This is a genomic window from Algimonas arctica (assembly GCF_014652695.1).
Classification (GTDB): domain Bacteria; phylum Pseudomonadota; class Alphaproteobacteria; order Caulobacterales; family Maricaulaceae; genus Litorimonas; species Litorimonas arctica.
The window spans coordinates 173,014-288,356 of sequence record NZ_BMZH01000002.1 but is presented as its reverse complement, the minus strand read 5'-3'; the positions used below and the strand labels follow the sequence as shown (position 1 = coordinate 288,356).

Here is a 115,343-nt window from a genome sequence, read left to right as displayed (position 1 = left end):
GCGTCGGTATCGGTTTTGGGCTGCAGTCGATCTTCTCTAACTTCATCTCAGGCATTATCATCCTGTTTGAAAAGTCGATTAAGGTCGGCGATTTCATCGAATTACAATCGGGCGTGAATGGTCAGGTGCGCGAGATTAATATTCGCTCGACCTTGGTCACAACCAATGACTCCGTAGATATTTTGGTCCCGAACGAAGAATTCATCAAAGCCCAAGTTATCAATTGGACTTTGCGCGACCCGCGCCGCCGTTTGCGTGTGTCCTTCGGTGTCGCTTACGGCACGGATAAAGAGACCGTGAAAAAAGCGGGTCTTGAAGCGGCGGATGCTGTGGAATGGACAGAACGGTCCGAGGGCCACGAGCCATCGGTTTGGTTGGTCGAATTTGGCGATAGCAGCCTGAATTATGAGCTGGTGGTCTGGCTCATCGACGAAGCCGTGAAGCGACCGGGTCGGGTCAAAGCCGACTATAATTGGGCTATTCACACGGCCTTGGCGAAGTATAATCTCGAAATCCCGTTCCCGCAGCGTGATATCAATATCCGTCAGCCCGCAGAAATTACTGTGCGGATGGCGGACGGGGCAGAGAAGGCGTCATAGGTTTAAAGGACAATAGAGGCGCTTAAAATAATATCCATTCAGGGGACGTCCGTCGTGCTGATGGTTCCCGGCTCTGGTCCGACAGATTGTGACGGCAATAATCCGATGGGCGTTAGGGCTGCGTCTTATCGTCTCTTGGCCGAAGGGTTAGGCGATGCGGGTTCATCAACCTTACGAATTGATAAGCGGGGTATGTTCGGCAGTGCCGGCGCGGGCGGCCCCTACTTAATGTCTTGCGCGAACAGCTTCGCGCTAACCCCGCTAATGCCCCTGTATTGGTTGCTGATCATGGCCAGCTGGTCGTGTTCCCCGGCGTCAACCATGTCCTAAAAGTCGCGTCGACGGAACAAGCCGGGAATTTTGCAACATATGCAAACCCGGATCTGCCGCTCGCAGGCGGTGTCGTCGAAGCGATCACCGTCTTCATAAAGAACTGACACCGCGATACAGCGAAGCCTCGCTTTTTGTTAGAGTATTGCCTATCGCTGGATGTGTGAGCAAACAGACCGATATTCTTGAATTTACCGATGTAGAATTGGTGCGCAAATTATGCGGGCCGAACCATGCGAATTTGGCGCTGATCGAAGCGGCGTTCGACGTCTATATCGAAGCGCCCGGCAGTGCCGTCCATATTAATGGCGATACGCCGCGCCGCGCGCGCGCAGGTGAGCTGGTCAAAGAAATATACCAGCGCCTCGAACGCGGCTGGCCGTGTGGGCCGTCCGATATCCGCGCGCTGATCCGGGCTATGGGCCAAGGCAAGGTCAAAGCGGCCAGCGCTGAGGCGATTATTCCGTTTCCGCGCCGCAGTCCGATTGTCCCGAAAACGACGCGGCAGGAAATTTTCATCAATGCGATGCGCGATGAGACGATCACCTTTGGTGTGGGTCCGGCGGGCACGGGTAAGACGTTTCTTGCGACTGCTTACGGCGCGAGCCTGCTGGCGCGCGGTGAAGTCAATAAATTCATCGCTTGCCGTCCCGCAGTTGAAGCGGGCGAGCGGCTCGGTTTTCTACCCGGTGATCTGAACGAAAAAGTTGATCCCTATATGCAACCGATCTGGGACGCGCTGCACATGGTATTGGGCCGCGACGAAGTGGATCGTCGCCGCGCCGCCGGTGATATCGAAGTGGCACCGTTGGCCTTTATGCGGGGGCGGACCTTATCAGACGCTTTTGTCGTGATTGACGAAGCGCAAAACGCAACGGTGCCGCAAATGAAAATGGTGCTGACGCGCCTCGGCGAACGGGCCAAATATGCGGTCACGGGCGATCCGACCCAAACCGATTTGCCCCACGGTCAACCGTCGGGCCTTGCCCATGCGCTCGGTATTTTGGAAGGGATTAAGGGCATTCGCCAAATCCATTTCGAAGCCGCCGACGTGGTTCGCCATCCGCTGGTGGGAAAAATCGTGGATGCCTATGAAAAAACTGGCGCAACTCGCGCTGTCACAGGGGCCGAAAGCGCCGGCGTCGCCAAGACATTGGCGCGCGGTACGGATATGGCAGACGATACATGAGGCTTGCTTTCTTCGGAGACGTCGTCGGACGATCCGGTCGTAACGCTGTGTCGGATCATCTGCCGCGGTTGCGCAAGCAACTCGGGCTGGATGCCGTCATCATTAATGCGGAAAATGCGGCGGGCGGTTTTGGTATTACCGAAGGAACGGCGGAGCATTTGTTTGCGGCGGGCGCGGATGTGCTGACGCTGGGTAATCATAGTTTCGACCAACCGCAAGGGATTGGCGTGATCGAACGCGATGGCCGCATATTGCGTCCCGCGAACTATCCACCCGGGACGCCCGGTCGTGGCGCGAACCTCTATGATGTCAATGGCTATCAAATGTTGGTCGTGTCGCTACATGGCCGCGTCTTTATGGATAGTCTGGATGATCCGTTCCAAGCCGCAGAACGCGAATTGGGGGCCGCCCCATTGGGCGAAGTGGCGGATATTGTGGTTGTCGATTTTCACGCCGAAGCGACGAGTGAGAAAAACGCGATGGGTTATTTTTGCGATGGCCGCGCCAGCCTCGTCGTCGGCACACATCAACATGTCCCGACCGCCGATACGCGTATCTTGCCGCAAGGCACCGCTTACCAGACCGATGCCGGAATGTGCGGCGATTATAATTCCATCATTGGTATGGAAATCGACGAACCGATGCGCCGGTTTACCACGCGGATGCGCTCAGCGCGGTTTGAGCCCGCGTCTGGCACCGGAACGCTCTGCGGTGTGTTTGTCGAGGTGAATTCAAAGGGCCTCGCGGTGCGCGCAGAACCGATCCGTATCGGTGGGCAATTGGCGCAGCAAATCCCAACTGTTTAAGCCGGGGTTGGCCCCTATCTCGCCATATCTTCACTTGCAGCGCCCGCGTGTCGCGGCAAGAAGCGCTCTATGACTTTTAAAGCGATCTCTCTTCTTACGCTTGCGACTGCGCTGGGCCTGTCTGCGCCTGCCCATGCGGAGGACATTTTCGACATATTGACGCGCAATGCTGCGACGGGGGCGACTGTGCTTCCGCAATATGTGCCGTATCGCCATACGGTTGACGTCATTGTCTCTGGATCAAAGGGCGATGATGCTCACGCGCCGTTGGAAGCAAAACTTCGGATTGATCCGTCGCGTCCGGCGGGTGAGCGGGTGACGATTTTAGAACAGAGTGAGGACGCGCGCGGCGAGATGGAAAAAGCCCTGCGCGAAATGATTGACGAGATTGAAGACGCCGACCGCACGCCGGCGGCACAGGCGCAAAGCTTTTGGTGTAATCCGGGCGGCGCTATGCCGACGCCAGAGGATTTCTCGGTGATCGAACAAACAGACAGTTTCGCGCGATTAAAACCAACACCCGCGCGCATGGTGTCCTTGTTTATGCAAACCGGGGATCGGGAGCTAGACAGTAAAGAGCGGTCCATGGCGAAGAAACTCTCTGACCGGCTTGAGGGGGAGATCGTTTACGACAAACCGTCCGGCTTAATCCGCTCAAGCGCGTTTAATATCACGCGACCTATGACCGTGTTGTTGATTGCGAAAATCCGGCAAATGGAAATGGTGCAAGGGTGCAGCATCGCTCCGAACGGCCACCCTTACATTTCCCGTTTTTCTATGGATGTTGGGGTGACGGCTCTGGGAAAAAAGATCACCAATGTCATGGAATTGACGGTGGGTGATCTGGAGCGCATTGGACCGCCGGATTAATTCATGAGGTCAGATTAGTCCTCAAGGGGCGCGGCAAACAGGCTGAACGGTTTTCGGATCAAGCGGATTAAGACGTCGCGGCGCAGCCAGAGCATCACGACTTGGGACAGCCAGACCAAGATGGCCATGACAAACAGCAAACCGCCATCATTGTTTGGGTCAGTACCGAGCGGGGTGAACAGGTGAAAACTGATTGCGCCCATCATCACACTGAGTGCAATCACGTTCCCCAAAACGCCAAATTTGATGAACCGCGAGAGCAGGCCGAGCAGCAGCAAGATAGACGCGACGAGCTCTGCGCTGCCGATGACATATTGTGAGAAGATACCGGTTTTGTCGAAGAGGCCATCTGCGCCGAAGCTTGTCGCCCACGCGTCAAGCCGACCAAATATTTCTTGGGTTTCTGGCGCATCAGTGAATTTGAAGCGCAAACTGTCGATAAAGATTGCCGCAGAAAATAGGCTGAGTCCGATGGGCAGGTATTTTTTGATGAAAGACATGATGCGCCCCCTTTAAGGTCAATTATTTCAAAATGAGCCGGATGGCTTGTACGGTTGCGGTGCGTACGGAATCAAATTCCGCGCGTGCGGGTCGGGTGCGGCTGCGAACGCGAAGCCCCATATAGCTTGTCAGCACAAGACGGGCGGCGTCGCGAATTTGAGACGGGGGAGCGGTAGGCGAAAATCGGGTGAGCAGGGTGATCAGCCCCGCTTCCAAAAGCGCAAAGCCGTCCTCGACAAGCGTATCAATATCCGGCGACCGACCCAGTCCATCCGCCGATGTATTACAGAGAAAACACCCGCGCGCGTCGCCAGATCCGTGAACATCATTGGCGGGCCCCGCGAGAAGCTGATCGAGCTTCTCCATCGGATCCGTTCCGTCATCCAGTGCAAGCCAGTTGGCGCCCGCTTGGACGGTCTGAATATGATAGCGCCTCAGCGCGAGAGCAAAGAGCGCATCCTTACTCTCAAAACGATTATAGAGCGAAGATTTGGATAGGCCCGTGGCGGCCGTAATGTCGGACACGGATACGCCGTCATAGCCGTGGTCCCAGAACAAGTCCGCGACCTGCTCAATGACCCGGTCAGGGTCAAAGAGCGCGGGGCGGCCTTTTTTAGCGGTTGTCTTAGGTCCCATTATAGCGGAACTCCTTTTAGGAAATGTCAGCGCCGCCCCAAAGCTTGCTGAAAGCTTCGCAGTGAACGAGGACCGAGCTATAGTCTGACAGGGTCACGCCTTCGGGCAGCACATATTCTTGGCCGCCTTTATTGGACGTGAGTGCGCCAAGGCGAACAGCGTCAGTCGTGGCGTTTGCTCCTGTTGCGTCCGACACAGAGATTTTAGATAAAAAGACCTTCAGGTCCGGGCCTTTTTTGGTGTGAAAACCATCTGAGAAGACGAGAACCGTTTGCTCGCCGCGTTGTTCAACCGTGACGGCGCCTTTCAGAGCGTATGTTTTCTTTTGGAAGGCTGCAGGGGTCATGTGGGCCTGCGTATGATCCATATCATGGCCGCTGGTGCGGGCTCTGTGGCTTGCTGGGGGGCAGGAGCGGCGAAGACAGGCATGGAAAACAGGGCCGCTGTTGTGAGGATGGCGAGTGTTCCCGTGCGGGCGCGGTTGAGTGTCGAGTTTACTGTCATGGTCTGAGTTCCTTGTGACGATGATTGGAGAAAAGGTCTAGCGAAACGGCTTAGGCGTAAAGCCCGCCGCTGGAGTGGAGCACCAGGCACCCCATGAGGATTGCGATTCCACCCAGCAGGGTGAGGGTGATCAAATGAGACAATGCGTGGCTGTCTGACATGATGGGTCTCTCTCTAAGTCTCAAATCCAGCCGAGGTTTGCCTCGGTCCGGGGCAGGCAATGGGGCTGTCGCAGCTCTAAAAGCATTTATGGACCTAACGTTCCAATCACGAGTTTACACACTGCATCACGGCCGCGTGAGGCGTGCGTATTTGACATGCCGCGGGAAGGGAGTGATGAAATTGAGGGCGGAGGGTTGAAATAGGGGCGGCGTGATGGCCCCGCTTGCCGCCACGGCTTCTCCTCGTTAGAGGGACGCGACATCCCAATAAGACCGATCACACAAGAGGTTTCCCATGGCCGGCCATTCCAAATGGGCAAATATCCAGCACCGTAAGGGTCGCCAGGATAAGTTGCGTTCAAAATTATTCTCTAAGCTTGCGAAAGATATTGCCGTTGCGGCGAAAATGGGCGGGGGCGATCCGGATATGAATCCACGCCTGCGTCTGGCAATCGCCAACGCCAAAGGGCAATCCATGCCTAAGGATAATATCCAACGGGCGGTTGATAAGGGCGCTGGCGGTGAAGGCGATGAATATGTCGAATTGCGTTATGAGGGTTTCGGCTCTGGCGGCATTGGTTTCATTATCGAATGTTCCACCGACAATACCAACCGCTCGGCGATGGAAGTCCGCACGGCCATGTCCAAAAATGGCGGGAACATGGGCGAGTCAGGGTCTGTCGCTTACATGTTCGACCAACTCGGCAAAATCGAATATCCGCTCGACGTGGCAGATGAAGACACGGTGATGGAAGCCGCGATCGAAGCCGGCGCGGATGATGTGGAACATGACGAAGCGTCTCAGGATCAATGGGATGAGTATGAACCGGTTCACTCAATCTGGACGCAACGCGATGATTTGGGTGAGGTCGCAGCAAATTTGGAAGCCAAGTTCGGCGAAGCCAAATCCGTCAACCTCGTTTGGAAAGCACAAAACGAAATTGATAATCCAGAACTGGCCGGCCAAGTCATGCGGATCATGGACGCGCTTGACGATGTCGATGATGTCTCAAACGTCTACCATAACTTCGATATGACCGAAGAAGCAGCGGCCACCTTGGACGATGAAGACTAGGGGACGATGACGACGAGTCAGGCTGACACTGAATGATAAAAAACCCCGGTCTCGCGACCGGGGTTTTCTTTTGGCGTGGAGACAATCCGGTCTGTCGTTTGCGGGGCATCTAATGGTCCAGCCCAATCGGGCCCTCGATTTCACCCGCTTGTGAATTGAAACTGGGAAAGAGCGACAAACTACTGCGACAGTCAGTATGGGGGCTATCGGCGCGGCGCATTTCGTTGCAAGATGAGGTGTGAGCTCCCCGACATCGACAGAACCGCCCGCCCCATTGCATATTGACGCTGTGGAAGGAGACGCCACTCTGATGCCCGCTGACCCCAAACCGTCCGGCGCAAAAATCGACCTCACTCAAGGGCCGGTGCAGGGACATATATTACGGATGCTGGGCCCGTTTTCATTGGCCGTAATCGCCATGATCAGCACCGGGCTGGTCGATAGTTTCTTTCTTGGCAATCTGGGCGGTGACGCGAATCCACGCGCCGGGACGATTGCGTTGGCTGCGCTTGGCATCGCGTTTCCGCTGACATTTATTGGCAATAGCGCCAATATCGGACTGGGCGCGGGCACAATGAGCGCGATCAGCCGGGCGCTCGGCGAAGGCGATACAGAGCGCGCCCGTCGTCACGCTGCGGCCGCGATCCTGTTCGCCCTGCTGGTCATGAGCGTGCTGGTGACGCTGATGATCCTTACTATGCCGTTTGTGATCGGCCTGATGGGGGCTGGCGGCGAAGTCCGCACAGCGGCGCTGTCATATCTCACGATTTCACTCCCCGGACTGATCATCGTGGCGGTTAATTCCATGTGCAACAACACGCTGCGCGCGCATGGCGAAGCGATGCTGCCCTCTTCTATCATGATATTAGGGGCGTTTCTAAACATGGCGATGGATCCATTTCTGATCTTCGGCATTGGCCCTTTCCCGCGCATGGAAGTCGCCGGCGCGGCGCTGGCAACTGTGATCGGGAACGGTATCGCCATGATGTACGGTCTGTATCTGGTGCGTTTCGTTCGGCGCGCGGTGGATTTCACGACGATCCGTCTCGCCACCTTGCGCCATGCTTGGGCGACAATTGCCGCCGTCGGTGTACCCGCGATGGGGACGAATATGATCGTGCCTTTGGCGACGGGTCTGGCGACAGCCGCCGTCACGCGTATGACATCGGAAACCGGTCTCGCCGCGTTTAGTCTCGCCTCACGTCTAGAGCTGCTTAGTGTCGGCCTGCTGTATGCTCTTTCCGCCTGTATTGGCTCTGTCACTGGGCAAAACGGGGGTGCGGGTCGTACGGACCGGGTCGAGGAAGCGTTTCGCGTGTCCTATAAAATCTGCCTCATTTGGGGCACGCTCATGGCCATTGTGCTGGCGCTTATTGCTCGTCCGCTCTTAAGCGTCTTTTCCAACGATCCGGCGCTCATTGCGATGGCCGTGCCCTATTTCTATATCGTACCGATTACGGTGTTTGCTTATGGCTATGTGTTCGTGACAGCCGCGGGTTTTAATGCGCTCGGGCGGCCGAAATATGGCTTCGTCTTTACCACAATCCGTAGCCTCGTGCTCTATGCGCCGTTAGTGAGCCTAGGCACATGGGCGCATGGATTAATGGGCGCCTTTATCGGCATTGCCGTGGCCAATCTGCTCGCGGGTCTTGCCGCCCGCTACTGGGCGCTGAACCATGCGCCGATGACAGCGCGAAAAAGCTGACGACGAAGATTGACGCCGCGCCTTCGCTGCGCCATTGCGCGCCCGCGACATCTTTGCGGCTGTGGCGAAATTGGTAGACGCGCCAGATTTAGGTTCTGGTTCCGAGAGGAGTGAAGGTTCAAGTCCTTTCAGCCGCACCAGATTAGCCCAAGGCTCAATCGTCCTACAGGGACCACAGTAAAGTCTCTATCAGATACGGCGCCATAGCGACGACTGGCATCTCTATCTCTGGATGGCGTCCCACAGTCGCAAAAAACTGGATTCCCATCTATTCTGACACAGGCTGGTGGCGAGACTTCGGATAAACACGGCCGCCTGCCGCCCCGCCATTGCAGCTGTGAGCGTAGAGATATCTGTTCGGATGTTTCGGGAAATTCCAAATGGGCATTGACGCAAGAGATCAAATACCTGCCGCGATAGACTCTCATTCACCACATATGAGATTGGCAAACGACGGTCTGCTTGAGAACTCTCCGAAAAAAACCCTCTTTTCAACACAAGTCCCTTGTGTAATGATACCTACAACGAGGGAGAGTCGAATTGACCTATATTTTAGGCGGTACACAGACGGATTTTGCGAAAAACTGGGCTCGAGAGGGCGCGGATATCGGGGCTGCTTTTTCAGAAACACTGCACACGGGCCTGGCGTCGGCCAAGCTTAACGCCAGCGATATTGAAACCGGTCATGTCGGCAATTTCGTTGCGGAATTATTCGTGGGACAAGGCCTGTTAGGTGGGTTTTTCGGTATGGCCGATCCGGCGCTCGACGGGCTGCCGACGGCGCGTCACGAGGCGGCCTGCGCATCGGGCAGTATTGCGATCCTGTCTGCCATGAGCGAGATTGAGGCGGGTCGCTATGACCTCGCCTGCGTGATGGGGCTGGAGCAGATGCGCAATGTCCCTGGTAAGCAGGCGGCAAAATATCTCGGTGCGGCGGCGCTCGTGGATCAAGAATATCAGGACGCGACTTATATCTGGCCGCAAGCCTTCTCGGATTTGGCCGAGGAATATGATGCGCGCTATGGGATGGACTACAAACATTTGATGCGCATTTCCGAGATCAACTTCGCGAATGCCAAACGTAATCCCAACGCACAAACCCGCGACTGGAAGTTCACGCCCGACAATTTCACCGAAAGCGACGAACACAATCCGGTCATCGAAGGCCGTACACGCAAGATGGATTGCGGACAGGTCACCGATGGCGCAGCCGTTATTTTCCTCGCCTCAGCTGAGCGCGCGAAACAATATGCGGATGAGAACGGGCTCGACTTCAACACGTTACCGCGCATCACTGGATGGGGCCATCGGTCAGGCCCGATCAGCTATAAACGCAAGTTAGAGTACAGCGCAGGCGACGATTACGTCTTCCCACAGGTGCGCCGCGCCGTCAAAGACGCGCGAGCGCGCGCGGGTGTGTCCGGCATTGACACCATCGACGCGGTGGAGACCCACGACTGCTTTGCCATGACCGAATATATGGCCATCGACCATCTGGGCATCACGAAACCCGGCGAGGCGTGGAAGGCGATCGAAGAGGGCCGCATCGACATGGGAGGCGACATTCCGATCAACCCGTCAGGCGGGCTGATGGGCCTTGGCCACCCGGTCGGCGCAACGGGTGTGCGCATGGCGCTAGACGGTGCCAAACAGGTCACCGGTACCGCCGGCGATTATCAGGTCGAAGGCGCCAAACGGATGCAGACGCTTAACATTGGTGGCTCGACGACAACGACGGTCAGTCTGATCATCGAAAGCGCTGCCTGATGTTCGGCCGCCGCGAGGTCATCATCAGTTCGGCCGCGTTGCTGGCATCAGCCTGCAGCACAACACCAAATACACTGCTAGATAATTCAACAAACACCAGGGGAGACGCCCAAATGGACCGTCGATTTAAACAATTCCAACAAGTGATCGAAGCGTGGAAGCGCAAGGATGTGGACGCCGTTGTCGGCATGATGACCGACGATATCGTCTGGCATTACGCCGCCGCGATTGCGCCGCCCGCCAGAGGCAAGGACGCGGCGCGCGCATTCTTGGATCGTTTCGGCAAGAGTATCGCCGAGATTAATTGGCGGATATTCCACTCTGCTGAGACAGAAAACCGCCTGTTTGTCGAAGGCGTCGACGAATATATATCAACTGAAGGCGTGTCCGTCGCGGCACCCTATGCAGGGATCATCGAATTCCGTGGCGATAAGATCAGCGGTTGGCGTGACTATGTTGATTACGGTGTGATCACAGCGATGAAAGAGGGGGGCGCCTACTCCGAGCAGGTCAAGGAGCTCATCGACCGTCCGTCAAAATAGCGACAACACAGGCTTTATCGTGACAGTCAATTATAAAGACGCCCCGTTTCGGGACGCGGAATTCATGCCGGTTGATCTGGAGGTCGAGCGTCGGCCCGACGGCACGATTCTGTTTGAAACCCGAACCGCCATGCCAGACCATGACGGCGGGTTTATACGCGACGTCTTGGCCAGCGCTGACGCGAACCCAGACGTAATTGCTCTGGGTGAGAGGGGCACTGACGGGGCGTGGGTCGAGATAACCTACCGCACGTTTAAAGAGCGTGTTCTCGCGGCGGCGCAATGGATGCTGGACAATGTTCCGTCCGGTCGTGCGCTCATGATCCTGTCGGAAAACTCAATCGATACCGCCATTATAAATTTCGCCTGCTACTGCGCAGGCGTTATTCACACCCCGGTTAGCCCGTCTTTTGCCATGCCGGGTGCGACACCGGGTGAGTATCCCCGCCTAAAACACGTTGCTAATTTAACGGAACCCGCCGCTATCTTCACCTCCGGCTCCCCCGCCTTTGCCACAGCAATCGAAACCGTGCTCGGCGAAGATGTGCGCGTAATCACGGCGGCGACGGACAGTTTCATACGCTCAGCCACGCCTCTCTCGCAGCTCTATGAAACAGAGCCGGCAGCGCCGCTGTTCGATAAAATCAACGCGCTGAATCCGGAAACTATCAGCACTTACATGATGACCTCCGGTTCTACCGGATTGCCCAAAGTCGTCACTTTAAGCCATGCGGCGCTCGCGGCCAATTCCGCGCAAACCTACGCGGCCGTGGGTAAGGCTGCAGGCTGGGACGAGGTGATGCTTGACTGGCTGCCGTGGCATCACGCCGCGGGCCTGTCGGTCTTGCGGTCGTGCCTATTGTGCGGTGGGACCCTGTATATCGATGGGGGTAAGCCGTTACCCGGCCTGATTAATAAGACCATTGAAAATCTAACAGAAATTCCGGTCAGCTATTTCAATAATGTCCCGTCAGGCTACGCCATGCTCATCGACGAGATGGAAACCAACGCCGACCTCAAGGCCAGCTTTTTTAAGAAAATGCGCCTGTTGCTCTATGGTGGCGCGGGTCTGTCGCAATCAGTTTATGACCGGTTGCAGGAAATGGCCGTCGAAGAATGCGGCCACCGCATTCACATTACGACCGGTTACGGCATGACTGAAACCGTGTCTGGCTGTATGGTCATTCACTACCCGACGCAAAAAGTTGGCATCGGCCTTCCCAGTCCGGGCGTCCAAGTTAAACTGATTAAGAGCGACGACCGCTATGAGGTACGCCTTAAGGGGCCGAACCTGATGTCGGGCTATCTCAATGCTCCGGCGAAAAATGCCGAAGTCTTTGATGAAGACGGTTATTATAAAACCGGCGACTTAGCGCGGCTTGTTAATCCGGACGACCTCAATGAGGGCCTTATGTTCGCCGGACGCTTGGTTGAGGAGTTCAAACTGCTCAATGGCAGCTGGGTGTATGGCGGGGAGTTGAAAGCCAGACTCTTAAAAGCGCTCAGCACCGATGTCTTGGAGATGGTTCTGTGTGACGCCAATCGGCCCTATCTCAGTCTGATGATCTGGGCCAAACCTGGTGCGCCGGAAGGTGTCAAAGACCGAATCGAGGCCGATATTCGCGCGTTCAATGCGGGGCCGGGCGGGCAGTCCACCACGATTAAACGGTTCACCTTGCTCACCCAGCTGCCGAATGCGGCGGTGCATGAGCTGTCTGACAAGGGCACGGTCAACCGTCAGGCGGTCTTGAAAAATAGATCAGACATTTTGGAGGCTCTTTACGCAGAGACGCCTACCAACGGAATTTTCGAGCTTAATTAAACACGGGGAATATTATGTCACCTCTCATGGTGCTGGCAGTCAACGCTGCCATACTGGTCATCGGATTTTTCATTCTTTGGCTGATTTGTCTCAAGACGCGTGATGTCACACCGGTTGATAGCGTCTGGGCGCTTGGCATGGTCGCGATGGCCATCACAACCTATCTGCAAGTCGGTGACGGCGAGCTACGGCAGTGGCTCTTGCTCGGACTGTGCGCGGCCTGGGGCCTGAGACTGGGTGGATACATGCTGTGGCGCTGGCGCGATCACGGTCCGGACCGCCGCTATAAAGCCATTCTATTCATCGCCGAACGTGACAAGGGCTGGGGTTTTGCGAAAGCGACCGGGCTCCTTGTATTTGCAACGCAAGCACCGCTTTTATTCGCGGTTTGCCTGCCCGTGCAACTCGGCCAGATCGGCGCGGCTGTCCCCCTCGGCCCGCTCGCTCTGGCCGGGATTGTTCTGGCCATTGTCGGTATCATTTTTGAGACGGTCGGCGATGCACAGCTGGTGCGCTTCAAACGCAATCCGGACAATGCCGGCAAGGTGATGGATCAAGGTTTGTGGCGCTATACACGCCATCCCAATTATTTCGGGGATGCTTGCGTCTGGTGGGGATTGTTTCTTATCGCCGCTGAAACACCGTTTGGGCTGTGGGCAATCCCCGGGCCAATCCTGCTGACGTGGACACTGATGAAATGGAGCGGCGCGCCGACTGTTGAAGGACGGCTACATAAGACGCGTCCAGGTTACGCTGATTACGTCAAACGGACCTCCGGCTTTGTGCCGATGCCGCCCAAGAAGATCTAGCCAGCCAAGAAAGCTGAAACTTTAGAGACGAAAAAAACCGGCGCTATTAAGCGCCAGTTTTTTAATGCGGTAGGACTGAAGTTTAGGTTGGGTTTGTGGCGACTTTAATATCCTGCCAAGCGCGTCTGCGCGGCCCTGAAATCCAATTCGATTTGATCGACAATGGCGGATAACGGCTCGCTTGTTTTAACCGCGCCTACACCCTGACCCGCGGCCCAAACATCTTTCCAGCGTTTGCCTAAATCTGAGCCGCCGTAATTGCGCTCTGTCTTCTGGGCTTCCCCGTTAATGTCGTAGCCATTGGCATCGAGCGAGGGTTTTAGCCACGAAGCGGGGGTGCCCGTGACCACGTCGCTCACGACGATATCGTGTGTTTCAGCCCCGACCACCATTGCCTTATAATCCGGTACGGCAAGGCTTTCTTTAGCCGCCAAAAATCGTGTTCCCATATAGACCAGATCCGCGCCCGCAGCGACCGCGCCCGCAACGCCCATGCCATCAGAAATCGCGCCGCCGACACAAATGATACCCTCAAACATTTCGCGCAGGCTGGAGATAAAGGCGAACGGTGATACCTGTCCGGTATGGCCGCCCGCGCCAGATGACACGGCCACCAACCCGTCTGCGCCGGCGGCTGCCGCTTTACGGCCCAAAGCCACATTCACAACATCAGCGAGGACAATCCCGCCGTAGCGATGAACAGTTTCGATGGCGGGGGCAGGGCTGCCCAGAGCGGTGATGACGATGGGTGGCTGATATTTCGCCACAAGTTCGAGATCATCCGCCAACCGCGAGTTGGTGCGGTGCGTGACCAGATTGACTGCCCACAGACCGGGCGCGTCTTTTGTTTCCGCCTTGATGCGCGCCATCCATGTGTCGAGCTCTTCCGTCGTGCGGCAGTTGGGTGTCGGAAACGCCCCGATTACACCGCTTCGGGCAGCGGCAATAACCATGTCCGGCCCAGAGACCAAAAACATCGGCGCGACCATCACGGGCAAACGAAGCGATCTTAATTGTGTCGGGGTCATCTCAGCCTTTCTACGATCATTGCGGCGCCTGCACCTTGGGCACCCGTCACGACGACTAGGCCTAAGCGTCCGTCAGTTACGTCCAAGGCATCCATCAATGTGGAGAGCAGGATTGCCCCGGTTGCGCCCATCGGGTGTCCTTTGGCGATGTGACCGCCACCGACATTGACCTTGGACAGGTCCGGTTCAAAGTCCCGCTCAAAGATTGCAACGGTGGGTGCGAATGCCTCCATGAACTCTATCCGATCCATGTCCGAGAGTTGTAATTTGGCGCGTGAAAGTGTTTTCACCATGGCCGCAATTCCCGCCAGCAAGGACTCGCGCGCATCACCGCCAGCTTCTGCATAGGCGACGATGCGGGCGCGCGGATTGGTCAGACTGTATTTCGTTCCGAGCAGCGCCAATCCCGATCCGTCAGTCATGGGCGGTGCATGGGATTTGGTCATTTGATGGTTGATCGGTGAGCCGTCCAAGGCTCGCGCATAGGGTTTTACCAGATCTGAAAAAGCCGGCGGCATCGCTGCCATCCGCGCCGCGTCAGTCGGTCGGATGGCTTCGTCGCGGTCCAATGCACCGATTTGGATACGGGAGGCCTGCAACCCAGCATGTTGATCGGCTGCTTCGGCCCGCTGTTGCGACCGGAGCGAGAGCGCATCCATCTCTGCGCGGGTCACGCCTTGGCTTTGCGCCAGCAAGTCGGCCGCGAGCGCAACGGGAATATACTGCTTGGTCGGGCTGAAACTCGCGTCACTGTAGTAGCTGGCTTCATCCGCCATGAACGGAACGCGCGACAACATTTCAACACCGCCGCCGAGCACGAGGTCGTTTTGCCCCAAGCTGACTGTGTTGGCGGCCAAACCGATAGCGGTCAGACCGGACGCGCAAAAATTATTGACTACATGCGCCGGACAATCGGAGGAAAGGTCAGCATGGATTTTGGCCGTCATGGCGACATTACCACCCTGCGCGCCAACTTGGCCCACACAGCCCAATGTCAAAGCCTGCACCGCCTTGCGCTCAAGCCCTGTACGCGCTTCCAGCGCGTCCACCAAGTGACCAACCAGACCGTGCGGTGTCTGATCCGCCAATCCGCCACTCGCCCGTCCCTTGCCGCGCGGAGTGCGTACGCAATCCTGAATATAAACGTCCATTAGATTAGCCCGATTGGATTGAAAGCATAGAATCCCGGCGGCGCGCGCAAGACGGCCGGAATAGATTTGATCACGACCGCGCACACCGCGTCCGTCAGCGCGCGCGATGGCGGCTTGGTCGGGTCAGCTTCAGAAATATCGAGCGTCATGGTAATGTTGGGACGCCCTTTTATCTTTAGAGTCCAATGTCCTTGTTGGTCACTATCGTGGAGCGACAGATCGGCTGTCCAGATAATTGACAGAATGATCGCCGTGTCGTCGGCCAACACCGCGCGCCAGCACCACTCAGTGGCTGCAACCGTCCCTTTGGCAATCGTTCCAGGTATGAGTTGAATATCACGCGGCGCCATCGTCAATCGGTGGTCCGGTGTGATCGTCACCACCGAACTGCCTAAATGATGCGCGCAAAAATAGATCACCTCGGAGAATAGCGCACCGTAAAGATCGGCAAGAGGTCCCTTACGAATATCCTTATCCTTCGGATCCGACCCCAATCCCATAAGTTCGAACACGAAAGCGCTGCTGGTCATGGCGGATGCATCAACTGTTTCGTGTAAGCTGAGCTCATCAACCTCGACAGACATGGCCGTTGCACTCATCAGAAGGCGTTCGGCTATCATGCCCGGATTGACGCCGACGCCCGCCAGCGTGACGCCGCCTTCCAGTGCCGCCGCGCGCAGAGGCTCGGCGTAGTCCGGTCCGTGCGCATCGGGCCAATGAAAGCCCGCCGTCGAAATGACGTTCTTACCGGACTTTAAAAGGTCGATAATGTCCGGCACCATCGCCTCATAGGGCAAGGTCATCCGCGGCATATGAATGACGACATCCGCCGCTGTTTCAAAGATCGCCGCCTTGTCATTCGTGGCTAAAATGCCCGTCGTGGGGCAATGAATTAATTCGCCCAAATCAAGATTATTTTTCTTGTCAGAATAAACCAGCGCGCCCGCCAGCGTCAGTCTTGGGTCATCGACCACCATCCGCATCGCGGTGCGCCCCATGGACCCTGTCGCCCATTGAATAACCCGTGTTTGTGTCGTCTCATCCATGAAAACAGATTAGACCAGTTGCTCTTCTATGTCAGTATCTTTATGAAAGTTTATCGGCCGCTAAGATGCCATTGGGGATTTCCGTATGATTTTGACGTCAAACGACACTGTCGCAACCTACCGAGCAAATGGGTGGTGGGGCGACAGTACCGTTGATGATCTGTTCAAAGCGGCTTGCGCGAACGCACCGGACAGCTGTGCTTTGGTGGACCCACTCAACCGCGCGAGTATAGACGGGGTCGAGCCGCGCCGCCTGAGCTGGCGTGAATTGGATGAGGCAGTGGATGGGGCAGCGATAGCGTTGCTTCGCGTGGGCCTGAGCAAAGATGACCGTCTGGTCGTGCAGCTGCCCAATACGGTCGATGCGGTGATCATTTTTCTAGCCGCCTCTCGGCTTGGTCTGATCATTAGTCCGATCGTCATGCAATACCGCCAGCACGAGATTCAGCATATCATTGAGAATATTTCGCCCAAGGCGATCATCACCGTCGATCACTTCGCGGGATTTGATCACCGCGGTCAGGCACAGTCAATTGCCGGTGAAGCGGGGGGGCTGACCGTGTTGATCAGCGAGCAGGTACTGCGTGGCGGCGCGCAAACGGACAAACGTGTGCTCGACGCCTATCTGTCCAAACACGCCGTCGATTCAGCGGAAATCCTCACGATCTGCTGGACTTCCGGCACGGAGTCCCGATCCAAGGGCGTGCCGCGCTGCCACAGCCACTGGGTCCTTAACGCCGAAGTAATCGTGGACGCTACGGAGATGACGTCGGACGATGTCTTGCTCAATCCGTTCCCGCTCGTGAATATTGGATCGATTGGGGGTCTTGTATTGCCGTGGTTACAGCTGGGGGCAAAACTGGTGCTTCATCATCCGTTTAACATCGGGATTTTCCTGCAACAGATCCAAGACGAAGCGGTGAGCTACACGATCGCTCCACCAGCCGTACTGGGCGCACTGCTTAAGCAGCCAGACCTGATGGAGAGCTTTGATATCTCGTCTTTGCGGGCGGTGGCCTCGGGCTCCGCGCCGCTTTCACCTTGGTTGATCGAAACATGGAAGACTGACCACAATATCGAAATCACCAATGTGTTTGGTTCCAATGAAGGGTCGTCTCTTTTCTCCAGCCCCACTTCGGTCCCAGATCCGGCCGATCGCGCGCGGTATTTCCCTCGGTTCGGGGCCAGAGGCGTGGAGTGGTCAAGCCGATCCGCTGAGGTCATGCAGTCTCGCCTGGTTGACCCGAAGACGGAGGAGACGATTTCAAAACCCGGACAGATCGGTGAACTCCGCTTGGGTGGCGCGACTATTTTTAGCGGATATTGGAATTCGCCGGACTTGAACGCGAACGCCTTCGACGCGCAAGGTTATTTCAAGACTGGCGATTTATTTGAAATTGCGGGTGAGGGGACATTATCGCGATATTATAGTTTTGTGGGGCGATCCAAAGAGATTATTGTGCGCGGCGGCGTCAACATTTCTCCGGCTGAACTGGACGACCTCATCGTCGATCACCCCAAAATTCGCGAAGCGGCCACAGTCGGCTTGCCTGACGACCACCTCGGCGAACGGGTGGCGGTTGCCGTCGTCCCGCGCGACGACCACACGGTTGACTTATCAGACATTTCCGAATGGCTTGAGAGTAAGGGCACGGCCATCTTCAAGCGGCCGGAATTCATCGTGATTCTCGACAGCCTGCCGCGCAACGCAATGAATAAGGTCCCGCGCGATGAGCTTCGCACTGAGGTTACGCGACGACTGGCCGTTTCGGGATAGGTTGGGGTGCGGTCGCATTTTCGTGCGTCCGCTGTCTTTATAGGGGCCTTAAAGTTTGTCGCGCGGCGCCCATGTCGTGTGCGTGCCACTGCTGATTTTATGTGGCAGGGCAATACGACAAACCGGACCGTCCGAGAAACGCTTCGCATCAATTAAGATACATTCCGACGTGCCAGTGTTTTCATCCGTAATGAAGCTGACAATATAGCCGTCGTCTTCGGACGTGGCATTAACGCGCGGCGCAAACGGGGCCTCAGACGCGTAGCGCCCTTCCGCCAGCGTCACTTGCTCACTCTCGCCGGTTTCAACATCATGCTTGATGAACCCGTTAAACAGGAACCAGCCCGGCTTGGACGTCACACTATAAATATAACGGTGTTTATGCCCCGCAACAGATTGATTGATCATACCGAATTCAACGATCCGATCATCAAGCCGCTCTTCTCGGGTTGTTCCGTCTTTCAAATTAAAGCGCCAGCGGTGGAGCTTGGATCGAAAGCTGTGCATGTCGATATAGGCCATTAAATGGCCGTGCTCGCCCGCTTCTTTGATCGGCTCCGGCGTTGGGTTCTCTTGGAAGTAGCCATCCAAAATGACTTCATCACCCTCTTCATAAGCGTTGAGAAAATGCAGCACGAACGTCGGAGCGGCGTCAAACCAGCGGACGTCCTCGGCCTTACCGTGACGCGGGATCAGGCCGAACCGCGACCGCAAGCCTTCATGTTCGCGTACGGCGTGGACGTTACGTTCCAACAGTTTTTGGTCCCAGAAAACCGGCAGGTCATTTAGAATCGAGTAGTTCTCGCTAAACGCCATATCGTGCGGCAGGCGCGGCCCGGGCACGTCAATCGGGACATAGGTCACGAGCTTGCCATGCTTATCCACAACGCCGTAATGCATGTAGGGCGCGCTCTTGCTGTAGTTAAAAAACATCAACTCATCGGTCGCCGGATCAACCTTGGGATGGGCTGACATGCCGTCGATCGGAACCCAAGGCGCAATTCCCTCCGGCTCCAGCGTTTCGGGATCCATGACATAGCCCTCCCCGCATTGATAAAATGTCGAGATTGCCTTGCCTGCATGGACGATGACATCGGTGCTGGCGTTGTCTTTGAGCGCGCCATGCGCGCCGTAACCCGGGCGTTTGGACACACCATGACTATCCATCAAACCGCCCCACAGTGATCCGCCGGTAATTTGTTCGGCTTGGAAACAGCGGGTTTGAATGAACCGGTTGCGGTAATCGGCTTTGCCGTCTTTGAAACTGATCTGGTGGATCATGCCATCGCCGTCAAATGGGTGGTGGCGACCAAGTGGCTGATGTACCTGATTTTCAGTATTGCGCAGATACACTCCGTCAATGTCGGTCGGAATCGTCCCCTCGATCACATCAAGGTCAGTCGCCGTCACCTCCTCATGCTGCGGTGTCCACGGGCCCGTAAGATACGGGTGGTTGGACGGCTGAAGTGACGAATTAATTGGCTCAAGACGTTCAATCTTCATGACAGGTCATCCCCTATTATCTGACTTTTCGTCTGTCCGTTGCGGTTCATTACATTTCACTTGACGCGAGTTGAAACATGCCGCACGAATGACTTTCATAAAAAGACCTAGTGGGGGATATCATGAACATTCGCAAGTTGTTTTTCATCACAGCCATGAGCGCGGGCGTCTTGTCCAGCTGCAATCAGTTGGGTGAACAGGCATCGACAACGCCAGCACAGCCGCAAACCGAAACTGCTCAACATACGGGAGATATGACCATGGCCGCCAATGAATTAGATGCTCACAAAATCGCTGTAGTTGAAGAAATGATCACGGCTTGGAATGAGAAGGAATGGAATAAAATTGCCGACCTCTTCACCGAAGACGGCGTATTACACTCCATGATGATCGACCCGATTAACGGCCGCGAGGCCATCCGCAAGCGTATCAACAACATGGGTGAAGGCCTGTCGGAAATCACCCTGAATATCCGCAACATCGGCGTCATCAATGATGCTGTCTTTATTGAGCGCACAGATGAATTCGTCTATAACGGCCACGCGGGCAAAGTGCCTGTCGTTGGTGTGCTGATTGTCGAAGGCGATCTCGTCAAAGAGTGGCGCGAATATTATGACCGGGCTGAATTGCTCGAAGAAATGGGGTTAGAGGAGGACTTCGGCTAGAGGTCGGTCCGGCCCATGTCTAACCTGACAAAGTCACCGTCTTCATCGCTTAAGCCTGCTTCGGTTGGAGCTTTGAACGATGCGCCATTCCCCCGCCCGATTGTGGCGTGGGGGATCGTCGCGGCGTTTTTCGTCGCCTATATATTTTCCTTTATTGACCGGATGATTATCGGCCTATTGGTCGAATCAATCAAAGCTGACCTCAAGCTCAGCGATACGCAAATCGGGCTGTTACAAGGGTTTGCCTTCGCGCTGTTCTACACCGTTGCCGGCATTCCGATCGGGCGTTTGATTGACCGGGCGCCGCGTATGAAAATCGTTGCCGCTGGTATTTTCGTCTGGAGTATTATGACCGCTATATGTGCGGGCGTAACCAATTTCTGGCAGTTTTTCATTGCCCGCATGGGCGTTGGGGTGGGCGAGGCCGTATTATCGCCGGCCGCCTATTCCGTCATCTCCGATAGTTTCCCGAAGGGCCGCCTCGGCTTGCCGATGGGCGTTTACGGCTTAGGCTCCGCGATGGGCGCGGGGCTGGCGTTTATGCTCGGCGCTGTGGTTGTTGCCTTGGTCGCCAATGCCGATGCCACCGTCCTTCCAATACTCGGCGAGGTCAAAGCCTGGCAGGTTGCTTTCTTGGTCGCCGGATTGCCCGGTCTTCTTATTGCTGCATTGTTTTTGTTTTTGCCTGAGCCCAAACGACGCTTCACCGAAGCTGAAGCCAACGATAAATCTCCAGTGCCGATGAGCGCGGTGATGGACCACATGCGCGAGAATAAAGTCTTTTTTTGGTGCCTGTTTCTGGCGGTCGGCATGGTGAACTTGTCAGTCCTCGGTTCGATCTCATGGCTTCCGGCCATGTTGATGCGCACCTTCGGAATGGAGCTCGCAGCTGCGGGGTACCTGTCAGGCGCTATGTTGATAATCGGCGGTCTGATCGGTTTGATCGGCGGCGGCGCGCTAATGGACCGTATCGGCGGGGGCACACCCCAAGTCCGCTTACGCTTCTGCGGTTGGTCTGCGGCCATCGGCTCAATCGGCGCGCTAACCTTCCCGCTTACCGATAGCATTCCATTGCTGGCTGTTTCATTCATTCTGTTCTTCTCGGCGGCGGCCGTCGCCGTCGGTGCCGCGCCTTCAACCATCCAGCAACTTGCACCTAACCGTATGCGGGCAACCATTTCCGCAGCCTATGTGTTTGTGATCAATGCGGTGGGTCTCGGCGCGGGGCCGACCCTGACCGCCATGATTGGCGACAATTTCTTCGCCTTTGAATCGGGCATCCGGTACGCCATCGCGATTGTCGCAGTGTCTGGATATATCGTCGGTGCGATCTTGTTTTTCATCGCCGCGCGTAATGTGGAAAAACACGCGCATTGATATCAATGGGGAGGCGGACTACACCCGTTTCATGAACACTGTTACACCCCGCAATTAGGATAGGGAATGGAATCTAAACTCATCCGATCTTGCTCCATTTGGCGTGCGCTCGAAGTGGTGGGCGACTACCCCACCCTCCTCATCTTGGAGGTCAGTTGGCTGGGCGGAAAACGGTTTGATGGGTTTCGCCGTCGCACGGGCCTGCTGAAAGCGTCCCTCTCCAACCGGCTACGACGCCTCGTCGAAGCGGGCCTGATGGAAAAGGTCCAATATTGCGAAAGCCCGCCCCGCTTTGAATATATCATGACCGAAAAAGGTCAGGGCCTATATTGGGTCGCCCTCATGCTGCTACGGTGGGAGCGCCGCTGGCAGGCTCCCGGAAAAATCGTGGTGGAGCTGACTCACAAGAACTGCGGCAAAGTGTTTGACCCACTACCCGCTTGCGGATCTTGCAATGGCGAAATTGATCCCAAGGAAGTCGATTGGTGCGAAGGCCCAGGCTTGGGCATGATGGTCCCGCTATACAGCCGTCGCCGCCGCAGCAAGGACGCGGAGCGCAAATCGATTTCACTGATGGATCAGGCAGCGCAGATTATGGGCGACCGCTGGGCGTCGCTCATCCTACGCTCAATCTATACCGGCATTAACCGCTTCGATGATATTTTGACGGACACCGCAATGGCCACGAATATATTGTCCGAACGACTCGTATGGCTCGAAGAGATCGGCATGATCCGGCCCAAGCAATATAACACCCACCCACCGCGCTATGAGTACCGGCTGAAATCCAAGGGCGTGGATTATTACCACGCCTTAGTAATGCTCTTGAAATGGGGGGACACTTATTACGTCGCGCCCGAGGGGCCGCCTCTGCTCTTGTCGCATAAGGTGTGTGGCGGTGATCTCAATCCGCAAGTGATCTGCTCGGAATGTCGTGAACCGATCCAGGCTCGCGCTGTCACCTATAAGATTTCCGGGTTGGACGACGTGGCCACGACGGCCGGGTTGCCGGACTGACTGGGGCCTCTGAATTTGGACGCGGCCCTGTCATTTCATCACAGACATGTCGGAAATTTCTGATCGCATAGACTTTCATTACCATACCAACTCTGTTACGCTTGGCGCAATCGGAGAGGTTTATGATGCAGAACGGTCGCATCGCACTGGTGACAGGTGCTGGAAAGGGATTGGGCGCTGCTTTTTCTGAGGCATTGGCAGCAGATGGTTGCCGCGTCATCGTCAATAATCGCACGCATTTAAATACACCCAGTTCGGCACAAACGGTCGTCGATCGTATTCAAGCTAACAACGGAATCGCGGCGGTTGATCATGCCGACGTGGACGCGGTCGGATCGGCTGAGGCCATGATTAAGAACGCGGTCAACACGTTTGGCGGACTGGACACGCTGGTACTCAATGCCGGAATCACGGGACCAGCGGTGAAAGTCGGCACGGGTGAAGTCACAAAGCTACGTGACGTCATGGAGATCAACTTCTTTGCCAACGCGGCTTTGATTGAGGCCGCGTTGCCCCAGCTTCGTCGCTCTGATGCCGGGCGTATCCTGTTGATTGCCTCGTCCGCGGGCCTCTATGGCGTGCGTGGCCGGGCTGCTTACGCCGCGTCTAAGGGCGCGCTGATCGCTTATGGTTTGACCCTGGCGGACGAATTGCGCCACGACGAAATCGGCGTCAATATTTTGGCACCCTATGCGGCAACCGCAATGACCACTCAGGGCGGTCGTGAGGTGGATCCAGATTTGCTGCCCCGTAACACAACTGCCGCCGCAGTGTGGCTGACCCGCCCTGACTGTGAACGTTCGGGGGAGGTTTGGATGGCCGGCGCCAACTATTTCGCAAGAGCCGCCAATCTTGAGGGGCAAGGCGGGTATATTGCAAACGCCACTCCTGATGCATTCGGTGAGCAGGCCGACGCATTATCCGTCATTGATCCGGGGACAGGTTTCATTGGCGCAGAAGCGGCTTTTGCGCATTTTTTCAAAAAAGCCAAAACGGCATCAACCGCAAATGGGGAACAAAACCATGGCACGACCTAAATCCGTCGAAGAACTCTTCGACCGTCAAGAAATCTACGACCTTCTGGTCGATTATGCGCGTGGCGCGGACCGTGGCGACGCGGACTTGATCGCACAAGCCTATCATGATGACGCGATCGAAGATCATGGCGGCACATTCTTGGGATCAGCAAATGACTATGTCGATATGTTGCGAAAGGTTCTGCCCAAGGCCCCTCGCATGTCCCACATCATCACCAATATCAATATCGAGCTGGACGGTGACCGAGCCTATACAGAATGCTATTTCCTGACGTTTTCGCGCCGGGACACGGTCGAGGATCCGTTCGACAGTTTCACCATGGCACGCGTCATCGACCGTATGGAACGCCGCGACGGCGTCTTCAAAATCGCCCACCGCCGTCTCGTCTGGGATTGGAACCATGAAATGCCGCTCAACGAGAGTTGGGGTCGCGGAGAGATCGCACCGGATCCGTCCAAGCTCGTCCGTGGGGCCAAAAAACCGGACGACATTTTATACGGCGACTGGCTGCGCGCGAAATAATCAACAGGGAGAGAGTCATGAAAGTCAAAGGTTGCACAGCCATCGTCACAGGTGGCAACCGCGGTATCGGAGAGGGCTTCGTTCAAGAGCTGCTCGATGCCGGAGCCAAACGCGTTTACATCGCCTCCCGCAAACTCGCGGACGCCCAGGAGGCCGCTAAAGCCGACCCGGACCGTTTGGTCGGGATCCAATTAGATGTCACGAAAGAGGATGAAGTCGCCAAGGCGGCAGAAACCTGCAGTGATGTTGATGTGCTCATCAACAATGCGGGCGCATTTAACCGTCAAACCCTGCTCGGCGCGTTAGACATGTCGTTCATGCGGCAGGAAATCGAAACCAATTATATCGGTGTTGTCAGCATGTGTCGGGCTTTCGCCCCGGTTTTGAAGGCCAACGGCGGGGGCGCGATCGTCAATGTTCTGTCTGCGGGCGGCATCGCCTCTATTCCGGGCATGGGGGGGTATAGCCCGTCCAAATTCGCCGCAAGGTCGGCGGGCGATTGCATGCGTGCGGAGTTGGAGCCGCAGAATACACAACTGACGTCCCTTATTGTGGGATCCGTCGATACGCGCATGGCCAAACATGTGACATGGCAGGAGAAATCCACGCCGCGTGATATTGGCAAGGCCGGCATTCTCGCGATTGAGAAAAACATCCCGGAACATGACACGGATAGCCACTCTGTATCGGTCCGTGCTTTCCTCGCGCGCGATCCGCACACGCTCAACCGCTCGCTCGCGGCGTCCCTCCATAATGGAAGAAAATGATGTATAAAAACACGATTGAATCCGTGATCGCCAAGCAGGACATTTCCGATGTCATCATGCGTTATGCCCGCGCGATCGATCGTGCGGACGGTCCCTTATTACATAGTTGCTATTGGGACGACGCGATCGAAGAACACGGCAATAGCTATACCGGCCCAGCCCGCGATTACATTGACGGCGCGATGGAGCGCTTGATGAAAGGCGGCGATGTGATGATGCACCATGTCGGCAACATTCATATCGAATTCGACGGCCCGTTCGCGTGGGTCGAAACCTATCTGTTAACGTTCGCCCGTTTCTCTAAGGACGGTGAAAAATGGGATACGATGACCGGTGGTCGGGTATTCGATAAGTTTGAGTGTCGTGACGGTGAGTGGCGTATTCGTCATCGTAAAATCGCACTGGATTGGAACCGCGATGAACCTATGTCCGAAGGCTGGTGTCTTGGCCTATTCAAGCCCGAAGATCCGCGCATGAATATGGGCGAGAAAGGCAAAGGTGACCTGACGTACACGCGCTTCTAAACAGCGCTGACATCGCCGTCGTAAATGAGGCCCGGATGATTTCATCCGGGCCTTTTTCATGGCGTGACAAACCAAATGAAGTCTCTGTGTTTACGCGTATTGGCCTCGTCTGCGGAACAACGCGCGCGGTGGGTGACGGGTGGCTCATCGGTCTGATCGCGCCAAACCTGACCTGTGTGTTTCCCATAAAAAAAGGCCCAACCGAAGTCGGGCCTTACAAGTTAATTGAACGCCGCTTTAGAACTTGACGGCGACAGATGCGCCGTAAGTCCGGGGAGCGCCCAATCGGGAGAGCTCATCGCCGAAGAAGGCGATAATATTTGTACGGTATAGTTCGTCTGTGAGGTTGCGGCCCCAGATGGAAACCGTGAAGTCACCTTCGTTCGGCGTGATCGAAATCCGACCATCAAGAGTCCCGTAGGCTTCTTCAAAGTTCGTGTTCTCGGGTGCCCAGAACATTTTACCTTTGTGCGAATAACCCGCACGGATTTTCAGCCCGTCGCGCCATTGACCTAAATCAGTCTCGTATTCGGCGGAAACATTCCACTGGTATTCCGGCGTTCGCTGCAGGAAGTTGCCAGATGCATTCCGACCCAATGAATCGATAAAGTCGACATATTCTGTGTCGAGATACGTTAGGCCACCCGATACATTAAAGCCTTTAAACAAAAGGGCTTCAGCCTCGATCTCGATACCCTGAATATTGGCATCCGCGGCATTGTCCGTGATATTGCAGAGACAGCCCGCATCGGTTTGTGTGACCTGAAGATCTTTGTACTTCATGTAGAATGCCGCTAGATTGACGCGCGCGCGATTGTTCCAAAAGTCGAACTTGCCGCCGATTTCATAGTTGTCGACAGTCTCAGGATCGTAACTTGTGTTCGCGGCAACCGCATTCGCCGGATCATCCTCGAAACCGCCGCCTTTGTAGCCGGCTGAATATGTTGCGTAGAAGAACATATTCTCATTGGCTTCAAATTCGGCCGTAATCTGCGGCGTAAGCTCACCCCAGCTATCCTCATAATCGACGGTGAACGTATCACCTTCCATCAATGTCGGTGACAACGGGGAGAGAGCGACCTGATCATTCGGGAAGAACTGATCGCCACCCTCAACAGCGGTGGCCGTTACGCGACCCGATTTGTTGTCATGGGTGTAGCGGAGGCCACCGACAAGGCGGAGCTTATCATTGAACTGATAGCCAAGTTGCGCGAAGGCGGCGTAACTTTTGTTCTTCGCCATATTATCCCAGTGGGATTCACCGGAAATTGTCGGAATGGGAACAGGTGTTTCTGCAAAGAAGCGGTCAAATTTCTTGACTTCATCACTTTGTACATAGGCCCCAACAATCCAGTCGAAACCCTGATCAACAGGCGCAGAGGCGAGGCGGATCTCCTGAGAGAACTGCTTGATGTCTTCGGTTTCATTCACGGGGAATGAGAAACTGGGAGGTGAAAAGACAATCAATCCGTAGCCATTATCCGGGCCAACACCCATTTGGTCATAAAGGCTAGACGCGTCACCCTCGCGGTAACCCGAAACAGACGTCAGCGTACCGAAATCAAATTCGTTTTCCATTTTGAGACTGAGACCAAAGGCTTCGCGGTCAAGACCCTGCGGGCTTTCTTGCAAATCGCCTTTATAACGCGGCCATTCCGGCAAACTTTCACGAATGTCGAGAGGTTCGCCGCGAGCCGCGCCAATCTGCTCACGCAACTGGCTCCAGCCGCCTTGAGCGGCGGTCGGGTCGTTGATCGCGGCGGTATGGAAGCCATTTGATTCATCTTTGGTGTAATCAAATCCCAGTTTGGCTGAGAAGTTTGAATTCTCAGGACGATACAAGAGCTGAGCCCGAAATTGCGATGAATCAATATTGTCGAGATCAACATCGTGCAGGAGATCCTGGTTGAAGCCTTCGCGGTTGCGAAGCTGGAAGGAAAACCGTCCCGCAACTGTATCGCTGATGGCCCCTGTGACATATCCGTTCGTCAGGATTTCGTCATAATTGCCGTAAGATACGGAGACACTGCCACTGGGATCAAACTCAGGTTCGGCGGAATAAATGCTAATCGCGCCACCCACGACATTGCGGCCCAGAAGCACGCCTTGCGGACCGCGAACGATCTCAACGCGACCAACATCATACATGTCGAAGTTAAAGAGCCCGGAGCGGCCGACGTAAACATCATCGGAGAAAATGCCGATGGATTGGTCAGCAGACGGCGAGTCGAGGCGCGTATTTGTAATCCCGCGAATGTTGAATTCCTGATCCAGCGGAGAAAGTGCGGTGAAAGACAGCGACGTCGCGCTACCGGCCAGCTCCTCAAAGCTGAGAATACGTTCGCTTTCGAGATCGGCACCGGAGAACGCCGAAATCGCAGCAGATGTGTCTTGAACACTGTTGGCGCGGCGCTGTGCGGTCACGATGATCGTGTCGAGCTTTAGCGCATCGGATGAATTTGCATCGGAGTCTTGGGCGTATGCGTGGTCAATGGACGCACCCCCAAACGTAAGGCACGCGGCCAACGCTATACTACTTGCCTGATAACTGAACTTCATCGAGTTCCCCCTTGTGATGTGGTGCCGATTAACCGACTTGTATAAACGAACCTTATTCCTAGAATAGTAGGTTCGTCAATGCAAGTTAGTAGTTAAATCGCACAAATTTGTTTGAATTGTTTGGGATGTGGCACAAAATTCATAACCGAAAGCAGACGCATTCTATTCATACCCGCGCTGTTTGACTTTAGCGGATGTTACAGATTTGGGTTCGGCTAAGAGATGATTTTCGTTCTTACTCACCTCCCGATGTGAAGAAAGAGTTTAACTGAAGGCCTTAATGGCACGGGCCCTGAGCGGTCGAAATCTAACCACCGACGGCGTAATTCTCTGCCCCTGTGTGACGTGCGTCACTTTTGCGCGGGCAAATCTCGCCATGACGGGCGGGCTGCAACAGGGGTGCGGCGCTCCCGATAGGGTCGTGTCCCCGTTTCAGCATGTTCGAAAAGCTCTTTTCTCGGACTTGAACAGACAGATCTTGACGAGTTGCCCATGAGCGCCCTGACTCACACGACAGCAAACCCCCACATTAAGACCGATGAGTCGATGTGGCCCATGCTCTTCATCCTCGTCCCCGTGATGATCTGGGCGATGTTTGCGGCTGCGGGTCCGGGCTTCGGCACATTTGCTGGCGTGCCGATGAAGTTTCATGCGGGTATCATGCTCACGGCTTTGCTCGGCGGTGTGGTCTATATTATCGGTAAAATGGGCTCAAACCCGCCGACAATTGATCATTCGCGTTACGCCGACAAGGTCGTAAAATACGGCGTCATCGCGACGACGTTCTGGGGGATTGTCGGTATGTCAGCGGGTGTTTTGATCGCCGCGCAGATGACATGGCCGGGGATTTTCTATTTTGACGGGGCATGGACGAATTTTGGGCGCTTGCGTCCTTTGCATACGTCCGCCGTTATTTTTGCTTTTGGCGGTAACGCCCTGATCGCCACGAGCTTCTACGTCGTGCAGCGGACGTGCCGCACACGTTTGGCAGGCGGGTCTTGGCCGTGGTTCGTGTTCTGGGGCTATCAACTCTTTATCATCATGGCGGCGTCTGGCTACTTAATGGGTATTACAGGCGGCAAAGAATATGCGGAGCCTGAATGGTATGTCGATCTGTGGCTGACCATCGTTTGGGTCGCCTATTTATTGGTCTTCCTGATGACGTTGGCCAAGCGCAAAGAGCCGCACATTTATGTGGCCAACTGGTTCTACCTCGCCTTTATCGTCACAGTCGCAATTCTGCATATTGTCAATAATTTGGCGCTTCCAGTCGCCTTAACGAGCGCAAAATCTTACGGGGTTTATGCGGGCGTGCAGGATGCCATGACCCAGTGGTGGTATGGCCATAATGCGGTTGGGTTCTTCCTGACGGCGGGTTTCCTCGCGATCATGTATTACTTCATACCTAAACGGGCGAACCGTCCGATTTGGTCCTACAAGCTTTCCATCGTTCACTTCTGGGCGGTTATCTTCATCTATATTTGGGCGGGTCCGCACCACCTCCATTATACCGCGCTGCCGCAATGGACGCAGACGCTCGGTATGGTGTTTTCCATCATGCTTTGGATGCCCAGCTGGGGTGGCATGATCAACGGTCTGATGACCTTGCAAGGGGCGTGGGACAAATTGCGGACCGATCCGGTTTTGCGGATGCTCGTGGTCTCGGTCGCGTTTTACGGCATGGCGACCTTCGAGGGGCCGCTTATGTCGATCCGTTACGTCAATGCGCTGTCGCATTATACAGATTGGGGCATCGGCCATGTGCACTCCGGCGCGCTCGGCTGGAATGGTTTCGTGACCTTTGGGGCGCTCTATTGTCTCGTTCCATGGTTGTGGAAAAAGAAAGAGCTCTACTCGACGAAATTGGTCGAATGGCACTTCTGGCTCGCGACACTGGGGATCGTTTTCTATATCACAGCGATGTGGGGCGCGGGGATTAGTCAGGGCTTGAACTGGCGCTCATACACAGAGCTGGGTTTCTTGGAATATAGTTTCATTGAGACTGTCAGCCCGTTGCATGTATTCTTTGCGATCCGGACCTTAGGGGGCTTCTTGTTCCTGCTCGGGACCCTGATCATGGCCTATAATATCCGGATGACCATAAAAGGTCGCGGCAATGCGACGTCGATCGTCACAAATGCGGCCTCTGATCCTGTGATGCCCTCACCCGTTCCATCCACACTTGCCCCGGCTGAATAAGATGTTCCTACGTCTTCACAAATATCTCGAACAAAAATCGTTCGCGCTGTTGCTCGGCATTATCGCCGTAGTCTCAGTCGGGGGCTTGGTCGAGATCGCGCCGCTATTTTATATCGACTCAACGATTGAAGAAGTCGACGGGATGCGGCCTTATACGCCGCTCGAGCTGGCCGGTCGGAACATCTATGTCCGCGAAGGCTGTTACACGTGCCACTCGCAGATGATCCGCCCGCTGCGCGATGAAGTCGAACGGTATGGGCATTACAGCCTCGCCGCTGAGTCCATGTATGATCGTCCGTTCCAATGGGGGTCGAAACGCACCGGGCCGGATATTGCCCGTGTTGGCGGTAAATATTCAGACGAATGGCACCGCACACATTTGATTGATCCGCGTTCGGTTGTGCCGGAATCCATCATGCCGCCGTATAAATTCTTGGATAAGGCCGAGCTGCAATATGATGATATTATCGCTCATCTGAGCGCTAACAAAAGGCTGGGCGTTCCCTATTCGGACGAGATGCTGGCGATAGCCAAGTCAGATGTGGAAACGCAGCTCGATCCGATGGCTGAGGATGAAGAGGGTTTCTTGGCCCGTTATCCCAACGCCGTCATGCGCGATTTCGATGGCAATCCCGACCGCGTGACAGAGATGGATGCGTTGATTGCCTATTTACAAATGCTCGGCACATTGGTGGATTTCACCGAATATGAAGCCGATCTCGACGAAAACTTGAGGTAAGCTCAATGGGTTACGATCAAATCGCTCATGTCGTCAAAATCGGCGGCACCGTCGTTTTTACCACCGTTTTTGTGGCCGCAATTTTTTATGCGCTGTGGCCAAAGAACAAGGCCCGCTTTGACCGGGCGGCCCATATTCCCTTGCAGGCCAATGACGCGCCGGACCTAGACGCCGGAGAGACACGATGAGCGACACTGATAACACTGAGGATCGCCCCGATATGGGGGATCGGCATGAGCCGCGTTTCGACGAACCGACAGGTCAATATACAACGGGCCATAGCTGGGATGGTATTGAAGAGCTAAACACGCCTATGCCGCGTTGGTGGCTCGGGATTTTCTACGCCAGTATCGTGATCGCTTTGATTTATGCGTTATTGATGCCGTCAATTCCGCTGATCAATAGCCACTATAAAGGGCTTCTGGGTCATTCAGATCGAAAAGCTGTGGCGTTGGATATGGTCAATATGCGGACCGGACGCGCACAATTTTCTGACAAGCTGACAGGTGTCGACCTTGAGAATATCATGGGGGATCCAGAGCTATTTCGCTTCGCGATGGCGGCTGGGAAATCGGCCTTCGGGGATAATTGCGCGACATGTCACGGCGCCGGCGGCCAAGGCTTTAAGGGTTACCCGAACCTAAATGATGATATTTGGATCTGGGGCGGCACGTTCGAAGAGATTCGCCACACTTTGGAGGTTGGTGTTCGCGCGTCGCATGACGACACGCAGTTCAACTTGATGCAAGCCTATGGGCGGGATGGCCTGTTAACCCGTGACGAGATTAAGGATCTGACTGAATATTTGCTCGCCTTCACGGACCGCAGCGAGAACCCTGACGCTGTCGCGCGCGGGAAGTCGCTGTTCGCGGAGAATTGCGTGTCATGTCATGGGGCGGAGGCGACAGGAGACCAGAGCCAAGGTGCGCCAAACCTGACCGATCTAGACTGGTTATATGGGGGTGAGCGCGCCGACATTTTGGAGACGCTCAATAATGGTCGTCAAGGTGTGATGCCGAATTGGAACGAACGGTTGAGCCCGGACACAATCACGGCGTTGGCGGTCTATGTCCACGCTCTGGGCGGCGGGGAGCCTTCAAACCCCGTCGAGTAGCACAGAGCGCCCCGTCGCAGTCATGGCAACATGTCTGTGACGCAGGACACAGTTTTGACCCTTTGGGTCCTCTAAGTCGCCACACATGACGATTTTAATCGATAATACGAAACGGCGCGAAGCGGCACCCGGTGTGCCGCGCTCACAGGCGCCAAACCCAACGTCATCGACCCCGGCCAGCTTGTATAAAAGTCGGGAACAGATTTATCCAAAGCTCGCCCACGGGGTATTTCGAAATCTAAAATGGCTGGCGATGGTAGTGTTGCTTGGCATTTACTATGCGCTGCCTTGGGTGCGGTGGGACCGCGGTCCGGGACAGCCGGATCAAGCCGTGTTGGTCGATTTTGAAAATGCGCGCTTCTATTTCTTCTTCATCGAAATTTGGCCGCAAGAGGTCTATTATATCACGGGATTATTGATCCTCGCCGCGCTGGGCCTGTTTCTAATCACGGCGATGTTTGGACGTGTCTGGTGTGGGTATGCGTGCCCACAGACGATTTGGACGGACCTGTTCATCTATGTCGAACGGTTCTTTGAAGGCGACCGCAACGCGCGGATCAAGCTCGATAAAGCAAAATGGTCGGTGTCTAAAATATATAAAAAGACCGCCAAACATATCGTTTGGCTCTTGATTGCGGCGCTCACGGGCGGGGTCTGGATTCTTTATTTCCACGATGCGCCGTCCATCGCGCGGGACTTCTTCACCGGACATGCGCCGATGACGTCCTATATTTTCGCCGCGATTTTGACCTTCACAACCTATTCTTTGGCCGGGTTCATGCGTGAACAGGTCTGTACCTATATGTGCCCATGGCCGCGCATTCAGGCCGCCCTGATCGATGAAGATGCGCTCAATGTGACCTATCGTTATGACCGTGGAGAGCCCCGTGGTGCGCACAAAAAAGGGGCCACATGGGAAGGTCGCGGCGACTGTATCGATTGCCGTCAGTGTGTGGCTGTCTGTCCGGTTGGGATTGATATTCGCGATGGGCTGCAGCTGGAATGTATCGGGTGCGCGCTCTGCATTGATGCGTGCGACGAAATCATGGTCAAAATCGACCGTCCAAAAGGCCTTATCGCCTATGATACAGAGGCCAATGTTGTGGCCAGGATAGCGGGTGAAAAACCACGTTTTCGCCTGATCCGGGCGCGGACAATGATTTATGCTGTCGTGTTCGCCGCGGTCGGGGGCATCATGCTCTATGCCCTACTAGGGCGCTCGACGTTGGACCTGAATGTCGTGCGTGATCGACAGCCGAATTTCGTTCGCCTATCAGACGGAAGCATCCAGAACGGCTACACGATTAAGGTTTTGAACAAAGCGACGGAAACCCGCACGTTGACACTCTCGGTCGACGGGCTTCCAAGCCCAACCTTGAAAGTCGCAGGCCAAACCGGGCTGAACTTAATTGTGCCTGCCGATGATATTATCGATTTTCGCGTTCTCATCGTTGAGGATGACCTCATTGATATAGGGGTTCGGGGCGACGTGACCTTTAAACTCGTTGATCCGGTCACGAGTGTCACGGCGATCCAATCAACTGTCTTCGTCACAGGGTCATAAAGGACGGTATAATGAGCAAAACTGTGGCCCATAAGGGATCAAAACCTCGCGAACTGACGGGCAAACATGTCCTCGTCATGCTGCTCGTCTTCTTTGGCATTATTATTACGGTCAGCATCGTTTTCACGACCTCAGCTGTGAAGTCGTTTCGTGGCGAAGATGTGAAACAGTCTTACCGGCAGGGGGTGGATTACAATAAAACATTGGCGGCGCGGGCGGCGCAGTCTGAAATGGGCTGGCAGGCGTCGATTAATGTGACGGGAACGGCGCTGGATCGCACATTCATCGTGTCTGTGGCGGATCGCGCGGGACTGCCCCTTCAAGGCGTCGCTGTCACAGGACGCTTGCGGCATCCGGCAGATTCAACATTGGATCGACCGTTGATGTTCATGCCCGCCACCGACGGCCTCGCACGCGCTGACCTTTCGGGGCTGCATGGCCAATGGACCGTGCAAGCGACGGCCGAGAATAGCGACGGCGCGTTGCAATTTAGCTATGATCTCAACTTACGATGACGGTCGCGCTGGCCTCATTCGTACGCACATCGGGCGATGTGTCATCGCTTGATTTGGTCATTGGTGGCGCGCGGTGCGGCGGATGTCTCGCCAAGATTGAAAACGGATTGCGCTCCCAGCCAGACGTGACTGAGGCGCGCATGAACCTCTCGACCGCACGCTTGCACGTGGCGTGGCATGGGGCCGCAGACCGGGCTGACGGCTTTGCGCAAAACCTCCAAGACATGGGGTTTTCGGCCGGACCCTATATTCCTGACATCGCCGACGCTGCCGACCGCGCGCAGTCCCGTAAACTGTTGCTGGCTATGGCGGCCGCAGCGTTTGGCCTGATGAACGTGATGATCTTATCGATCGCTGTCTGGTCGGGCGGCAGCGAAATGAGCGCGGCCACACAAAGTCTGCTGCACTGGCTCTCCGCCGCGATTGCTTTGCCAATTGCAGCCTTTTCAGGTCGACCCTTCTTTGCGTCCGCGTGGCAAGCGCTTCGCGCCAAAACGACGAATATGGACGTCCCGATATCGCTCGCAATTATCCTCGCCTGTGGGCTCAGCCTCTGGGAAACGTGGCAAGGCCAAGAGCATACATATTTCGACGCCGCCCTGATGTTGGTTTTTCTATTGTTGGTGGGCCGAGTCCTTGATGCACGACTTCGCGCGCGCACGGGACTGGCGGCGCGACAGTTGGCGGCGCTGCAAGTCCATAATGCGCGGCGCATTACTGACGATAACCGCGTTGAAACGGTCCCCACGACAGAGCTTGCGCCCGGCGACATCGTCGTCGTGGCGTCGGGGGAGCGTATTCCGGCGGACGGTGTCGTTATCTCGGGCGAAAGTCGTCTGGATGCGGCCTTAGTGACAGGGGAGACGGCCTTACAAAAAGTGGGTCCGGGCGACGCGCTCTATTCTGGCACGATCAATCACGGCGCACCGCTGACCCTCGAAATCCATAAGGCGAGCGCAGACTCTTTTCTCGCGGATATTACCGCCATGGTCGAAGCGGGCCAGCAGACGCAGGCGCGCTATGTCCGCCTCGCGGACCGCGCGGCGCGGGCCTATGTTCCGGTCGTGCATAGCTTGGCGTTGTTGACGTTTGTGGGGTGGTTGATCGCGGGCGGCACGCCGCGAACCGCGATTATTAACGCGATCGCCGTCTTGATTATTACCTGTCCCTGCGCGCTTGGGTTGGCCGTGCCTGCGGTGCAGGTGGTCGCGGTCGGACGGTTATTCGCTAAAGGTGTGCTGATCCGGTCCGGTGACGCCCTAGAACGGCTGGCGACCGTTCGGCATGTTGTGTTCGACAAGACGGGCACGCTCACGCAAGGCCGGATTCGAGCCGATGTCTCGGCTATCCCCGCGCCGGATCTCGCACTCATCTCGGCCCTCTCGCGGCATTCGACACATCCTGCATCTGTCGCGCTGCATGAGTTCGAGACAGCTGCGTCCGCCCTCGAGGTAGAAGAAGTGTCTGGTCAGGGTCTCCGGGGCCAAGTCTCTGGTCATGCCGTGCGGCTCGGACAGGCCCGCTTTGTTGGGGGGGTATCGTTTGACCGGCCAGGTCTCTGGGCCAGAATTGACGCCCAAGACCCGTTGCAAATTATCCTTGCAGACCCGATCCGGGGTGAGGCGCAAGAGACAGTGAACGCGCTCAGGGCGGCTAACCTCACGCTGTCTATTGTCTCGGGGGATGCGGCGGAGACGGTCGAAAATGTGGGCGATGCACTTGGAATTGACCAGGTGACTGCGCGGGTCGAACCGGCTGAGAAGCTCACGCATATTTCTGCGCTGCAAAATAGGGGTATTCCCGTCCTGATGGTTGGGGACGGATTAAATGATGCTCCGGCGCTCGCCCATGCGGATGCATCAGCGGCGCTCGTGAGTGGGACAGAGATTTCACGGGCTGCGTCTGACATTGTCCTGCAGGGCGATACACTGGCGGGCTTGCCATTTGCGATACAGGTCGCGCGCGCGGCTAAACGGCGCGTGGTCGAGAATTTTGCACTGGCGATTGGGTATAATATGTTGGCCGTGCCGCTGGCGATTTTTGGGTATGTCACCCCGCTTATCGCCGCTCTTGCGATGTCTGCCTCGTCTTTGATCGTGACGCTCAATGCTTTGCGCATGCGCCGGGTTGGCGATTACGAAGGTCCGTCCCATCCGGGACAAAACGAGCGTATTAAAAAGGGTAAGGCCGCATTATGACGTCGCTTCTTTGGCTGATCCCAATTGCGCTTATTCTTGGCTTCAGTGCGCTGGGCACATTTTTCTGGGCCTTAAGAAGTGGGCAATTCGATGATCTTGACGGCGATGCGGAACGCATGCTGGGCGACGATGATTTTCCGCTAACCTAAAGTCCGGACTTAGACCCCCCGAAATTAGACCTCGGATTTAAACTTTGACCGTTAGACCTTGGGGTCTTTCTTTGGGGTTTTGACAGGGCCATCATTATCGCGCGCGCATACGGCATGGCACGGCATAGGGACTTGTTTGTCAGGTGTGTCTTGACCGGGCAGCTCAATCCGAATGATCCGTCCGGACGCACACAGGCGGGCCTCGATAAACTGTGACCCGGGTGGCGAAGGCAGGCTCGGCAAAAGCACCGCAAAAGCAATCAAGCCCACGCCTAATGCCCCGCTACTCATAGGTCCGCATCCAGCAATTCAATCAGTTGTTGCGGTGTCGCGGGATGACGCAGGATATGGAGCCGATCTTGCGGAAAGCTGTCATTATTACCGATCGGCGCATTTTCACTGGCCATCAGCACAATGCAGGGGCGATCCTGAACGTGCATGATTAAATTGAGCAGACGAAAGATCGTTGGTCCACCCCTATCCATATCCATGATCATGGTATCGCAGGACCGGACCGTTCGGTGCGACAGAACATCATGGGAAAAACGGTCGGCATCCTCGACTCTGAAGACAGGCCGACCGCTGGCTTCTAATAGAGGGCACATAGAGGCGAGAGCCGCTGAGTGGCAGTCGACCATATAGATGACGGGTTGTGCGGCGGTGAGCGACATGGAAAGAAGCCTTGCGGATTAATCTTCCCTAGTTTGAATGTGGCCTCGGATTGTGACACGGGTCACGTTGCTACGTAAAACTCGGCCGATATGGCCCGCATGGACATGAACGACATGACCTTATCTCTTTTAATGTCTGGACCATCATCCGGGCTGAAGGCTGTCATGAACACGCTGGTGGACGGCGCCATCGTAATTGATTTCACGGGGGCCATTCAGTTGATTAACCCGGCGGGTGAAGCGATTTTCGGCTATAGCGCCGCTGACCTGATGGGGTTGAATGTGAAGGTTCTGATGCCCGAACCTTACCACTCAGAACATGATGATTATATCGGCGACTATATCAAGACCGGGAAGAAAAAGATCATTGGCATCGGTCGGGAGGTCAAAGGCCAACGCAAGAATGGTGATGTTTTCCCGATGAGTCTCGCTGTCGGTGAAATGGGTCAAAACGGGCCGCGCCTATTCATAGGCATCATCCGTGACCTGACGGACCGCCATCGGCGCGAAGCCGAATTTGATGCGCTGCAGGCCCGACACTTCCATCTCTCTCGCGTCGCCGCGATGAACGAGATGGGAGCCGCCATTGCCCATGAAATCAACCAACCTTTGGCCGCAACCGCAAATTATATTGAGACCGCAAAGATATTGGCAGGCCGCATTGAGGACCGAGAGGATAAGCTCGTTCCGGTCTTGGATCGCGCGCTGGACCAAAATAATCGTGCGGCTGAAATTATTTCGCGGATGCGAACCTTTATTGAGCGCGGCGATGTCAACTTAGAGACAGTTGACCTTGAACAGGCGCTTGAGGACTCGCTCCTGCTCAGTCTCTCGAAGTTTCGAGACACAGGGATTGAGGTCGTTCGGACTCTCAACACGACTGTGACCCGCGTGCGCGGCGATACTGTCCAAATTCAGCAAGTGCTGGTCAATCTGATCCGAAATGGTTGTGAAGCCATGGTCGATAGTGAGCAAAAGAAATTGTCGATCACAGTCACGGCCGACGGTGAGCATAATGATATGGTTCGAATTAGCGTGTCGGACACGGGGATCGGATTATCCACTGACATACTGCCCGACTTGTTTACGGCTTTTACCTCGACCAAGAGCGGCGGACTCGGTGTCGGCTTATCCATTAGTCGGTCTATTGTGCGTGCCCATGGCGGCCGTATCTGGGCCGCCGAAAATGACATGGCGGGCGCGACTTTTAGTTTTACCTTGCCGCAATGCCTGATTGATAAGGCGTCCACTCAATGAGTCCGGTCATTCACATTATCGATGACGATGATCAGGTCCGCGAGTCACTCGAGCTACTCCTCGAAACGAGCGGTTATTCTGTGCAGACATTCGCGTCTGGCGATATTCATATTGCCGAAAACCCATCGCTTGATGAGGCCATATTGATCTTGGATGTGCGGATGCCGGGCCGTGATGGTCTGGAAACTTTGGCCTATGTTCGCGCGCGCGCGCCGTCAGTTCCCGTGATTATGATCAGTGGTCACGGCGACATCCCCTTGGCGGTAAAAGCGATGCAAATTGGCGCGAATGATTTTGTCGAAAAACCCTTTGTTGCCAGTCGCATTATTGATGCGATTAATCACTTAGGTCAGTCTGGGGACCTTACGCCGAGCCCTCACGACGCACGCGATGCGTTGGCCGCGTTAACACCGCGGGAAAGCGAAGTGGCGCAGCTGCTGTCAGACGGAAAACCGAATAAAATTATCGCGCATGAGCTTGGGGTGTCGGTCCGGACTGTGGAAACACACCGCGCGCGGCTCATGTCCAAGCTCGGTATCCGCTCACTCGCGGATCTCGTGAAATTGGTGATGCAAGTTTGAGCGCGATGTGGCCGATGCAAATTGGCGCGTCTGCGTAGAATTACGTACGTAAAATACCGCACTGACATTGATTCCCGGCGTGACCTAAACAGGTCTCGTCAAACGGGAAAGTGACCATGCAAACCGACATACACGACGCGCACAATGGTTTTGGCACGATCCGGGTCTATCCGGACAAGACGCCGATCTATCACCAAGGCGATAGCGCCACACGTATTTTCCGGGTCAATAGCGGTGTCGTGATGACGTTCCGCTTGCTCGAAGATAGCCGCCGTCAGATCACCGGGTTTTGCACCGAAGGTGAGTTTTTCGGTCTGTCGCCGCATGGCGACCATATGGATGGGGCGGTGACTGTCACCAGCGCAGGCATTCAAAGTGTGTCGATTTCAGCGCTGGAAACCGATGCTGGGCTGCGCGCCCAAATCATGAACCATAGTTTCCGCAAGATCGAAGACACGCAGAACCTGATGATGACCCTCACCAAAACATCCTCGGAAGCACGGGTTGCGGCGTTCCTCGTTATGTTGGCGGACCGGCGTTTGCGGCGCCAAGGTCCGAATGCCGACGGTCTTGAGGTTAGTTTGCCGATGTCGCGGCTCGATATAGCCGATTACCTCGGCCTTTCGCGTGAAACCGTGAGCCGACGCTTGAATGAGCTTAAAAGTCTTGGCCTGATCGGTCTGCCGGACACACATACCGCGCAGATCAATCGGTTTGACGGACTGCGGAGATGTGCCGGTATGATGGCGGCTTAGTCGGCGCGCCTCAGGACCCTTTAAGACACGACCGAGGGCCCGTCGCGTCCAACAGTCTGGCGTAAATTCGTTAAGTCTTCAGCGATGGCCGCAATGGGCTCCAGCCGTTTGGAAAGGTCCGCATGATGGTCGCCATCTTTGGGTTCATAGGCTTCGAGATAGAGCCGTAATGTCGCCCCGGCTGTGCCGGTGCCGGACAGGCGCATGACAAAGCGCGACCCGCTTTCAAACATAACGCGAAGGCCTTGGTTCTCAGTCACAGATCCATCGATCGGGTCGTGATAGGTGAAACTGTCGGCGGCGCTGATCGTTTCCTTACGGAGCGTTGTTCCGGGCAGGGTTGTGAGTTGGCCTTGTAGTCGCGCCATGACGTCTTCGGCTTTATCGGCGGCGACGGACTCATAATCATGGCGACTGTAATAATGACGCCCATAGGTGGCCCAATGGTCGGTCAGGATGTCTTGGACGCTCAATCGACGGACGGCGAGGATGTTAAGCCACATCAAAATCGCCCACAGCCCATCTTTCTCTCGCACATGATCAGATGACGTCCCGGCGCTTTCCTCACCGCAGACGGTGATGCGGCCTGCATCCAAGAGGTTGCCGAAATATTTCCACCCGGTTGGAGTCTCAAAGCTCTCAATGCCCATGGCAGCGGCGACGACATCGGAGGCGCGGCTCGTGGGCATAGACCGTGCGACGCCTTTGATTCCATCCCGATAGGCGGGGGCGAGGTGGGCGTTGGCCGTGATGACCGCGAGGCTGTCCGACGGGCTGACATAAACGCCGCGTCCCAAGACGATGTTGCGGTCGCCGTCGCCATCAGACGCCGCGCCAAAATCGGGCGCGTCATCGCCAAACATTCGGTCGAATAGTGCCTTGGCGTAAACGGGGTTCGGGTCCGGATGACCGCCCCCAAAATCAGGCAGGGGTGTCGCGTTCATGAGCGCGTCTGAATTCACGCCAAGGCGGCGTACAAATATTTCCTGCGCGTAGGGTCCCGTCACGGCATGCATCGCATCGAATATCAGGGAGAGGTCGCTCGTGAGAAACCGCCGAATTGTTTCGAAATCAAACAGGGTTTCCATCAGGTCCGCATAATCGGTTACGGGATCAAACACGCTCACGGCCATCGCGCCTAGGTTCGAATGGCCAAGCGTGCTTAGATCGACATGCCCGTCTGCGATTTGATAATGTTCCATCACTTTGGTCCGCTCGAAAACGGCATCGGTGAGAGACGTCGCGGCCGGTCCGCCATTGGACACATTATATTTAATCCCGAAATCACCGTCTGGCCCACCGGGGTTATGGCTCGCCGACAAAACAAAGCCGCCGTTCGCCCCATATTGACGGATCATGTTGGAGACAGCGGGCGTCGAGAGAATACCGTCTTTCCCGACCATCACTTTGGCCACGCCATTGGCGGCAGCAATCCGCAGGATCGTCTGAATGGCGACATCATTATGATAACGCCCGTCACCGCCAAGGATCAGAAGCCCGCCTTTGAGCTCGGGTACGCAATCAAAGATCGCTTGGACGAAGTTCTCCAAATAATGCGGCTGTTTGAAGACGCTCACGGTCTTACGCAAGCCTGATGTGCCGGGTTTTTGGTCATCATAGCGCGTGGTTTGAACGTCAGTCATAATAGGATCTTTGTGTCTAAAAGCCGGGCCTACTACGGACGGGCGGCGGCAATCGCATGAAGTATGGTAAGCGCGTCAGCGTCATTCAGCAACGCTTCGATCGACAGCGGCGTGCGTCGTCGCCAATTGGGTTGCTCTGATGTCGTGCCGGGAACATTGGGTTGATCTTCAGAAAGCAATAAATCGTCCAATTGCACTGCGAAGGCCAGCGAAGGCCCGGTGGCGAGATAGGCTTGTAACGCGGCCATATGCTCACCCTTCAAATGGGCGGGCGTGTCGGGAAGACCGGTCATCTCTGCCATCGCCTGTCGATCACGCGCGCGTTGTTCGCGCTCCCACGGCAGGCTGTCTCGCCCAATGTTTAATTGCTCGCGCCAGGCCAGATCGCGTTCTGTCCAAAAGCCCGCGACCGTGGGGAAGTCATGATTGGACCAGGCATTCATGGCCAACTGACGTGCGGCGTCGCGGGGCAACATTTCGCCGCGATGGCCGCGTTCGATCATCTGTACCGAACAGCCGAGTAGGTCATACGCCGCCATTTGCGCGCGGAAGCCGTCTGGCACGGTACCGAGATCTTCCCCAAAGATAATGCAGGACGTCGCACGGGATTCTTCGCTGATAATCTGCATCAGGCGTGCAAACGGGTAGGTGACGTAACCGCCGGGGGCGTCCTCAGGGATCCAGAAGCTTCGCGACAGGCCCAAGACATGGTCAATGCGAACAGCGCCGGCGTGGGTCATGACGGCGCGTAACGCGGCGCGAAAGGCGCGATCAGCGGGTTGGGCGTCTTCGAAACGATCGGGCCGAAGCGGCAGTAAGTCCCAGCGCTGACCCACAGGATTGGCTGCATCCCCCGGCGCGCCGAGGCTCATATTGGCCGCGAAAGCGCCGCGGTTGCGCCAGACATCCGATCCGCCCGGGACCACGCCGACCGCCAAATCGAGGTAGAGTCCAATTCGCATTCCGGCGGTTTTAGCGCGGGCTTGCGCGTCAGCCAACTGCAACTCCGCGTTCCATTGAAGGTAAGCGTAATAGTCAATCCGGACCGCATGCGCCGCCGCAAAATCTGCGCAGGCCGCGCTTTGCGGATCGTGCAAGTCTGGCGCAAAGTTCCGCCATCCGGCATAGGTTTGGCGTTCTTCGGGCAATTGCTCGAACAACACATCATAGAGCGCGTGCTGCGATAGCGCCGCGCCGCGCAACAGCTTGTAGGCGCTAAAAGCTATCTGGCGGGGGTGGTCGTCAGGCAGGGAACAAAAGGACGAAAAGGCACGCGCAAAGGCAGCTGATTTCGCTGTATAGACTGTCGCGTAATCAACGAATTCCGGGGTGGAAATCTCAGGTTTTGATCCCTCCCATTCAGGCAATTGATCCGGTGCGATATGCATGATGTTGAGGAATTCACGCGACGAGACGGAATAAGGCGCGAACAAATGCGGCGCGCCGGGAAACAGGGCGTGGACGGGATTGATGCCGATAAAATCACATCCGGTCGGGGCCAAGCCTTCCGCCAGTTGCGCCAGTGTTTCGAAATCTCCGATGCCCCAACTCTGTTGGCTATGCAGCGCATAGAGCGCGGTCGTGACGCCCCAGACGCCGCCGAGCGTGGTTAGTTTTTCTGCCCCAAAGACAGTGGCGATCGGCGTGTCATTATCTTGGGTCTGGTTGGATGATTGAAGGACGGGTCTTGTCAAATCAATGTCCAGCGCCGTCAAAAGTGCATCTCGCGTTACGTCTGTCATGGCATGCCAATGACCCGATATATCGCGGAAGCCCTCATGTAGTCCGGATGCTTTTGCGTGAGCGGTGATCCGGGCATGACGCTCCCAATCCGGGACGTGCGTGACGGGCAGCTCGAAAACAGCGACCGCGTCACCGCTCAGTTCGCGCGTGCCAAAAACAGGCGCCCAGTGTTCCGATAAGGTGATGTGCGTTGTCGCGCCGCGATTAAAAAAGACGGCCACTGTCGGCTCATCCGTCATGGCGAGGGCCAATCCCAGACAGGGGCGATCCGGTTGTTCCCAGTCGGCGACGGACATCAGTTTCCCGTCTGGCGTGATCCATTGCACATCGGGAAAAGCGGAGCTTTCGAGCGGTTGTCCATGCAGGAACTGACTTTGACGAAAATGCGGGTAGCGGCGGCGCAGCGCACTCAGGGTTTGGACCTGTCGGATGAGCTCAGGATCCGCCACGTCCCAATCCAGCCACGTCGTGACATTGTCCTGACAATAGGCGTTATTATTACCGTTCTGGCTCTGCCCGAATTCATCACCGGCCAGTAGCATTGGTGTGCCTTGGCTCAGCAGCAGTGTCGCGACCATGGCGACTTTCCGGTCGCGGCGCCGCGCAATGATTTGGGGGTCATCGGTCGGGCCTTCCACGCCCATATTGTCCGAGAGATTATGTCCGTGCCCGTCGCGATTATCCTCGCCATTGGCGCCGTTATGCTTGTCGTTAAAGCTAACGGTGTCATGCAAGGTAAAGCCGTCATGCGCGGCGAGGAAATTCACCGAACTCCACACGTTTCGATCATTATGGTCAAAGCGCTCTGAGGACCCAAGCAGCTTGCCCGCCAGCGACTGATGCGCATGCGCGTCCCCACGCCAGAAGCTACGCAGCGCATCGCGGTACTCGTCATTCCATTCCGCCCAACCATTCGGGAACCGCCCGAGTTGGTAGCCATGCGGACCGATATCCCACGGCTCTGCAATCAGTTTCACGCTCGATAAGATCGGGTCGTTCTTAATGGATTTGAACAAGGGTGCGGCGGCATCGAACCCTTGGCCCATGCGCCCTAAGGTCGGGGCCAGATCAAAGCGAAACCCGTCGATGCCAAATTCTGTCACCCAATGGCGTAAGCTTGCCAGCGTCAAATCGCGCACGGCCTCGCTGCGCATATCGAGCATGTTGCCCGTGCCTGTATGATTGACATAAAATCGGCTGTCATTTTGCAGTGCATAATAGGAGGCGTTGTCGATTCCCTTATAGGAGAGGGTCGGACCATACCGCCAGCTTTCCGCCGTATGGTTATAAACAACGTCCAAAATGACCTCGATGCCCGCCGCGTGTAACGCGCGGACGCCGCTGCGCATTCCCTCTTTGCCCGCGCGGCCCAAATAGGCCCCATGCGGGGTGAAATAGTTGATCGGATTATAGCCCCAATAATTAGACAAGCCCATTTTTGTCAGGTGTGGCTCGGAATGGAATTGCTGCAGCGGCAGTAGCTCCAACGCCGTCACGCCGAGATCTGTAAGATGCCCGATCAGAGCCGGATTGGCCAAAGCCTCAACCGTTCCGCGCAGGGCGGGTTTTACGGCGAGGTGGTTTTGCGTCAGCCCTTTGACATTGGCTTCGTAAATCAGCGTGTCAGCCCACGGCGTCGCGGGGCGCACCCAGTCGCGCCGTGGGTTCGGAGCGGTAACAACGCCCTTAGGCATATAGGCGGCGCTGTCCTGATTGTTAAACGACAGATCATCGTCGCCAATATGGCCATAGATAGATGGATGTTCGATAATCGATCCGCGGAGCGCTTTGGCGTAGGGATCAATCAGCAATTTATAGGGGTTGAAACGGTGGCCATCTGACGGGGCGTAGGGCCCGTCCACGCGGTAGCCATAGGCTTGGCCGACATAGACTTCGGGCACATGCACCGACCAGATATGACCTGCGCGGGACAGCGCGATCCGGTCTGTTTCAGTATCGCCCTCAAATAAGCAGAGCGTGACGGCTGTCGCATGGGCAGAAAAGAGGGAAAACTGCGTCCCGCTCTCTGTCGGGACGGCGCCTAAAGGCCAATCTGTCATGATGTATAGAGCGCCAAATAATCTTGCGCGGGCAAGGTCCAGCCGAAGTCCTGTCCAATTGCGGTGTCAATCATCCGGTTCCAGACCGGTGCGTCCGCAAAGAGCGAAAATGTTCGGTCAATCGCTGCCCAGAGCATGTGCGGGCCGACGGGATAAAAAGTTACACCAGTCGCGGCTCCGTTAGCGACACTCGCCGGGGTTGCGCCGATAACCGTGTCCATCAACCCACCGACGCGCGACGTCACCGGGATCGTGCCGTAGCGCATGGCGCAAAGCTGCGTCAGGCCGCAGGGTTCGAACCGCGACGGAATAAGGATCGCGTCAGCGCCCGCTTGTAATTGATGCGCGAAAGGCTCGTCATAACCGATGGTAATCGAGATATGATCGGGATGACGATCTTGCGCAGCCATAAAGGCGCGCTCAATCGCGGTGTCGCCCGAACCCAGCAGGGCAAGCTGTCCTCCGCGCGCGACAATCCCGTCTAAGAGGTCCGGTACAAGGTCGAGCCCTTTTTGTCCGGTCAGGCGCGAGATGATGGTGAACAGCGGGCCGCTGGCTTTTTTGGACAGACCTAATTGATCTTGCAGCGCGCGTTTATTGATCGCCTTGCCGGACCAATCGGTCGCTGAGAACGGCGTGGTTATATCCGCGTCAATTGCGGGATTCCAAACGGTTTGATCTACGCCATTCAGGACCCCCCGCAAGCGTTCAGAGCGACTTCGTAAGAGACCCGCAAACCCCATCCCGCTCTCATCCATCTGGATTTCAAGCGCATAGGTCGGGCTGACGGTTGTGATCCAATCGCTATAGACGAGCCCGGATTTCAGACAGCTGACCTTGTCCCAATATTCAAGACCATCTTCCTGAAAAACGGACGAAGGGAGGCTGATTTTATCCAGCAAAGCGCGGGGGAAAAGTCCCTGAAAGGCCAGATTATGGATGGTGAACACTGTGGTGACAGGGGCGCGGGCTATTTTCAAATAGGCGGCGGCCAGTCCGGCTTGCCAGTCATGGGCGTGCAACACGTCAAAACCTTTGCGCCGTCCGATCCCCATTGCGACCTCGGCAGCGAGCTTTGAGAAACTGGCAAATGCAAGCCCATTGCCCGCGCGTTCCGATCCATCCGCATTTTGGTAGGGGTTGCCAGCATAGCCAAATAGCGGCGCGCAATCGGCGGCAATAACCCGTAAGCCCGTCCGCGTTTTGCCGCTCAGGAGCCGCACGGGGGATCCGTCCAACGCGGTCGCTTTGGCGTAGAGTTTAACGTCGATCAGTCCCGTCATTACGGCGGGAAATCCCGGCAGGAAAACGGTACTTTCCACGGCCCCTGTGGCGTCTAGCGCCAAAGGCAAGGCCCCAACGACGTCAGCCAGCCCGCCTGTTTTTATCAGCGGGTAAGCTTCTGACGCGACATGCAGAATGCGTTTTTTGGACGGGGATTTGGCCATCAGTGTCTAGAGCGCGTCGATCATCGCTTGGGTAATCAGGCAGACGCCGTTCTCCGTACGGTAGAAGCGTTTGGCATCCAGCTCAGCATCATTCCCAACGGCAAGACCATTGGGAATTTTCACGCCGCGATCAATGACGACATTGGTTAACTGTGTCACTTCGCCAATATCCACGCCCGGCAATACGATGGCGCGTTTCAGCGTGCTATAGGAATGGACATTGACGCTGGTGAATAACAGGCTTTGATCAACCCGCGCGCCGGACACGATACACCCCGCCGACACCAGAGAATTGACCGCATGGCCGCGCCTTCCGACCTCATCATGGATGAATTTCGCGGACGGAGCGAGTTCCGAATAGGTCCAGATCGGCCAGTCTTTGTCATATAAGTTGAGCGCTGGTTCGAGGGAACAGAGGTCCAGATTAGCTTCCATATAGGCGTCGACCGTGCCGACATCGCGCCAATAGGCCTCCTCTTCGCCCGCAGAGCGGACGCATGATTTCGTAAAGCGGTGGGCTTGCGCTTTGCCGTGTTTGACGATGTAGGGAATGATGTTTTTGCCGAAATCGCGGTCCGTTTCCGGATCTGCCGCATCGCGTTTGAGTTGTTGGAATAGAAACTCTTTAGTGAAGACGTAAATGCCCATGGAGGCGAGGCAGACATCTGTCATGCCGGGAATGGTCGGCGGATCAGAGGGTTTCTCCAAGAAATCGGTGATCACGTCATTTTCATCGACATGCATCACGCCAAAAGCCTGAGCGTCTTTCTTCGAGACTTCAAGACAGCCGACCGTGACATCTGCGCCAGACGTCACATGCTCTTCCAGCATTAGCTCATAATCCATTTTATAGATATGATCGCCCGCAAGAACGACGATGTATTCGACGTTTTCATAACTTTCGATGATGGGAATGTTTTGATAAACCGCGTCAGCGGTGCCTTCATACCAGCGGTCATCAGACATCGTCTGTGAGGCCGGCATAATATCAAAGGACTCATTGCGTTCGGCGCGGTAGAAATTCCAGCCGCGTTGTAAATGGCGGATGAGGCTGTGTTGCTTATACTGCGTGGCGACGGCGATACGTTTGATGCCGCTATTCATGGCGTTCGACAAAGCGAAATCGATGATGCGGAACTTGCCGCCGAAATAGACGGCGGGCTTGGCGCGAATTTCGGTTAGGTCCTTGAGGCGTGACCCGCGTCCTCCCGCCAAAACCATGGCCAATGTCTTTTCGCCCAGTCGGCGATTAGACCCAAATGCCTTTGTTTGTACCATGCACCCTCGCTGTTCTTTTTATCTTATGGGGTAACTTAAGCATAATTGGCGGGCTTGGCCTAAAGGCTTTTTCGCTGGTTTGACAAATTATCCCGCCGAAAACGCCTCAAACTGCATCAATCGCCTGATAATTATGCAGTCTTGATGACAGCGTTGTCAGATTCTCGCCGCTTCCGCTATTCAGAGCCGCAAAATCATCGTAAGGATCGATGATGACAACGATAAAACACAAAATTGACGACGCCAAAGACCTGCATGATGAGCCTTTTGGTGATGTTGTGTTGCGCCACCTCATATATTCCGTGGGCAAGGATAAAACCCACGCCGAAGCGCGCGATTGGAATGTTGCTGTGTCTCTCGCCGTACGCGACCGTATGGTCGAAGGCTGGATCGATACGACGCGGCACGTTTATGCGCGCCAGCAAAAGCGCGTCTATTATCTCTCGATGGAATTCATGATCGGGCGAATGCTCGAAGATAACCTGACCAATCTGGGCCTGCTGAGCGAAGCGAAAGAGTTCATCGCGTCGCAAGGTCTTGATGTCGAGACTGTGCTGCACGCCGAACAAGACGCGGCGCTGGGCAATGGTGGGCTCGGACGATTGGCGGCTTGTTTTATGGATAGTATGGCCACGACGGGCGTGGCTGGCATGGGCTATGGCATCCGCTACCAACACGGCATTTTCCGCCAAACACTCGAAGACGGGTGGCAGATGGAAGAGCCGGAAGACTGGTTGTTCGAAGGCAATAGCTGGGAATTCCGCCGCCCTGAAGTGGTTTATGAAATCGGCTTTGGCGGACATGTGACCCATGACGCAGACGGCAAAGCGACCTGGACGCCAGCAGAGTCGGTTCAAGCGGTCGCGTTTGATATGCCGATTGCGGGCTGGGAAGGCGATCACGTTAATACGCTGCGTCTTTGGAGCGCGCGTCAATCCGGCATGATGAACCTCGACACGTTCAACGATGGTGACTTTATGGCCGCCGCGCGCCAGCAAGTGTTGGCAGAAACGATCTCTAAGGTTCTCTATCCGGGCGATCATACGCCGCAGGGTCGGGAGCTTCGTTTGAAACAAGAAGTCTTCTTTACCTCCGCGTCACTGCAAGACATGTTGCGCCGCTTTTTCACCAACTATGATAACCTCGATAATCTAGGCGATCATGTCGCGGTGCAGTTGAATGACACGCATCCCGCCATTGCCGTGCCGGAACTGATCCGGATTTTGATGGATCTGCATGGTTATACGTTTGAGCGCGCGCTCGAAATTACCCGCGAGACTTTGCACTACACGAACCACACGCTGCTGCCTGAAGCGCTGGAAAAATGGCCCAAAGATCTGTTCGAACACATCCTTCCGCGCCATTTGCAGATCATCAATATGATCGACGGTCATTTCTATCAGGAAGCGATGGCTAAGGGCCTCGACCACCACATCATTGCCGGCATTCAGGTCATCCACCCGCATCAGCAGGATTGGGTGCGGATGGGCAATTTGGCCTTCATTGGCTCGCGCAAAGTCAACGGCGTCTCGGCGCTGCATACAGAGCTGATGAAGCAAACGGTGTTTCACGATCTGCATACTATGTACCCGGACAAGATCATCAACCAGACTAACGGCGTTACGCCGCGTCGCTGGCTGCTCGAATGTAATCCCGGTTTAGCCGGGTTGATAACGGAACAGATTGGCGATGGCTGGATCGATGATCTCGAGCAGTTACAAAAGATCGCGCCGCTTGCGACCGATGCGGCGTTTCAGAAAGCCTATCGCGCGGTGAAATCCGCGAATAAGCAGCGTCTCGCCGATATGGTGCAGGAGCGGACCGGGATAACGCTCAACACGGACGCGATCTTCGATACGCAGATTAAGCGCATTCACGAATATAAGCGCCAGCATATGAATATTATGGAAGCGATCGCGCTCTATAATGCGATCAAAGCCGATCCGGAGGGCACGAAGCGGGGGGCTGCCTGGCAGCCGCGTGTGAAGATTTTTGCGGGCAAGGCTGCGCCAAGCTATTTCTTTGCCAAGCTGATCATCAAACTGATCAATGATGTTGCCGCTGTCGTCAATAATGACCCGGATATTGGCGATAAGCTGAAGGTCGTATTCCTGCCGAACTACAATGTTTCCATGGCGGAAGTCCTGATTCCCGGGTCTGATTTGTCGGAACAAATTTCGACAGCCGGGTTTGAAGCCTCCGGTACGGGCAATATGAAATTTGCGCTCAACGGGGCGTTGACGATTGGCACGCTTGACGGGGCCAATGTTGAAATGCTGGACCATGTCGGGGAGGATAATATCTTCATCTTCGGCTTGAAGGCGGACGAAGTGGCCGAGCGCCAACATCGGCGCGCACGCCCTTCAGAAGTCATCAAGAACTCGCCCATGTTGCAGCAAATCATGTCCCAGCTGAGCGACGGGACATTCTCAGACGGCGAAACGGAGCGTTATCGCGATTTCCTGACAAATGTCGGGGATCATGACTATTTCCAAGTCATTCCGGATTTCCAAGCCTATTGGGATATGCAACGGCAATTGGATGGTTTGTACCAAAACGCAGAGGCCTGGTTTGAGAAAGCAATCTTAAACACGGCGCGCATGGGCTGGTTTAGCTCCGACCGCACTATCCGGAGTTACGCGGATCAGATTTGGCGGGCCCCGCATAAAATGTCTGGCACATAAGTGGCAGACGGGGCGCTCATCCACCGGCTTGAGACTGGCACACTGAGCGATCCCTATGCGCTGCTGGGGCCGCATACTGACAGGGCGGAGACGATTATCCGTGCGTTTAAGCCCGCAGCGGACCGCGTCGACGTCATCAAACGCAAGGGTCGCAAGCCGGTGTTGGAGTTAACCCGCGTCACCGACAGCGGTCTGTTTGAGGGACGGATTAAAACGTCTGCTCTCAACGGCGCTTATGACCTCATCACGCATTATGGCGACACGCCACACCGCGCCGCCGACCCTTATGCTTTTGCGCCGAATATTGGGGGTCTGGATCTACATTTACTGACAGAGGGGCGTCATCGTCACCTCTACCGTGTGCTGGGCGCGCAAATCATGGACCGGGATGATGTCTCTGGAACGCGCTTTGCGCTCTGGGCGCCCAGCGCAACAGGCGTGTCCGTTGTCGGGGACTTTAACGGCTGGAACGCGGTGCAGCACCCGATGGCGACGCGCGGGGGGTCGGGTATTTGGGAAGTCTTCATTCCGGGCGTCGCCGACGGCGCAGCCTATAAATATGTGATCCGGGACCAAAGCGGGACGACCGGCCCCTATAAAGCCGACCCCGTCGGGTTTGGCGCGGAAATCCGCCCGAACTCCGCCTCGGTTGTGCGGGCGCTCCCTGCACGACACTGGGGCGATAGTGACTGGATGCAAAGCCGCGCCCCCAAACAACGCCGGGATGCGCCAATTTCAATTTACGAGGTTCATCTCTCCAGTTGGCAGCGGGACGCCCCGCATTGTTTCCTGTCTTATCGCGACATAGCAGAGCGCCTCATTCCTTATGTCCAGAATCTTGGCTTCACCCATATTGAGTTGATGCCCATCACAGAACACCCGTTTGATGGCAGTTGGGGCTATCAGCCGATTGGTCTGTTTGCGCCGACCGCGCGCTTTGGCACACCATCGGATTTCCGTGCGTTTATTGATGCGTTTCATCAAGCGGGCATCGGCGTGCTGCTCGATTGGGTTCCGGCGCACTTCCCAAGTGATGAACATGGTTTGGCGCAATTCGACGGGACGCACCTCTATGAACATGCCGACCCCAAACAGGGCTTTCATCCCGATTGGAACACATTAATTTTCAATTTCGGGCGGCAGGAAGTCGTTAATTACCTCATTTCCAATGCACGGTTCTGGTTAGAAGAATATCATTTGGATGGGCTGCGCGTGGATGCGGTCGCCTCCATGCTGTACCGCGATTATTCGCGCGAAGACGGAGAGTGGATTCCGAACGCAGACGGGGGCAACCAAAACTGGGAAGCGGTCGCGTTCCTGCAGGCCATGAACCGCGATGCTTATCTCTCGCTCGACGGCATTATGACGGTCGCGGAAGAAAGCACAGCTTGGCCCGGCGTCTCTCAACCGACAGATAATAATGGTTTGGGATTCGGTTATAAATGGAACATGGGCTGGATGAATGACACGCTCGAATATATGTCTGAGGACCCGATCAATCGGCGCTATCATCATCACAAGATGACCTTCGGCATCGATTACGCCTTTTCAGAGAATTATATATTGCCGCTCAGCCATGATGAGGTCGTGCATGGCAAAGGTAGCTTGATCGCTAAAATGCCGGGGGATGAGTGGCAAAAATTCGCCAATCTTCGCGCCTATTACGGATTTATGTGGGCCCACCCGGGTAAAAAACTCCTGTTTATGGGCTGTGAATTTGGCCAAACAGGTGAATGGCGTGCAGACGATCAATTAAGCTGGGATCAAGCCGGACGGGCCCCGCATAAGGGGGTCGCGACATTGGTTGGCGACTTAAATGCAGGCTACCGCGCCACCCCTGCCTTGCATGAGTTGGATTTCGATCCATCCGGATTCGAATGGGTCGAAGGCGGCGCACAAGCCGACAATGTGATCGCGTTCCTGCGTTGGGACGCGGCGAAGCAATCGCCGCTCCTCTGCGTTTGCAATTTCTCCCCTGTGCCGCGTCACGATTACAAACTGGGCGTCCCGATGGCAGGAACATGGACCGAAGTCCTAAATACGGACGCGGCTCACTATGGCGGGTCCGGTGTAGGCAACCTCGGCGCGCGTCACACCGTGGCAGACCCGCGTCATGGCCAACCGCACAGCCTACCGGTAAATTTGCCACCGCTGGCGACGGTGTGGTTTTCACCGAAAAGTTGATCGCCTATTGGGGTCGCTGAATCGAAAATTGCTCCCGAATGCGCCCATAATGCGGGCCATTGAGGCGGGAGATCGTGTCGAGCTTGTTCAGATCAATGCGCAGAGGATCGAGGCTTTCGATGATTGCGTCGCGAATGTGAAACTCCAAGACTTCGCCCAATATCACGCGGCCGCCTCCGGACAGCGGATTATCATGGGTCAGGCGGCATTCCATCGCGACGGGCGCGTCGGATAATCGGGGCGGCATGACATTGACTGACGGCGCTATGTCCAGCCCAACATGCTCAACTTCGCTGACACCCGGCGGCAGAGACGCGGACGCCGCGCTCATCTTTTCTGCCAACGCCATATCGACCAAATTGACGACAAATTCACCCGTGGCGACAATATTATTAGGCGTGTCTTTCTGGGAGCCGTCGGCATTCGGCTGAAACCCGAGAACCACGGTTGGCGGGGCGCTGCCGACAGCGTTGAAAAAGCTAAACGGCGCTGCATTGACCCGACCCTGCGCATCAACCGTCGTCACGAACGCAATAGGGCGCGGGACGATGGTCGATGTAAGCAGCCGATAGGCTGTCGACGCCGAAATATCCGCGGCCGAAAACCGTTTCATTTATTTGCTCAAGGCCGCCCGCCACCGTGCCACTTGTTCGCGGACCCGGATCGGCGAGGTGCCGCCATAGCTGGTGCGGCTGGTAGCTGACGCGAGTGGGGTGAGGACGGAGAAAATGTCCTGCGTAATGCCCGCCTCGACGCCCTGCATATCGCCAAGATCAAGCTCTGACAGGGTCAGGTCTTGGCTTTCTGCCATGGCGACAATTCGGCCCGTGACGTGGTGGGCATCGCGGAACGGCATGTTGAGTGTCATAACCAACCAGTCAGCCAGATCGGTTGCGGTGCTAAACGCAGCCCCCGCCGCCTCGGCTAATCGAGCCTCATTGGGCGTCATATCGCGCACCATACCCGCCATGGCGCGCAAGGCTAATTCGAGCGATTCGAACGCCTCGAACACAGGTTCTTTATCTTCTTGCATGTCCTTGGAATAGGCGAGCGGTAGACCTTTCATGACGATCATCAGCGCGGTCAGGCTGCCCATAATCCGTCCGACTTTAGCGCGAACCAGCTCGGCGGCGTCCGGATTGCGCTTTTGCGGCATGATAGAGCTTCCCGTCGTAAAGGCGTCCGTGAGGGCAATGAAACGGAATTGCGCACTGGTCCAAATCACCATTTCTTCGGCCAGACGCGATAAATGCGTCGCGCAAATGGAGGCGGCGGCCAGCGCTTCGAGCGCGAAATCGCGCGCCGACACAGCATCCAGCGAGTTCGCCATCGGGCGATCAAAGCCGAGGGCTTCGGCCGTCATGTCGCGGTCAATCGGATAGGGAGTTCCGGCGAGCGCGGCTGCGCCAAGCGGGCTTTCGTTCATGCGCACGCGACAATCGCGCATCCGACCTCGGTCGCGCGCAAACATCTCCAGATAGGCCAGCATGTGATGACCGAAGGTGACGGGCTGCGCGCTTTGGAGGTGGGTGAAGCCGGGCATTATCGTCGCGGCGTGCTCATCCGCCTGATCTAACAGTGCGGCCATCAAATCTGTCAGCAGCGTGTCGAACAGGTCAAGCGATTTGCGGGTCCAGAGGCGGAAATCCGTCGCCACTTGGTCATTGCGTGACCGCCCCGTGTGCAGCCGCCCGCCCGCTTCGCCGATGCGGTCTTTCAACCGGGCTTCGACGTTCAGGTGAATGTCTTCTAATTCTTCAGAGAAGGGAAACTGGCCTGCGTTGATTTCAGCCAGTATCGCATCAAGCCCGCCTAAAATTGCGTCGCGATCCGCGTCGGTGATAATGCCTTGCTTGGCGAGCATGGTGGCATGGGCTTTTGAGCCGGTAATGTCTTCTTCGGCGAGTTTTTGATCAAACCCGATGGAGGCATTGATGGCCTGCATAATGTCTGATGGCCGTGCGCTAAAACGTCCGCCCCACATGCTCTGGCCTTTAGGGGCGTTATCACCTATTTCACTACTCATGTTCTCTGCGTCCCACTTCTCTCTGGCCAATGCGATCAAACTGATGATCTTTGGCGGCCTCCTAGCCTTTAGCGTCGTCGCCGTGAAGGCCTGCCAAGCGCCAGCGGGCGCATTGGACCGCTTTGCGGTAGAGTCTTTGTCCAAACTGACCTCACTGGAGGCCCCGCCAACACAGCCCAACCTTCGTTTGACGACACCAGACGGCGAGGTGAGCCTGGCGGATTTCCACGGCAAAGTGGTTTTGGTCAATGTCTGGGCGACGTGGTGCGCGCCGTGTGTCGTGGAAATGCCGAGCTTGGACGCGTTGCAGCGTTTGCGCGGGGGGGATAATTTTGCCGTCGTTCCGATTAGCCTCGACCGTCAAATGGCGGCCGCGCAGGACTTTTATGACCGGACAGGCTTGAGCGACCTCCCGCTGATCCATGACGGGACGTTCGCCATCAGTTCTCGCCTCGCGTTGCCGGGCCTCCCCACGTCAATATTCTATGATGAATATGGCCGAGAATTGGCGCGCCTGCCCGGTGAGGCCGATTGGGCGAGCGATGAAGCCCTCGCGCTGGTCGACTATTTGATGGGTCAGTAGCCGCGACCGATTGTCCTGCCGACGGAACGAATCGCCGCTTTGTCCGCTAAGCTCCCATGATTAATCCGGAAACATGGATGGAAATTCGCGAAGGCGGGTTTTATTGTGTGCCGGCGGAATGTTATGTCGATCCAATGGTGCCGGTCACGCGCGCAGTCGTCACCCATGGTCATGCAGACCATGCGAGCCGTGGTCATGGCCGGGTCTGGGCCACACCCGAAACCATCGATATTATGCGGACGCGCAACTATGTGGCGGATGAAACGCAGACCACGGGACTGCCTTATGGCCAGCGTCATGACTTAGGCGGTGGTGTGACCCTATGGTTTGCCAGCGCAGGCCATATTTTGGGCAGCGCGCAAGCGGTGTTCGAATATCAGGGTCAACGTATTGTCGCGGCCGGTGATTTTAAACGTCATCCCGACCCAACCTGCGCCCCGTTTGAGGTCGTGCCATGCGATGTTTTCATTACGGAGGCGACTTTCGCTCTACCCGTTTTCCAGCACCCGCCACTGGAGGATGAAGTTGAAAAGCTGATGCGCTCAATGCGGACGCTTCCGGACCGCACCCATATTGTTGGCGTCTATGCGCTCGGTAAATGCCAGCGGGTGATGAAAACCTTGCGGCTCGCGGGGTATGAACATCCGTTTTATATTCACGGCGCGTTAAAACGGCTGACAGAGCTGTATGAAAGCTACGGGCAGGATTTCGGGGTCTGGCAGTTGGTCAGTGAAATCGACCGCAATGATAAAGACCGCTTTCGCGGCAAAATTGTGCTCTGCCCGCCCGCGCAAATTAATGATCGTTGGTCGCGTCGGTTTGCGGATCCGCTGCCGACAGTGGCGTCAGGCTGGATGCAGATTCGGGCCCGAGCACGACAGAAGCGTGCCGAATTAGGGTTGGTTGTGTCGGATCACGCCGATTGGAATGATTTGCTTCGCACCTGTCGCGAAACAGGCGCAGGCATGGTCTGGATCACCCACGGTCGCGTTGAGGCGCTGGAATATGCCCTCAAGAAAGAGGGGATCAACGCCAAGGGGCTTCATCTGATCGGGATAGAAGAGGCGGCGGGGGAATGAGTTTTGCTGCCTTTGCCGATCTGCTCGATGATCTCTATTTTACGAACTCGACCCTCGCGAAAGAAGCGATCCTGAGCGACTATTTACGCCGCACGCCTGACCCAGATCGGGGTTGGGCGCTGGCTGCGATTGGTGGAACATTGTCGTTCGATCTGTTCAAGCGCAATCTTGTTAAGACGCTGATGGAAGAACGGATGGACCCCTATCTATTCCAATTGTCGCGTCATTATGTTGGTGAGCTGAGCGAGACGGTGGCGCTGGCCTGGCCGCAAAGTTCTGAGCCTGTGCGCCTGAACCGCTTGCCGGACTTGCATGAAGTGATCGATGAATTCACCCGTCGCGATAAGCCCGGCATTCGCGCCTATTTAGTCACCCTGCTTGATAATATGTCTCCGCCGCAACGCTGGGCTTTGCTTAAGCTCGGAACACGCGGCCTTCGGATTGGGATGAGTGCACGCACAGTCAAGAAGACTCTCGCCAATATGGCGGGCGTAGATGTTGGCGTTTTGGAAAAGCTCTGGCACGGAATCACGCCGCCTTACACGTCGCTTTTCGCTTGGATCGACGGCAATGCTGAGATGCCGGACATCTCAAACGTGCTGACCTATTCTCCCGTCATGCTGTCCCATCCAATTGATGAAGCCGCTGATTTAGATCGCCTCTCCCCCGAAACCCACCACGCTGAATGGAAATGGGATGGCATTCGCGTGCAAGTCGCGGGGATGAATGGCGAAGCCCGGATTTATTCGCGCACAGGCGATGATATTTCGCACAGCTTTCCGGACTTGGCAGCGACGGTCAATTGGGACGCGGTGATTGATGGCGAATTGCTTGTGCGCCCCGACGGACAGATCGGGTCCTTCAACGACCTTCAACAACGGCTCGGCAAGAAGAAACCGTCCGGGGCTTTGATGAAGCGATTGCCCGCCCACCTCATTGCCTATGATATAATTAGTGAGAACGGCGTCAGCTTTCGCGACCAGACCTTAGACGCACGCCGCAAGACACTTGAAGCCTTCATCGCAGAGCGTCACCCAGATCATTATACGATTAGTGAGATTCTTGAGTGGACTACGGTCGATGATCTGCGCGGGTTACGGCAAGAGGCGGCGGACAGTGAGGGCCTCAAAGAAGGTCTGATGGTGAAGCGGCGCGATACACCCTATGTCTCCGGCCGCCCTAAACATGCGTGGTATAAATGGAAACGCGATCCATTTTTGCTGGATGCCGTGCTGATGTATGCGCAACGTGGGACAGGAAAACGTTCTTCTTATTATTCCGATTACACGTTTGGACTGTGGGCGAATGTTGAGGGCGAGGCGAAACTCCTGCCAATTGGCAAAGCCTATTTCGGCTTTACGGATGAGGAATTAAAACAGCTCGATAGTTGGATCCGAAATCACAAAGTCGCGCGCTATGGCCCGGTTCAAGAAGTGGACAAGGAGCTCGTTTTTGAAGTGGCCTTTGATAGCGCCCATGAAAGCCCCCGGCATAAATCCGGCTACGCTCTGCGTTTTCCGCGTATTAGTCGGATTCGCTGGGACAAGCCCGCGCATGAGGCTGATCGGCTTGAAATTATGGACACATTAATCGGAAAATAGAGCGTGCAACTCCTTCTCTCTTGAGGAGGAGATGCAACGAATGCGCCATTATTACAAAGTTTTGGAACGTTTTCTCTTAGGTTTTCGTTGCTCCTGTGAACCCACCCGCGACTGTCTCGCCGACAGACCGCGCCACATTCAAGGAGACCCCCATGGCGATTAATAATCTCAAAGACCTCTATATCGAAGAATTGAAAGACCTGTACGACGCGAACCAACAGGCCAACGACACTGTCGAGAAACTGATCGATGCGGCCACCGATACGGACCTCAAAGCGGCGCTCGAACGCTCCATCGACGGGACGAAAGAGGGGAATGCGCAAATCAAAGCCATCCTCGACAGCCACGGTGAAGGTGTCGGCAATGTCACGTGCCAAGGCATGAAAGGCCTGACCAAAGAAGCTGAAAAACACGTACTAAAAGAGAAATATGGCGATGACAGTGTTCGCGATGCCATGCTGATCAGCCAATACCAACGGATGGCTCACTATGCCATCACAGGATACGGCTCGGTTGAGGCCTTTGCCAAACGCCTCGGCGCATTAGAAGACGCGCAAAAGCTGGAAACCTGCAAGGAGCAAACGATGGAAGGGGACCTCGAATTCACGAAACTCGCGCAAGGCTCCATCAACGAAGCCGCAAGGGCCGCATAATAGAGACCAGAGACGTCTGATTTCAAGCCGCCTGTGTTCTGCACAGGCAGCTTTTATCTATTCACCGATGATGCTGGTGAAATTCAGTCAAGCGTGTCAAACTACGCTTCATGAATGCTATGGATGATGGTGAAGACGATCTGGGCCTTTCGGTGGCCGCCCTTGCGGGTGTGGGCGGCAGTCAGATACCCGGACAAGCGCTGCGCTTGGATGATGCTGAGAACATGCTCAAGTCGAGCTTTCGTACGATGGCCTTGTTTGAATTTTTTGCGGATGTGAAGCGCCCCGCCTCGATTGGCGAAATCGCAGACAATCTCAACATGCCGCAATCTTCTGCGTCGGCCCTAACAAAATCTCTGCAAGATTCGGGTTATTTGGAACGCGAAGTTGAAAGCCGGGCGTTCTACCCAACGCTACGAATCGCCTTTCTCGGCGATTGGTTGATCAAAATGTCAGGTCTTCCGGATGGATTTGCTGATAATCTCTCGCGCCTGTCCGAGACGCTGGGCGAAACAGTGTTCCTGGCCATGCGCAATGGGATCTACAGCCAATATATCTACACCCATCATAAGCCGGGGCCTGTGCGGGCGCATGTCGAAACAGGATCAGTGCGGCCTCTGGTTTGCGCGGCGACGGGCTACTCGATGCTAACAGGTGACACGGACGCAGACGTTGGCAAGCTGATACGGCGCACGATTCACGAGGTCGATAAGCCGTTCTGGAAAGACAACGCGCCTGCCGCGCTTGAAGGCGTCCAGGCTGCACGGACGCGCGGCTATGCGGTCACCTATCACCCGTCTGGAAACGGAACGGGTGGGATTGCTGTCGCGCTGCCCTCGCGCGGTGTGCGCCGACAACTTTGTGTCGGTGTGGTGGGCCCAACGGATGCCCTCGCTGAGCGGGAGTTGGAAATTGCGCCTGTGCTTCGCGGATTTGTCGCGGGTCTTCCGCGCTCCATCGAAGATGCGATTATGGGACGCGCCGCCTTGGCACGCGCCATCACGCCCACGTAGGTTGTGCGGGACTTAATGATCCCGGAGACTTCTCATGGCTGATGCTTATATTATTGACGCAGTTCGTACCCCGCGCGGGATCGGAAAAATCGGTAAGGGCGCGCTCGCCCACCTCCATCCGCAACATCTCTCTGCAACTGTTTTGAAAGCCCTTGCCGCGCGCAATGATCTGGACACGGCGAAAGTCGATGATGTGATCTGGGCCACCAGCACGCAAGTTGGCAAGCAGGGCACAGATCTTGGCCGTATGGCCGCGCTTGATGCGGGCTATGATGTCCGGGCGTCGGGTATGACGTTGGACCGTTTCTGTGGGTCCGGCATCACATCGGTTTCACTGGCCGCGTCGCAGATTATGGCCGGGATGGAAGATTGCGTGATCGCGGGGGGCTGCGAAATGATGAGCTACACCGCCTCGATCATGGATCCAAAAGTGCCGCCTATGATGGATGCAGGCAATTTATCTCTGCGTGCGAAACATCCACAGACGCAGCAAGGCGTCGCGGCGGATGCCATTGCGAAGCTGGACGGCATTGACCGCGACGCGCTGGATGAGTTGGCGCTCACCAGCCAAGCGCGGGCCGCACGGGCGATTGCTGAAAACCGGTTCTCTGGCTCGCTGATCCCCGTTCATAATGAGGACGGAACCCTCGCGCTTGACCACGAAGAGTTTCCCCGTCCGCAAACAACGAAAGAAGGTTTGGGGCAGCTCAAGACAGTGTTTGCGATGTGGAGAGATATTCCCGTCGATGAACAGGGCACAACTTATGGTGATTTGGTCGAACAACGCTATCCGCAACTCAAAGACAATTGGGAGCATGTTCACCATGCCGGCAATAGCTCGGGCGTTGTTGACGGCGCGGCGGCGCTGCTGCTGACGTCAAAAGAGTTTGCGGACGAACATGGGTTTAAGCCGCGGGCGCGTATCGTGACCGCGATCAATATGGGGGATGACCCGACGCTCATGCTCAACGCCCCTGTGCCTGCCGCCCAGAAAGCCTTGGCGCGGGCCGGACTGTCAAAGGACGATATTGACGTCTGGGAAATCAACGAAGCTTTCGCCGTGGTGGCCGAAAAATTCATCCGTGACCTCGATCTGGATCGCGAGAAAGTCAACATCAATGGTGGCGCGATGGCGCTGGGTCATCCGATCGGTGCGACGGGATCGATCTTAATTGGCACAGCGCTTGATGAGCTGGAGCGAAGTGGCGGTCGCTACGCGCTCGTCACCATGTGTGCGGCAGGGGGCATGGCTCCGGCGATCATTATAGAGCGGATTTAACCCAGCGCACGCATCTACGGGGGCAACAGATTAACCGACAGCCCCTCGCGGGGCTCAAAACGGTTGTTCTGTTGAAGAAAGGGTGACGGCCCCACAAAGTCCGTGAAGGCGTTCTGTATCCTCGTGACCTCAGTTTGAGGTGGGTGCCGGAATTAAACGAACCACGGTTCGAACAGAGCCAGCTCCCGAGTGATATAGTAAGGTCCGGTGGATTAGTGCAATCACGCAACCCGCAGAAACCGTCTCAGGCTATTTGGGCGTTGTCGCAATCGGGCGCAAGCCGGAATTAGCAGCCCACGCAAGCGTGACACACCGCGGATTAGTGACCGGTTTCTGCCAAACGCTCGGCGAGCCGTTCAATGCGCCGCGCGGCCGTCATGAGGCCTTCAACGGCTTCGACTTCCGTTGATTCGCGGGCCTTGGTCGCGGCGTCGAGTTTTTTCGTCATATCGCCGAGGCGTTCTTCAATTTGCAGTTCAACGGTGCTCTCAGGGTCTTCGATTTCGTCGATCAAGGTGATGCCTGCCATGACGAGCAAGCGAAGATCACCGATTTGGCCAAATTGATCCGCCATCTGTGCGACGCGCGCATCAAGCCGTTGACCGAGGCGGGTGAGTCGTTCTTCTTCGCCCGCTTCACAGCCCAATCCGTAGGCCCGACCATTAATGTTCAGGCTGACTTTACCCATCAGTATTTCCTCCTAGCGCCTGCTGAAGCGCCGCAATTGTCATATCCAGTTCCGCGCGCGTCTGTTTGGATAAGGTGTCGAACTCGGCTTCACGCCGCCGCCGGGCTTCAAGGGCTTCGTCTAACTCTGCGGCCATGCGGACGCGGTCTTCTGAAAATCCCTCGGCCTCACGCGCTTTGGTCTCTAACTGGGCGAGTTTACCCAACATTGGATCAAGTGATTTCTCAAGTGCGGCCACAGCCGTTTGCAGGGCGAGGGCGGCGTCCTTGAGGGTGGGTTGTTTCATGTCAGCGCTGTCATTCATCGCGTGTTAGTTAAAGTCCTCATTATCTGACCTGAATGACGTAAGATTTGCTCCACGCCAAGGGTATTTTATTGCTCTTGCGGAATGTTCCGCGTAACCGCGCATGCAATTCCACCTGTGATAGTCGATCTCATGTCCGAGGTTTATCTATCCAGAGCGCACAAACTCTCAGGAAGTCACCTTCTCGCTATGACTCTTAAGATCGCCATTAATGGTTTTGGACGGATCGGCCGTCTCGTCACTCGTGCCTTGTATGAGTATGATATCACTGATGTCGAGCTCGTCCTCATCAATTCACCTGGCAATATTGAAACGTCGGCGCATCTGCTGCGCTATGATTCTGTGCATGGCCGGTTCGGCGCAACGGTAACCGAAGGAGAGGATTGGATCGACTTTGGCCGCGGACGTGTGGCGATGAGCCATGAACGTAATCCAGCGGATGTGGCCTGGGGCGACGCGGATCTGGTTATGGAATGCACGGGTCTGTTTCGCACGCGAGAGCGGTGCCAGCCACATTTTGACGGCGGCGCCAAAGCGGTCCTGATTTCCGCGCCCGGCGAGGATGTGGACCAGACGATTGTTTATGGGGTCAATCATGACAAGCTCGGCGCGAATGACCGCCTCGTGTCTTGCGCCTCTTGCACGACCAACTGTCTCGCACCGATTGCCAAAGTGATCCTTGATGCGGTCGGTATCAAACGCGGCTTTATGACGACCGTGCATAGCTATACGCAGGATCAGCGAATTCTCGATAACTCACACAAAGACCTCTACCGGGCCCGCGCGGCAGGCCTCAACATGATCCCGACCAGCACGGGCGCGGCCAAAGCGGTCGGCATGGTAATTCCAGAACTCACAGGCCGGCTCGCAGGCGCTGCCGTTCGCGTGCCGACCGCCAATGTGTCTATGATCGATCTGGCGTTCCAGCCTGCCATGAAAACGACAGCGGAAGACCTTAATGCGGCGATGCAAGAAGCGGCGGAAGGCTCGATGAAGGGCATTATTTGCTATTCACGGAATGCGCTGGTCAGCTCTGATCTCAATCATGACCCGCATAGCGCGATTTATGCTGCGCCCCTGACCAAGTCGATGGACGGCGATCTCGTCAAGGTTATTGCTTGGTATGATAATGAATGGGGCTTTGCGAATCGAATGATTGATGTCGCTCGCGTCATGGGTCAACGATTAGGGATCGCATAAAATGGATATTCGCCGTCTCGAACAGGCTGATTTATCCGGCAAAACCGCCCTTGTGCGGGTCGACTTTAATCTGCCGCGCGACGAAACGGGTGCGATTACGGATGATACGCGGCTGCAATCAGCTTTGCCGACGATTGAATATTTGCGTGACCACGGGGCGGCTGTGGTTCTGCTGTCGCATTTTGGTCGTCCCAAGGGTGAGCCAGATCCGGCCTTATCGCTTTCATTCGTCGCTGAACCGCTGGCAGCAGCGCTAAACGCCCCTGTCCGGTTTCTAACCTCGCTCAATATTAACGCGCTTAAGGATTTAGGTGCAGGCGATGTGCTGGTGCTGGAAAACACGCGGTTTTTGCCAGGGGAAACCACAAACGATCCCGAATTAAGCAAAGAACTGGCGCAGTTTGGCGATCTGTTCGTGATGGACGCGTTTTCCGCCGCGCACCGGGCGCATGCGTCTTCTGCTGGGATCGCCGATTACCTCCCGACCTATGCGGGGCTCGCCATGGCGCGTGAGCTCGACCATTTGGCGCAAGCGCTGGACCACCCGAAACAACCGGTCATGGCGATTGTCGGCGGCGCGAAAGTGTCCTCCAAGATCGATCTTCTCGAAAACCTCGTCACCAAGCTCGACCGTCTCGCGATTGGCGGCGGTATGGCCAACACCTTCTTACTCGCCAAAGGGATCGACGTCGGCAAATCTCTCGCTGAACTGGACCTGCTGGGCAAAGCCAACGATATTCTTAAAGCGGCGCGCAAGGCAGGCTGTGAAATTATCCTGCCCGTTGACGGCGTTGTCGCGACAGAATTCAAAGTCGGGGCGAAGACCCGCGTCGTGTCGCTTGCAGACGGCTCAATGGACGCGGTTAAAGCGAATGAAATGATCCTCGACGTCGGGCCCGACACGGTGACCGAACTGATGGACGCGATGGATAAATCCAATACCCTGATTTGGAATGGCCCGCTGGGCGCGTTTGAAACGCCCCCGTTCGATACCTCGACAATAGAAGCCGCGAAATATGCCGCTAAACGCGTCCGCGCGGGCAAGATTGTCGCTGTGGCCGGCGGTGGCGACACGGTCGCCGCGCTCAACGCAGCCAATGTCGTGGATGACTTCACCTTCGTCTCAACGGCAGGCGGGGCGTTTTTAGAGTGGATGGAAGGCAAAGACCTTCCGGGCGTAAAAATTGTAACACAGACGAATAGACAAAATGGGAGCGCATAAAATGAGCAAGATGGACGACATGGTCGCCGTCGCGAACGCGATGGTCACGCCCGGAAAGGGCATTCTGGCGGCGGATGAATCCACCGGAACAATCGGCAAACGCTTTGCCTCAATCGGCACAGAAAACTTGGAAACGAACCGCCGTGACTGGCGCGACATGCTGTTTCGCACCCGTCCCGCGATGGATGACCATATTAGCGGTGTGATCCTTTATGATGAAACGCTGCGCCAAAGCGCGGCGGACGGCACGTCGATGGTTGATCTCATCAAAGCGACGGGCGCTATCCCAGGGATTAAAGTGGATATGGGCATCACCCCGCTTGCGGGTCGACCGGGCGAAACCATCACGCAGGGCCTCGACGGCTTGCGCGAGCGTTTAGCAGAATATTATGAACTCGGCGCCCGGTTTGCGAAATGGCGCGCCGTGATTGAGATTTCTCACCCGGATGTGGCCGTCGGTCGGACGCCAACAGAGGGTGGAATTAAAGCCAATACGCACGCGCTGGGTCGCTACGCCGCGCTTTGCCAAGAAGCAGGCATTGTCCCCATTGTCGAACCTGAAGTGCTAATGGGCGGCGCGCATAGTGTTGAGCGCTGTCACGAAGTCACAGAACGCGCGCTTAATTCGCTGTTCACAGAGCTGTATGAACAAGGTGTTGCGCTGGAAGCGACGATCTTGAAGCCGAATATGGTCGTCGCGGGCAAGCAATGTGCGCAACAGCCGACGCGCGAAGAAATCGCCACACGTACAATTAAAGTGCTCAAAGACACGGTTCCGTCAGCCGTTCCCGGGATCGCCTTTCTGTCCGGTGGGCAGGAGAATGAAGAAGCCACCCGCAATCTCGACATGATGAACAAGATCGGCGGTTTCCCATGGAAACTCACTTATTCTTATGGTCGCGCTTTGCAGCAGTCCGCCTTGTTTGCTTGGCAGGGTAAAGCGGCGAATTATGACGCGGCTCAAACGGCTTTCGCACACCGCGCGAAAATGAACGGTCTCGCGTCCAAAGGGCAGTGGTCGCCCGAGGTCGATGCCGAAGTCGACGCGTAAGCCGTTGTTTTGGGCGATCTCGTCATTGATATCGCCCAACCTTACGCGGATTGGCCGGACATACAGTCGCGGATAGAGCCCGCCGTGCAAGCCGCCTTGACAGAGGTCGACAGCCCGAATGAGGGTGAATTGTCCGTCGTCCTTTCGGATGATGCGCAAGTGCAGCAGCTCAATCGCGACTACCGCCACAAAGACACGCCGACCAATGTGCTCTCTTTTCCAATGACGCCGGACACGGGGTTGATGGGAGATGTCGTGTTTGCGCGACAAACGATTGCGCGTGAGGCGACGGCGCAAGGCAAAGATTTTGCCGATCACTTCGTCCATCTGTTGATCCACGGCGTCCTGCATTTGCAGGGTTTTGATCATCAGACCGATGCGGATGCCGATGATATGGAGGCGCGCGAAGTGCGCGCCTTAGCGCGGCTGTCGATTGACAATCCCTACATGGGCTTTAAGCGCTAGGCCGTTATGATAACCGATCCTGTGCCGCAATCCGATCCGGCCGCCGAGCCTCCAAAACCCTCATTTTTCGCTAAGGTCTTTCGTCGCCGTAACGCGAATGGGCTGAACGGGGCTGAATCTGTCTCACCGACAGAAAAAGTAGCGGCGCAAGAACGGATGATGGATGCGGCGGAGCGCTTTCATCTTTTGCGTGTTGATGATGTTATGGTGCCGCGGGCGAACATTGTTGCCATTGAGAAGACCGCAACTTTAAAAGAATTATCCAAAGCCTTTCGGGATGCCGGACATTCGCGCCTCCCTGTGTTCGAGGACACGCTCGATAACCCCATCGCGATGGTTCACATTAAGGACTTGCTCCCCTACCTCATGTTCGATGCGCGTGGGCGGACGGCCAAGACATATCCGGATCGCAAAGTAATTCGCACGATTAAGCGGCAAGTCCTTTATGTTCCGCCGTCCATGCTCGCCCCAGATTTGTTGCGGCGCATGCAGGCGCGGCGCATCCACATGGCTATCGTCGTTGACGAATATGGCGGCACAGACGGTCTCGTGACGATTGAAGACCTGATCGAACCGATTGTCGGCGATATTGAAGACGAACATGATGAGCTCCAAGATGCGTTCAAGAAAGTCGTGCTGGAAGGCGGTAAAGTCTGTTGGGATGCCGATGCGCGGATGAGTATTGACGATTTTGAAGAAGCGATTGGACGGGACTTTGCGACGCTGGATGAAGAGGAAGAGGTCGACACATTAGGCGGCCTCGTCTTTACCTTGGTCGGTCGCGTTCCGGAACGGGGTGAAATTGTCGTTCACCCTCAAGGGGTGGAAATGGAAGTCATTGATGCGGATCCCCGCCGCGTGAAACGCTTACGAGTCACCTTGCCTGTGGCAGAGAGCGATCTGGTCGGAGCGATGACGCAAACCCTACCACTGACATGACCCGATTAAACGCGCCTTTGCGGCACGGCGGGGGTTGGTCTCAGTCCGGGTGGCTATCCCGTATTGCTGTGATCGCCTCTGGGGCTATCGCGGCTTTTGGATTTGCGCCGTTTCATCTCTGGGGGGTTACTCTTCTTTCGCTAACATTGCTGTTCATCCGTCTTGTCGGCGTGTCGCGCCGGGACAGACCCGCGCGGGCAGGGTTCTGGACCGGATTATTGTTTGGTCTTGGTTGGTTTTCGGCCAGTTGTTTTTGGATCGCGTCCGCTTTTATTGAGCGGGGCCCTGAGTTCATTCCCATGATCCCGCCTTTGGTTGGCGGGCTGGCCATCGTTTTGTCTTTATTCTGGGGCGTGGCCGGGGCTGTCGTTGCGCGGCAAGGCAGAAGACAGGGCGCGATATGGCGGAAAGCTATGCTCTTCGTTGCGGCATTTACGCTGGCGGAGCTCGCGCGCGGCCATGTTTTGTCCGGCTTTCCGTGGAATATGGCCGCTTATGCGTTGGAACCTGGCGGCGCGATTAGCCAATCAACCAGCCTATTCGGCGTCTATGGGCTGACCATGGTGATCTACGTCATAGCCGCCCTGATTGGAGGGGCTGTGTTGACCCGCGATTGGCGTCCCGCGCTGGGCGTGGGCGTGACACTGGCCGCATTGTTTAGTTTCGGCGCGCACCGTCTGGCGCATGCCACACAGGATATTCATCCCGGCGTCGTTTTGCGTTTGGTCGCGGTTCCGTTTCGGCAATCAGAAAAAATTAACCCCACCACGTCGCTCGATATCGTCAATAGCTATCTGGCGGTCAGTGTCGAGCCGGGCATCGAGGATGTAACCCATCTCGTGTGGCCCGAAGGGGCCGTGAACGGGCTTGTGACCGAAGATGACGGGCTGCTGCGTTATCTGGGGGGATTGCTGTCGCAGAGAACGTCAACGCCGCCTGTCTGGCTGATGAACTCGCTCAGACAAGAGGTTGTGCTGGATCGCCGGGGTGTGCCTAAGACCCGATATTATAATAGCGCCGTCGCGATTACCTTTGATCCGCTTGGGAATCCGGCGATTGCGGGATCGAATGACAAGAAGAAACTTGTGCCCTTCGGAGAGTTCATTCCGGGCGGAGAGCTCGTTGAACGTATCGGGGCCCGTCTTGTCTCCACGGCGATCGCGTCAATTTCATCTGCGCCGGAAAAGCTTGTCTCGGAATTTCCCGGACTGCCACCGATTTCACCGCAAATTTGCTACGAAGTCATCTTCCCCGGCCTCACACCCGGATCATCCGAGGGGTCGCCCGCCCCTCAAGCCATCCTCAATCAATCTAACGATGCCTGGTTCGGGTCGACGGTCGGTCCGGCGCAACATGCCGCCATCGCGCGCTACCGCGCGATTGAAGAAGGATTGCCGCTTATTCGATCGGCGGCCAATGGTGTCAGCGGCGTTTTTGATTCCTATGGTCGCGCAGAGCGTGTGTTGAGTGGAAAACGCGTCGGGTATCTGGATGCCGTTTTGCCTGTTTCCATCGGTCAAACCGTTGAAATCACCGTCGTCAATGCAGTCCTAGCCTTGCTAAATCTATGTTTGATACTACTAGGTGTGACGGATTTACGGCGGTTTTAAGGATGATTCAAAGTGATCTGTTGAGTGGGTAGCCTCAAGAGGAGACATGACGAATGACAAGTAAACACGCGCCGCGTTCAGCCAATCCAGTTGATGTTCATGTTGGTGCACGCGTCCGACTCCGACGCCAAATCATGAAAATGAGTCAAGAAAAACTCGGCGATCAGCTGGGTGTGACATTTCAGCAAGTGCAAAAGTATGAGCGCGGGACCAATCGGGTCGGCGCGTCTCGTCTGTGGCGTCTGAGCCAAGTCCTCGAAGTGCCGGTAAGTTTTTTCTTCGAAGGGATGACGAACCAAATTGAAGCGGGCGAGTTTTCTGAGAATGACCAGATGCCGATCGTCTATGATTTCATCAATAGTTCTGACGGTGTGGCTTTGGCCAAAGCGGTCTCGCAGATCACGAATAAGGCGGTACGCCGTCAAATCCTCGAATTGGCGCGCAGTCTGGCCAAGGATAGTGCTGAGAAGACCGACTAGCCGACTTGTCTTGCGCGGCGCGGATGTTTAGTGGCCCGCGATATGAGTTTCGACCCCAATAAAGACCAGTTTCGAACCTTTGGCCGCGCCAAGGGTCGCACGCTGACGACATCACAAGCCGAAATCATGGCTGAACATTGGCCACGGTTGTCGATTGGACCCGGCGATCCGCTTCCGCCTGAGCCGGTGTGGCTGGAAATCGGTTACGGCATGGGGTCGCATGTTCTGCATTTAGGGCGAACCTATCCTGATGTGTCGATTATCGGGGCGGAGCCATTCTTGAACGGTACGGCCAAGGTCGTCCGCGGTGTTGCCGAAGAGGGGCTTACGAATGTCCGCCTGTTTCAGGGCGATGTTCGTAAAATGTTGGTTGAAATGCCGGACGCCTGTTTGGCGCGCATCTATATTTTATTTCCCGACCCATGGCCAAAGTCGCGCCATAATAAGCGCCGCCTCATTCGCACCGCATTTATCCAAGAGCTGGCCCGCGTCATAGAACCGGGCGGACGCCTGACCTTTGCGTCAGACATTCCCCATTACGTCGATTGGGCGCTTACTCGATTCCGGTCGCATGCACGCGCGACAGGTGCGGGCTTTGAGTGGACAGGCAATGATCCAGTCCACCCGCCGGATCTTTGGCCCGGTACGAAATATGAGGCGAAAGCGCGGCGTGAAGGTCGAACGCCGCGTTGGTTTGAGTTTACGCGACAGTCGAATGACGTGTCGAGTTAGCCTTTAAGAGCCGCAGAACGTCCGTTGCGCCATGACCGCGCCTTCGTTTCACCCCAGCGAGGATAATCAAAGCGCCCCGCATTCAGGTCGCTGACTAATTTTGCGTGCGCGTCCGGGTTGTTAATGATCCCAATCAACCGGGCAAAGGGCGAAAAGTCCGGAGTCGGGAACACTTCATAGGCGGTCCGCTGAGCGCCGACTAAGCGCGCGGACAAATCAGAGAAGTTCATCTCTGTTGTTCCATCACTAAATGTGAAACTCCGATAGAGAAGGCGTTCGGCAATCTCGCTACGGAACGCAGGATCTGCCGTGCTAATCGGGGCGCTTGACTGATCGGGACGACCGCGGACGACCTGCGTCAGTTGCAGACCGGTTTCATCCGCAGTCACGACGAGCCCTTTACGGGTCGGCCATGTCGGAAACAAAATCAATCCGTCGGTATTTTTTTGCCCCTTACGGAGAAGTTTCTTCGTTTTCGCTTTGCGCGCTGGGGTCAGCTCACCTGTGACGGTGTTCTGATTGTAGCGGGCGAACCCTGAACGGCCTTGCCACGGTGATTTGAATTGCAAAAGTGTAATTGTGTCAGTCATGATATTGTCTATTCCTCAAATATTCTGTGTGTCACCAGTGTTGCGTGTCAACAATATGACATATATGTCTTAAAACTGTCACCAAACTGTTTCTTTGTCAAATAGACACGACAGCTGGGGCGAGGGTGTGCCAAGGAGAGCCGGTTTTTCCGTGTCATCCTCACTTGAAAGATTAAGTGAGACCCTCTAAATGCACTGCAACATCGCCGGAACTGGCACGTTGCCAGCCAGGCGGCCCACCGTTCCGGGGGCCGCTTTTTTTATTGGTCAAACCACAATTGAGAGACGCACACTGAAAACGAAGACTCATACTGACGAGCGTATTTTAGAACTCGCTGACCCGATCGCTGCCGATCTGGGCCTGCGAATTGTGCGCGTTCGCGTCATGGCCGGCAAGCGCCGGACAGTCCAAATTATGGCTGAGCGTCTGTCGGATGGCATGATGGGCATCGAAAATTGCCAAGCGCTGTCGCGTGAGTTGTCGGCCATCATGGAAGTGGAAGACCCGCTTGATGATGCCTATGTTTTGGAAGTTAGCAGCCCGGGCATGGATCGTCCGCTGACGGCTTATGAAGATTTCACGGCCTATGAGGGCTATCTGGCGCGGCTAGAGCTGGATCGGTTGGTCGAAGGTCGTAAACGTTTCCGCGGTGTTCTTGCGGGCGTTGATGATGGTCATGTTGATATTAATCTGGACGGGGACGAAGATAGTACAGCGTCCATTCCGTTCGATTGGATCGTTGAAGCAAAATTACTGATTACTGATGAGTTGGTCGCCGAAGGCCAACGCAAGAAAGACGCGGTCCAAGACGCAATTTTGGCCGCCGCTCCCGCCAACGAAGAAGAGGAATAGCGTCATGGGCATCGCCGGCGTTTCCGCAAATAAATTGGAATGGCTTCAAATCGCGAAAGCGGTCGCTGAAGAGAAATCCATTGATAAACAGATCGTGCTGGGCGCGATTGAAGAGGCGTTCGAACGCGCCGCCAAGATGCGTTACGGCGCTGAGCTGGATATCCGCGCTTTCTTACATCCTGAAACGGGTGAGATGAGCCTGCGCCGCGACATGACGGTCGTGGAAGAAGTCACAAACGAATATACGGAAATCAGTTTGGCCACAGCCCAGTTGGATGACCCTGATGTCGTGCTTGGTGCAAAGATCTCAACATCTTTGCCGATGATCGAGCCGTCACGGGTGCAGACGCATATGGCCAAACAGGTCATCACGCAAAAGACTCGCGAAGCAGAACGTGCACGTCAATACGAAGAATTCAAAGACCGTATCGGCGAAATCATCAACGGTATCGTCAAACGCGTCGAATATGGTCACATCATTGTGGACCTGGGCCGCGCCGAAGCTGTGATCCGTCGCGATCAGGCCTTGCCGCGTGAAAATGTTAAGCCGGGCGACCGCATTCGCGCCTACATCATGGATGTTCGTGAAGAGCAGCGCGGCTCACAGATCTTCTTGTCTCGCGCGCATCCGCAATTCATGGCGCAATTGTTCGCGCAAGAAGTGCCGGAAGTTTATGAAGGTACAATCCAGATTGTTGCCGTCGCCCGTGATCCCGGATCCCGTGCGAAGATCGCCGTTTATTCCAATGACAGCTCAATCGATCCGGTTGGGGCTTGTGTCGGTATGCGCGGTTCGCGCGTTCAAGCGGTTGTCAACGAGCTGCAAGGCGAACGAATTGACATCATTCCTTATACCGAGGACCTCGGCACGTTCATCGTCAATGCGTTGCAGCCTGCAACCGTCAGCAAGGTCGTCATTCACGAAGAAGACGAACGTATCGAAGTTGTTGTTGCTGAAGATCAATTGTCTCTCGCGATTGGCCGTCGTGGCCAGAATGTGCGTTTGGCGTCGCAACTCTCCGGTTGGGCGTTGGACATCTTAACGGAAGAGCAAGAGTCAGAACGTCGTCAGCAAGAATTCCGTGAGCGTTCTGCGCTCTTCATGGAAGGCTTGGATGTCGATGAAATGGTCGCGCAACTGCTTGTCTCGGAAGGTTTTGAGACAATGGAAGAAGTCGGTTATGTCGAATTGGACGAGCTGACCTCTATCGAAGGTTTCGACGAAGAAACGGCCACAGAGCTGCAAACGCGGGCGCGCGAATATCTTGAAAAGATTGCGCAAGAGCAGGATGCCAAACGGGTTGAACTGGGTGTCGAAGACGGCGTTCTGGAAATCGAAGGTGTCACGTTGCCAATGACCGTCATTTTCGGCGAGAACGAAGTCTTCACCGTTGAAGATGTTGCGGGTCTCGTGCCGGATGATCTGACGGGTTATGTTGAATATAAGGATGGGGCGAAAGTTCGCGAACCCGGCCTGTTTGAAGGCATGAAGTTTAGCAACGAAGAAGCGTCGGACCTGATCATGCGCGCGCGTGTTCACGCCGGGTGGATTAGTGAGGAAGATCTCCAGTCTGCTGATGAGGCGGATGACGGCGAGGAAGCCGAAAATCCGGGAGCTTATAAAGCGCCGGAACGGGCCATTGACGCCGCTGAAGCCTTGTTCAAAACTGAACCGGGCCAAAACAAAGGAACAGGCGCTTAATGCGCCTGTAGACCGGACCGCTTGAGCGCGGAGTCCGCCATCTCGCACCCCGACCTAATCGGGGAAGATCGTCGGGGCCATAAGCCGCGGGAACGCCGCTGCGTGGCAAGCGGAGAGGTGCGCGACCCTAATCTGATGGTACGGTTTGTTCTGTCGCCCGACCAAGAAGTTGTCGCTGACGTTTATGAAAAACTGCCGGGTCGCGGCGTGTGGGTAACGGCCAATGCCGATGATCTTCGCGACGCGGTCAAACGCGGCGGTTTTAACCGCGGGTTTAAAGCAAAAGTCAAAATTGACGCGGACACGCTGATCACGCAAACGCATCAGCAATTGCGGCGCCGTTTAATGGGTCAGTTAACAATGGCGCGCAAAGCGGGTCGTCTGGCCTATGGTCAAACGGGCGTTCGCGAAGTCGCGGCCAAAGGTGAGGTGGCAATCCGCATCGAAGCGTCTGATGGCGCCTCTGATGGGCGCGGAAAATTGCGGACGCTTAGCGTCGCAACCGCCCGAGAATTAGGACGCGTTGATCCGCCCGTTATTGGCTGTTTTAGCGCGGAAGACATTGGTCTCGCCCTGGGGCGAAGCCCCGTGGTCCACGCCGCTCTAACAACCGGCAAGATGGTCAAAGCCATCCGACGCAGTGCAAAAAAGCTTTCGGGTTTTGAACCGCTTATTCCGGATCACTGGGACGATTTTCAGCACGAAATTTCGCTGGAACCGCCACCCGAAGAACCACCGCCCAACAGCGGTTGAAAAACTATGGTTTCCCGCTAGGTTGTGGCCCGTCGTCAAGAGGGGCCGCGACCCGGCGACCCAAAACGCGATGGACCCGGTCTGATAAGCCGGAGCGATCGCACCGATGGCATGATGATTTGCCCGCCGATATGATGATTTGAAAGAATAGAATGAGCGACAATAATAACAACCGACCGCGCGGCCCAATTGGGGGACGCCCAGGTGGCCCGACCCGGGGACCGCGCCGGACAGGCGCGCGCCCATCGGCCGTCGTCGTTGAAAAGAAAAAGAAGCGTTTGATCAAACCGGGAGCCGGCGCAACAGGCTCGGCCGGGGTGAAACCAAAGATTCAGCTGACACCGAAAAATACGCCGACGCCGCCTCCGGCGCCCGTTCCGACGCCAGCACCGGTTGCCCCAAAGCCAACGCCCGTGACCGCGACGCCCGCGCCAGCGCCTGCGGCCCCTGTGGCTGAAGCGCCTACGCCAGCGCCAACAGCGCCGGTTGAGAGCCCGGCGGCAAAAGCCGTGGATATTCCAAAGCCGGACGCTGACGACGCGCGCCCTGCAACAGGCCCGCAAGCCGCGACGATAAAGACAGGCGCGGCCCCGAAAGGGCCGACTTTGGCACCGCCAATTATCTCGGCAGCGGAAGCGAAACCAATTCCCAAGCCGACCCCTAAACCGAAACCGGCTGCCCCAAAAGTGAGTGATGCGGATATTGCGGCTGCGGCACGCGGTCTTGGCTTGTCCGTGGCTGAATATAAGGCGCGTCAAGCCGCCTTGATGAAAGCACAAGCTCAATCCGCTGAACGGGCTATCAAGAAAGCCGCCGAAGCCGAAGCCCGTCAGGCTCGGATGCGCGATGAGCAGGCCCAATTGGAAGCCAAGAAAAAGGCCGAAGAAGAAGCCGAATTGAAACGCATCGAAGAAGAAGAGACAGCGAAGCGCGAAAAAGAAAAAGAAAACCAAGAGCGCCTGCAACGTAAAAGTGTCGGCTCTCCGCTCGAACGCACGGAAGGCGAAGAGCTTTCCGAGATCGAAAAAGCGGGCGGACGCATCAAGAAGAAGCGCAACACGCCGCCGCCAACCCGGTCTAAGGGTGAGCAAAAACGGCGTCGCGGTAAGCTTACCATCGTGTCAGCCCTTTCGGGCAATGATGAACGTCAACGGTCGCTCGCCGCGGTTAAGCGGAAGCGCGAACGTGAACGCCAGCGCCGTATGGGTGGATCTGGATCCCGTGAAAAAGTTCAGCGCGAAGTCGTTGTGCCGGAAACGATCACGATCGCTGATTTGGCCAACCGGATGGCGGAACGGGGCGCGGATGTGGTGAAATACCTCATGCAGCAAGGCACCATGTCGACTATGAACGACGTGCTTGATGCCGATACGGCACAGCTGATCGTCGAAGATTTTGGTCACACGGTCAAACGTGTCTCGGACGCCGATGTCGAAGATAACTTCCTTATCGATGATGAACCGTCAGCTGAAAAAGACCGTAAACCTCGTGCGCCTGTGATTGCGATCATGGGTCACGTCGATCACGGTAAAACATCTTTGCTCGATGCTTTGCGCTCCACCGATGTCGCCTCTGGCGAAGCGGGCGGGATTACGCAGCATATCGGTGCCTATCAGTTGCAATTGGCGACAGGCGATAAAATCACCGTGCTAGATACGCCGGGCCACGCGGCGTTCGCACAAATGCGAACCCGCGGCGCGGAAGCGGTCGACATTGTTGTCCTTGTCGTCGCGGCGGATGATGGCGTTAAGCCACAAACGATCGAGTCGATCCGCTATGCGCTAGACGCCAATAAGCCGATTATCGTCGCCATCAATAAGATGGATACCTATGAGGCGAACGCACTTAAAGTCGAAACCGACCTGCTTCAATATAATATTGTGACAGAAAATATGTCGGGTGACGTGCAAGCCATTCCTGTCTCTGCCAAGAAAAAAACAGGTCTAAAAGAGCTGGCCGAAGCGATCACGCTGCAAGCCGAACTGATGGAGCTGAAAGCCAATCCGAAACGCAATCCGGATGGCCTTGTGATTGAATCGCGGTTTGAAAAAGGTCGCGGCGCTGTCACGACTTTGTTGGTCAAACGCGGGACGCTGAAACGTGGCGATATGATCGTGGCCGATGAGTATATGGGCAAGGTCAAAGCCATGATGGATGAGCGCGGCAAGCAACTCAAAACCGCCGGACCAAGTATGGCGATCGAAGTCATGGGTCTGGACGGTGCACCAATGCCAGGCGAACCGTTTGCGGTTGTCGAAGGCGAACAAAAGGCCCGTGAAATCGTCGAATATCGTCAAGGCCTGAAACGCAAAGTCACGGCCTCACAGCCGTCTGCTCTCGCGTCGATGGAACAGATGATGGCGAAATTGCAGAACAAGGAAGTCAACGAGCTGCCTCTGCTGGTCAAAGCCGATGTTCAAGGGTCTGCCGAAGCGATCAAAGCGTCGCTCGAAGGGCTAAGCAACTCAGAAGTTCGCGCCAATGTTATTTACGCCGAAGCCGGCGGGATTTCAGAGAGCGACGTTCAGATGGCCATGACAGCGGGCGCACCGATCATTGCGTTTAACGTCCGCCCGAACAAGCAAGCCAAAGAGATGGCGGCGCGTGAAGGTGTCGAAATTCGCTACTATTCGATCATCTATGAATTGATCGAAATGGTCGAAGGCGTGCTGACCGGCATGATCAAACCTGAACGTCGCGAAACCTTCATCGGTTACGCCGAAATTCTGGAAGTGTTCAACATCTCCAAGCTCGGCAAGATCGCGGGTTGCCGCGTGACCGATGGCCGTGTCGAACGGGGCTCCGGTGTGCGTCTGCTGCGTGACGATGTCGTCATTCATGAAGGCACGCTCAAGACCCTCAAACGCTTCAAGGACGAAGTCGAAAAGGTCCAGAGTGGCATGGAATGTGGTATGGCCTTCGAAAAATACGAAGATCTTCGCAAGGGTGACCAGATCGAATGTTTCACGGTCGAAATGATCGACCGTTCGCTCGACGATGTGGCCCTGTCCGACATGGAAGCCGAGAGCGAATAACGCGGTTTCGCTTTCGTTCTCAGGACCAAATAATGAAAGGGAGGCTCCGGCCTCCCTTTTTCGATGAAATATATTCATCCGGTTTTCGCCATCGCCACACGGCGTGCCCAATCGGATCGGCCGTGAAAGGCTAGGCGTAATCATGCATGCATTTCGCTCCGTTTTTGTCTTAATTGTTGCTGTCTGGTTCCTCCAGCTCGCAGGCGGAACGCTGGGCATTATTGTGCCATTGGGTTTGGCCGCATTGGGCGCGGATGCCAAAATGATTGGCTTTGTCGCGGCCTTATACGCGGCGGGTATGATGTTGGGAGCCTATCTCGCGCCTCAGATCGTTGCTCGTACGGGAAATATACGGACCTTTAGTGCCGCCGTCAGCTTAACCGTAGTCGGCTCTCTGGCGTTAAGTTTCGTTCTGCCAATTTGGGCCTGGGCGCCAATCCGGATCATACAAGGGGTCGGGTTTGCGGCGATGTTTGCGTCGGCCGAAGCGTGGCTCGGCCAAGCGGCGCCAGAGGATCAACGCGGCAGTATTCTTAGCGTCTATAATGTTGCGGCCAAAGCGGCCATCATGACGGGACCTTTTCTCATTGCCGGGGCGGCTCCACTCGCGCCGCATACTTTTGTTCTGACCGGCTTGTTTCTCGCGTGTGCTTTGATCCCGGTCTGCCTCACAAAACAGATTGAACCGACCCGCCAGAAGACAAAAGGCCTGCCCATCCGATATGTCGCCCGTATGGCGCCGTCCGCGATGGTCGGGTGTTTTATGGCAGGGGTAATCAACACGGGCACATTTGCATTTTTGCCAATTTACGCGACCGGCGTCATGCCAGAGATGAACCCGATTACGGCGGCCGCTTTGGCCTTTGCGGCGGCCAATGGCGGCGCGTTGATCGCGCAATGGCCGTTAGGGCGGCTGTCTGACCGGCTAGACCGGCGCACCACCATTGCGGGCCAATGTTTGCTCTCGGCCGTCGCAGTGTTTGCGTTAGCGTTATATGGCCAGACTTTGCCACGCGCGGCCATTTTAGGCCTGCTGGCGGTCTGGGGTGTCGGGTCGCTGACCTTTTACAGTATTAGCGTCGCCCATGGCATTGACCGGATGACGGATGGGCGCGTGACCGAACTTATGGGTGTGCTCATCATATGCTGGGCCACAGGGTCGGTTGTCGGGCCAATTCTGGCGGGTCTTGTCGTTAGTCTGTTTGCAGCAGGGACAGCGCTCTTCTTCTTTACGGCCGGGGGGCTTACCCTCTTAGCGGTGGCCATGATGGCCCGTCGCAGCGCACGACCCGCGACAGTGATGCGAAGCCGTTGGCATCCGGCCATGCCAGCCCCCGTCGGGTTAATGGGTGCGCGCCTTCACAAATTCCGGACACCGTCTGGACCGAAACAGAAAAAAGATGTTTGAAATACCCCTAATGAGACGGTGTTGAACGGCAGGTTCTTCACATTTGCCTGTCGCGCCTCCACATAGACCTGAACCCTGCTGATATATTTTCGTAAAGATTGAATCCTCATGAGCCGAAATCGTCCCCCGTCCCAACGTCAACTCAAAGCGGGCGAAGTCATTCGCCGCGCGCTGGCGGAAATTATCAATAAAGAAGATTTGCGTGATCCCGCCTTAAAAGGCGTGAGCGTCACGATCGCCGAAGTGCGCGCCGCGCCGGACCTGCGTGTCGCGACTGTTTTTGCCGCGCCACTGGGTCGGGGCGGTAATGGCCCAGAGGTGATCGAGGGTTTACAGCGCTGTGCGCGATTTTTACGCGGACGGTTGGGGAAGGAGCTGGAAATGAAAAGCACGCCACGCTTGGTGTTCAAGCTCGATACGACCTTTGAGACAGCTGACGACATGGCGCGATTGCTTGCCCGTCCAGAGGTCGTACGTGATTTGGGCGGCGAAGAGGAATAGGCTTTGCTGACCGCTGAGGAGAAGACAGCCTGTAACGTCCGGTCAAATACCGTGGATTATGATCGCCTGCCCGGACTGCATTATCTCGGCAACTATACGCGCCGCCTTCCGGTCAACCTGACGCGGATGATGGAAAATGCCCATGATTGGGAACATCTCCCGCATGTGCATGCTGCGTCCTTTTCATCCATCGACCTGATTGAGAGCGGGCCGTGGGGATGGCGGGCGAAAATAGGCGTTCCGTCCGGCGGCCATCAATTGATCGACCTGATCGTGGATATGGATCGTCAATACTGGGTTTCGACCGTCATCTCCGGCATGGGGCAAGGGACTGAAATTCATACCCAAGCCAGCCGTGTCAATGTGAATGAAATTGACATTGATGTTCGCTTTTATCTGCCGGAAACACCCGCCAATCCGGCGATCAGCGCCGTCGCCCTCCAATATTTACAGGGGCAATATGGCCAGCTTTACGATGAAGATGCGGGACTGATGCAGGGCCGTCAATCCGCGCTAGATGATCGACAGCGCTGGCGACAGGTTGATCAGACCGCGCAAGATGCGCCGCTGTGTGTCGGCCCCGAAGACGCGCTTGATAAAACCCGTATTCATTCCCTTGAATGGCGCGGCCATCGTTACGCGGTGCGGTTTTGGAAAGATCAATGGATCGTCCACAGCGCCATCTGTCCGCATTTGCTCGGCCCTTTGGACGAGGAAGAAATTGCCCCCGACGGCACGATTACCTGCCCATGGCACGGCTATCGGTTCGACGTGGAATCGGGGAAGAATATGGACGGGCAGTGCAGCGCCATGAAACAGCCGCCGCGTATCGAGTTACGAGACAGACAAATTTTCTTAGTCCTCTAAGGTGCATCTCCGTGTCACCATATTCGAACCAACTTTTCGCATATAAAAACCCTCTCCAATGGGAGAGGGTGAAATTTTAGAGCCTCGAGACTCCGATTAAGAGATCGGTTCGCCAGTGACCGTCGGTGTATCACCAATGGCTTCCAATGGAAGGTTCACAGTCTCAGGGTATTTATAGAGAGCGCCTGTTGCGGCATCAACACCAGCCCCAACGAAACCACCAAACAAAAGATTGCCGCCGGTTGTGGCTTCTACTTTAGAATATACGGTCTTTGACGCTGTCAAATATCCGTCTTTCGAACATTCGAGTTGGAGCGCTTTTTTGCTGCGCGGAATTTCAATGGAAGCGGGTGTCATAAAGCTTTCTTGAACGGCAAACTCGCTCCCGCCTGTTAGGTCGCAGTTCGCGCCTTCAACTGATCCAGTTTTGAAGCTGAGCGTTTGATTTGAACCGTTAACGATCGTCGAACAGCCCGTCATTGCTATGGCCGCAGCCGCAAGCAAAAATAGTTTGGTATTCATAATATCCCCAGAAGTGATGATGTTTTTTCAATAAGCCGCCATGGTGTTGATATTTGATAACGGCAACCATAGATTTAGTCCGCGAAAAGAAATGCTAGCCGTAATTTTTACGGAATTTTTGATGCTAAAATGACTCTTATATATTGCGGCGAGGATCACATAACCTCTGGCTTAACTCTGTGACAGCGGGGTCAATCCCGCCTAATAGCCGCTCCCATGGACCCGAACGGACGCAATCGACGCAAAAAAGGCAACCCCGTGCATGGCTGGGTTGTGCTGGATAAGCCGCTGGAGCTGGGCAGCACGAAGGCTGTTGGGCGGGTGCGGTGGCTGTTCCAAGCGCAGAAGGCGGGCCATGCTGGCACGCTTGACCCGCTGGCAACCGGGATATTGCCGATCGCGCTGGGCGAAGCGACGAAAACGGTGCCGTTTCTCGTGGATGCGGCTAAAGCTTATGAGTTCGATATTACTTTCGGAACCAGTACAGACACGCTGGACGCGGAAGGCGAAATCATTGGTCGGTCTGACGTCCGGCCAACGCGCGCTCAAGTTGAAGCTGTGCTGCCGCGCTTTGTCGGGGCCGTGAACCAAATTCCGCCCAAATATTCCGCCATAAAAATAGACGGCAAACGCGCCTATGATCTGGCCCGCGCCGGCACGCCCGTCGAGATGAAAACACGGATTGTACAGATTGATGCCGTGCAGTTGATCACGCTGAGCGGCGACGTCGCGTCCCTGACGGTGGATTGCGGCAAAGGAACCTATGTGCGCTCCCTCGCGCGCGACATTTGTGAGGCCGTCGGGGCGGAGGGGCATGTATCCCGATTGCGCCGCACGCGGGTCGGTCCATTCGACCTGTCGCGGTCAATAACGCTAGACGCGCTTGAGCAGATGTGCGATGGCGCGCGCGCCGAAGAGGGGTTGTTGCCGCTCTCGACCGCACTGGACGACATCCCGGTGCTGGCCGTGACCGACCCGCAACTAACCGCATTGAGGCAGGGCCGCGCGATCGCTGCCGTTTCTCCTTACCATGACACAGATTGGGTCTTGGTCGAGAGTAATGGACAACCGGTCGCGTTATGCCAACCGCGGGGTTCGGAATTGCTTCCGAAGCGCGTGTTTAACATCTAACCTAATGGAGAAGCCCGATGTCGATTACTGCCGAACGTAAAGCCGAACTCATCACTGAGTTTGCAACAAAACCGGGTGATACCGGTTCCCCTGAAGTCCAAGTCGCAATCCTGACGCACCGCATCAAGGCCCTGACTGAACACTTCAAAACCAATAAAAAAGATAACCACTCGCGTCGCGGTTTGCTGACTATGGTCAATAAACGCCGCCGTTTGCTGGATTACCTCAAGGCCAAAAGCGAAGAGCGCTATCAGGACTTGATCAAGCGGTTGGAACTCCGCCGCTAACTGACACGAATAGGCCGCCGGACAGGGGTTCGGCGGCTTTCGCGCATTTACGCGCACCGGCTATATGGCCACACGACGCGCTCCTGATGGCAGGGGCAGACGTACGAAATGAAAGACGAATTATAATGTTTAACACGCAATCTGTAACGATTGACTGGGCGGGACGTCCGCTTACCCTAGAAACGGGCCGCATCGCCCGCCAAGCTGATGGCGCGGTTTACGCGACCTACGGCGACACAAAATTGCTGGCCACGGCCTGTTTCGCCAAGAGCGAACGCCCCGGTCAAAACTTTTTCCCGCTGACCGTCAACTACATGGAAAAGTTCTATGCTGCGGGTAAAGTCCCCGGTGGTTACTTTAAACGCGAAGGACGCCCAACAGAGCGTGAGACACTGATCTCTCGTCTGACAGACCGTCCGATCCGCCCGCTCTTCCCAAAGGGCTACAAGAACGAAGTACAAATCGTCATCACTGTTTTGCAACACGATCTTGAAAACGAACCAGACATCATCGGCATCGTTGCCGCGTCTGCCGCGCTCGCGCTCTCCGGCGCTCCGTTTGCAGGCCCAATTGGCGCCGCCCGCGTTGGTCTGATTGATGGCGACTATGTCCTCAACCCAATGCTCGACGAAATGGAAGACAGTGAGCTCGACCTCGTTGTTGCCGGTACACATGACGCCGTCATGATGGTTGAGAGCCAAGCCAAAGAACTGACTGAAGAGCAAATGCTCGGCGCGGTCATGTTCGCCCACGAAGCTTGCCAAGACGTGATTGAAGCCATCAATGAGTTGGTCGAAAAAGCCGGCAAGCCAATGGTCGAGTATAACGCACCCGATCATTCCGCTGAGAAGAAGCTTGTGAAGAAGTCTGCCGAAAAAGGCATCAAGGCGGCTTATAAGATGAAAGACAAGATGGATCGCCAAGACGCGCTCCGCACAACGAAGACAGCGGCGAAAGCTGAATTGGTTGCGTCTGATGAGAATCCGGACGGCATGTCTGACTCCGTCTTTAGTGACGCCTTCAAAGCAGTTGAGTCCGAAACAGTCCGTAGTTCGGTTATCAAAACCAAGAAACGGATCGACGGTCGTAAGCTGGATGAAGTTCGTCCAATCGAAGCGATGGCGGGTCTTTTGCCGCGTACACACGGTTCGGCTTTGTTCACCCGCGGTGAAACACAGGCCATCTGTGTTGCCACATTGGGCACATCCGATGACGAGCAGTTCGTTGATCAATTGACAGGCACGATGAAGAACAAGTTCATGTTGCACTATAACTTCCCGCCATACTCGGTTGGGGAAACAGGTCGCATGGGCGGAACATCACGCCGCGAACATGGCCACGGCAAGCTCGCATGGCGCGCGCTGCAAGCGGTCCTGCCAACGGCTGAGGACTTTCCTTACACCATCCGCCTCGTCTCGGAGATCACAGAATCAAACGGCTCGTCCTCTATGGCGACTGTCTGTGGCTGTTCATTAGCGATGATGGATGCCGGTGTACCGCTCAAGCGTCCCGTCTCTGGTATCGCTATGGGCCTCATCAAAGATGATGCCGGTATTGCTGTCTTGTCCGATATTTTGGGTGACGAAGATCACCTCGGTGACATGGACTTTAAAGTCGCAGGGACATCCGAAGGCATCACGTCTTTGCAGATGGACATAAAAATTGCGGGTATCTCCGAAGACATTATGGAAACGGCCTTGGCCCAAGCCCATGCGGGTCGCCTTCACATTCTGGACCGCATGAATGATGCGTTGACAGAAAGCCGTGACAGCGTCGGTGAATTCGCGCCGCGTATCGAGCAGATGCAAATCCCCGTCGATAAGATCCGTGACGTTATCGGGTCAGGCGGCAAGGTCATCCGCGAAATCGTCGACACCACAGGCGCTCGCGTCTCTGTTGAAGATGATGGTACGATCAAAATCGCGTCCAACGATCAAAAATCGATCGATGCTGCGAAAGCCTGGATCTCCAGCCTGACAGAAGAGCCGGAAGCTGGAAAAGTCTACAAAGGTACAGTCGTGAAGGTTGTCGATTTCGGCGCATTCGTGAACTTCTTTGGCAAAAAAGACGGCCTTGTGCATGTTTCCATGATCAAACCAGAGCGGGTCAATCACCCGTCTGATTTCCTCAAGGAAGGCCAAGAAGTCTGGGTCAAATTGATGGGCTTCGATGATCGCGGTAAAGTCCGCCTGTCGATGAAGCACGTTGATCAGGAAACTGGCGAAGAAATCGAAGTTGAAGAAAAGCCACGCGCCAAGCGTGACGATGACGATGCAGACAGTGACGATAAGCCAAAGCGTCCGCGTCGCCGCCGTCCGGCCCGCGATGACGGCTAAGGCTCACGCCCTAAACCGAAGAATAGAAAGCCCGGTCAGTGACCGGGCTTTTTTTATGGTGAACGAAATCTGAACGCGGTGCTCAGCACCCGTTCGGGTCAGAACGGGCAAAACTGTGTCATCGCAATGATGGACAGGAGAGCCACATGACCAAGACGTTTAAAACTCAAAGCTTCATCGCCCGTACGGGGGTTGCAATGGGGGCTGTTGCCCTACCCATGCTCGCAGCGTCACCTGTCATGGCCCAATATTATTCAGGGAATACGGACGCGTACGAACAGTGCGAACGCCGTGACAACACAACCCAAGTGATCGGCGGTGTGCTCGGCGGGATCGCGGGCGGATTGCTCGGCAATGAGCTTGAAAGCGGAGACCGGACGTTCGGGACTGTCGTAGGCGTCGGCGCTGGCGCCGCTGTTGGCGCGCGTTTGGGCGATCGGAACTGCGCTAAATATAATACGGCGGCTTACCGCACACCGCAGCCTTATCAGACGACAAACTCATACCCGTCGACAAGCACAGCTTACTACCCGTCGACAACAACGACCTATACGCCGAGCACGACCTATTCCTATGGTGAGCGGACAACGACATATGCGCGAACCTATCCGACCACGACTTACGCCCAGCCACGCTCATATCAGGCCACACATTACCCGGTCACCCATAGCCGGACTTACACGCCGACAACGATATATACGGGGTCGACTTATTCAAATGGGTACCAGCCTACGACGACGTATTCGGGATCAACATACACAGGGTCCAGCTATAGTCAGCCGCATTATTCAACCGTGTCGAGCTATAGCCAACCGACATATTCGAGCGGAACGACCCACCGTTCAGGCTACCAAACGGTACCGTCGGCCTCATCGACACGCCACTATTCCGGGGCGCGTTATACAGCCAGTCCGGTCAGGGGAACGTCTGGTCTTGTACGGGTCACAGATCCACACAGCGGCGCGGTCTTCCATGTCAGCCAATCGGATTATGATCGGAATTACCGCTAAGACCGGACGGCGAACGCTGCCTTAATGTCCGCCCCGCAGGCTCTGTGGGGCGGGTTTTTTTATGAGGACCGCTCGTCCGTCACGACGGTGACTTTGGCGGCAACGGTGACGTCACACTGGGTTTATCCAAATGGATCATCAACACTCTTGCTGGGTTCTGTGAACCAAACAGGGCCGTCACTGCCCATATAAAAATGGTCTTCTAGGCGAACCCCAAACTCGCCGTAGAGACAGATCATCGGTTCGTTGGAAAAGCACATTCCTGGTGCAAGAGGGGTGTCGTCGCCCCAATTTAGATAGGGCCATTCATGGATATCAAGACCGATACCGTGCCCTGTACGATGGGGTAAGCCCGGTGTTTCATATCCGGGCCCGAAGCCTCTCGCGCTCAACTCTTTTCGCGCGGCCAGATCCACATCCCCACACCGGACGCCGATTTGTGCGGCCTCAAACGCTTTGACTTGAGCCGCTTTTTCCGCGTTCCAAACCTGTCTTTGCTTGTCATTGGGTTCGCCAAAAACATAGGACCGCGTAATATCTGAAATATAACCATGCAGCTGACAGCCCGTGTCAATTAAGACCATGTCGCCACGCTCCAGAGGCTTCGGATCTTTTACCCCATGGGGGAATGATGAGTCCGGACCAAATAGGATAATTTTGAAATAAGACCCTTTGGCCGCGCCCGTTTTTCGATGCGCCGCATCAATGAAAGCGCCGACGTCGTCCGTCGTGATACCCTGATGCAGCATAGAGGCTGTCGCTTTATGGACGGCCAATGTCATATCTTTTGCACGTTGCATCAACGCGAGCTCAGACGATGATTTTATCATTCGACAGGCCGCGGTTATAGAAGCGCCATTGGTCAGCTTTAAGTCAGGGCTGACTTGCGCAATGCCGTCGGACACAAAGAAAGGTGTTGCTTCGTCAATGCCAAGCTGGCCTTTAGTGACACCCCGTGAGCTGAGATGCTGTCGGATTAAACCATAGGGGTTTTCATGCTCGTCCCATGTCAGGACGTCCCCTTTAACGGCCATATATTGTTGGAGCGTGCCTTCTTCAAAAGCCGGCGCAATATAGATTGGCGCGCCAGTAGGTAGGAGCAGCGCCCCCACCATACGCTCAGAACCAGGCCAGCGGGTACCTGTGAAATAATACAGAGATGTGCCAGCATGCAAATAAAGCGCGTCCGTCCCCTGTGTCGCCATCAGCGATTGCGCCTTTTTTATACGCATTGCATATTCATCTTGGGAAATAGGGACGGCCCCTGCCGTCATATCGTCGAGGCTCGCTAACGCCTCTTTGGCTGTTTTACCGCCGACACCTTTCGTCATAATGATATTCCTTATTTTTTAGGGCTCACACGAATGAGCCGGCCATTGGTTTTGTCTTCGACCACAAGCAAAACAGCCCCGTCTGAATCAATATCAACGTCGCGGATTCGAAATGCGTCAACCTCTGTCTTGGCATCGCTCAGCAGGATCTCTTCCTCGCCGGTCTCTGGATCAACCCGACGGAGATCACCGGACGCGAGCCCGCCGATCAGTGCATGGCCGTTCCAGTCCGCAAACACATCGCCGCGGTAAATGGCGAGGCCTGATGGCGCGATAGATGGGACCCAATAATGCACAGGCGCGGAATAGCCCGCGTGATCTTCGATCGGGCTGATCCGCGCGCCTTGATAATCTCGCCCATATGTCGCGATCGGCCAGCCGTAATTGCCACCCGACTCTAATCGGTTGAGCTCATCGCCGCCGCGCGGACCGTGTTCATGCTCCCAGATTGCGCCTGTCGCCGGATCAATGGCGAGCCCTTGCACATTCCGGTGCCCAATTGAAAAGAGCTGCGGCTTGGCATCTTCGCCAAAGTCTGGATTATCCGTAGGCGTGCCGCCATCGAGGGTCAGGCGAACAATCGAACCGAGATGTGAGGTGGGCTTTTGTGCTTCCTCGCGCAAAGAAAAACCGTCCCCTAGGCTCAGCAACAATGTGCCGTCGCCGGGAAAGGCGATCTTGCCACCAAAATGGCTACCCGCTTCCTTACCGGGGCTGGCGCGGAAAATTGTCTCTGATGAGGTGATTTGATTGCCGTTTAACTGCGCGCGCAACAGCGCCGTGCCGTTATTGGTCCAGTCGCCATAGGAATAAGAGAGATAGATCGTGCCGCTCTGCGCAAAGTCAGGGGCGAGGGCCACGTCCAGTAATCCGCCTTGGCCGCCCGTTGCGACACGGTTGTCAGAGAACTGAGTCAAAATTTCTGGCAGTCCCGTGATTTCGACGCTCGAACCATCGTCTATGCGCCACAGCTGACCCAATTTACCTGTCACCAAATAAGCCCCATCAGGCATCACGGCGGCAGCCCAAGGAGACGGCAGGCCATCAATTACCGTGTCTAATTGGAAATCAGAAACGGGGCGTTCTGGCAGATCCGGTGCGGGCTGCGGTTCCTGACAGGCCGATAGCGAGAGTATTGCGGCAAGACCTACCGTTCCAATTGTCCAACTTGTCTTCATCTTTATCTCCACAGGTTTGACGTGCGCCCCATACTAGGCTTAGCGTGGGTGGGCGCAAGGTAAGGAGAGCGATTTGGCGACGTTTCTAAAATTTCTAGTGGGTTGGCTTTTGGGGGCGGTGACGACAACAATCGTTGGGGTCGTGCTACAAACGCAAAACGTCATTGCTAGGCTAACGTATATCGGTGCGGATGTCGGGATCGGGCAACGCCTTTCCATGACCATCTATGACCTTATGTATCTGGGCTCTATGTATATCGTTCTTGTCAGCATTGGGACGTTTGTTGCCTATTTGCTGGGTTTGTTGGTCTATTATTTCGCCGGAATTGGACGACCGATTGTTTTTGCTGTGGCCGGGGCCGTGGCGATGCTGGTGATGTTATTGCTGATGAAACAGGCGTTTTTTGGCATTCATATGATTGCGGGCGCACGAGACGGTTTGGGCATTGGTTTGCAAATGGTCGCGGGCGCGATCGGCGGTTTGATTTTTGCGCAGCTTACGGCGCGTAAAGTGTCAGGCTTTCGTCCGTCTTCCTAAAGGCAAAGGGCTTTGCCTCACGAGACCCGTCATCAATAAGCCGTCGGCTTAGCCGGTGGCTTTATAATTTCTCGTGCTTGTTTCACCTAGAGCGACTGGGCGCGCGCCGAGGAGTTGCTCGCCGAGCATCAGATCAATAATTGCTTCCGGTTCCTCGACATCATCCAGCGTCAGAAGAAGAGGGGCCGTTGCGGCGGCTGCGCGGTCATCTGGCAAAGCGTGTGCCGTGGGTTCAGCCAGAGGAATCCGGGCCGTAAAGGTAAACTCAGTCCCGCGGCCTTCGCGTGATTTAACGACTAAGTCGCCCCGCATCATACGCGCTAGCTTACGCGCAATGGCCAAGCTGAGGCCGGCTCCGCCATATTTGCGTGTCATAGTCGCGTCAGCTTGCAAGAAGGGCTGGAACAGCCGCGATTGAACATCTTCACTGATCCCTTGACCCGTATCAGCAACAACGATGGTTACGTCTAGATGGCCGTTCCTGTCTTGTATCGCTGTCGCATGGAGATGCACGCGCCCCACTTGGGTAAAGCGGATAGCATTGGACAATAAATAGTGCAGGCTTTGGCGAATGCGCTTGTGATCGGTAATGACCGCGTCTTCTAACTCTGCGCCAATGAAGTGAGTGAAGATGAGATCTTTTTTGGCCGCGGCATTGTCCCATTCGGCTACTTCACGCCGAATGGTTTTCGCGAGGACGTCCTCTTCTTTGTCTAAAGACAGGCGATTGCCCTCAATCGTCGACATGGTGATCAGACTATCCAGCAGGTCAAAGAGGAGCTGCCCGCTTTCTTGTACGATTTCGGCTTGTGCGCGCATTGTTGGGTTGGGCGCATGATGGATCATCGCGTCACTTATCCCGATAATACCGTTGAGAGGGGTGCGGATTTCGTGATTAATAAGGCCGAGAAATTCAGTCTTCATTTTTTCAGCCGAGAGCGCATCTTCTTGCAAGCTTTGAACTTTCACACTGAGTTTTTCGCGGTAGCGCAGGAAAGCGAGCAAGAAGTTAAAGGCAATCGTTAGCCCGCCAATCAGAACCCAGAGCAAGCGGTTCAGCTTGGTCTTTTGCTCAAGCTGTACGGCTCTCATCTCCGTTTCGCGTTGCAGCGCGCCTTCGCGTTCGACCTGTCGGTCCCGTGTGTTTTCCAAATTAGACAGCATGGCGCTAATATCAGCTGAATTTGCGGACTGAACTTGATTGATCAGGAGATCGGCCCGGCGCTTCATCAGCGCGAGCGCATAAGGGGATTCGTCGCGGTGCATCGCGAGAAGCGCTTCGGCGTGTAGGATCGACTGGTTATCAATGTCTTTGAGTAATTCACCGGGACTATGTTTCCAGCCCCGTGTTGTCATGAGACTTTCAGCGTCAGCAACTTTACCTTGCCCGGCCAATGCAACCAAACGTTCGAGGGTCGCGCGGGATTCAATCGCGGCGTGCGTTGTGCTCTCCAAGGCGGTGAGAGACAATCTTTCGGCACGATTATAATCGCCAATCTCATTAAACGTCGCCGCCATATAGGCTTCTGCAACGCCAGACGCAGTTGTCTCAGAGTGAGGCTCTACAATAAGTAACTCGGCGACCTGTGCGGCGCTTTCGTACTCACGCGCGCGATTCAGGGCATACACAAAGTTTGTCATGAGCTCATAACGATCAATGGTTTCCCCAATACTCGCCTTGGCCTGACTTTGCAGCCTAGCGGCTTCAAGCATAAAGTCGGGTTTCCCTTGCAAGCCATGCAAGACCATCGCGATGTCAGAGGCCAGAATACGGGCCGACGTCACCTGTGGGGACAGCTCACTCGGGATGACTTTCATCGCGGAATCAATACGTTCTGTGCCGACGAGAAGTTGGTTTCGGGACACGTATAAGAAGGCCGAGAGGCTTTGAGAGACTGAATTTAAAAACCAATCATCTGCGAAACCGAAACCATCCAAATACTGGATCAAGTTTTCTGTGCGCGTGGCGTCATCACTTTGCGCAATGATATCCGAAATACCTTCGACAAAGAGGAGCGTTCGATCCCAATGTATATCGCCGACGATGTCGGCATTCTTGGCGTCTGTGATCGATTTTCCAAGCCGGTCTGAATCAAATGTATAAAGTGCTTCTGAGGCCTCTTGAATGAGCTTAACCGTCATTTTTTCAGTGTTTGTCGATGATAAGAGTTCTAGCGGGGTCCATTCTTTTTGATTGAGAAACTCGACAATTGACTCATTAATTGGGCGTGCATCAGCGGCCAATGCTACAGTGAATGAGCAAAGGGATGCACAAAAAATTACAAGCAGACTTCTAAGCATCTGAATAAAATAGGTTCCAGTTTCGCTTCAATTTACACAAATGACCTTAAGGAAGCGTGTTCAGGTGCAAGAAAAAACCCGCTCAAAGAGCGGGTTGTAGTCCACATAGTATTGATAGCTCGCGCTATCGTTTGACTAAAAGTCGACGATAATCGGTGCGCCACCGGTTACGACGTCAAGTTCTTCAACTGTAAGTTCACGCATGTGAGTTGATCCCTCTAGATGTGACACGAGCGGAGGATACCACTCGTGAGTACCAATTTAGACAAGACTCAGTCATCGTTAACAAGCGCTAAGTCGCTAAATCGGGACAATTATGGTTAACAGACTGTTAAAACGCGGTATTTTATACACGTAAAGGAGGTATAATTATAAATTTCACGCAATAGTGGGGTGTAAATGTATAAATCCCGCTCTACGGTATCTGGATAATTCGGTCGCTGGCCTCAAGGAAGGCAGGGCGGTGGGCGACAATAACCCGCGTTATTGCCAATCCTGCTACAAGGCTGACGATTTCTGCCTCTGTTTCGACATCAAGGTTCGCTGTTCCTTCATCAAGGAAAAGCACATCGGGTTCTTGATAGAGCGCGCGCGCCAGCAGCAAGCGTTGTTTCTGTCCGCCTGACAGAATTGATCCCATATCACCGATCATGGCGAGGTAATTCATAGGAATCGCAACGATTGTGTCGTGGATGCGGGCGGCGCTCGCGGCGCGCGTGACCCGCTGCATGTCAATTTCAGGATCGAAGAACGCGATATTATCCGCAATAGTCCCAGAGAGAAGGCGGTCGTCCTGCATGACAACGCCAACACGGTTACGCCAGGCGGAGGGATCAATGGTAGATAGGTCGCGGCCATCAATTTTCACATGACCGTCGATCGGCGCATAAAGCCCCAACATGAGCTTCATTAAGGTGGTTTTCCCGCCCCCGCTTGGGCCTGTCAGAGTCACCATTTCGCCAGCGGAAACGTCGAGCGTAAAGTCTGTGACGACATTGGGATCCTCAGACGAATAAGCGAAGGTCACCGCATCCAATGTGATCCGACCTTTGACGTCCCCTAAGGGCTCATATCCCGCTTGATCCGTCTCTGTGCGAGCATGAACAATATCGGCCAGTCGGTCGAGGTGAAGCGAAAGCAGGCGAAACTCATTGCCCTTGGTAACAAGCTGCACCACGGCGTCGGAAAAATACTGGCGGTAGATCAAAAAGGCGACAAGCATGCCGACTGTAAACGTCGACCCTGGCTGCGTCATGCCCCAAGCAGCGGCCACAACAACGCCCACAACTTGTAAGCCAATGATGAGCGTTTGCACGAAGGTTTGCGCCACATTCCAGCGTTGGTGTCCAACATCGGCGTTGACGAAATCCGTGAATAGATTGGCCCAACTTGCTTCGCGTTCGGCTTCGCGCCCGAACAATTTAACAGTCGTTGACGCGCGAATGCTCTCAATAACGTGGCTGTTCTCCAGCGCACGCGCATAGATCGCCTCTTCTTGGGTGGCGCGCAGGCGTGGATAGATGAGTAGGGTCGCGAGAACGAGCAAAGCCGTCGTGGCGACCACGATTAACGCCAAGAGCGGCGAGAACATGAACATAATGACCAGCATTAAGACGGCCATAATCCCGTCAATCAGGACCGAGACAACCGAATGCGAGAGGGCTTCTTGGATCGGCTGCGTTGAATTCATCCGGCTGATAATGTCGCCGACATGGCGACGTTCGAAATAGCGTGCGGGTAGACGGATCAAATGGCGGAAAATATTTCCGACCATTTGCCGCGATAGCTGTGCGCCAAAGGTGATAATCGTATAGCCCCGCGCCGCTTCGACCACGGCGCGCAACACAGCTAATCCGCCAAACCCAACGGCCAACGCGATGAGCAAGCCACGATCCCCTCCGGGCTGCCCTGGGCTCGGCAGGACCGCATCGACAATCAGTTGAAAGAAGAATGGCGCGAGGAGAAGTGTCGCGAGCAGGGCTACGGAGAGGGCGAGCGTTTGCGCGACGGCGCGTTTGGCCCCGACAAGGGATGACCAAAGATCAGAGAGTTTCGGGCGGATGCGGTCGGTGACAGGTTGGAAATCTGCCGCCGGGGTAAGTTCGAGCGCAATGCCCGTAAAATGATCCGAAACTTTGGACAGTTTTAAGGTCCTGCGGCCAATCCCGGGGTCAATAATTTCGATATGGTCGTTGCGGACACGGGTCAGCACAACAAAATGGTTGAGATCCCAATGCAATATCGCGGGTAGCGCCAGCTTGTGTAGCTGATCCAGATCCACCTTGAGCGCACGCGGTGACAGGGACAACTCGCCCGAAATTTTGATGATTTGTTTGAGCGACGTGCCGCGCATGGACAGAAGATATTTTTCCCGCAGGCTGTTCAAATCGACATCATGGCCGTGAAAGCGCGAGACCATCGCCAAGCAGGCGAGGCCACATTCCGTCATTTCTGTTTGTAAAATAACGGGTGTTTTGGAGGTGAACCGACTAATCACGTAGCCAGCTCCAAACCGTTTGATCCCCGACATTGATGCCAAACAGCACAAACCCGATGAGCCCGATCGTTATAAAAAGTAGCCCGACAACGACCCATGCGGGTAAAGGACCACGAAGTATAACCTCGCCAAACAAAGCGCGTGACCGTCGCTCCATCGCTTCTTTGCGGAATAACTGACCCATAACCTGTCCTTCCCAAAAAACGACATAGGTCCCGCCTAGCGTTCCGGCCCGTCTTGTAAAGCGCGCGCATCAAAGGCAAAGCGCCCGTATGGATATTTCTCAAACAGCCGGGTGGTGGTCATTGCTACCGCCTGTTCTTGCCATTGGCCTGGCGCTGCTGACGCGGCAGGTTTTCCTGAGCCTCGGTCTCGGTATCGTGGCGGGCTACCTTATCCTCGCGGGCGGAAATCCTGTGGCCGCGACCTTTGATACGATTGATGCGGCCGTTGCCGTGTTTGGTGATGCGGGCAACACCCGGATTATACTGTTCACCCTCGTTGTTGGGGCGCTCATCGCGCTAATTCAACGCTCAGGCGGTGTTGCCGGATTTATCGCACGCCTATTGGCTTGGCTGGATAAACGCACACAGTCGGCGGGCGCCAAGGATCAACGCGTGTTGGTCGAATTGCTCGCGCTCGGGACCGGGATGCTGATCTTTATTGAGAGCAATATTTCCATTCTTACCGTAGGCACATTGTTTCGGCCCGTAACAGATAAGCTCGGCATGCCGCGAGAGAAGCTCGCCCTGATCGCCGATACGGGCTCGGCGCCATCTTGCGTGCTGATCCCGTTTAACGCGTGGGGCGCGTATTTGATGGGGTTGATTGCGGCGCAAGGGCTGAGCCAGCCCTTTTCGCAATTGATCCAAGCCACCCTGTTCAATATCTATCCTATGCTCATCATTGTGATCTTACTGATCGTGATCCTGACGCGTCGGGACATAGGTGAAATGAAAACGGCCGAAGCACGCGGTACAATTTTGCGCGACGGCGCTGTGCCGATGATTGCAGACGAAGCCTCCGATATTCAGCCCGCCCCCGGCGCCACGCCCCGCGCGGTCAATATGATTGTGCCGATCCTAACCATGGTTGTGTTGGTGCCGACATTCCTGATTATGACAGGGGCGGGCGAGGGCTGGTTCGCGCGGTTACAGGACGGCTCAGGCTCATCCGCTGTGCTTTACGCGACCTCCATCGCGACCGCGCTCGCAATTCTCATGTATAAAGCCCAAGGTCTTTTGGGGGTCCGGGACAGTGTCGAGACCGCCCTGAAAGGGATGGCGGGCATGGTGCCGCTGGCGATCCTGATGTTGCTCGCCTTCGCTCTGGGGGCCTTATGCCGGACGCTCGGGACGGGTGTGTTCACAGCCGACGTTACGTCACAATTCCTCTCGCCCGCGCTGATGCCCGCGCTGGTTTTCTTGATTAGCTGTTTCGTCGCCTTTTCGACCGGAACGAGTTGGGGGACGTTCGCGATCATGATCCCGATCGCTGTGCCTTTGGCCACGAGCTACGGCATGGACCCCTCACTCGCTATCGCGGCCGCAATTGGGGGCGGCGTGTTCGGCGATCACTGCAGCCCTATATCAGACACATCAATCATCGCGTCGATGGCGACAGGCTCGGATCATATCGACCATATTCGCACACAATTGCCCTATGCGCTGGTGGCAGGCGGGCTGACCGTTGCAACCTATCTCGGGCTTGGATTTTACTATGCGTAAGCTTGTTCTCATGGCCACCATACTGGCCGGATGCCAAACCGTGTCGGCGAATACCGCATCCGCGCATGACCTCGACGGTCTGTGGGTCAACGAAACCGGATCCGCCGTAGAATTATCCGTCAAGGATGATGGCTCGCTCACAGGTCACTACCGGACCGAGCTCGGCAAACCAGATGCAGACAGCCAGTTCGCTCTTACCGGATGGGCGCAAGGCGATGTTGTCGCGTTCTCTGTCAGTTTCACGGACTATGGCTCGATTACCAGCTGGTCCGGTCAACTTGCGCAAGACGATCAGGGCGACTTCATTCGTACGCTCTGGCAGCATACGCGCGACATTGCAGAGGAAGATGAGGTCGAGGACCTGTGGCGCTCAATTACGGCCGGCGCCGCGACGTTCCGGCGGGCAGATGCCAGCGTGATACCGCATACCCCAGAGCCGAGCTTAGAACCACAGCGATAAGAGAGGCTTTGGTTACTGTCTGGTACGTCAGCAAACCCGTCCCGATGGCGGATGGAACCGTCTCGAAAAAAGTGCCCAGAAGATGGCTCGGATCTCGGGTATAGGCGGCCAGAAGCTCTGTTTTAAGTTTCCACGCGAACACGGGCAGGGGAATGACGCATAGGGCGCTCAGGAGCCCCGCGACCGCTCCGCGAGCTGGCGAGGCCTTTTTCAAATGGGTCAGCGTCCAGAAGAAGAAACTCAGCATAGCGGTCCCGACCGCGATGATCACGGCGGTTTTTAATACATCCGTCAGGACGTCGGCTTGTCCGAAAATGCGCCGTGCGGCCGTGTAACTCCCAAACAGCGTGGCGAGAGCAGACATTAAGCCTGTGAAAAGTAATCTTTGGGAAATCGTGTTGAGACGACGCATCAGGCGATGACCAACGTTTAAATCTAATCGACCAATTCGTCCCAGAAACGTTTGGCCTTATCGAAAAAGCCTTTGCTCTCCGGGCTAATTTCGTCGCCGCCCTCACGGGCGAATTCTTCGAGCAGCTCTCTTTGACGCGCGCTCATGCGGCTTGGCGTCTCAACCGCCAGATCGACATACATATCGCCTCGGCTGGCACTGCGCAGGACGGTCATGCCTTTGCCCCGAAGGCGCATGCGTTTGCCGGATTGGCTGCCTACATCCACTTTGATTTTGGACCGTCCACCATCAATCGTCGGGATTTCAATGTCGCCGCCTAAGGCCGCAACCGTCATCGGAACGGGGGCGCGCATGAACAGGTTCGCGCCTTCGCGCTCGAACATCTCATGGGGTTTAACCGAGATGAAAAGATAGAGGTCCCCGCGTTGGCGATTGGTGGCCCCGCGCTTGGCCGCTTGGTCGCCTTGTCCGGACAGGCGAATGCGTGTGCCGTCCTCGACACCGGCTGGAATAGAGACGTCTAATTCAGTGGACTGGCGCACTTGGCCTTGGCCGTCGCATTCATGACAGGGGTCAGTGACATATTCGCCCTGTCCGCCGCAGGTTGGGCACGGGCGTTCCATCGTGAACATGCCCTGTTGCGTCCGCACTCGTCCGGCCCCACCGCACGTGTCACAGCTCTCAATAGACGCGCCGGGTTCTGCGCCCATACCGTCACAACGCTCACAATCCTCAGCAATCGGCACTTCAATCTCGATGTCTTTGCCGTGAAACGCCTCTTCGAGCGTGATTTCCATTTCATAGCGCAGGTCTGAGCCGCGCGCGACGGTTTGGGCGCGTCGTCCGCCCCGGCCGCCACCAAACATATCGGCAAAGCCTCCGCCAGCACCGCCAGCGCCGCCAAAAATCTGGCTGAAAATGTCGCCAAAGTCTTGGAAACCGGCCGCACCGCCACTGCCGCCGCCTTGGAAGGCCGCATGGCCCATCCGGTCATAGGCCGCACGTTTTTGCTCATCCGAGAGGATACCATAGGCTTCGTTGAGTTCTTTGAATCGGCCTTCGGCATCTGGATCGTTGGGATGACGATCCGGATGACAATCCATGGCGGCCTTACGAAAGGCCGATTTGAGTTGTTTGGCGTCGGCGTTTTTCGCCACACCTAAAACCTCGTAATAGTCGCGTTTTGACATGTTAGCGTTTCTTCAAAATGGCGTTGAGGGCGGTTGAGTCCGACACGAGATAGTTTTGCGCTTGGGCAAGTTCAATCAAGGTGGCCCCGTTTTCCGCAGAGGTTTCGACAATCAAAAGTCGGGGATGGAGTGTTTCCGGCGCTTGGTCGAAAAAAGCGCGTAAGGCCCGTTCGTCATGGCCTTCAATATCAAGCTTCATCGCATCAATATGGGTGATGCCCAAACGGCCGCACAGGCTCGTGAGCGTTTCGACAGTCACGGTTTCACCTATGTCACTCTCACCGGTCTTTGAGAGCTGCGCCTCGCCGCGATTACCGTCGCCATCGCTTAGGTTGGCTTTGCCGGGGGCATCGGAAATCGCAGAGCGGATCAACTCAATTGTGGCGTCAGAGGCTTGGGCGTTGACCGTCAACCGTTCGGACATTTCCGTACTTGGCTCGACAGCAATTAATCGTACATTCCGCTTGGACGCTTTGGCATAGGCATTGACGAACAAGGAATAGAGCCCGGCATTGGCGCCGATATCAAGGAAGGTAAAGCGCCCTTCGGTCTGCTGCACGGCGTCGCGCAGCGCAGCCCGTTCTTGGGCATCCCAAATTTGCACGCCCGCGAGCGCCCGTTTTTCACACCGGTTACCAGACGGGTAAAGCCGCGCGTTCACACCGGGCGCGACGGTCACATCAAACGGCTCAGAGAGACCGCGTATCGCCCGTTTCCGGTGCAGACTAATCATCCAATGACCCCACTGCGTATCCGCGCAGCCGTCCGCGCGCGCGCGAATGCGCTCGCGTGTCGGCGGCAAAGAAAATGTGCCGAACGGGTCTATGTGGTGTGTCGTCCCCATAATTTGCTTAAGACCTCAATTTGGCCGTAAAGCAAAAGGCCCCGCCGTTGCCAGCGAGGCCTGTTCGCGAGTGTTACGCCGACTTTTCGTCATCGACGTCTTCAAACTCAGCATCTTCAATGTCGTCATCTTCTTCGACATCATCGCCGGGCTTGGTCGCATTCTTGGCTTTGGCTTCTTCGTCAGCCGCTGCGCTAGCGTAAATCGCTTCACCCATTTTCATGAGAGCGGATGTCAGGACCTGAACCTTATCGGTGATCCCGGCGGCGTCAGCCTCTCCGTCGCCCATGATGGCTTTCATTTCTTCCAAAGCGGTTTCGATCGTCGCTTTGGTTTCTTCGTCGATCTTATCGCCATGTTCGGCCAAATCCGATTCAGCCTTATGGACAATGGCTTCGGCCTGATTGGTCGCTTCGGCCATATCACGACGCTTTTTGTCGTCCTCGGCGTTAGCTTCGGCGTCTTTGATCATGTTGGCAATGTCGTCATCGTTAAGACCACCAGACGCTTGGATACGGATCTGTTGTTCTTTGCCGGTGGCGACATCCTTGGCCGTGACGTTGACGATACCGTTGGCATCAATGTCAAACGTCACCTCAATTTGCGGCATGCCGCGCGGAGACGGCGGAATACCAACCAGATCAAATTGACCCAGCAGCTTATTATCCGCCGCCATTTCGCGTTCGCCTTGGCTGACCTTAATGGTCACAGCGGACTGATTGTCGGTCGCGGTTGAGTAGACTTGGCTTTTCTTGGTCGGGATCGTTGTGTTGCGGTCGATCATGCGAGTGAAGACACCGCCTTCAGTTTCGATACCGAGAGACAAGGGTGTCACGTCGAGCAGGAGCACGTCTTTGACGTCGCCTTGCAGCACGCCAGCTTGAATGGCCGCGCCCATCGCGACAACTTCGTCCGGGTTCACGCCTTTGTGGGGCTCTTTACCGAAGAACTTGCTCACAGCGGCTTGAACGGCGGGCATCCGAGTCATGCCGCCCACGAGGACAACATCATCAACGTCGGACGCTTTAAGACCCGCATCGGCGAGCGCTTTTTTGATCGGCGTGATTGTGCGTTTGATGAGGTCATCGACCAAGCTTTCCAGCTTCGCGCGGGTCAGCTTCATGTTCAGGTGCTTTGGCCCTGTGGCATCGGCGGTGATGAACGGGAGGTTGACCTCATAGCTCGACGCGGAGGAGAGTTCCTTTTTGGCTTTCTCGGCCTCTTCGCGCAGGCGCTGCAGGGCCAACTTGTCGGTCTTCAGCTCAATGCCTTGTTCTTTTTTGAATTCGTCGGCGAGATATTCAACGATGCGCATGTCGAAATCTTCACCGCCCAAGAACGTGTCGCCATTGGTCGCTTTGACTTCAAAGACGCCGTCGCCAATTTCCAGCACGGAGACATCGAATGTGCCGCCGCCCAGATCGTAAACTGCGATGGTTTTGCCTTCATCTTTGGCAAGGCCGTAGGCCAGCGCCGCCGCTGTTGGCTCGTTGATGATGCGGAGGACTTCGAGGCCTGCGATTTTACCGGCATCTTTTGTGGCTTGGCGTTGGGCGTCATTAAAGTAGGCTGGAACCGTGATAACGGCCTGTGTGACGGGTGTGCCGAGATAGTCTTCCGCTGTTTCTTTCATCTTCGTCAAGATCATGGCGGAGATTTCAGCCGGGCTGTAAGCCTTGTCACGGCCTTGGACGTAGGCGTCGCCGCCGGGGCCTTTGACGATTTCAAACGGAACGAGTTTGGCGTCTTTTTTGACCGCTTTATCCGTGAACGGACGACCGATCAGCCGTTTGACAGCGTAATAAGTGTTTTCTGGGTTGGTGACGGCCTGTCGACGGGCTGTCTGCCCGATCAAACGTTCGCCGCCTTCGGTAAAGGCAACAACGGACGGGGTCGTGCGCGCGCCTTCTGAATTTTCAATCACTTTGGGCTTGTCGCCGTCCATTACGGCCACACACGAGTTGGTGGTCCCAAGATCGATCCCGATTACTTTCGACATGATGTCTGCTCCTCATATGGGCCTGATCCCAGCGCCCAATAAAATCAATATGATGCGAGCCCCCACACGTCCCGTTTCGGGCCCAATGGAAGCATTCCCAGCCGATATGGGAGGGGATACGCAACTCGCAAGGGGGCATGCGGGAGAAAATCCACTCTCTGTGGGTGTTTCATGGGATTTAGGCGAATTTGGGAAGCGAGACCGGGTGTTATCCGCTCGCGATCGTCTCTTTAGCTCGCTCGCCCGGATGATATAGGGGCGCACAAATGACTTATCCCGACGGTTTCGCCCACTATCCGCTCTACTTCTCGCCCGACCAACAGGTGGCCTTGATTGATGCAGTCAAGGCGGGAACCGCGCAGGCCCCATTCTATCAACCGACCATGCCGCGCACAGGCGCGCCGCTCTCTGTCGTCATGAGTAATTTTGGTCCGCTGGGCTGGGTGACGGATCGTGAGGGGGGATATCGTTATGAGGCAACCCATCCGAACACAGGCGTACAATGGCCTGACTTGCCGGACTTACTCTCAAATTTATGGCGGGAGGTCACGGATTGGCCCGAGCCGCCGGAAGCCTGCCTGATCAATTGGTATCGTGACGGCGCGAAAATGGGGATGCATATCGACCGAGACGAATTTGACATGAATGCGCCCGTCGTCTCCGTGAGCCTCGGCGATCCGGCGATGTTTCGAATTGGCGGGGATGCGCGCGGCGGAAAGACGGCGGGAATTAAACTCTTCTCCGGCGACGTCGTCGTCCTGTCCGGCCCCGCGCGCCGTTGCTATCACGGGGTTAGCCGCGTCTATTACGGGCAAAGCGCGCTTGTGCCCAAGGGCGGGCGGATTAACTTAACGATGCGGTTTGTTGGCGCGCCTGCTTGCGGTGTGACCACGAAGAAAGCCATGATATGACTCTTCCCGACCTCATTGGCCTGATAGGCGTGTCCTTGATCTTATGCGCTTATTGGGGTGTTCAGACGGACCGCCTCCCGGCGCAGGACTGGCGCTTTTCCGCGGTCAATGGCAGCGGGGCGCTGCTGATTATGGTGTCGCTCTATTTCACCTTTAATCTCGCCAGCTTCGTGATCGAAGTGTTTTGGTTGCTGATTAGCGGTTACGGGCTTTGGAAGGCTTGGCGGCGACGTCAATCAACGTGACGTTCGTTAAAGTAGCTGGTTTGGATTTCAATTATCGTCTCTATGGGAACCCCATATGTACACAGAGTCGATTCACGATCTTGTTCAATGGCGGGACTATCAACGAACATGATCGGTTGTGATGTCACTGTTTCTAGTATGAGCTCGGGTTGCGTGCCTGTACATATTGCCCACCCGCGCCGTTTGGTTGGAAAGACTTCATATTCTTCAACTTGAGAAAAACTATCGCCACCTCGCTTCAAAAAAAGAAGGACCCTGTCTACGTCTGTTAAAAGCTTGTACTCAAATTCAGTTTTAATAACGGCGTTAATTATGCGGCCACGGTAGCCGCTATCGAGGTCATCAATGACACGGAACTCACGGTAATAGGGTTGTCCATTGCTGACGATTATTGTGTCCACGTACTCGTTCTCTTCGGTGCCGGGAATTCTTGTGACAGGGTTCCAATTATCATCCGGCCGCGTTGAAACAGGCTCTGCAATAACGGCCATAAATGTTGCGGGCGAATGTTCGAACGGATTCTCACGTGGCGTTGGCGCACAAGCGGCGCTCAGTATTATTAGTAAGAGTGTGAGTCTGCGCACGACCAAATGTTTAGGGTGAATTCACTCATAGGCCAAGGTCAATACATTCGACGAAATTTGCTGGCGGTAAACTCATAAGGGAACTGCGTTTACTATGAACGCGTTGTTTGGGTTCAACACACTCAATGGAGCAACCGCCAAATGGCCGATCTATCGAAATTCGAAACTGAACCTAAACTCCAGCTGCTCAAAGAAATTAAAGGCGCGCGCTGCGTTATGCTGGGTTCACCCGTTGCGAGTGAACATATGCAGCCGATGGCCCCGCAAATTGATAAGCAAACGGTCAAAACGGTCGAAGAGGGCGGCGATTCCGTGATCTATTTCTTCTCGGATAACACGTCCGACCTCGGCAAAGCCATCATGAAAAATCCGGGCGCCCGCGTGATGGCAACTCATATTGGGAGTGATTATCAGGCGTGCGTCGAAGGCGCGATTTATCCTGTGTTGAATGATCCAACCCTAATTGAGCGGTTCTGGAATCCGATTGCCGCGAGCTGGTACCCGGACGGTAAAGGCGATCCGAAGATGCTGATGTTGAAATTCGTGCCGATCACGGCGGCCGTTTGGGCCTCGACCGGAAATCCGTTCAAATTTGCCTATGAAACGGCCAAGGCCAATATAACGGACACGCTGCCTGACGTTGGGAGTAGCAAGATCATAGCCGCTTAATCTGGACGCTGCGGTGGCGGCAAGACCGCCAGATATGAATACAGGCTTCGCTTTGGCGGAGCCTTTTTCTTTGATCCAAGATGCCCTAGGGGCGATGGTATGACCGAACTCTTCTCTCCCCTGACGCTTGCTTGTGGGCACGTCCTGTCGAACCGGATTGCCAAAGGCGCGATGGAAGAAAACATGGCGGACCAGGTTTCGGGCCTGGGCCAAGTGCCGGGCGAACAATTGGTCAATCTTTATTCGGCGTGGGCGGCAGGCGGCGCAGGCCTGCTGTTAACGGGCAATGTCATGGTTGATGAAACCGCTCTGACTGGTCCGGGCGCGGTGGTGTTAAAACGCGACACGCTAGATAATCCGGACGTGCGCGCGCGGTTCGAACGCTGGGCGCAAGCGGGCCAAGCGAATGATACGAAATTGGTCATGCAGATCAGCCATCCGGGACGGCAGCTCTATGCGGCGCAAGGCCAAGAGGCGGTGAGCGCATCAGATTCGAAACTCGATATGGGTTCGGACGCGATTAATAATATGTTCGCCTCCGCCCGCGCCATGACTGACGGTGAAATCCGTGGCCTGATCCGGCATTTCGGGGAGACGGCAGTGGCCGCGCAAGCGTGCGGGTTTGACGGCGTGCAAGTCCACGCGGCGCATGGCTACCTGCTGGCGCAATTTCTCTCACCCCTGACCAATCGCCGCGAAGATGGATGGGGCGGGTCCTTGAAAAATCGCGCACGGCTTTTGCTTGAGATTGTCCGCTCGATCCGTGATCGGGTCGGCCCAAACTTTATCGTCGGTGTGAAGCTCAATTCAGCTGATTTCCAAAAAGGCGGGTTTGAGGTGAAGGACGCAACCCAAGTCGTCGAATGGCTCGGAAAAGAAGCGATTGATTTTGTCGAAATTTCCGGCGGGACGTATGAAAGCTCCGCCATGATGGGCGAAAGTGCGGATGGGCGCGTCAGTCAAAGCACACTTCGACGCGAAGCGTTTTTCCTCGAATTTGCAGAGCAAATTGCCACGGCGGCGACGATGCCCTTAATAGTGACCGGCGGCGTGACACAGCGCGATACGGCCGACCGCGTACTCGGCACCGCCGGAATCGCGATGGTCGGCATGGCGCGGGCCCTGATTATTACGCCGGATTTGCCCAATCGCTGGAAAGCGGGCGAAAATATCGCCGGCCCCGTGCAGACGGTAAATTGGAAAATTCCTGCCATCCGAAGCCTCGCCAATATGGCCATCGCCAAAGCGAACCTGCGCCGGATGAGCCACGGAAAAGCGCCGAAAAACAAGGTCAATCCGGTCGTCGCGTCGCTCGTGCAGCAGAAAAATCAAGCCGTGCAAACGAAGCGTTACAAGGCGTGGTTAGACAGGAACTCCCATACATAGCGCCGCTTTCCTGCCGATGCCGTCCGCGACTGACGATGGCGATTGTCTCGCTTACGAAATAATTTTGGCTGGAAGGCGGGTTTTTAACACCGTCTTAGCCTCGGCATGGTTCAACCGCGTCACGCACGGCCGAGCGCGCATCGGTCCGCTGACAAGGCTCACTTGATGACTGATTCCGTCCCGCCCTCTGATGGCCACACGCCCCAAGTTTGGCGGAATCCTGACAGCAGCGCGGGACAAGGCGGGAGCGCGCCCCAAACAGGGCCGCAAGCTCCTGCATTTGATCCCCGACGCGCTGCGGGTGGACTGGCAGCCCATTCAGCCCGCTCCGCAACGCCCGCTGTGACAACGCCGCCCCCCTTGGTGCAAGATAACCTGCCACACGCGGCCCCCCGGCCTTATGATCCGCCGTCCCATCACTCTGCGCCTTATCAGGGCGACCCGTATGCAGCGCCCCCCTATCAGACTGGCGCGCCCTATCCGGGCCACGCAGCCACGCCTCCCGCGCAACAGGCCGCGCCGCCATATCCGGCGCAATACACCGATGCGGACGTTTATCCCGGCATGGACACCCAAAACCCAGCCTACGCGCCACGGCAATTTGATCAAAATGGGCCTTATGACCCAAATTATGCGGGGCAGCCCGCCTATGCCTACCCGCAAGCGACTGTGCCTAGCGCGGTCATAGAGCCTGCGGGCGCTCGCGCGTCTTTATTGTCGCGGCTCACAGGTCGGGGGAAGCTCCCCCCAAGTCACGCGCCCTATCCCGATCCGCAACCCGAAACCGGACCGGTTACAGCCAGTGCCCGTAAGCCCTTCTTGATGGGGCTTCTGACCGGGGTGGTGATCATGCTTATTCTGGGGCAGATTTTTCGTGCTGCACAACCGTCACCGGATTACGCCCAAGCGCAATTCCCACTGACCAAGACGGTGACGAGCGATCCTGTTGCTGGCGAGCCCGAGGTGCTCGCCTTTTTGGAGACGGTCGAAGGACTGAACTAAGCCGCGAGGATTTCCATGACCGCGCGGTGGGCTTGCGCCATCGCAACGCCCGTATCGGCTTTTGCCCCTGCGTCTGAATTGGCCACATGGATGCGCCCGATTGCTTGCCGTCCAATCACCCACGGTTTGTCAGCCTCGCTGGCGTAATCCGGCTCCCAAATTAACTCGGACGAATAGGCATAACCATGCGGCCAGCGGTTGACCGTGATCGCGCTAATATCGCGCTCCGGATCAAAGTCATGGCCCGCTAAGGCTTGGCTGAGTTGCGCTTTCACATGGCGCTCGAATGTCTCAAACGGCGTGCTCAAAATGCGCATCCGTCCTTCACGCCATTGTGCGGGCCCCTGCGTGTCCGGCACCCACGGCACATGACACATATGTAGGACCATCGGTTCATCCGGCGTGGTCACGGCGCTATAACCGCCGATAGAGACGGGATAGGCGAACTCGACCTGCTTATAAAATCCGTCGGGGTAATAGACGAAATCTGTGCCGATATCCTTGAATCGCTGCCAGTCAGGGACGGCGACTTTAGTATAAACAAGCGGGATTTTCGGCACGGACCCCAGGGCCGCGACTTGGGCCTCTGGCAGCTCATCACAGAGATAGGGCAGCGCCATATTATAGCCAGCCATGATCGTGTGTCCGGCGCGCACCGTGTGCGTGTTCCCGGCCCGCGAATAGGTCACAGCCACGCCGTCGCGTAAATTGTTGAGCTTCACCGCCGTACTGTTCAGACGCAACCGCACGGGCTGATCGGGACGATCCAGTGCAGTATAGTCGGCTTTGGCCAAGACCACATCTTCCATGGTTGATCCGGGCATCGCGTCGGGGATCAGGCTGCGCACCATCAGCCGCGCGATTGACGCGTTGCCGTCTGGAAAGTGGAAAATATACGGATCATCATTGCGTGATCCGGTGCGCGGTAGCGTATGGGCGACGCCGGGCAGGCCGCCATCATAATTTTGGATCAGGGTCGTCGGCACTTCGTCCATGCCGACGCACCAAAAACTCATGCCCCAGCGTTTATAAATATTGATGACCTCTTCGGGGGCCCGGGCATAGTCGCGCAAGAAGTCTTCATAGGAGGTCTTGCGCAGCAACGCGTATTTCTCATCAAATGTGAGACCCGGCAGGTAATCCTCGGTCGAGGTTTGCAGCCGCACAAACTCTGCTTTGGCGCTATCGCTAACGGGCATGTCGGCGGCGAACTCGGCCCACGGACGCGATCCATAACCGGGCACGAGTTTGGTTTCGCCAAACGTCTCGGCGTCGAACAGGATGGATTTGGACAGGCCTTCGCGGTCCCAGAACTCTTGGTCGAAATATTCAAAGAATCGATCTACCTCGATCCCGACCCCGCGTAAAAGACGCATCGCATCCGGGTCATATCCACTCGGCGTATCAATGGCTTCCGTGCCGCCATAACCCATGCGGAATGTGCCGTTCACATCAAATTCGTTACGCTTGGCGTGGCCCCCGAAATCGTCGTGATTATCCAGGATCAGGATGCGCGCGTCGGGCTTGGCTTCGCGGAAATACCACGCCGCCGCCAGCCCGCTCATGCCCGCACCAATCACGACCAAATCATAAGTTTCTCCGGGTGCGCCGTGCTCAATCGTTTCGCCGGATACGACGCCGTGCATCGGTTCCCACGACCCGTCGTGGCTGCCCCGAAGGCCTGTTTTCGCGGGCGGGTAGTAACCACTCGGGAGCGCGAAGGGGTCGACCGTCCCGGTCTCCGCACAGGCATTCAGTAAGGCCGGAGATAGCGCCGCCCCTATCGCAATCGGCGCCCCATTCAAAAAATCGCGTCGTGATATCATGACCAGTCTCCCCTTATGGGAAGACCGTGAAGCGCTAGACTGCGGCTGTAAAGGCGCTAGTTATTCTTCCCCGCCTTACGATCCCGCGCTTTTAGCAGGCGCAGACGCAGGGCGTTGATTTTGATGAACCCGCCGGCATCGGCCTGATCATAAACATCGTCTTCTTCAAAAGTGACATGTTCTTGGCTATAGAGCGAGTAAGGTGAGGCGCGGCCGACGACGTCGCAATTGCCTTTGTAGAGTTTCAAGCGAACCGTGCCTGTCACCATCTCTTGGCTGGCATCGATAGCGGCTTGGAGCATTTCGCGTTCAGGTGAATACCAGAAGCCATTGTATATCAGTTCGGCATATTTCGGCATCAGCTCATCTTTGAGGTGCGCAGCGCCCTTATCCATCGTAATCTGCTCAATACCGCGGTGCGCCATCAACAGAATTGTCCCGCCCGGAGTTTCATAGACGCCGCGTGACTTCATGCCGACAAAACGGTTTTCTAACAGGTCGAGACGGCCAATGCCGTTCGCGCCGCCTAGCTCATTGAGTTTAGTCAGCAAGGTGGCGGGCGACATTGCGACGCCATCAATCGACACGGCGTCACCGCGCTCAAATCCGATCTCAATGACGGTGGCTTTGTCCGGTGCGGCCTCAGGGGATACGGTGCGTTGATAAACATATTCCGGCGCATCCTCATTCGGATCTTCCAGAACTTTACCTTCGGAGGAGGTGTGCAGCAGGTTCGCATCGACGGAAAACGGCGCTTCGCCGCGCTTGTCGGCCGCGATTTCAATGCCATGTTTCTCGGCATAGTCCAGCAGTGAGGTGCGGGAGTTCAATTCCCATTCGCGCCACGGGGCGATGACTTTAATTTCTGGATCGAGCGCATAGTAAGCCAGTTCAAACCGGACCTGATCATTGCCCTTGCCCGTTGCGCCGTGACAGACCGCGTCGGCCCCGACTTCATGCGCAATTTCGATCTGGCGTTTGGAAATCAGCGGCCGCGCAATGGACGTGCCGAGCAGGTAAAGCCCTTCATAAACCGTATTGGCGCGGAACATCGGGAAGACGAAATCGCGCACAAATTCTTCGCGCAGGTCATCAATGTAGATTTCTTTGACACCAGCGGCCTCAGCCTTGCGGCGCGCAGGCTCCAGTTCTTCGCCCTGACCCAGGTCCGCCGTAAAGGTGACGACCTCATAGCCTTTTTCCTCTTGCAACCATTTCAGGATGATCGAGGTATCAAGACCGCCAGAATAGGCGAGAACAACTTTTTTACGCTTGGACATGATGGGCTTTCGAGGCGAGTATTAGGGCGGGACATAGCGCGACACGCAAACGGTTCAAGGGGTATGGTGGAACGAGGTTGCAGAACCGTTTCGATATGAACGCATTCCCTTAATAGGCTTCGGCGCGCAAATCGATAGGATTTAGACGCGTAAATATTGGTCATTTGGCCTCACGAGACTTTATCCGGCCCGGTGATGTGCGGTGAAAAGCAGGTGCATGGAATGCGCCGTTTGGCTGGCTATACTTCCCCCCCTCAACCTCGTATGTGCACCCCCATGATTGACCCGAACAATATCAACCTCAAAGACCTCGATCCTGAGCATATCAAAGCCAAAGCTTGGCCGATTGAGGAAGCGCGCAATATCCTCAAGCGGCTGTTTATTGAGAGCAAACGCGGCATAAAGCGCGACGGCCCCGTAGTTTTCGAAACCGGCTATGGTCCGTCTGGCCTGCCGCATATCGGCACGTTTGGCGAAGTCGTACGTACGACCATGGTGCGCCATGCGTTCGAAGCGATCACGGACGGGCAAATCCCGACGGTGATCCTCTGCGTGTCTGACGACATGGACGGGATGCGCAAAATCCCCGCGACTGTGCCCGACGCGCAGATGTTGGAAGCCCATATGCAAAAGCCGCTCACGACCGTGCCGGACCCGTTCGGCACGCACGCGAGCTATGGCGATCATATGAACGCGCGGCTTAAATCCTTTCTCGACGGGTTTGGCTTTGATTATGAATTCCGCTCCGCGACGGCGCTCTACAAATCCGGCGCCTTTGACGAGTATTTACTACGCGCGCTGGACAAGTTCGACGACATTATGGCGGTCATGTTGCCGACACTCGGCGAAGAACGCCGAGCAACCTATTCGCCGTTCCTCCCGATAAGTCCAACCTCTGGCCGCGTGCTCTACGTGCCGATGACGTCTGTCGATGCCAAAGCGGGCACGATTACTTTTGCTGATGATGACGGCACGGAGGTCACGCTTCCTGTCACAGGCGGTAACGTCAAACTGCAATGGAAACCCGATTTCGGCATGCGCTGGGCGGCGCTCGGCGTCGACTTTGAAATGTTTGGCAAGGACCATCAGGATAATGCGCCGATCTATTCCAAGATTTGTAAAATTCTTGGCGGCGAACCACCGGTGCAATATGTTTATGAGCTGTTCCTCGATGAAAAAGGCGAGAAGATATCGAAGACCAAAGGCAATGGCATTTCGGTCGAAGACTGGTTGAAGTACGCGCCGCAGGAATCGCTGTCGCTGTTCCAATTTCTCCGTCCCCGCGTGGCGAAAAAACTTTATTTCGACGTCATTCCGAAAATGGTCGACGAATATTATCAGCACTTGGCCGCCTATGAGGGGCAGGACGAAAAAGCCCGGTTGAACAATCCCGTCTGGCACATTCATTCCGGCAAACCGCCACGCTATATTCCGCCGCTCACCTATCAACTGCTGCTCAATTTGGTCAGTGCGGCGAACGCGTCGAGCAAGGATATTCTTTGGGGTTTCATCACGCGCTATGCGCCGGATGCGACGCCAGAAGCGAACCCTGAATTGGACCGTCTGTGCGATTATGCCGTGCGTTATTACCGGGATTTTGTCGCGCCCACGAAAGCTTATCGCGAGCCGACGGAACAAGAACGTACGGCGCTCTGCGATCTGGCAAACCGCCTGCGCGCAATCGATGCCAGCGAGGTTACGGACGGCGAAGCGCTGCAGACGATTACGTTCTCGGTCGGAAAGGACCATGAATTTGAGAACCTGCGCGATTGGTTCACCGCGATTTACGAAGTCACAATGGGCCAAAGCCAAGGCCCGCGCTTCGGGTCTTTCGTGGCGATTTACGGGCCGGCAGAAACGGCGGATATGATTGACGTGCGGTTGGGTTAAGGTCACAATTGCGTGTCCCTCACGCACAGCTCACGCGCCTGTGCTAGGGTGGGCGAGATGAAATACGGCCTCTCGCTCATGCTGATCCTCCTCGCCGGTCCCGCTTTTGCGTCCGATCCGGCTTGCGATCTCCTTTATCAGGGCCGGTATGAAGACGCGCGCGCGACGGCTTTGGCCGCGGATACGGTTGAGGGGCTGAACGCAGCGGCCGAAGTCATGGCCGCCGAGATTATGCTGATGCGCGTCGAGAACTCCAAAGATCACGCCAAAGCTGCGATCAAACTGGCGAACCGCGCGTTAAAACGCGATCCTGGCAATGTCGAAGCCCTGTTTCTGCGCGCGCTACACACGGGCTTTCGCACGCGTAGTAGCTCAGCCTTTGCGATCGTGATGAAGGGGCTGATCGGCGATACCTATGCGGCGATTGAAGCGTTTGAAGCCGCCGCGCCGAACGATCCACGTGCGGATGCGCTCTATGGGGCGTGGCATCTGGGTATTGTCCGGGCAGCGGGTGACGGTAAATTTGGGGCGTCATTAAGTGAGGGCCTCGCGCATTACGACCGCGCGGTTGCGGCTATGCCGGCGGATATTGTGGTGATGGGCAATTACGCCTTTTCGCTGATTGTGCTGGATGATCCGTCGCTCCTGCCGCGCGCGACAGCCCTGTTGCAGCAAATCGATGCGACCTCGCCTGACGGGGCCACCGAGGAAGAGACGCGCGCCCGCATGCTAAGCCTACTGGCGGTGATCGACGACCCGGACGCTTTGCGGGAACGCTCTGAGGGGTTGCTCAATTCCGAAGAAATCGACGGTAAATAGGCGCTGCATTTCCGGTTTTGCCTATGATAGGCTGCGCCCATGTTTACCGTCGAGCTTGCTTGGTTTCAATTTGATCTGCCGGATCACGCCACCATTGCGGCGGTGACGGCGTCGCCTAATCCGCTGTTTCCGGATTCGCGCGTGACCACGCAATGGCGCGTGGCGTTAGAACGGTTTGAATTAACCGCCCATCTGAGTGCGACACGGGATCTCACGGAGATTAGTCGCGCCGCCTTTGATGCCGGTGAGCCGGGTCTAAAACAATTTAGTCAAAACGGTATTCCAGCGGTCCGCTCGGGCGCGTATGATCGAGACCGGACACAGATTGACTGGGGCTTTCATCTCAACGGGCTGACCTTGTCATTCCGATTAATGGCCAAAGCCTATCCGAAGACGCTACCGACGGACGCGGAAGCGCGTGAACATGCGGAAATTATTGCCAGTGTACGGCGAATCGCTCAGAGCCACTAGTTCAGAACCATTAAACGGGGCGATTAAACTTTAGCGTCCCGACGGACCGCGCTCGCGCGTTTCTTTTCGCTCTCGGATTTTAGTTGCCCGCAGGCCGCCATAATGTCTTCGCCGCGGGTCTTGCGGACGGGCGCGGCGAGTCCGGCTTTTTTGAGGCGCGCGGCGAAATCCTCGATGACGTCCATGTCGGAACAAACATAATCCGTCCCCGGCCACGGGTTGAACGGGATCAAATTCACTTTGGCAGGAATGCCTTGTAATTTAGTGATGAGGTTACGGGCGTGCTGCGGACTGTCATTAATGCCTTTGAGCATGACATATTCAAATGTGATCCGTTTGGCGTTCGACAGCCCGGGATAATCGCGACAGGCTTGGAGCAGCGTATCGAGCGGATATTTCTTATTGATTGGCATGATTTGCGTACGAGTTGCGTCGTCCGCCGCGTGCAAGCTGATCGCGAGCATCGGGTTCGCTTCGCCAACGCGCGCGATATCGGGGACCACGCCTGATGTGCTGACGGTGATGCGGCGACGCCCAATGGCAATGCCTTGATCGTCGCTCATAAGGTCGATCGATTTGATCACATTGTCCGTGTTATAAAGCGGTTCCCCCATGCCCATGAAGACAATGTTAACAAGGCTGCGCGGCTCAAACGCGGAGGGCCATTCGCCCAGATCATCGCGGCAAATCATGACTTGCAGCACGATTTCAGCGGGCGTTAGATTGCGGACCAAACGTTGCGTGCCTGTATGGCAAAACGTGCAGGTCAGGGTGCAGCCGACTTGTGAACTGACGCAGAGCGCGCCGGATCGCGACACGTCGGGAATGAACACGCTTTCCACTTCGATGCCCGGCGCCATGCGAATGAGATATTTACGGGTGCCGTCTTCTGAAATCAGGCGCTCAACAATTTCAGGACGGTCCAGCGTGAATTTTTCAGCCAGTTGAGCGCGAACGCCCTTGGCGATGTTTGTCATTTGATCGAAGTCCGTCACACCCCAATGGTAGAGCCAGTTGAAAATCTGGTTGGCGCGCATGCGGACTTTTTTTGTCTCAATGCCCATCGCGGTTAAGTGAGCGGCAATTTCCGTGCGATCCAGACCGGGCAGGCGCACACGGCCATCGGCTGTCATTCCGGCGAGCGGTGTTGNAATGCGTGCAGACCTGAAACAGGCCATAAAAAAAGCCGCCCCGGAGGACGGCTCAGACACAAAGGATTATAAGACCTAGTTGAACATTGTGCCTTCAAACGGGCTGTCTAAGACGAAAACCGGAATTTCGACGTCATAGGCATCGCCGCTTTCCGGCTCAACACGATACGTGCCGCTCATCATGCCGGATGGGGCGGAGAGCGGAGCGCCAGAGGTGTAGCGGAATTGTTCTCCGGCTTTAACGACGGGTTTTTCGCCGACAACACCTTGGCCGCGAACTTCTTGCACCTGACCACGACTATCCGCGATATGCCAGTACCGTCCAGTGACGCGGAGATCATCCGCCGATTGATTGTCAATTTCGACCGTATAGGCCCAGATAAAACGACCGTCAGAAGGGCTACTTTGTTCAGCGAGATATTCGGGTTCGACCCGGACGACGACATCGCCTGTGCGTTGTTCAAACATGGGGGGCATGATGGGCGGAACGGCCGAGCCGTCTTTGGTTTCAGACTTGCCGTGATTTTCTGACTTGTCCATAATGTCCCCTTTCCCACACTTGGCCGTAACCGTCCCACGTCACAGTTTCCAAGCCTGATAAAGTTTTCACGTAGGATGCCGCCATGCAACTGTTTTACCCCGCTTTGTGCCATATTTTCGCAGTGATCGCGCGGGAAGGGAATGCGCCTCATCCCAGTTGAGCCAGAATTTTACGGACCTCGCCAAACGATTTCGTCCACCTTTTCAGTGATTTCGCCGCTTGAGCGCTCTGAGTTGCGCGCCTAGTCTAATGTTATGATCCTGCCCTCTCAGCAGATCGCGGCCTTGATTAAGGCCGGGAATGTGCGCGTCGCAAAAGACGTGAGCGACACGGCTTTGCCGCAGACGTTGCAGCCTGCGTCGCTCGACCTGACCTTGGGGCGTCGCGCCTTTCGTATGCGCGCATCTTTCTTACCGGGCGCGGGAAACAGGGTCGCGGATGGGATCGACGCGCTCTGCTTACATGAAATCGACCTTGATGCTGGCGCGGTTCTGGAAACAGGCTGTATTTACCTGATTGAGTTGCGCGAAAGCCTTGATTTACCCGCTGGGTTATCCGCCTTGGCAAATCCGAAAAGCTCAACCGGACGGCTGGATGTCTTCGCCCGTGCCGTGGGCGAGGCCTCGGACCGTTTTGATGCGTTGCCGGATGGATATTCGGGCCCGCTCTGGCTGGAAGTTGCGCCTCGGACCTTCCCGATTTTGGCGCGCACGGGGGATCGACTGTCGCAAATCCGTTTTCGACAAGGCGAGTCAAAACCGCTACGCAAACAAACCGTGTCTGTCGACCTGTCACCAGAGAGCCAAGTTGTCGGCTACCGGGCGCGGCGTCATTCCGGCTTGGTCGATCTGCGCGGTGTTGGCGCGCATAATGCACTGGATTATTGGGAGCCGATCCGCTTGACGAATGGCGGGCTTATTCTGGAGCCGGAAGAGTTCTATATATTGGCGAGCCGTGAAGCGGTTGAAATCCCGGTTGGTGAGGCCGCTGAAATGGCGCCGATTGATACGGAAATCGGTGAATTTCGCGCGCATTATGCGGGCTTCTTTGACCCGGGGTTTGGGATTGCCGAAGCAGGCGGTGCTGGCAGTCGCGCGGTGCTTGAAGTCCGCGGACGCGATGTGCCGTTTTTGCTATCCCACGGTCAACCCGTGGCCCACCTCGTTTTTGAGGCCTTGGTCGAACCGCCCACGACTTTGTACGGCGCCGCCGGTAGCTCCTACCAAGCGCAAGGCCTGCGCCTCTCCAAACATTTTTCGGCTTAGAGAGCATTGGGCTGACGCGCCTATTGCGCCGTCGCCAAAGTTGCATCCCTATAAACTCGTTGCTACGCAAGCGTGTATTCGTACCGATCGGGGCTCTTATATGCGACGCTCAAAATTGGGCTTGGCCGCTTTGTCTGCGGTATTTTTCTCGTCATTGATGTTTGTTGGCGCTGCGCAGTCCGCCCCAGACGCCGCGCTATTTGGACAGTTGCCACAAGCCCATGATGCCGCGATTGCACCGGACGGTGAACAAATTGCGATTTTGCAAAACCATCAAGGCACATATTTCATCAATTTCATTGATTTGACAGGGTCAAGATCCAAACTAGGCGAGCTGCGCGTGGTTGGATTAGGGGATCAGGTAAAGCCCGACTACGTCAAATGGATTGATAATCATCGTGTGATCGTTTCTGTTCGTCAGACACAAATGTACCGGGATATTCCGATCCAGACTGGGTTTTTGCATCTGATCGATTCAAATACGCTCGAAGCCAATATTGTCGTGAAGCCGCCAAAGAAAACCATGCGGCAGTTTAATAACCGAGTGCTCGATTGGCTCGAAGATGACCCCGATCATATTATCATGCAATTCGCCAGCGACCGCGACGAATAAGCGCTACCGGATGTACGCAAAGTTGAGGTTGCAACAGGTCGTAGTAAGGTCATCAAGCGTCGGTTTATTGGCGTGAACAACTGGATTACGGATTCCAACGGAGAGTCGCGTGTCGGCCTTGGGTCACGTAGTGAAGGCAAAAAGGCATTCATGCGCATTCTTGACCCTACAACTGGGGAGTGGGGAATGGCGGATGAATTTCCCGGCCTAGACCCCGAAGAGATGTTTGTTGTCGCTGTCGTTGATGTGGGGCGGACCCTTGTTATGTCCGCTTATCGAGGGCGGGATACACGGGGATTGCACCGCTACGATTTGGCTAAAAAAGAGTGGGGAGAGGCCATTTATCAAAATGATGAGTATGACGTCAAAAATGTCCTTTTGTCGGAGGACGGCAATAAGATTGTTGGCGCGAGCTTCACGGGGGAAATAAGCGAACGTGTTTTGTTCGATGAATATAATAGTACTTATGAAGAAGCGCTCGAATATTTTGAGGGTTATCAGGTCTCCATTATTGACCAATCAGCGAATTTTGAGAAACTTCTTTTGAAGGTTAGCGGCCCGAGTGAACCGGGGGGGCTCTATTTATATCAGCGTGGCGGAGAGGCCAAATGGCTCTTGGACAATATGCAAGGCCTGGACACTGACGCGATGGGGATTATGATTGCACTGAGCTATAAGGCCCGTGATGGACAAAAGATTCCAGCTTTCCTAACGTTGCCACCGATCATTACGGACGGCGCGGATTTGAAAAATCTACCGACGATTATCTTGCCTCATGGGGGTCCTTTTTCGCGCGAAGAAAAACGGTTTAATTATTTAGCGCAGTTTTTCGCGACCCGTGGTTATCTCGTTCTACAAATGAATTTTCGCGGATCATCGGGTTACGGTAAAAGCTTCTCTGAGGCAGGCCGTAGCAACTGGGTCGTTATGCAGGAAGATGTCGAGGACGGCATGCGATGGTTAATTGAAAAAGTGTATACGAACCCGAGCAAGAGCTGCATCGCCGGCTGGTCTTATGGCGGATACGCAGCTTTGATGGGCGCCGCCAAGACTCCCGATCTATACGCGTGTTCAATTGCGATTGCGGCGTTGACGGATGTTCCAGACGCTATTTCTGACCTTAAGGATTATTATGCGAGTGGGGAGGTCATGGCGGTCCGTACGTTTGGGTCGCTGATGGACGATAAGGATTTGATGCGGGCGAACAATCCGGTGCAACAAG

General features: G+C 55.7%; 105 protein-coding genes, 1 tRNA gene and 1 pseudogene (2 of these 107 only partly in view). 74 read left to right on the top strand and 33 right to left on the bottom strand.

Going from position 1 to position 115,343, the window contains the following annotated elements; all coding sequences use genetic code 11:
* The 6 genes and pseudogenes from IE105_RS03500 to IE105_RS03480 all read left to right on the top strand — a co-directional run.
* A protein-coding gene (locus tag IE105_RS03500; RefSeq protein ID WP_233353970.1) for a mechanosensitive ion channel family protein crosses the window boundary here: on the top strand, positions 1-599 show its 3' end. It extends 850 nt beyond the left edge of the window; the window shows 599 of its 1,449 coding nt (coding positions 851-1,449); its start codon lies beyond the left edge, outside the window; it ends in the stop codon at positions 597-599.
* A 45-nt stretch (positions 600-644) separates the two neighbouring features.
* A pseudogene (locus IE105_RS15615) lies at positions 645-812 on the top strand (alpha/beta hydrolase); the annotation flags it as partial.
* A 62-nt stretch (positions 813-874) separates the two neighbouring features.
* Positions 875-1,036 carry a hypothetical protein gene (locus IE105_RS15350; RefSeq protein WP_233353969.1) on the top strand — a complete coding sequence of 54 codons (162 nt, stop codon included), beginning with the start codon at positions 875-877 and terminating at the stop codon, positions 1,034-1,036.
* A gap of 56 nt (positions 1,037-1,092) precedes the next feature.
* The gene (locus IE105_RS03490; protein WP_189495464.1) at positions 1,093-2,118 is read left to right on the top strand and encodes a PhoH family protein; all 1,026 of its coding nucleotides are present in this window, start codon (positions 1,093-1,095) and stop codon (positions 2,116-2,118) included.
* The gene (locus IE105_RS03485) at positions 2,115-2,924 is read left to right on the top strand and encodes a TIGR00282 family metallophosphoesterase (protein ID WP_189495462.1); all 810 of its coding nucleotides are present in this window, start codon (positions 2,115-2,117) and stop codon (positions 2,922-2,924) included. The genes IE105_RS03490 and IE105_RS03485 overlap by 4 nt, the downstream gene beginning before the upstream one ends.
* 69 nt (positions 2,925-2,993) lie before the next feature.
* Positions 2,994-3,794, top strand: coding sequence for a hypothetical protein (locus IE105_RS03480; RefSeq protein ID WP_189495460.1), 801 nt, complete (start codon positions 2,994-2,996; stop codon positions 3,792-3,794).
* A 14-nt stretch (positions 3,795-3,808) separates the two neighbouring features.
* Here IE105_RS03480 and IE105_RS03475 read toward each other — a convergent pair whose 3' ends face one another.
* Genes IE105_RS03475 through IE105_RS03465 form a run of 3 tightly spaced genes read right to left on the bottom strand, consistent with a single transcriptional unit; the run spans position 3,809 to position 5,277 of the window.
* Positions 3,809-4,294 (bottom strand): DoxX family membrane protein, encoded by a 486-nt coding sequence (locus IE105_RS03475; protein WP_189495458.1) that lies wholly within the window; start codon positions 4,292-4,294, stop codon positions 3,809-3,811.
* Between the two features lie 22 nt (positions 4,295-4,316).
* The gene (locus tag IE105_RS03470; RefSeq protein ID WP_189495456.1) at positions 4,317-4,931 is read right to left on the bottom strand and encodes a TetR/AcrR family transcriptional regulator; all 615 of its coding nucleotides are present in this window, start codon (positions 4,929-4,931) and stop codon (positions 4,317-4,319) included.
* 16 nt (positions 4,932-4,947) lie between these two features.
* Positions 4,948-5,277, bottom strand: coding sequence for a DM13 domain-containing protein (locus IE105_RS03465; RefSeq protein WP_189495455.1), 330 nt, complete (start codon positions 5,275-5,277; stop codon positions 4,948-4,950).
* Positions 5,278-5,289: 12 nt separating this feature from the next.
* Between IE105_RS03465 and IE105_RS03460 the strand changes: the two genes are divergently transcribed.
* The 8 genes from IE105_RS03460 to IE105_RS03425 all read left to right on the top strand — a co-directional run bounded on the left by IE105_RS03460 (position 5,290) and on the right by IE105_RS03425 (position 13,316).
* On the top strand, positions 5,290-5,442 hold the full coding sequence (locus IE105_RS03460) for a hypothetical protein (protein WP_189495452.1): 153 nt from the start codon (positions 5,290-5,292) through the stop codon (positions 5,440-5,442).
* 449 nt (positions 5,443-5,891) lie between these two features.
* A complete protein-coding gene (locus IE105_RS03455) occupies positions 5,892-6,671 on the top strand; it encodes a YebC/PmpR family DNA-binding transcriptional regulator (RefSeq protein ID WP_189495450.1) in 780 nt (259 codons plus the stop codon).
* Between the two features lie 238 nt (positions 6,672-6,909).
* Positions 6,910-8,376 (top strand): MATE family efflux transporter, encoded by a 1,467-nt coding sequence (locus tag IE105_RS03450; protein WP_189495449.1) that lies wholly within the window; start codon positions 6,910-6,912, stop codon positions 8,374-8,376.
* A gap of 55 nt (positions 8,377-8,431) precedes the next feature.
* A tRNA-Leu gene (locus tag IE105_RS03445) sits at positions 8,432-8,516 on the top strand.
* A gap of 400 nt (positions 8,517-8,916) precedes the next feature.
* Positions 8,917-10,143, top strand: a complete 1,227-nt coding sequence (locus tag IE105_RS03440; protein WP_189495447.1) for an acetyl-CoA acetyltransferase — start codon at positions 8,917-8,919, stop codon at positions 10,141-10,143.
* A gap of 113 nt (positions 10,144-10,256) precedes the next feature.
* On the top strand, positions 10,257-10,685 hold the full coding sequence (locus IE105_RS03435) for a nuclear transport factor 2 family protein (RefSeq protein WP_189495445.1): 429 nt from the start codon (positions 10,257-10,259) through the stop codon (positions 10,683-10,685).
* 19 nt (positions 10,686-10,704) lie between these two features.
* Positions 10,705-12,507, top strand: a complete 1,803-nt coding sequence (locus IE105_RS03430; protein ID WP_233353968.1) for an AMP-binding protein — start codon at positions 10,705-10,707, stop codon at positions 12,505-12,507.
* A 14-nt stretch (positions 12,508-12,521) separates the two neighbouring features.
* Positions 12,522-13,316: a DUF1295 domain-containing protein gene (locus IE105_RS03425; protein ID WP_189495442.1), complete on the top strand. Its 795-nt coding sequence runs from the start codon at positions 12,522-12,524 to the stop codon at positions 13,314-13,316.
* Positions 13,317-13,420: 104 nt separating this feature from the next.
* On the opposite strand, the gene IE105_RS03420 is transcribed toward IE105_RS03425, so the two are convergent.
* From IE105_RS03420 to IE105_RS03410, 3 genes are read right to left on the bottom strand one after another with little or no spacing between them, the layout of a single operon-like run.
* A complete protein-coding gene (locus IE105_RS03420; RefSeq protein WP_189495440.1) occupies positions 13,421-14,344 on the bottom strand; it encodes an NAD(P)H-dependent flavin oxidoreductase in 924 nt (307 codons plus the stop codon).
* Positions 14,341-15,495 carry an acetyl-CoA C-acyltransferase gene (locus tag IE105_RS03415; protein ID WP_189495439.1) on the bottom strand — a complete coding sequence of 385 codons (1,155 nt, stop codon included), beginning with the start codon at positions 15,493-15,495 and terminating at the stop codon, positions 14,341-14,343. The genes IE105_RS03420 and IE105_RS03415 overlap by 4 nt, the downstream gene beginning before the upstream one ends.
* On the bottom strand, positions 15,495-16,541 hold the full coding sequence (locus IE105_RS03410) for an NAD(P)H-dependent amine dehydrogenase family protein (protein ID WP_189495437.1): 1,047 nt from the start codon (positions 16,539-16,541) through the stop codon (positions 15,495-15,497). Before IE105_RS03410 ends, IE105_RS03415 begins: the two co-directional genes overlap by 1 nt.
* An 85-nt stretch (positions 16,542-16,626) precedes the next feature.
* Here IE105_RS03410 and IE105_RS03405 point away from each other — a divergent pair, with 85 nt between their 5' ends.
* Entirely contained in the window at positions 16,627-18,318 is a 1,692-nt protein-coding gene (locus IE105_RS03405; protein ID WP_189495435.1) for a class I adenylate-forming enzyme family protein, read from the top strand.
* Between the two features lie 48 nt (positions 18,319-18,366).
* On the opposite strand, the gene IE105_RS03400 is transcribed toward IE105_RS03405, so the two are convergent.
* A complete protein-coding gene (locus IE105_RS03400; protein ID WP_189495434.1) occupies positions 18,367-19,821 on the bottom strand; it encodes a carotenoid oxygenase family protein in 1,455 nt (484 codons plus the stop codon).
* Positions 19,822-19,943: 122 nt separating this feature from the next.
* On the opposite strand from IE105_RS03400, the gene IE105_RS03395 reads away from it, so the two are divergent.
* From IE105_RS03395 to IE105_RS03365, 7 genes are all read left to right on the top strand, one after another.
* Positions 19,944-20,486 (top strand): SgcJ/EcaC family oxidoreductase, encoded by a 543-nt coding sequence (locus IE105_RS03395; RefSeq protein ID WP_233353967.1) that lies wholly within the window; start codon positions 19,944-19,946, stop codon positions 20,484-20,486.
* Between the two features lie 15 nt (positions 20,487-20,501).
* Positions 20,502-21,863 carry an MFS transporter gene (locus IE105_RS03390; protein WP_189495432.1) on the top strand — a complete coding sequence of 454 codons (1,362 nt, stop codon included), beginning with the start codon at positions 20,502-20,504 and terminating at the stop codon, positions 21,861-21,863.
* Positions 21,864-21,929: 66 nt separating this feature from the next.
* Positions 21,930-22,880 carry a winged helix-turn-helix transcriptional regulator gene (locus IE105_RS03385; RefSeq protein WP_189495430.1) on the top strand — a complete coding sequence of 317 codons (951 nt, stop codon included), beginning with the start codon at positions 21,930-21,932 and terminating at the stop codon, positions 22,878-22,880.
* Positions 22,881-23,002: 122 nt separating this feature from the next.
* The gene (locus IE105_RS03380; protein ID WP_189495428.1) at positions 23,003-23,917 is read left to right on the top strand and encodes an SDR family NAD(P)-dependent oxidoreductase; all 915 of its coding nucleotides are present in this window, start codon (positions 23,003-23,005) and stop codon (positions 23,915-23,917) included.
* Positions 23,904-24,440, top strand: a complete 537-nt coding sequence (locus IE105_RS03375) for a nuclear transport factor 2 family protein (RefSeq protein WP_189495426.1) — start codon at positions 23,904-23,906, stop codon at positions 24,438-24,440. The genes IE105_RS03380 and IE105_RS03375 overlap by 14 nt, the downstream gene beginning before the upstream one ends.
* A 17-nt stretch (positions 24,441-24,457) precedes the next feature.
* Positions 24,458-25,207, top strand: coding sequence for an SDR family oxidoreductase (locus tag IE105_RS03370; RefSeq protein ID WP_189495424.1), 750 nt, complete (start codon positions 24,458-24,460; stop codon positions 25,205-25,207).
* A complete protein-coding gene (locus IE105_RS03365; protein ID WP_189495422.1) occupies positions 25,204-25,731 on the top strand; it encodes a nuclear transport factor 2 family protein in 528 nt (175 codons plus the stop codon). Before IE105_RS03370 ends, IE105_RS03365 begins: the two co-directional genes overlap by 4 nt.
* A 237-nt stretch (positions 25,732-25,968) precedes the next feature.
* Here IE105_RS03365 and IE105_RS03360 read toward each other — a convergent pair whose 3' ends face one another.
* Positions 25,969-28,290, bottom strand: coding sequence for a TonB-dependent receptor (locus IE105_RS03360; RefSeq protein WP_189495420.1), 2,322 nt, complete (start codon positions 28,288-28,290; stop codon positions 25,969-25,971).
* 591 nt (positions 28,291-28,881) lie between these two features.
* Here IE105_RS03360 and ccoN point away from each other — a divergent pair.
* The 8 genes from ccoN to ccoS all read left to right on the top strand — a co-directional run bounded on the left by ccoN (position 28,882) and on the right by ccoS (position 36,768).
* On the top strand, positions 28,882-30,489 hold the full coding sequence (ccoN, locus tag IE105_RS03355) for a cytochrome-c oxidase, cbb3-type subunit I (RefSeq protein ID WP_373299042.1): 1,608 nt from the start codon (positions 28,882-28,884) through the stop codon (positions 30,487-30,489).
* 1 nt (position 30,490) lies between these two features.
* Complete coding sequence (gene ccoO / locus IE105_RS03350; protein ID WP_189495418.1) at positions 30,491-31,228, top strand: cytochrome-c oxidase, cbb3-type subunit II; 738 nt, start codon at positions 30,491-30,493, stop codon at positions 31,226-31,228.
* Positions 31,229-31,233: 5 nt separating this feature from the next.
* A complete protein-coding gene (locus IE105_RS03345) occupies positions 31,234-31,416 on the top strand; it encodes a cbb3-type cytochrome c oxidase subunit 3 (protein WP_189495406.1) in 183 nt (60 codons plus the stop codon).
* Positions 31,413-32,342 (top strand): cytochrome-c oxidase, cbb3-type subunit III, encoded by a 930-nt coding sequence (gene ccoP, locus IE105_RS03340; protein WP_233353965.1) that lies wholly within the window; start codon positions 31,413-31,415, stop codon positions 32,340-32,342. Before IE105_RS03345 ends, ccoP begins: the two co-directional genes overlap by 4 nt.
* 85 nt (positions 32,343-32,427) lie before the next feature.
* Positions 32,428-33,906: a cytochrome c oxidase accessory protein CcoG gene (ccoG, locus tag IE105_RS03335; RefSeq protein WP_189495404.1), complete on the top strand. Its 1,479-nt coding sequence runs from the start codon at positions 32,428-32,430 to the stop codon at positions 33,904-33,906.
* 11 nt (positions 33,907-33,917) lie between these two features.
* A complete protein-coding gene (locus IE105_RS03330; RefSeq protein WP_189495402.1) occupies positions 33,918-34,421 on the top strand; it encodes a FixH family protein in 504 nt (167 codons plus the stop codon).
* Positions 34,418-36,619, top strand: a complete 2,202-nt coding sequence (locus IE105_RS03325; RefSeq protein ID WP_189495400.1) for a heavy metal translocating P-type ATPase — start codon at positions 34,418-34,420, stop codon at positions 36,617-36,619. The genes IE105_RS03330 and IE105_RS03325 overlap by 4 nt, the downstream gene beginning before the upstream one ends.
* Positions 36,616-36,768, top strand: a complete 153-nt coding sequence (gene ccoS / locus IE105_RS03320; protein ID WP_189495398.1) for a cbb3-type cytochrome oxidase assembly protein CcoS — start codon at positions 36,616-36,618, stop codon at positions 36,766-36,768. Before IE105_RS03325 ends, ccoS begins: the two co-directional genes overlap by 4 nt.
* Before the next feature lie 51 nt (positions 36,769-36,819).
* Here the strand turns inward: ccoS and IE105_RS03315 are convergent, their stop codons facing one another.
* Both IE105_RS03315 and IE105_RS03310 read right to left on the bottom strand, forming a co-directional pair.
* Entirely contained in the window at positions 36,820-37,059 is a 240-nt protein-coding gene (locus IE105_RS03315; RefSeq protein WP_189495396.1) for a hypothetical protein, read from the bottom strand.
* A complete protein-coding gene (locus IE105_RS03310; protein ID WP_189495394.1) occupies positions 37,056-37,439 on the bottom strand; it encodes a hypothetical protein in 384 nt (127 codons plus the stop codon). The genes IE105_RS03315 and IE105_RS03310 overlap by 4 nt, the downstream gene beginning before the upstream one ends.
* Positions 37,440-37,553: 114 nt before the next feature.
* On the opposite strand from IE105_RS03310, the gene IE105_RS03305 reads away from it, so the two are divergent.
* The 3 genes from IE105_RS03305 (at position 37,554) to IE105_RS03295 (ending at position 40,032) form a co-directional block, all read left to right on the top strand.
* Positions 37,554-38,696 (top strand): PAS domain-containing sensor histidine kinase, encoded by a 1,143-nt coding sequence (locus IE105_RS03305; protein ID WP_189495392.1) that lies wholly within the window; start codon positions 37,554-37,556, stop codon positions 38,694-38,696.
* Positions 38,693-39,277 carry a response regulator transcription factor gene (locus IE105_RS03300; protein ID WP_189495390.1) on the top strand — a complete coding sequence of 195 codons (585 nt, stop codon included), beginning with the start codon at positions 38,693-38,695 and terminating at the stop codon, positions 39,275-39,277. Before IE105_RS03305 ends, IE105_RS03300 begins: the two co-directional genes overlap by 4 nt.
* A gap of 116 nt (positions 39,278-39,393) precedes the next feature.
* Positions 39,394-40,032 carry a helix-turn-helix domain-containing protein gene (locus tag IE105_RS03295; RefSeq protein ID WP_189495387.1) on the top strand — a complete coding sequence of 213 codons (639 nt, stop codon included), beginning with the start codon at positions 39,394-39,396 and terminating at the stop codon, positions 40,030-40,032.
* A gap of 20 nt (positions 40,033-40,052) precedes the next feature.
* On the opposite strand, the gene IE105_RS03290 is transcribed toward IE105_RS03295, so the two are convergent.
* The 4 genes from IE105_RS03290 to glgC are packed head-to-tail and all read right to left on the bottom strand — an operon-like array spanning position 40,053 to position 48,204.
* Positions 40,053-41,675: an alpha-D-glucose phosphate-specific phosphoglucomutase gene (locus IE105_RS03290; RefSeq protein WP_189495386.1), complete on the bottom strand. Its 1,623-nt coding sequence runs from the start codon at positions 41,673-41,675 to the stop codon at positions 40,053-40,055.
* A 32-nt stretch (positions 41,676-41,707) separates the two neighbouring features.
* Entirely contained in the window at positions 41,708-45,478 is a 3,771-nt protein-coding gene (gene glgX / locus IE105_RS03285; RefSeq protein ID WP_189495384.1) for a glycogen debranching protein GlgX, read from the bottom strand.
* The gene (glgA, locus tag IE105_RS03280) at positions 45,475-46,926 is read right to left on the bottom strand and encodes a glycogen synthase GlgA (RefSeq protein ID WP_189495382.1); all 1,452 of its coding nucleotides are present in this window, start codon (positions 46,924-46,926) and stop codon (positions 45,475-45,477) included. Before glgA ends, glgX begins: the two co-directional genes overlap by 4 nt.
* Positions 46,927-46,932: 6 nt before the next feature.
* Positions 46,933-48,204 carry a glucose-1-phosphate adenylyltransferase gene (gene glgC / locus IE105_RS03275; protein ID WP_189495380.1) on the bottom strand — a complete coding sequence of 424 codons (1,272 nt, stop codon included), beginning with the start codon at positions 48,202-48,204 and terminating at the stop codon, positions 46,933-46,935.
* 212 nt (positions 48,205-48,416) lie between these two features.
* On the opposite strand from glgC, the gene IE105_RS03270 reads away from it, so the two are divergent.
* Both IE105_RS03270 and glgB read left to right on the top strand, forming a co-directional pair.
* Positions 48,417-50,888 (top strand): glycogen/starch/alpha-glucan phosphorylase, encoded by a 2,472-nt coding sequence (locus tag IE105_RS03270; protein ID WP_233353964.1) that lies wholly within the window; start codon positions 48,417-48,419, stop codon positions 50,886-50,888.
* On the top strand, positions 50,889-53,072 hold the full coding sequence (gene glgB / locus IE105_RS03265; RefSeq protein ID WP_189495377.1) for a 1,4-alpha-glucan branching protein GlgB: 2,184 nt from the start codon (positions 50,889-50,891) through the stop codon (positions 53,070-53,072).
* Positions 53,073-53,076: 4 nt separating this feature from the next.
* Here glgB and IE105_RS03260 read toward each other — a convergent pair whose 3' ends face one another.
* Complete coding sequence (locus IE105_RS03260) at positions 53,077-53,685, bottom strand: flavin reductase family protein (protein WP_189495375.1); 609 nt, start codon at positions 53,683-53,685, stop codon at positions 53,077-53,079.
* Positions 53,686-55,098 (bottom strand): argininosuccinate lyase, encoded by a 1,413-nt coding sequence (gene argH, locus IE105_RS03255; RefSeq protein ID WP_233353963.1) that lies wholly within the window; start codon positions 55,096-55,098, stop codon positions 53,686-53,688.
* Between argH and IE105_RS03250 the strand changes: the two genes are divergently transcribed.
* The 6 genes from IE105_RS03250 to IE105_RS03225 all read left to right on the top strand — a co-directional run bounded on the left by IE105_RS03250 (position 55,097) and on the right by IE105_RS03225 (position 61,306).
* Positions 55,097-55,681 (top strand): TlpA family protein disulfide reductase, encoded by a 585-nt coding sequence (locus IE105_RS03250; RefSeq protein ID WP_189495373.1) that lies wholly within the window; start codon positions 55,097-55,099, stop codon positions 55,679-55,681. The genes argH and IE105_RS03250 overlap by 2 nt on opposite strands.
* A gap of 56 nt (positions 55,682-55,737) precedes the next feature.
* A complete protein-coding gene (locus tag IE105_RS03245) occupies positions 55,738-56,760 on the top strand; it encodes a ligase-associated DNA damage response exonuclease (RefSeq protein WP_189495371.1) in 1,023 nt (340 codons plus the stop codon).
* A complete protein-coding gene (locus IE105_RS03240) occupies positions 56,757-58,361 on the top strand; it encodes a cisplatin damage response ATP-dependent DNA ligase (protein WP_189495369.1) in 1,605 nt (534 codons plus the stop codon). Before IE105_RS03245 ends, IE105_RS03240 begins: the two co-directional genes overlap by 4 nt.
* Positions 58,362-58,513: 152 nt before the next feature.
* Entirely contained in the window at positions 58,514-59,014 is a 501-nt protein-coding gene (locus IE105_RS03235) for a YciE/YciF ferroxidase family protein (RefSeq protein WP_189495367.1), read from the top strand.
* A 110-nt stretch (positions 59,015-59,124) separates the two neighbouring features.
* Complete coding sequence (locus IE105_RS03230) at positions 59,125-60,027, top strand: IclR family transcriptional regulator (protein WP_189495365.1); 903 nt, start codon at positions 59,125-59,127, stop codon at positions 60,025-60,027.
* Positions 60,028-60,061: 34 nt separating this feature from the next.
* Entirely contained in the window at positions 60,062-61,306 is a 1,245-nt protein-coding gene (locus IE105_RS03225; protein ID WP_189495363.1) for an acetyl-CoA C-acetyltransferase, read from the top strand.
* Between the two features lie 319 nt (positions 61,307-61,625).
* On the opposite strand, the gene IE105_RS03220 is transcribed toward IE105_RS03225, so the two are convergent.
* Positions 61,626-61,994, bottom strand: a complete 369-nt coding sequence (locus tag IE105_RS03220) for a cell division protein ZapA (protein ID WP_189495361.1) — start codon at positions 61,992-61,994, stop codon at positions 61,626-61,628.
* On the bottom strand, positions 61,987-62,280 hold the full coding sequence (locus tag IE105_RS03215) for a DUF4164 family protein (protein ID WP_189495359.1): 294 nt from the start codon (positions 62,278-62,280) through the stop codon (positions 61,987-61,989). The genes IE105_RS03220 and IE105_RS03215 overlap by 8 nt, the downstream gene beginning before the upstream one ends.
* 207 nt (positions 62,281-62,487) lie before the next feature.
* Between IE105_RS03215 and gap the strand changes: the two genes are divergently transcribed.
* The 8 genes from gap to trmB are packed head-to-tail and all read left to right on the top strand — an operon-like array spanning position 62,488 to position 69,996.
* Positions 62,488-63,498, top strand: coding sequence for a type I glyceraldehyde-3-phosphate dehydrogenase (gap, locus tag IE105_RS03210; protein ID WP_189495357.1), 1,011 nt, complete (start codon positions 62,488-62,490; stop codon positions 63,496-63,498).
* 1 nt (position 63,499) lies between these two features.
* Positions 63,500-64,720 (top strand): phosphoglycerate kinase, encoded by a 1,221-nt coding sequence (locus IE105_RS03205; protein ID WP_189495355.1) that lies wholly within the window; start codon positions 63,500-63,502, stop codon positions 64,718-64,720.
* A 1-nt stretch (position 64,721) separates the two neighbouring features.
* Positions 64,722-65,771 carry a class I fructose-bisphosphate aldolase gene (locus tag IE105_RS03200; RefSeq protein WP_189495353.1) on the top strand — a complete coding sequence of 350 codons (1,050 nt, stop codon included), beginning with the start codon at positions 64,722-64,724 and terminating at the stop codon, positions 65,769-65,771.
* 9 nt (positions 65,772-65,780) lie between these two features.
* Positions 65,781-66,236, top strand: a complete 456-nt coding sequence (gene ybeY, locus IE105_RS03195; protein ID WP_189495351.1) for an rRNA maturation RNase YbeY — start codon at positions 65,781-65,783, stop codon at positions 66,234-66,236.
* 6 nt (positions 66,237-66,242) lie between these two features.
* Entirely contained in the window at positions 66,243-67,175 is a 933-nt protein-coding gene (locus IE105_RS03190; RefSeq protein WP_189495349.1) for a hemolysin family protein, read from the top strand.
* Entirely contained in the window at positions 67,172-68,785 is a 1,614-nt protein-coding gene (gene lnt / locus IE105_RS03185; RefSeq protein WP_189495347.1) for an apolipoprotein N-acyltransferase, read from the top strand. The genes IE105_RS03190 and lnt overlap by 4 nt, the downstream gene beginning before the upstream one ends.
* Positions 68,786-68,838: 53 nt before the next feature.
* Positions 68,839-69,264 (top strand): helix-turn-helix domain-containing protein, encoded by a 426-nt coding sequence (locus IE105_RS03180; protein WP_189495345.1) that lies wholly within the window; start codon positions 68,839-68,841, stop codon positions 69,262-69,264.
* 42 nt (positions 69,265-69,306) lie between these two features.
* The gene (trmB, locus tag IE105_RS03175) at positions 69,307-69,996 is read left to right on the top strand and encodes a tRNA (guanosine(46)-N7)-methyltransferase TrmB (RefSeq protein ID WP_189495343.1); all 690 of its coding nucleotides are present in this window, start codon (positions 69,307-69,309) and stop codon (positions 69,994-69,996) included.
* On the opposite strand, the gene IE105_RS03170 is transcribed toward trmB, so the two are convergent.
* Entirely contained in the window at positions 69,993-70,586 is a 594-nt protein-coding gene (locus IE105_RS03170; protein WP_189495341.1) for a hypothetical protein, read from the bottom strand. The genes trmB and IE105_RS03170 overlap by 4 nt on opposite strands.
* A gap of 190 nt (positions 70,587-70,776) precedes the next feature.
* Between IE105_RS03170 and rimP the strand changes: the two genes are divergently transcribed.
* The 7 genes from rimP (at position 70,777) to IE105_RS03135 (ending at position 79,705) form a co-directional block, all read left to right on the top strand.
* Entirely contained in the window at positions 70,777-71,439 is a 663-nt protein-coding gene (gene rimP, locus IE105_RS03165) for a ribosome maturation factor RimP (RefSeq protein WP_189495338.1), read from the top strand.
* 4 nt (positions 71,440-71,443) lie between these two features.
* Positions 71,444-73,141, top strand: a complete 1,698-nt coding sequence (gene nusA, locus IE105_RS03160) for a transcription termination factor NusA (RefSeq protein WP_189495336.1) — start codon at positions 71,444-71,446, stop codon at positions 73,139-73,141.
* A 21-nt stretch (positions 73,142-73,162) separates the two neighbouring features.
* Positions 73,163-73,894, top strand: a complete 732-nt coding sequence (locus tag IE105_RS03155; protein ID WP_189495334.1) for an RNA-binding protein — start codon at positions 73,163-73,165, stop codon at positions 73,892-73,894.
* A 152-nt stretch (positions 73,895-74,046) separates the two neighbouring features.
* Positions 74,047-76,929, top strand: coding sequence for a translation initiation factor IF-2 (gene infB, locus IE105_RS03150; protein WP_189495332.1), 2,883 nt, complete (start codon positions 74,047-74,049; stop codon positions 76,927-76,929).
* Between the two features lie 142 nt (positions 76,930-77,071).
* The gene (locus IE105_RS03145) at positions 77,072-78,337 is read left to right on the top strand and encodes an MFS transporter (RefSeq protein ID WP_189495330.1); all 1,266 of its coding nucleotides are present in this window, start codon (positions 77,072-77,074) and stop codon (positions 78,335-78,337) included.
* A 108-nt stretch (positions 78,338-78,445) separates the two neighbouring features.
* The gene (rbfA, locus tag IE105_RS03140; protein ID WP_189495328.1) at positions 78,446-78,838 is read left to right on the top strand and encodes a 30S ribosome-binding factor RbfA; all 393 of its coding nucleotides are present in this window, start codon (positions 78,446-78,448) and stop codon (positions 78,836-78,838) included.
* A gap of 3 nt (positions 78,839-78,841) precedes the next feature.
* The gene (locus tag IE105_RS03135) at positions 78,842-79,705 is read left to right on the top strand and encodes a Rieske (2Fe-2S) protein (protein WP_189495326.1); all 864 of its coding nucleotides are present in this window, start codon (positions 78,842-78,844) and stop codon (positions 79,703-79,705) included.
* 96 nt (positions 79,706-79,801) lie between these two features.
* On the opposite strand, the gene IE105_RS03130 is transcribed toward IE105_RS03135, so the two are convergent.
* Positions 79,802-80,227 carry a hypothetical protein gene (locus tag IE105_RS03130; RefSeq protein WP_189495324.1) on the bottom strand — a complete coding sequence of 142 codons (426 nt, stop codon included), beginning with the start codon at positions 80,225-80,227 and terminating at the stop codon, positions 79,802-79,804.
* A 216-nt stretch (positions 80,228-80,443) separates the two neighbouring features.
* Here IE105_RS03130 and truB point away from each other — a divergent pair, with 216 nt between their 5' ends.
* The 4 genes from truB to IE105_RS03110 all read left to right on the top strand — a co-directional run bounded on the left by truB (position 80,444) and on the right by IE105_RS03110 (position 84,991).
* Positions 80,444-81,358, top strand: a complete 915-nt coding sequence (gene truB, locus IE105_RS03125) for a tRNA pseudouridine(55) synthase TruB (RefSeq protein ID WP_189495322.1) — start codon at positions 80,444-80,446, stop codon at positions 81,356-81,358.
* 17 nt (positions 81,359-81,375) lie between these two features.
* On the top strand, positions 81,376-81,645 hold the full coding sequence (gene rpsO, locus IE105_RS03120; RefSeq protein ID WP_189495320.1) for a 30S ribosomal protein S15: 270 nt from the start codon (positions 81,376-81,378) through the stop codon (positions 81,643-81,645).
* A gap of 125 nt (positions 81,646-81,770) precedes the next feature.
* On the top strand, positions 81,771-83,981 hold the full coding sequence (gene pnp / locus IE105_RS03115; RefSeq protein ID WP_189495318.1) for a polyribonucleotide nucleotidyltransferase: 2,211 nt from the start codon (positions 81,771-81,773) through the stop codon (positions 83,979-83,981).
* 146 nt (positions 83,982-84,127) lie between these two features.
* Positions 84,128-84,991: a hypothetical protein gene (locus IE105_RS03110; RefSeq protein WP_189495316.1), complete on the top strand. Its 864-nt coding sequence runs from the start codon at positions 84,128-84,130 to the stop codon at positions 84,989-84,991.
* Between the two features lie 122 nt (positions 84,992-85,113).
* Here IE105_RS03110 and IE105_RS03105 read toward each other — a convergent pair whose 3' ends face one another.
* Entirely contained in the window at positions 85,114-86,322 is a 1,209-nt protein-coding gene (locus IE105_RS03105; protein WP_189495314.1) for a M24 family metallopeptidase, read from the bottom strand.
* 11 nt (positions 86,323-86,333) lie between these two features.
* Complete coding sequence (locus tag IE105_RS03100) at positions 86,334-87,500, bottom strand: PQQ-dependent sugar dehydrogenase (protein WP_189495312.1); 1,167 nt, start codon at positions 87,498-87,500, stop codon at positions 86,334-86,336.
* A gap of 73 nt (positions 87,501-87,573) precedes the next feature.
* Here IE105_RS03100 and IE105_RS03095 point away from each other — a divergent pair, with 73 nt between their 5' ends.
* Positions 87,574-88,038, top strand: a complete 465-nt coding sequence (locus IE105_RS03095) for a hypothetical protein (protein WP_189495310.1) — start codon at positions 87,574-87,576, stop codon at positions 88,036-88,038.
* A 48-nt stretch (positions 88,039-88,086) separates the two neighbouring features.
* On the opposite strand, the gene IE105_RS03090 is transcribed toward IE105_RS03095, so the two are convergent.
* The 3 genes from IE105_RS03090 to IE105_RS03080 all read right to left on the bottom strand — a co-directional run bounded on the left by IE105_RS03090 (position 88,087) and on the right by IE105_RS03080 (position 93,020).
* Positions 88,087-90,180: a sensor histidine kinase gene (locus tag IE105_RS03090; protein ID WP_189495308.1), complete on the bottom strand. Its 2,094-nt coding sequence runs from the start codon at positions 90,178-90,180 to the stop codon at positions 88,087-88,089.
* A gap of 574 nt (positions 90,181-90,754) precedes the next feature.
* Entirely contained in the window at positions 90,755-92,836 is a 2,082-nt protein-coding gene (locus IE105_RS03085) for a peptidase domain-containing ABC transporter (RefSeq protein WP_233353962.1), read from the bottom strand.
* Entirely contained in the window at positions 92,829-93,020 is a 192-nt protein-coding gene (locus IE105_RS03080) for a hypothetical protein (protein ID WP_189495304.1), read from the bottom strand. Before IE105_RS03080 ends, IE105_RS03085 begins: the two co-directional genes overlap by 8 nt.
* 88 nt (positions 93,021-93,108) lie before the next feature.
* On the opposite strand from IE105_RS03080, the gene IE105_RS03075 reads away from it, so the two are divergent.
* Together IE105_RS03075 and IE105_RS03070 are read left to right on the top strand one after the other, a co-directional pair.
* Positions 93,109-94,563, top strand: coding sequence for a Na+/H+ antiporter NhaC family protein (locus IE105_RS03075; protein ID WP_189495301.1), 1,455 nt, complete (start codon positions 93,109-93,111; stop codon positions 94,561-94,563).
* On the top strand, positions 94,556-95,023 hold the full coding sequence (locus IE105_RS03070; protein WP_189495299.1) for an avidin/streptavidin family protein: 468 nt from the start codon (positions 94,556-94,558) through the stop codon (positions 95,021-95,023). The genes IE105_RS03075 and IE105_RS03070 overlap by 8 nt, the downstream gene beginning before the upstream one ends.
* A 435-nt stretch (positions 95,024-95,458) precedes the next feature.
* Here the strand turns inward: IE105_RS03070 and dnaJ are convergent, their stop codons facing one another.
* The 3 genes from dnaJ to dnaK all read right to left on the bottom strand — a co-directional run bounded on the left by dnaJ (position 95,459) and on the right by dnaK (position 99,468).
* Positions 95,459-96,625, bottom strand: a complete 1,167-nt coding sequence (gene dnaJ / locus IE105_RS03065; RefSeq protein ID WP_189495297.1) for a molecular chaperone DnaJ — start codon at positions 96,623-96,625, stop codon at positions 95,459-95,461.
* A 1-nt stretch (position 96,626) separates the two neighbouring features.
* Complete coding sequence (locus IE105_RS03060; RefSeq protein WP_189495295.1) at positions 96,627-97,469, bottom strand: FkbM family methyltransferase; 843 nt, start codon at positions 97,467-97,469, stop codon at positions 96,627-96,629.
* Between the two features lie 73 nt (positions 97,470-97,542).
* Positions 97,543-99,468: a molecular chaperone DnaK gene (gene dnaK, locus IE105_RS03055; protein WP_189495293.1), complete on the bottom strand. Its 1,926-nt coding sequence runs from the start codon at positions 99,466-99,468 to the stop codon at positions 97,543-97,545.
* A gap of 266 nt (positions 99,469-99,734) precedes the next feature.
* Here dnaK and IE105_RS03050 point away from each other — a divergent pair, with 266 nt between their 5' ends.
* On the top strand, positions 99,735-100,379 hold the full coding sequence (locus IE105_RS03050) for an alpha-ketoglutarate-dependent dioxygenase AlkB (RefSeq protein ID WP_189495291.1): 645 nt from the start codon (positions 99,735-99,737) through the stop codon (positions 100,377-100,379).
* On the top strand, positions 100,376-100,624 hold the full coding sequence (locus tag IE105_RS03045; protein ID WP_189495289.1) for a CBU_0592 family membrane protein: 249 nt from the start codon (positions 100,376-100,378) through the stop codon (positions 100,622-100,624). The genes IE105_RS03050 and IE105_RS03045 overlap by 4 nt, the downstream gene beginning before the upstream one ends.
* Here IE105_RS03045 and IE105_RS03040 read toward each other — a convergent pair.
* Positions 100,612-101,115, bottom strand: a complete 504-nt coding sequence (locus tag IE105_RS03040) for a hypothetical protein (protein WP_189495288.1) — start codon at positions 101,113-101,115, stop codon at positions 100,612-100,614. The two genes, IE105_RS03045 and IE105_RS03040, sit on opposite strands and share 13 nt — an antisense overlap.
* A gap of 234 nt (positions 101,116-101,349) precedes the next feature.
* On the opposite strand from IE105_RS03040, the gene IE105_RS03035 reads away from it, so the two are divergent.
* The 3 genes from IE105_RS03035 (at position 101,350) to IE105_RS03025 (ending at position 104,265) form a co-directional block, all read left to right on the top strand.
* Positions 101,350-101,877, top strand: a complete 528-nt coding sequence (locus IE105_RS03035; RefSeq protein WP_189495286.1) for a pyridoxamine 5'-phosphate oxidase family protein — start codon at positions 101,350-101,352, stop codon at positions 101,875-101,877.
* 99 nt (positions 101,878-101,976) lie between these two features.
* The gene (locus IE105_RS03030; protein WP_189495284.1) at positions 101,977-103,263 is read left to right on the top strand and encodes an NADH:flavin oxidoreductase/NADH oxidase family protein; all 1,287 of its coding nucleotides are present in this window, start codon (positions 101,977-101,979) and stop codon (positions 103,261-103,263) included.
* A gap of 165 nt (positions 103,264-103,428) precedes the next feature.
* Complete coding sequence (locus IE105_RS03025; RefSeq protein WP_189495282.1) at positions 103,429-104,265, top strand: hypothetical protein; 837 nt, start codon at positions 103,429-103,431, stop codon at positions 104,263-104,265.
* On the opposite strand, the gene IE105_RS03020 is transcribed toward IE105_RS03025, so the two are convergent.
* Together IE105_RS03020 and IE105_RS03015 are read right to left on the bottom strand one after the other, a co-directional pair.
* Positions 104,262-106,091 (bottom strand): NAD(P)-binding protein, encoded by a 1,830-nt coding sequence (locus IE105_RS03020; protein WP_189495281.1) that lies wholly within the window; start codon positions 106,089-106,091, stop codon positions 104,262-104,264. The genes IE105_RS03025 and IE105_RS03020 overlap by 4 nt on opposite strands.
* A 56-nt stretch (positions 106,092-106,147) precedes the next feature.
* Positions 106,148-107,371: an argininosuccinate synthase gene (locus tag IE105_RS03015; RefSeq protein WP_189495279.1), complete on the bottom strand. Its 1,224-nt coding sequence runs from the start codon at positions 107,369-107,371 to the stop codon at positions 106,148-106,150.
* 276 nt (positions 107,372-107,647) lie between these two features.
* On the opposite strand from IE105_RS03015, the gene IE105_RS03010 reads away from it, so the two are divergent.
* Genes IE105_RS03010 through IE105_RS03000 form a run of 3 tightly spaced genes read left to right on the top strand, consistent with a single transcriptional unit; the run spans position 107,648 to position 110,551 of the window.
* The gene (locus tag IE105_RS03010) at positions 107,648-109,261 is read left to right on the top strand and encodes a lysine--tRNA ligase (RefSeq protein WP_189495277.1); all 1,614 of its coding nucleotides are present in this window, start codon (positions 107,648-107,650) and stop codon (positions 109,259-109,261) included.
* Positions 109,262-109,318: 57 nt separating this feature from the next.
* A complete protein-coding gene (locus IE105_RS03005) occupies positions 109,319-110,080 on the top strand; it encodes a tetratricopeptide repeat protein (protein ID WP_189495275.1) in 762 nt (253 codons plus the stop codon).
* Between the two features lie 39 nt (positions 110,081-110,119).
* Positions 110,120-110,551 carry a hypothetical protein gene (locus IE105_RS03000; protein WP_189495273.1) on the top strand — a complete coding sequence of 144 codons (432 nt, stop codon included), beginning with the start codon at positions 110,120-110,122 and terminating at the stop codon, positions 110,549-110,551.
* Positions 110,552-110,574: 23 nt separating this feature from the next.
* On the opposite strand, the gene rlmN is transcribed toward IE105_RS03000, so the two are convergent.
* Together rlmN and apaG are read right to left on the bottom strand one after the other, a co-directional pair.
* Complete coding sequence (rlmN, locus tag IE105_RS02995; RefSeq protein ID WP_189495739.1) at positions 110,575-111,729, bottom strand: dual-specificity RNA methyltransferase RlmN; 1,155 nt, start codon at positions 111,727-111,729, stop codon at positions 110,575-110,577.
* Positions 111,730-111,777: 48 nt separating this feature from the next.
* A complete protein-coding gene (gene apaG, locus IE105_RS02990; RefSeq protein ID WP_233353960.1) occupies positions 111,778-112,242 on the bottom strand; it encodes a Co2+/Mg2+ efflux facilitator ApaG/CorD in 465 nt (154 codons plus the stop codon).
* 255 nt (positions 112,243-112,497) lie between these two features.
* Here apaG and IE105_RS02985 point away from each other — a divergent pair, with 255 nt between their 5' ends.
* The 3 genes from IE105_RS02985 to IE105_RS02975 all read left to right on the top strand — a co-directional run.
* Positions 112,498-113,508 carry a 2'-deoxycytidine 5'-triphosphate deaminase domain-containing protein gene (locus tag IE105_RS02985; protein ID WP_189495271.1) on the top strand — a complete coding sequence of 337 codons (1,011 nt, stop codon included), beginning with the start codon at positions 112,498-112,500 and terminating at the stop codon, positions 113,506-113,508.
* A gap of 100 nt (positions 113,509-113,608) precedes the next feature.
* On the top strand, positions 113,609-114,121 hold the full coding sequence (locus IE105_RS02980) for a hypothetical protein (protein ID WP_189495269.1): 513 nt from the start codon (positions 113,609-113,611) through the stop codon (positions 114,119-114,121).
* A 150-nt stretch (positions 114,122-114,271) separates the two neighbouring features.
* Positions 114,272-115,343, top strand: partial view of a S9 family peptidase gene (locus IE105_RS02975; RefSeq protein WP_189495267.1) — the 5' portion only. 236 nt of this gene lie beyond the right edge of the window; the window shows 1,072 of its 1,308 coding nt (coding positions 1-1,072); its start codon is at positions 114,272-114,274; its stop codon lies off the right edge, out of view.

Excerpts from the sequence above, each read along its gene's own strand:
- IE105_RS03485 (WP_189495462.1), top strand. The coding sequence starts at position 2,115 with ATGAGGCTTGCTTTCTTCGGAGACGTCGTCGGACGATCCGGTCGTAAC.
- IE105_RS03480 (WP_189495460.1), top strand. The coding sequence starts at position 2,994 with ATGACTTTTAAAGCGATCTCTCTTCTTACGCTTGCGACTGCGCTGGGC.
- IE105_RS03475 (WP_189495458.1), bottom strand. The coding sequence starts at position 4,294 with ATGTCTTTCATCAAAAAATACCTGCCCATCGGACTCAGCCTATTTTCT.
- IE105_RS03470 (WP_189495456.1), bottom strand. The coding sequence starts at position 4,931 with ATGGGACCTAAGACAACCGCTAAAAAAGGCCGCCCCGCGCTCTTTGAC.
- IE105_RS03465 (WP_189495455.1), bottom strand. The coding sequence starts at position 5,277 with ATGACCCCTGCAGCCTTCCAAAAGAAAACATACGCTCTGAAAGGCGCC.
- IE105_RS03460 (WP_189495452.1), top strand. The coding sequence starts at position 5,290 with ATGATCCATATCATGGCCGCTGGTGCGGGCTCTGTGGCTTGCTGGGGG.
- IE105_RS03455 (WP_189495450.1), top strand. The coding sequence starts at position 5,892 with ATGGCCGGCCATTCCAAATGGGCAAATATCCAGCACCGTAAGGGTCGC.
- IE105_RS03435 (WP_189495445.1), top strand. The coding sequence starts at position 10,257 with ATGGACCGTCGATTTAAACAATTCCAACAAGTGATCGAAGCGTGGAAG.
- IE105_RS03425 (WP_189495442.1), top strand. The coding sequence starts at position 12,522 with ATGTCACCTCTCATGGTGCTGGCAGTCAACGCTGCCATACTGGTCATC.
- IE105_RS03420 (WP_189495440.1), bottom strand. The coding sequence starts at position 14,344 with ATGACCCCGACACAATTAAGATCGCTTCGTTTGCCCGTGATGGTCGCG.
- IE105_RS03415 (WP_189495439.1), bottom strand. The coding sequence starts at position 15,495 with ATGGACGTTTATATTCAGGATTGCGTACGCACTCCGCGCGGCAAGGGA.
- IE105_RS03410 (WP_189495437.1), bottom strand. The coding sequence starts at position 16,541 with ATGGATGAGACGACACAAACACGGGTTATTCAATGGGCGACAGGGTCC.
- IE105_RS03405 (WP_189495435.1), top strand. The coding sequence starts at position 16,627 with ATGATTTTGACGTCAAACGACACTGTCGCAACCTACCGAGCAAATGGG.
- IE105_RS03400 (WP_189495434.1), bottom strand. The coding sequence starts at position 19,821 with ATGAAGATTGAACGTCTTGAGCCAATTAATTCGTCACTTCAGCCGTCC.
- IE105_RS03395 (WP_233353967.1), top strand. The coding sequence starts at position 19,944 with ATGAACATTCGCAAGTTGTTTTTCATCACAGCCATGAGCGCGGGCGTC.
- IE105_RS03390 (WP_189495432.1), top strand. The coding sequence starts at position 20,502 with ATGTCTAACCTGACAAAGTCACCGTCTTCATCGCTTAAGCCTGCTTCG.
- IE105_RS03385 (WP_189495430.1), top strand. The coding sequence starts at position 21,930 with ATGGAATCTAAACTCATCCGATCTTGCTCCATTTGGCGTGCGCTCGAA.
- IE105_RS03380 (WP_189495428.1), top strand. The coding sequence starts at position 23,003 with ATGATGCAGAACGGTCGCATCGCACTGGTGACAGGTGCTGGAAAGGGA.
- IE105_RS03375 (WP_189495426.1), top strand. The coding sequence starts at position 23,904 with ATGGCACGACCTAAATCCGTCGAAGAACTCTTCGACCGTCAAGAAATC.
- IE105_RS03370 (WP_189495424.1), top strand. The coding sequence starts at position 24,458 with ATGAAAGTCAAAGGTTGCACAGCCATCGTCACAGGTGGCAACCGCGGT.
- IE105_RS03365 (WP_189495422.1), top strand. The coding sequence starts at position 25,204 with ATGATGTATAAAAACACGATTGAATCCGTGATCGCCAAGCAGGACATT.
- IE105_RS03360 (WP_189495420.1), bottom strand. The coding sequence starts at position 28,290 with ATGAAGTTCAGTTATCAGGCAAGTAGTATAGCGTTGGCCGCGTGCCTT.
- ccoN (WP_373299042.1), top strand. The coding sequence starts at position 28,882 with ATGTTTGCGGCTGCGGGTCCGGGCTTCGGCACATTTGCTGGCGTGCCG.
- ccoO (WP_189495418.1), top strand. The coding sequence starts at position 30,491 with ATGTTCCTACGTCTTCACAAATATCTCGAACAAAAATCGTTCGCGCTG.
- IE105_RS03345 (WP_189495406.1), top strand. The coding sequence starts at position 31,234 with ATGGGTTACGATCAAATCGCTCATGTCGTCAAAATCGGCGGCACCGTC.
- ccoP (WP_233353965.1), top strand. The coding sequence starts at position 31,413 with ATGAGCGACACTGATAACACTGAGGATCGCCCCGATATGGGGGATCGG.
- ccoG (WP_189495404.1), top strand. The coding sequence starts at position 32,428 with ATGACGATTTTAATCGATAATACGAAACGGCGCGAAGCGGCACCCGGT.
- IE105_RS03330 (WP_189495402.1), top strand. The coding sequence starts at position 33,918 with ATGAGCAAAACTGTGGCCCATAAGGGATCAAAACCTCGCGAACTGACG.
- IE105_RS03325 (WP_189495400.1), top strand. The coding sequence starts at position 34,418 with ATGACGGTCGCGCTGGCCTCATTCGTACGCACATCGGGCGATGTGTCA.
- ccoS (WP_189495398.1), top strand. The coding sequence starts at position 36,616 with ATGACGTCGCTTCTTTGGCTGATCCCAATTGCGCTTATTCTTGGCTTC.
- IE105_RS03315 (WP_189495396.1), bottom strand. The coding sequence starts at position 37,059 with ATGAGTAGCGGGGCATTAGGCGTGGGCTTGATTGCTTTTGCGGTGCTT.
- IE105_RS03310 (WP_189495394.1), bottom strand. The coding sequence starts at position 37,439 with ATGTCGCTCACCGCCGCACAACCCGTCATCTATATGGTCGACTGCCAC.
- IE105_RS03305 (WP_189495392.1), top strand. The coding sequence starts at position 37,554 with ATGACCTTATCTCTTTTAATGTCTGGACCATCATCCGGGCTGAAGGCT.
- IE105_RS03300 (WP_189495390.1), top strand. The coding sequence starts at position 38,693 with ATGAGTCCGGTCATTCACATTATCGATGACGATGATCAGGTCCGCGAG.
- IE105_RS03295 (WP_189495387.1), top strand. The coding sequence starts at position 39,394 with ATGCAAACCGACATACACGACGCGCACAATGGTTTTGGCACGATCCGG.
- IE105_RS03290 (WP_189495386.1), bottom strand. The coding sequence starts at position 41,675 with ATGACTGACGTTCAAACCACGCGCTATGATGACCAAAAACCCGGCACA.
- glgX (WP_189495384.1), bottom strand. The coding sequence starts at position 45,478 with ATGACAGATTGGCCTTTAGGCGCCGTCCCGACAGAGAGCGGGACGCAG.
- glgA (WP_189495382.1), bottom strand. The coding sequence starts at position 46,926 with ATGGCCAAATCCCCGTCCAAAAAACGCATTCTGCATGTCGCGTCAGAA.
- glgC (WP_189495380.1), bottom strand. The coding sequence starts at position 48,204 with ATGGTACAAACAAAGGCATTTGGGTCTAATCGCCGACTGGGCGAAAAG.
- IE105_RS03270 (WP_233353964.1), top strand. The coding sequence starts at position 48,417 with ATGACAACGATAAAACACAAAATTGACGACGCCAAAGACCTGCATGAT.
- IE105_RS03260 (WP_189495375.1), bottom strand. The coding sequence starts at position 53,685 with ATGAAACGGTTTTCGGCCGCGGATATTTCGGCGTCGACAGCCTATCGG.
- IE105_RS03250 (WP_189495373.1), top strand. The coding sequence starts at position 55,097 with ATGTTCTCTGCGTCCCACTTCTCTCTGGCCAATGCGATCAAACTGATG.
- argH (WP_233353963.1), bottom strand. The coding sequence starts at position 55,098 with ATGAGTAGTGAAATAGGTGATAACGCCCCTAAAGGCCAGAGCATGTGG.
- IE105_RS03245 (WP_189495371.1), top strand. The coding sequence starts at position 55,738 with ATGATTAATCCGGAAACATGGATGGAAATTCGCGAAGGCGGGTTTTAT.
- IE105_RS03240 (WP_189495369.1), top strand. The coding sequence starts at position 56,757 with ATGAGTTTTGCTGCCTTTGCCGATCTGCTCGATGATCTCTATTTTACG.
- IE105_RS03235 (WP_189495367.1), top strand. The coding sequence starts at position 58,514 with ATGGCGATTAATAATCTCAAAGACCTCTATATCGAAGAATTGAAAGAC.
- IE105_RS03230 (WP_189495365.1), top strand. The coding sequence starts at position 59,125 with ATGAATGCTATGGATGATGGTGAAGACGATCTGGGCCTTTCGGTGGCC.
- IE105_RS03225 (WP_189495363.1), top strand. The coding sequence starts at position 60,062 with ATGGCTGATGCTTATATTATTGACGCAGTTCGTACCCCGCGCGGGATC.
- IE105_RS03220 (WP_189495361.1), bottom strand. The coding sequence starts at position 61,994 with ATGGGTAAAGTCAGCCTGAACATTAATGGTCGGGCCTACGGATTGGGC.
- IE105_RS03215 (WP_189495359.1), bottom strand. The coding sequence starts at position 62,280 with ATGAAACAACCCACCCTCAAGGACGCCGCCCTCGCCCTGCAAACGGCT.
- gap (WP_189495357.1), top strand. The coding sequence starts at position 62,488 with ATGACTCTTAAGATCGCCATTAATGGTTTTGGACGGATCGGCCGTCTC.
- IE105_RS03205 (WP_189495355.1), top strand. The coding sequence starts at position 63,500 with ATGGATATTCGCCGTCTCGAACAGGCTGATTTATCCGGCAAAACCGCC.
- IE105_RS03200 (WP_189495353.1), top strand. The coding sequence starts at position 64,722 with ATGAGCAAGATGGACGACATGGTCGCCGTCGCGAACGCGATGGTCACG.
- IE105_RS03190 (WP_189495349.1), top strand. The coding sequence starts at position 66,243 with ATGATAACCGATCCTGTGCCGCAATCCGATCCGGCCGCCGAGCCTCCA.
- lnt (WP_189495347.1), top strand. The coding sequence starts at position 67,172 with ATGACCCGATTAAACGCGCCTTTGCGGCACGGCGGGGGTTGGTCTCAG.
- IE105_RS03180 (WP_189495345.1), top strand. The coding sequence starts at position 68,839 with ATGACAAGTAAACACGCGCCGCGTTCAGCCAATCCAGTTGATGTTCAT.
- trmB (WP_189495343.1), top strand. The coding sequence starts at position 69,307 with ATGAGTTTCGACCCCAATAAAGACCAGTTTCGAACCTTTGGCCGCGCC.
- IE105_RS03170 (WP_189495341.1), bottom strand. The coding sequence starts at position 70,586 with ATGACTGACACAATTACACTTTTGCAATTCAAATCACCGTGGCAAGGC.
- rimP (WP_189495338.1), top strand. The coding sequence starts at position 70,777 with ATGCACTGCAACATCGCCGGAACTGGCACGTTGCCAGCCAGGCGGCCC.
- nusA (WP_189495336.1), top strand. The coding sequence starts at position 71,444 with ATGGGCATCGCCGGCGTTTCCGCAAATAAATTGGAATGGCTTCAAATC.
- infB (WP_189495332.1), top strand. The coding sequence starts at position 74,047 with ATGAGCGACAATAATAACAACCGACCGCGCGGCCCAATTGGGGGACGC.
- IE105_RS03145 (WP_189495330.1), top strand. The coding sequence starts at position 77,072 with ATGCATGCATTTCGCTCCGTTTTTGTCTTAATTGTTGCTGTCTGGTTC.
- rbfA (WP_189495328.1), top strand. The coding sequence starts at position 78,446 with ATGAGCCGAAATCGTCCCCCGTCCCAACGTCAACTCAAAGCGGGCGAA.
- IE105_RS03130 (WP_189495324.1), bottom strand. The coding sequence starts at position 80,227 with ATGAATACCAAACTATTTTTGCTTGCGGCTGCGGCCATAGCAATGACG.
- truB (WP_189495322.1), top strand. The coding sequence starts at position 80,444 with ATGGACCCGAACGGACGCAATCGACGCAAAAAAGGCAACCCCGTGCAT.
- rpsO (WP_189495320.1), top strand. The coding sequence starts at position 81,376 with ATGTCGATTACTGCCGAACGTAAAGCCGAACTCATCACTGAGTTTGCA.
- pnp (WP_189495318.1), top strand. The coding sequence starts at position 81,771 with ATGTTTAACACGCAATCTGTAACGATTGACTGGGCGGGACGTCCGCTT.
- IE105_RS03110 (WP_189495316.1), top strand. The coding sequence starts at position 84,128 with ATGACCAAGACGTTTAAAACTCAAAGCTTCATCGCCCGTACGGGGGTT.
- IE105_RS03105 (WP_189495314.1), bottom strand. The coding sequence starts at position 86,322 with ATGACGAAAGGTGTCGGCGGTAAAACAGCCAAAGAGGCGTTAGCGAGC.
- IE105_RS03100 (WP_189495312.1), bottom strand. The coding sequence starts at position 87,500 with ATGAAGACAAGTTGGACAATTGGAACGGTAGGTCTTGCCGCAATACTC.
- IE105_RS03090 (WP_189495308.1), bottom strand. The coding sequence starts at position 90,180 with ATGACGGTTAAGCTCATTCAAGAGGCCTCAGAAGCACTTTATACATTT.
- IE105_RS03080 (WP_189495304.1), bottom strand. The coding sequence starts at position 93,020 with ATGGGTCAGTTATTCCGCAAAGAAGCGATGGAGCGACGGTCACGCGCT.
- IE105_RS03075 (WP_189495301.1), top strand. The coding sequence starts at position 93,109 with ATGGATATTTCTCAAACAGCCGGGTGGTGGTCATTGCTACCGCCTGTT.
- IE105_RS03070 (WP_189495299.1), top strand. The coding sequence starts at position 94,556 with ATGCGTAAGCTTGTTCTCATGGCCACCATACTGGCCGGATGCCAAACC.
- dnaJ (WP_189495297.1), bottom strand. The coding sequence starts at position 96,625 with ATGTCAAAACGCGACTATTACGAGGTTTTAGGTGTGGCGAAAAACGCC.
- IE105_RS03060 (WP_189495295.1), bottom strand. The coding sequence starts at position 97,469 with ATGGGGACGACACACCACATAGACCCGTTCGGCACATTTTCTTTGCCG.
- dnaK (WP_189495293.1), bottom strand. The coding sequence starts at position 99,468 with ATGTCGAAAGTAATCGGGATCGATCTTGGGACCACCAACTCGTGTGTG.
- IE105_RS03050 (WP_189495291.1), top strand. The coding sequence starts at position 99,735 with ATGACTTATCCCGACGGTTTCGCCCACTATCCGCTCTACTTCTCGCCC.
- IE105_RS03045 (WP_189495289.1), top strand. The coding sequence starts at position 100,376 with ATGACTCTTCCCGACCTCATTGGCCTGATAGGCGTGTCCTTGATCTTA.
- IE105_RS03040 (WP_189495288.1), bottom strand. The coding sequence starts at position 101,115 with ATGGCCGTTATTGCAGAGCCTGTTTCAACGCGGCCGGATGATAATTGG.
- IE105_RS03035 (WP_189495286.1), top strand. The coding sequence starts at position 101,350 with ATGGCCGATCTATCGAAATTCGAAACTGAACCTAAACTCCAGCTGCTC.
- IE105_RS03030 (WP_189495284.1), top strand. The coding sequence starts at position 101,977 with ATGACCGAACTCTTCTCTCCCCTGACGCTTGCTTGTGGGCACGTCCTG.
- IE105_RS03025 (WP_189495282.1), top strand. The coding sequence starts at position 103,429 with ATGACTGATTCCGTCCCGCCCTCTGATGGCCACACGCCCCAAGTTTGG.
- IE105_RS03020 (WP_189495281.1), bottom strand. The coding sequence starts at position 106,091 with ATGATATCACGACGCGATTTTTTGAATGGGGCGCCGATTGCGATAGGG.
- IE105_RS03015 (WP_189495279.1), bottom strand. The coding sequence starts at position 107,371 with ATGTCCAAGCGTAAAAAAGTTGTTCTCGCCTATTCTGGCGGTCTTGAT.
- IE105_RS03010 (WP_189495277.1), top strand. The coding sequence starts at position 107,648 with ATGATTGACCCGAACAATATCAACCTCAAAGACCTCGATCCTGAGCAT.
- IE105_RS03005 (WP_189495275.1), top strand. The coding sequence starts at position 109,319 with ATGAAATACGGCCTCTCGCTCATGCTGATCCTCCTCGCCGGTCCCGCT.
- IE105_RS03000 (WP_189495273.1), top strand. The coding sequence starts at position 110,120 with ATGTTTACCGTCGAGCTTGCTTGGTTTCAATTTGATCTGCCGGATCAC.
- apaG (WP_233353960.1), bottom strand. The coding sequence starts at position 112,242 with ATGGACAAGTCAGAAAATCACGGCAAGTCTGAAACCAAAGACGGCTCG.
- IE105_RS02985 (WP_189495271.1), top strand. The coding sequence starts at position 112,498 with ATGATCCTGCCCTCTCAGCAGATCGCGGCCTTGATTAAGGCCGGGAAT.
- IE105_RS02980 (WP_189495269.1), top strand. The coding sequence starts at position 113,609 with ATGCGACGCTCAAAATTGGGCTTGGCCGCTTTGTCTGCGGTATTTTTC.